General features: G+C 36.7%; 104 protein-coding genes, 3 tRNA genes, 4 pseudogenes and 1 riboswitch (2 of these 112 only partly in view). Of the genes and pseudogenes, 71 read left to right on the top strand and 40 right to left on the bottom strand.

Annotation, left to right across the window (positions count from 1 at the left end; translation table 11 throughout):
• The 8 genes from V6255_RS00550 to trpS all read left to right on the top strand — a co-directional run.
• A protein-coding gene (locus V6255_RS00550; RefSeq protein ID WP_341626390.1) for a type IV pilus secretin PilQ family protein crosses the window boundary here: on the top strand, nt 1-512 show its final stretch. Its footprint begins 1,564 nt before the window's first position; the window shows 512 of its 2,076 coding nt (coding positions 1,565-2,076); its start codon lies beyond the left edge, outside the window; it ends in the stop codon at nt 510-512.
• A 157-nt stretch (nt 513-669) separates the two neighbouring features.
• On the top strand, nt 670-1,185 hold the full coding sequence (gene aroK / locus V6255_RS00555; protein ID WP_341626391.1) for a shikimate kinase AroK: 516 nt from the start codon (nt 670-672) through the stop codon (nt 1,183-1,185).
• The gene (gene aroB / locus V6255_RS00560) at nt 1,185-2,255 is read left to right on the top strand and encodes a 3-dehydroquinate synthase (protein ID WP_341626392.1); all 1,071 of its coding nucleotides are present in this window, start codon (nt 1,185-1,187) and stop codon (nt 2,253-2,255) included. Before aroK ends, aroB begins: the two co-directional genes overlap by 1 nt.
• A 6-nt stretch (nt 2,256-2,261) precedes the next feature.
• A complete protein-coding gene (locus V6255_RS00565) occupies nt 2,262-3,887 on the top strand; it encodes an AAA family ATPase (RefSeq protein WP_341626393.1) in 1,626 nt (541 codons plus the stop codon).
• Nucleotides 3,880-4,692, top strand: coding sequence for a Dam family site-specific DNA-(adenine-N6)-methyltransferase (locus tag V6255_RS00570; RefSeq protein WP_341626394.1), 813 nt, complete (start codon nt 3,880-3,882; stop codon nt 4,690-4,692). The genes V6255_RS00565 and V6255_RS00570 overlap by 8 nt, the downstream gene beginning before the upstream one ends.
• Before the next feature lie 102 nt (nt 4,693-4,794).
• Nucleotides 4,795-5,466 carry a ribulose-phosphate 3-epimerase gene (rpe, locus tag V6255_RS00575; protein ID WP_341626395.1) on the top strand — a complete coding sequence of 224 codons (672 nt, stop codon included), beginning with the start codon at nt 4,795-4,797 and terminating at the stop codon, nt 5,464-5,466.
• A gap of 12 nt (nt 5,467-5,478) precedes the next feature.
• Nucleotides 5,479-6,150, top strand: a complete 672-nt coding sequence (locus V6255_RS00580) for a phosphoglycolate phosphatase (protein ID WP_341626396.1) — start codon at nt 5,479-5,481, stop codon at nt 6,148-6,150.
• Nucleotides 6,151-6,171: 21 nt separating this feature from the next.
• Nucleotides 6,172-7,173 (top strand): tryptophan--tRNA ligase, encoded by a 1,002-nt coding sequence (gene trpS, locus V6255_RS00585; RefSeq protein WP_160064578.1) that lies wholly within the window; start codon nt 6,172-6,174, stop codon nt 7,171-7,173.
• 156 nt (nt 7,174-7,329) lie between these two features.
• Here trpS and gloA read toward each other — a convergent pair whose 3' ends face one another.
• From gloA to plsY, 3 genes are all read right to left on the bottom strand, one after another.
• Nucleotides 7,330-7,740 carry a lactoylglutathione lyase gene (gene gloA, locus V6255_RS00590; RefSeq protein WP_341626397.1) on the bottom strand — a complete coding sequence of 137 codons (411 nt, stop codon included), beginning with the start codon at nt 7,738-7,740 and terminating at the stop codon, nt 7,330-7,332.
• A 107-nt stretch (nt 7,741-7,847) separates the two neighbouring features.
• Complete coding sequence (locus tag V6255_RS00595) at nt 7,848-8,273, bottom strand: cytochrome c5 family protein (RefSeq protein WP_341626398.1); 426 nt, start codon at nt 8,271-8,273, stop codon at nt 7,848-7,850.
• 124 nt (nt 8,274-8,397) lie between these two features.
• On the bottom strand, nt 8,398-8,994 hold the full coding sequence (plsY, locus tag V6255_RS00600; RefSeq protein WP_341626399.1) for a glycerol-3-phosphate 1-O-acyltransferase PlsY: 597 nt from the start codon (nt 8,992-8,994) through the stop codon (nt 8,398-8,400).
• 170 nt (nt 8,995-9,164) lie between these two features.
• Here plsY and folB point away from each other — a divergent pair, with 170 nt between their 5' ends.
• The 3 genes from folB to V6255_RS00615 are packed head-to-tail and all read left to right on the top strand — an operon-like array spanning nt 9,165 to nt 10,840.
• Nucleotides 9,165-9,518 (top strand): dihydroneopterin aldolase, encoded by a 354-nt coding sequence (folB, locus tag V6255_RS00605; protein ID WP_160064572.1) that lies wholly within the window; start codon nt 9,165-9,167, stop codon nt 9,516-9,518.
• Nucleotides 9,518-10,006, top strand: a complete 489-nt coding sequence (folK, locus tag V6255_RS00610) for a 2-amino-4-hydroxy-6-hydroxymethyldihydropteridine diphosphokinase (RefSeq protein ID WP_341626400.1) — start codon at nt 9,518-9,520, stop codon at nt 10,004-10,006. Before folB ends, folK begins: the two co-directional genes overlap by 1 nt.
• Before the next feature lie 33 nt (nt 10,007-10,039).
• Nucleotides 10,040-10,840: an undecaprenyl-diphosphate phosphatase gene (locus V6255_RS00615; protein WP_341626401.1), complete on the top strand. Its 801-nt coding sequence runs from the start codon at nt 10,040-10,042 to the stop codon at nt 10,838-10,840.
• 175 nt (nt 10,841-11,015) lie between these two features.
• Here V6255_RS00615 and V6255_RS00620 read toward each other — a convergent pair whose 3' ends face one another.
• Complete coding sequence (locus tag V6255_RS00620; protein ID WP_341626402.1) at nt 11,016-12,251, bottom strand: multifunctional CCA addition/repair protein; 1,236 nt, start codon at nt 12,249-12,251, stop codon at nt 11,016-11,018.
• A gap of 183 nt (nt 12,252-12,434) precedes the next feature.
• On the opposite strand from V6255_RS00620, the gene V6255_RS00625 reads away from it, so the two are divergent.
• Both V6255_RS00625 and V6255_RS00630 read left to right on the top strand, forming a co-directional pair.
• On the top strand, nt 12,435-14,048 hold the full coding sequence (locus V6255_RS00625; protein ID WP_341626403.1) for an AAA family ATPase: 1,614 nt from the start codon (nt 12,435-12,437) through the stop codon (nt 14,046-14,048).
• 7 nt (nt 14,049-14,055) lie between these two features.
• Nucleotides 14,056-14,856 (top strand): general secretion pathway protein GspB, encoded by an 801-nt coding sequence (locus V6255_RS00630; RefSeq protein ID WP_341626404.1) that lies wholly within the window; start codon nt 14,056-14,058, stop codon nt 14,854-14,856.
• A gap of 390 nt (nt 14,857-15,246) precedes the next feature.
• Here the strand turns inward: V6255_RS00630 and V6255_RS00635 are convergent, their stop codons facing one another.
• From V6255_RS00635 to V6255_RS00645, 3 genes are all read right to left on the bottom strand, one after another.
• Nucleotides 15,247-15,849 carry a TIGR04211 family SH3 domain-containing protein gene (locus V6255_RS00635; protein WP_160064560.1) on the bottom strand — a complete coding sequence of 201 codons (603 nt, stop codon included), beginning with the start codon at nt 15,847-15,849 and terminating at the stop codon, nt 15,247-15,249.
• Between the two features lie 112 nt (nt 15,850-15,961).
• Nucleotides 15,962-17,227: an inorganic phosphate transporter gene (locus tag V6255_RS00640; protein ID WP_160064558.1), complete on the bottom strand. Its 1,266-nt coding sequence runs from the start codon at nt 17,225-17,227 to the stop codon at nt 15,962-15,964.
• A gap of 16 nt (nt 17,228-17,243) precedes the next feature.
• Nucleotides 17,244-17,924, bottom strand: coding sequence for a TIGR00153 family protein (locus V6255_RS00645; RefSeq protein ID WP_025562551.1), 681 nt, complete (start codon nt 17,922-17,924; stop codon nt 17,244-17,246).
• 179 nt (nt 17,925-18,103) lie between these two features.
• Between V6255_RS00645 and V6255_RS00650 the strand changes: the two genes are divergently transcribed.
• Together V6255_RS00650 and V6255_RS00655 are read left to right on the top strand one after the other, a co-directional pair.
• Complete coding sequence (locus V6255_RS00650) at nt 18,104-19,615, top strand: CYTH domain-containing protein (protein WP_341626405.1); 1,512 nt, start codon at nt 18,104-18,106, stop codon at nt 19,613-19,615.
• Between the two features lie 198 nt (nt 19,616-19,813).
• The gene (locus V6255_RS00655) at nt 19,814-20,962 is read left to right on the top strand and encodes a methyl-accepting chemotaxis protein (RefSeq protein ID WP_341626406.1); all 1,149 of its coding nucleotides are present in this window, start codon (nt 19,814-19,816) and stop codon (nt 20,960-20,962) included.
• Between the two features lie 114 nt (nt 20,963-21,076).
• Here the strand turns inward: V6255_RS00655 and V6255_RS00660 are convergent, their stop codons facing one another.
• From V6255_RS00660 to V6255_RS00675, 4 genes are all read right to left on the bottom strand, one after another.
• A complete protein-coding gene (locus V6255_RS00660; RefSeq protein WP_341626407.1) occupies nt 21,077-21,418 on the bottom strand; it encodes a hypothetical protein in 342 nt (113 codons plus the stop codon).
• Between the two features lie 2 nt (nt 21,419-21,420).
• A complete protein-coding gene (locus V6255_RS00665) occupies nt 21,421-22,068 on the bottom strand; it encodes a hypothetical protein (protein ID WP_341626408.1) in 648 nt (215 codons plus the stop codon).
• 208 nt (nt 22,069-22,276) lie between these two features.
• Complete coding sequence (locus V6255_RS00670) at nt 22,277-22,960, bottom strand: PspA/IM30 family protein (RefSeq protein WP_160064550.1); 684 nt, start codon at nt 22,958-22,960, stop codon at nt 22,277-22,279.
• A 13-nt stretch (nt 22,961-22,973) separates the two neighbouring features.
• On the bottom strand, nt 22,974-23,387 hold the full coding sequence (locus V6255_RS00675; protein WP_160064548.1) for a YjfI family protein: 414 nt from the start codon (nt 23,385-23,387) through the stop codon (nt 22,974-22,976).
• Nucleotides 23,388-23,694: 307 nt separating this feature from the next.
• Here V6255_RS00675 and glnE point away from each other — a divergent pair, with 307 nt between their 5' ends.
• Complete coding sequence (glnE, locus tag V6255_RS00680; protein ID WP_341626409.1) at nt 23,695-26,550, top strand: bifunctional [glutamate--ammonia ligase]-adenylyl-L-tyrosine phosphorylase/[glutamate--ammonia-ligase] adenylyltransferase; 2,856 nt, start codon at nt 23,695-23,697, stop codon at nt 26,548-26,550.
• Between the two features lie 140 nt (nt 26,551-26,690).
• On the opposite strand, the gene lpxL is transcribed toward glnE, so the two are convergent.
• Nucleotides 26,691-27,611, bottom strand: a complete 921-nt coding sequence (gene lpxL / locus V6255_RS00685) for an LpxL/LpxP family Kdo(2)-lipid IV(A) lauroyl/palmitoleoyl acyltransferase (protein ID WP_341626410.1) — start codon at nt 27,609-27,611, stop codon at nt 26,691-26,693.
• A gap of 124 nt (nt 27,612-27,735) precedes the next feature.
• Between lpxL and V6255_RS00690 the strand changes: the two genes are divergently transcribed.
• A complete protein-coding gene (locus tag V6255_RS00690) occupies nt 27,736-30,012 on the top strand; it encodes a diguanylate cyclase domain-containing protein (RefSeq protein WP_341626411.1) in 2,277 nt (758 codons plus the stop codon).
• Here the strand turns inward: V6255_RS00690 and V6255_RS00695 are convergent.
• The 4 genes from V6255_RS00695 to V6255_RS00710 form a co-directional block, all read right to left on the bottom strand.
• Complete coding sequence (locus tag V6255_RS00695; protein ID WP_341626412.1) at nt 30,004-31,452, bottom strand: AMP-binding protein; 1,449 nt, start codon at nt 31,450-31,452, stop codon at nt 30,004-30,006. The genes V6255_RS00690 and V6255_RS00695 overlap by 9 nt on opposite strands.
• The gene (gene menC / locus V6255_RS00700) at nt 31,440-32,480 is read right to left on the bottom strand and encodes an o-succinylbenzoate synthase (RefSeq protein WP_341626413.1); all 1,041 of its coding nucleotides are present in this window, start codon (nt 32,478-32,480) and stop codon (nt 31,440-31,442) included. Before menC ends, V6255_RS00695 begins: the two co-directional genes overlap by 13 nt.
• A 63-nt stretch (nt 32,481-32,543) precedes the next feature.
• On the bottom strand, nt 32,544-33,944 hold the full coding sequence (gene dnaB, locus V6255_RS00705; RefSeq protein ID WP_025562535.1) for a replicative DNA helicase: 1,401 nt from the start codon (nt 33,942-33,944) through the stop codon (nt 32,544-32,546).
• A gap of 26 nt (nt 33,945-33,970) precedes the next feature.
• The gene (locus V6255_RS00710) at nt 33,971-34,327 is read right to left on the bottom strand and encodes a diacylglycerol kinase (protein ID WP_025562533.1); all 357 of its coding nucleotides are present in this window, start codon (nt 34,325-34,327) and stop codon (nt 33,971-33,973) included.
• 196 nt (nt 34,328-34,523) lie between these two features.
• Here V6255_RS00710 and plsB point away from each other — a divergent pair, with 196 nt between their 5' ends.
• From plsB to recQ, 6 genes are all read left to right on the top strand, one after another.
• Nucleotides 34,524-36,845 (top strand): glycerol-3-phosphate 1-O-acyltransferase PlsB, encoded by a 2,322-nt coding sequence (gene plsB / locus V6255_RS00715; RefSeq protein WP_341626414.1) that lies wholly within the window; start codon nt 34,524-34,526, stop codon nt 36,843-36,845.
• 8 nt (nt 36,846-36,853) lie between these two features.
• Entirely contained in the window at nt 36,854-37,249 is a 396-nt protein-coding gene (locus V6255_RS00720; RefSeq protein ID WP_341626415.1) for a rhodanese-like domain-containing protein, read from the top strand.
• On the top strand, nt 37,242-37,877 hold the full coding sequence (locus V6255_RS00725) for a YigZ family protein (RefSeq protein WP_341626416.1): 636 nt from the start codon (nt 37,242-37,244) through the stop codon (nt 37,875-37,877). The genes V6255_RS00720 and V6255_RS00725 overlap by 8 nt, the downstream gene beginning before the upstream one ends.
• Before the next feature lie 3 nt (nt 37,878-37,880).
• On the top strand, nt 37,881-39,338 hold the full coding sequence (locus tag V6255_RS00730; protein WP_341626417.1) for a TrkH family potassium uptake protein: 1,458 nt from the start codon (nt 37,881-37,883) through the stop codon (nt 39,336-39,338).
• Between the two features lie 3 nt (nt 39,339-39,341).
• Nucleotides 39,342-39,938, top strand: coding sequence for a menaquinone-dependent protoporphyrinogen IX dehydrogenase (gene hemG, locus V6255_RS00735; protein WP_341626418.1), 597 nt, complete (start codon nt 39,342-39,344; stop codon nt 39,936-39,938).
• A 110-nt stretch (nt 39,939-40,048) separates the two neighbouring features.
• Entirely contained in the window at nt 40,049-41,851 is a 1,803-nt protein-coding gene (recQ, locus tag V6255_RS00740) for a DNA helicase RecQ (protein ID WP_341626507.1), read from the top strand.
• A 164-nt stretch (nt 41,852-42,015) separates the two neighbouring features.
• Here recQ and V6255_RS00745 read toward each other — a convergent pair whose 3' ends face one another.
• The 6 genes from V6255_RS00745 to V6255_RS00770 form a co-directional block, all read right to left on the bottom strand.
• Nucleotides 42,016-42,990, bottom strand: a complete 975-nt coding sequence (locus V6255_RS00745) for a metal-dependent hydrolase (RefSeq protein ID WP_341626419.1) — start codon at nt 42,988-42,990, stop codon at nt 42,016-42,018.
• 127 nt (nt 42,991-43,117) lie between these two features.
• Nucleotides 43,118-43,471: a hypothetical protein gene (locus tag V6255_RS00750; protein WP_341626420.1), complete on the bottom strand. Its 354-nt coding sequence runs from the start codon at nt 43,469-43,471 to the stop codon at nt 43,118-43,120.
• 583 nt (nt 43,472-44,054) lie between these two features.
• Nucleotides 44,055-44,486, bottom strand: a complete 432-nt coding sequence (locus V6255_RS00755; protein WP_160064520.1) for an META domain-containing protein — start codon at nt 44,484-44,486, stop codon at nt 44,055-44,057.
• A gap of 105 nt (nt 44,487-44,591) precedes the next feature.
• Nucleotides 44,592-46,715, bottom strand: coding sequence for a RelA/SpoT family protein (locus tag V6255_RS00760; protein ID WP_341626508.1), 2,124 nt, complete (start codon nt 46,713-46,715; stop codon nt 44,592-44,594).
• 90 nt (nt 46,716-46,805) lie between these two features.
• Nucleotides 46,806-47,654, bottom strand: coding sequence for a deoxyribonuclease IV (gene nfo / locus V6255_RS00765; protein WP_341626421.1), 849 nt, complete (start codon nt 47,652-47,654; stop codon nt 46,806-46,808).
• A 190-nt stretch (nt 47,655-47,844) separates the two neighbouring features.
• The gene (locus tag V6255_RS00770; RefSeq protein WP_341626422.1) at nt 47,845-48,201 is read right to left on the bottom strand and encodes a hypothetical protein; all 357 of its coding nucleotides are present in this window, start codon (nt 48,199-48,201) and stop codon (nt 47,845-47,847) included.
• Between the two features lie 109 nt (nt 48,202-48,310).
• Between V6255_RS00770 and V6255_RS00775 the strand changes: the two genes are divergently transcribed.
• Nucleotides 48,311-48,547, top strand: a complete 237-nt coding sequence (locus tag V6255_RS00775; RefSeq protein WP_341626423.1) for a DUF3624 family protein — start codon at nt 48,311-48,313, stop codon at nt 48,545-48,547.
• 115 nt (nt 48,548-48,662) lie between these two features.
• On the opposite strand, the gene V6255_RS00780 is transcribed toward V6255_RS00775, so the two are convergent.
• From V6255_RS00780 to V6255_RS00800, 5 genes are all read right to left on the bottom strand, one after another.
• Nucleotides 48,663-49,805, bottom strand: coding sequence for an anhydro-N-acetylmuramic acid kinase (locus tag V6255_RS00780; protein WP_341626424.1), 1,143 nt, complete (start codon nt 49,803-49,805; stop codon nt 48,663-48,665).
• Complete coding sequence (gene hemN / locus V6255_RS00785) at nt 49,795-51,162, bottom strand: oxygen-independent coproporphyrinogen III oxidase (protein ID WP_341626425.1); 1,368 nt, start codon at nt 51,160-51,162, stop codon at nt 49,795-49,797. The genes V6255_RS00780 and hemN overlap by 11 nt, the downstream gene beginning before the upstream one ends.
• Before the next feature lie 162 nt (nt 51,163-51,324).
• Nucleotides 51,325-51,804 (bottom strand): DUF2489 domain-containing protein, encoded by a 480-nt coding sequence (locus V6255_RS00790; RefSeq protein WP_341626426.1) that lies wholly within the window; start codon nt 51,802-51,804, stop codon nt 51,325-51,327.
• A gap of 31 nt (nt 51,805-51,835) precedes the next feature.
• Nucleotides 51,836-52,438, bottom strand: a complete 603-nt coding sequence (gene yihI / locus V6255_RS00795; protein WP_341626427.1) for a Der GTPase-activating protein YihI — start codon at nt 52,436-52,438, stop codon at nt 51,836-51,838.
• 315 nt (nt 52,439-52,753) lie between these two features.
• Entirely contained in the window at nt 52,754-53,356 is a 603-nt protein-coding gene (locus V6255_RS00800) for a c-type cytochrome (protein ID WP_341626428.1), read from the bottom strand.
• 135 nt (nt 53,357-53,491) lie between these two features.
• Here V6255_RS00800 and yihA point away from each other — a divergent pair, with 135 nt between their 5' ends.
• The gene (gene yihA / locus V6255_RS00805; RefSeq protein ID WP_341626429.1) at nt 53,492-54,175 is read left to right on the top strand and encodes a ribosome biogenesis GTP-binding protein YihA/YsxC; all 684 of its coding nucleotides are present in this window, start codon (nt 53,492-53,494) and stop codon (nt 54,173-54,175) included.
• A gap of 125 nt (nt 54,176-54,300) precedes the next feature.
• Here yihA and V6255_RS00810 read toward each other — a convergent pair whose 3' ends face one another.
• Nucleotides 54,301-56,289: an ATP-binding protein gene (locus V6255_RS00810; RefSeq protein WP_341626430.1), complete on the bottom strand. Its 1,989-nt coding sequence runs from the start codon at nt 56,287-56,289 to the stop codon at nt 54,301-54,303.
• 203 nt (nt 56,290-56,492) lie between these two features.
• Between V6255_RS00810 and prlC the strand changes: the two genes are divergently transcribed.
• Entirely contained in the window at nt 56,493-58,544 is a 2,052-nt protein-coding gene (gene prlC / locus V6255_RS00815; protein WP_341626431.1) for an oligopeptidase A, read from the top strand.
• 109 nt (nt 58,545-58,653) lie between these two features.
• Here prlC and cobO read toward each other — a convergent pair whose 3' ends face one another.
• Together cobO and V6255_RS00825 are read right to left on the bottom strand one after the other, a co-directional pair.
• Nucleotides 58,654-59,262: a cob(I)yrinic acid a,c-diamide adenosyltransferase gene (gene cobO, locus V6255_RS00820; RefSeq protein WP_160064498.1), complete on the bottom strand. Its 609-nt coding sequence runs from the start codon at nt 59,260-59,262 to the stop codon at nt 58,654-58,656.
• Nucleotides 59,263-59,341: 79 nt separating this feature from the next.
• The gene (locus V6255_RS00825) at nt 59,342-59,536 is read right to left on the bottom strand and encodes a hypothetical protein (RefSeq protein ID WP_341626432.1); all 195 of its coding nucleotides are present in this window, start codon (nt 59,534-59,536) and stop codon (nt 59,342-59,344) included.
• A 163-nt stretch (nt 59,537-59,699) separates the two neighbouring features.
• Here V6255_RS00825 and V6255_RS00830 point away from each other — a divergent pair, with 163 nt between their 5' ends.
• On the top strand, nt 59,700-60,908 hold the full coding sequence (locus V6255_RS00830; protein WP_341626433.1) for a DUF945 family protein: 1,209 nt from the start codon (nt 59,700-59,702) through the stop codon (nt 60,906-60,908).
• Between the two features lie 102 nt (nt 60,909-61,010).
• Here V6255_RS00830 and V6255_RS00835 read toward each other — a convergent pair whose 3' ends face one another.
• Together V6255_RS00835 and leuA are read right to left on the bottom strand one after the other, a co-directional pair.
• Nucleotides 61,011-61,640: an MBL fold metallo-hydrolase gene (locus V6255_RS00835; protein ID WP_341626434.1), complete on the bottom strand. Its 630-nt coding sequence runs from the start codon at nt 61,638-61,640 to the stop codon at nt 61,011-61,013.
• Between the two features lie 100 nt (nt 61,641-61,740).
• A complete protein-coding gene (gene leuA, locus V6255_RS00840) occupies nt 61,741-63,291 on the bottom strand; it encodes a 2-isopropylmalate synthase (RefSeq protein ID WP_341626435.1) in 1,551 nt (516 codons plus the stop codon).
• A gap of 358 nt (nt 63,292-63,649) precedes the next feature.
• Between leuA and msrB the strand changes: the two genes are divergently transcribed.
• Nucleotides 63,650-64,093, top strand: a complete 444-nt coding sequence (msrB, locus tag V6255_RS00845; RefSeq protein WP_341626436.1) for a peptide-methionine (R)-S-oxide reductase MsrB — start codon at nt 63,650-63,652, stop codon at nt 64,091-64,093.
• A 153-nt stretch (nt 64,094-64,246) separates the two neighbouring features.
• Here msrB and V6255_RS00850 read toward each other — a convergent pair whose 3' ends face one another.
• Entirely contained in the window at nt 64,247-64,669 is a 423-nt protein-coding gene (locus V6255_RS00850) for a GNAT family N-acetyltransferase (protein WP_341626437.1), read from the bottom strand.
• Between the two features lie 120 nt (nt 64,670-64,789).
• On the opposite strand from V6255_RS00850, the gene murB reads away from it, so the two are divergent.
• The 5 genes from murB to V6255_RS00875 all read left to right on the top strand — a co-directional run bounded on the left by murB (nt 64,790) and on the right by V6255_RS00875 (nt 67,268).
• On the top strand, nt 64,790-65,851 hold the full coding sequence (murB, locus tag V6255_RS00855) for a UDP-N-acetylmuramate dehydrogenase (RefSeq protein ID WP_341626438.1): 1,062 nt from the start codon (nt 64,790-64,792) through the stop codon (nt 65,849-65,851).
• Nucleotides 65,844-66,815 (top strand): bifunctional biotin--[acetyl-CoA-carboxylase] ligase/biotin operon repressor BirA, encoded by a 972-nt coding sequence (gene birA, locus V6255_RS00860; RefSeq protein WP_341626439.1) that lies wholly within the window; start codon nt 65,844-65,846, stop codon nt 66,813-66,815. The genes murB and birA overlap by 8 nt, the downstream gene beginning before the upstream one ends.
• A gap of 117 nt (nt 66,816-66,932) precedes the next feature.
• A tRNA-Thr gene (locus tag V6255_RS00865) sits at nt 66,933-67,008 on the top strand.
• Between the two features lie 10 nt (nt 67,009-67,018).
• Nucleotides 67,019-67,102 (top strand) — tRNA-Tyr (locus V6255_RS00870).
• A 91-nt stretch (nt 67,103-67,193) separates the two neighbouring features.
• Nucleotides 67,194-67,268 (top strand) — tRNA-Gly (locus V6255_RS00875).
• A 162-nt stretch (nt 67,269-67,430) separates the two neighbouring features.
• Here the strand turns inward: V6255_RS00875 and V6255_RS00880 are convergent.
• Nucleotides 67,431-67,637 carry a helix-turn-helix domain-containing protein gene (locus V6255_RS00880; protein WP_425355892.1) on the bottom strand — a complete coding sequence of 69 codons (207 nt, stop codon included), beginning with the start codon at nt 67,635-67,637 and terminating at the stop codon, nt 67,431-67,433.
• 257 nt (nt 67,638-67,894) lie between these two features.
• On the opposite strand from V6255_RS00880, the gene V6255_RS00885 reads away from it, so the two are divergent.
• The 3 genes and pseudogenes from V6255_RS00885 to V6255_RS00900 all read left to right on the top strand — a co-directional run.
• Nucleotides 67,895-68,110 (top strand): hypothetical protein, encoded by a 216-nt coding sequence (locus V6255_RS00885; RefSeq protein WP_341626440.1) that lies wholly within the window; start codon nt 67,895-67,897, stop codon nt 68,108-68,110.
• Nucleotides 68,107-68,807: pseudogene (locus V6255_RS19260) on the top strand (IS6 family transposase). Before V6255_RS00885 ends, V6255_RS19260 begins: the two are co-directional and overlap by 4 nt.
• Before the next feature lie 50 nt (nt 68,808-68,857).
• Nucleotides 68,858-69,352, top strand: a pseudogene (locus V6255_RS00900) (efflux RND transporter permease subunit); the annotation flags it as partial.
• A gap of 97 nt (nt 69,353-69,449) precedes the next feature.
• Here V6255_RS00900 and V6255_RS00905 read toward each other — a convergent pair.
• A complete protein-coding gene (locus V6255_RS00905) occupies nt 69,450-70,343 on the bottom strand; it encodes a LysR family transcriptional regulator (protein WP_341626443.1) in 894 nt (297 codons plus the stop codon).
• Nucleotides 70,344-70,502: 159 nt separating this feature from the next.
• Here V6255_RS00905 and V6255_RS00910 point away from each other — a divergent pair, with 159 nt between their 5' ends.
• The 26 genes and pseudogenes from V6255_RS00910 (at nt 70,503) to V6255_RS01030 (ending at nt 96,865) form a co-directional block, all read left to right on the top strand.
• The gene (locus V6255_RS00910) at nt 70,503-71,681 is read left to right on the top strand and encodes an efflux RND transporter periplasmic adaptor subunit (protein WP_341626444.1); all 1,179 of its coding nucleotides are present in this window, start codon (nt 70,503-70,505) and stop codon (nt 71,679-71,681) included.
• A gap of 23 nt (nt 71,682-71,704) precedes the next feature.
• Complete coding sequence (locus tag V6255_RS00915; RefSeq protein ID WP_341626445.1) at nt 71,705-74,842, top strand: efflux RND transporter permease subunit; 3,138 nt, start codon at nt 71,705-71,707, stop codon at nt 74,840-74,842.
• Nucleotides 74,843-74,963: 121 nt separating this feature from the next.
• A complete protein-coding gene (gene tolC / locus V6255_RS00920) occupies nt 74,964-76,286 on the top strand; it encodes an outer membrane channel protein TolC (RefSeq protein WP_341626446.1) in 1,323 nt (440 codons plus the stop codon).
• Nucleotides 76,287-76,385: 99 nt separating this feature from the next.
• Nucleotides 76,386-77,123: a DUF1499 domain-containing protein gene (locus V6255_RS00925; RefSeq protein WP_341626447.1), complete on the top strand. Its 738-nt coding sequence runs from the start codon at nt 76,386-76,388 to the stop codon at nt 77,121-77,123.
• Nucleotides 77,124-77,471: 348 nt separating this feature from the next.
• A complete protein-coding gene (locus V6255_RS00930) occupies nt 77,472-77,921 on the top strand; it encodes a DUF2798 domain-containing protein (protein ID WP_341626448.1) in 450 nt (149 codons plus the stop codon).
• Nucleotides 77,922-78,022: 101 nt separating this feature from the next.
• On the top strand, nt 78,023-78,580 hold the full coding sequence (locus tag V6255_RS00935) for a hypothetical protein (protein WP_341626449.1): 558 nt from the start codon (nt 78,023-78,025) through the stop codon (nt 78,578-78,580).
• A gap of 431 nt (nt 78,581-79,011) precedes the next feature.
• Nucleotides 79,012-79,278 carry an Arm DNA-binding domain-containing protein gene (locus V6255_RS00940; RefSeq protein ID WP_341626450.1) on the top strand — a complete coding sequence of 89 codons (267 nt, stop codon included), beginning with the start codon at nt 79,012-79,014 and terminating at the stop codon, nt 79,276-79,278.
• A gap of 133 nt (nt 79,279-79,411) precedes the next feature.
• Nucleotides 79,412-80,135 (top strand): annotated as a pseudogene (locus V6255_RS19265) (IS6 family transposase).
• A 384-nt stretch (nt 80,136-80,519) separates the two neighbouring features.
• Nucleotides 80,520-83,315, top strand: coding sequence for a monovalent cation/H+ antiporter subunit A (locus V6255_RS00950; protein WP_341626452.1), 2,796 nt, complete (start codon nt 80,520-80,522; stop codon nt 83,313-83,315).
• A complete protein-coding gene (locus V6255_RS00955; RefSeq protein ID WP_341626453.1) occupies nt 83,315-83,665 on the top strand; it encodes a Na+/H+ antiporter subunit C in 351 nt (116 codons plus the stop codon). Before V6255_RS00950 ends, V6255_RS00955 begins: the two co-directional genes overlap by 1 nt.
• On the top strand, nt 83,665-85,176 hold the full coding sequence (locus V6255_RS00960; RefSeq protein ID WP_341626454.1) for a monovalent cation/H+ antiporter subunit D: 1,512 nt from the start codon (nt 83,665-83,667) through the stop codon (nt 85,174-85,176). Before V6255_RS00955 ends, V6255_RS00960 begins: the two co-directional genes overlap by 1 nt.
• Entirely contained in the window at nt 85,176-85,676 is a 501-nt protein-coding gene (locus tag V6255_RS00965; protein WP_341626455.1) for a Na+/H+ antiporter subunit E, read from the top strand. The genes V6255_RS00960 and V6255_RS00965 overlap by 1 nt, the downstream gene beginning before the upstream one ends.
• Entirely contained in the window at nt 85,670-85,939 is a 270-nt protein-coding gene (locus V6255_RS00970; RefSeq protein ID WP_341626456.1) for a K+/H+ antiporter subunit F, read from the top strand. Before V6255_RS00965 ends, V6255_RS00970 begins: the two co-directional genes overlap by 7 nt.
• 9 nt (nt 85,940-85,948) lie before the next feature.
• The gene (locus V6255_RS00975; protein WP_025563324.1) at nt 85,949-86,314 is read left to right on the top strand and encodes a Na+/H+ antiporter subunit G; all 366 of its coding nucleotides are present in this window, start codon (nt 85,949-85,951) and stop codon (nt 86,312-86,314) included.
• A gap of 673 nt (nt 86,315-86,987) precedes the next feature.
• Nucleotides 86,988-87,143: a hypothetical protein gene (locus V6255_RS00980; RefSeq protein ID WP_341626457.1), complete on the top strand. Its 156-nt coding sequence runs from the start codon at nt 86,988-86,990 to the stop codon at nt 87,141-87,143.
• A 2-nt stretch (nt 87,144-87,145) separates the two neighbouring features.
• Nucleotides 87,146-87,382 carry a LysR substrate-binding domain-containing protein gene (locus V6255_RS00985; protein ID WP_341626510.1) on the top strand — a complete coding sequence of 79 codons (237 nt, stop codon included), beginning with the start codon at nt 87,146-87,148 and terminating at the stop codon, nt 87,380-87,382.
• 372 nt (nt 87,383-87,754) lie between these two features.
• Nucleotides 87,755-88,552: a helix-turn-helix transcriptional regulator gene (locus V6255_RS00990; protein ID WP_341626458.1), complete on the top strand. Its 798-nt coding sequence runs from the start codon at nt 87,755-87,757 to the stop codon at nt 88,550-88,552.
• A 95-nt stretch (nt 88,553-88,647) separates the two neighbouring features.
• Complete coding sequence (locus V6255_RS00995; protein WP_341626459.1) at nt 88,648-89,880, top strand: M20 family metallo-hydrolase; 1,233 nt, start codon at nt 88,648-88,650, stop codon at nt 89,878-89,880.
• 5 nt (nt 89,881-89,885) lie between these two features.
• The gene (locus V6255_RS01000) at nt 89,886-90,794 is read left to right on the top strand and encodes a dimethylarginine dimethylaminohydrolase family protein (RefSeq protein ID WP_341626460.1); all 909 of its coding nucleotides are present in this window, start codon (nt 89,886-89,888) and stop codon (nt 90,792-90,794) included.
• A gap of 29 nt (nt 90,795-90,823) precedes the next feature.
• Nucleotides 90,824-91,699, top strand: a complete 876-nt coding sequence (locus V6255_RS01005; protein WP_341626461.1) for a sugar phosphate isomerase/epimerase family protein — start codon at nt 90,824-90,826, stop codon at nt 91,697-91,699.
• A complete protein-coding gene (locus tag V6255_RS01010; protein ID WP_341626462.1) occupies nt 91,696-92,739 on the top strand; it encodes an isopenicillin N synthase family dioxygenase in 1,044 nt (347 codons plus the stop codon). The genes V6255_RS01005 and V6255_RS01010 overlap by 4 nt, the downstream gene beginning before the upstream one ends.
• A 63-nt stretch (nt 92,740-92,802) precedes the next feature.
• Complete coding sequence (locus V6255_RS01015; protein WP_341626463.1) at nt 92,803-93,603, top strand: ABC transporter substrate-binding protein; 801 nt, start codon at nt 92,803-92,805, stop codon at nt 93,601-93,603.
• A 132-nt stretch (nt 93,604-93,735) separates the two neighbouring features.
• Nucleotides 93,736-94,347, top strand: a pseudogene (locus V6255_RS19270) (amino acid ABC transporter permease); the annotation flags it as partial.
• Between the two features lie 105 nt (nt 94,348-94,452).
• Entirely contained in the window at nt 94,453-95,226 is a 774-nt protein-coding gene (locus V6255_RS19275; RefSeq protein ID WP_425355894.1) for an amino acid ABC transporter ATP-binding protein, read from the top strand.
• Nucleotides 95,226-95,957 carry a class II aldolase/adducin family protein gene (locus V6255_RS01025; RefSeq protein WP_341626465.1) on the top strand — a complete coding sequence of 244 codons (732 nt, stop codon included), beginning with the start codon at nt 95,226-95,228 and terminating at the stop codon, nt 95,955-95,957. The genes V6255_RS19275 and V6255_RS01025 overlap by 1 nt, the downstream gene beginning before the upstream one ends.
• A gap of 5 nt (nt 95,958-95,962) precedes the next feature.
• Nucleotides 95,963-96,865: a glyoxylate/hydroxypyruvate reductase A gene (locus tag V6255_RS01030; protein ID WP_341626466.1), complete on the top strand. Its 903-nt coding sequence runs from the start codon at nt 95,963-95,965 to the stop codon at nt 96,863-96,865.
• Between the two features lie 165 nt (nt 96,866-97,030).
• On the opposite strand, the gene V6255_RS01035 is transcribed toward V6255_RS01030, so the two are convergent.
• The 5 genes from V6255_RS01035 to V6255_RS01055 form a co-directional block, all read right to left on the bottom strand.
• Nucleotides 97,031-98,458, bottom strand: a complete 1,428-nt coding sequence (locus V6255_RS01035; protein ID WP_341626467.1) for an aldehyde dehydrogenase family protein — start codon at nt 98,456-98,458, stop codon at nt 97,031-97,033.
• A gap of 163 nt (nt 98,459-98,621) precedes the next feature.
• Nucleotides 98,622-99,962, bottom strand: a complete 1,341-nt coding sequence (locus tag V6255_RS01040; RefSeq protein WP_341626468.1) for a purine-cytosine permease family protein — start codon at nt 99,960-99,962, stop codon at nt 98,622-98,624.
• A 53-nt stretch (nt 99,963-100,015) separates the two neighbouring features.
• On the bottom strand, nt 100,016-100,996 hold the full coding sequence (locus V6255_RS01045) for a carbon-nitrogen hydrolase family protein (protein ID WP_341626469.1): 981 nt from the start codon (nt 100,994-100,996) through the stop codon (nt 100,016-100,018).
• 416 nt (nt 100,997-101,412) lie between these two features.
• The gene (locus V6255_RS01050; protein WP_341626470.1) at nt 101,413-102,306 is read right to left on the bottom strand and encodes a helix-turn-helix transcriptional regulator; all 894 of its coding nucleotides are present in this window, start codon (nt 102,304-102,306) and stop codon (nt 101,413-101,415) included.
• A gap of 230 nt (nt 102,307-102,536) precedes the next feature.
• Entirely contained in the window at nt 102,537-103,469 is a 933-nt protein-coding gene (locus tag V6255_RS01055; protein ID WP_341626471.1) for a LysR family transcriptional regulator, read from the bottom strand.
• A gap of 108 nt (nt 103,470-103,577) precedes the next feature.
• On the opposite strand from V6255_RS01055, the gene V6255_RS01060 reads away from it, so the two are divergent.
• From V6255_RS01060 to atzF, 9 genes are all read left to right on the top strand, one after another.
• Nucleotides 103,578-105,050 (top strand): NAD-dependent succinate-semialdehyde dehydrogenase, encoded by a 1,473-nt coding sequence (locus tag V6255_RS01060; protein WP_341626472.1) that lies wholly within the window; start codon nt 103,578-103,580, stop codon nt 105,048-105,050.
• 58 nt (nt 105,051-105,108) lie between these two features.
• Nucleotides 105,109-106,386, top strand: a complete 1,278-nt coding sequence (gabT, locus tag V6255_RS01065; RefSeq protein ID WP_341626473.1) for a 4-aminobutyrate--2-oxoglutarate transaminase — start codon at nt 105,109-105,111, stop codon at nt 106,384-106,386.
• 472 nt (nt 106,387-106,858) lie between these two features.
• A riboswitch (guanidine-I (ykkC/yxkD leader) is annotated at nt 106,859-106,958 on the top strand.
• 50 nt (nt 106,959-107,008) lie between these two features.
• Nucleotides 107,009-108,097, top strand: a complete 1,089-nt coding sequence (locus V6255_RS01070; RefSeq protein ID WP_341626474.1) for a putative urea ABC transporter substrate-binding protein — start codon at nt 107,009-107,011, stop codon at nt 108,095-108,097.
• Nucleotides 108,098-108,107: 10 nt separating this feature from the next.
• Complete coding sequence (locus tag V6255_RS01075) at nt 108,108-108,929, top strand: ABC transporter permease (protein ID WP_341626475.1); 822 nt, start codon at nt 108,108-108,110, stop codon at nt 108,927-108,929.
• Nucleotides 108,929-109,762: an ABC transporter ATP-binding protein gene (locus V6255_RS01080; RefSeq protein WP_341626476.1), complete on the top strand. Its 834-nt coding sequence runs from the start codon at nt 108,929-108,931 to the stop codon at nt 109,760-109,762. Before V6255_RS01075 ends, V6255_RS01080 begins: the two co-directional genes overlap by 1 nt.
• Entirely contained in the window at nt 109,755-110,600 is an 846-nt protein-coding gene (locus V6255_RS01085) for an urea amidolyase associated protein UAAP1 (protein WP_341626477.1), read from the top strand. The genes V6255_RS01080 and V6255_RS01085 overlap by 8 nt, the downstream gene beginning before the upstream one ends.
• Before the next feature lie 2 nt (nt 110,601-110,602).
• Nucleotides 110,603-111,241, top strand: a complete 639-nt coding sequence (locus V6255_RS01090) for an urea amidolyase associated protein UAAP2 (RefSeq protein ID WP_341626478.1) — start codon at nt 110,603-110,605, stop codon at nt 111,239-111,241.
• Between the two features lie 119 nt (nt 111,242-111,360).
• The gene (gene uca / locus V6255_RS01095) at nt 111,361-115,041 is read left to right on the top strand and encodes an urea carboxylase (protein WP_341626479.1); all 3,681 of its coding nucleotides are present in this window, start codon (nt 111,361-111,363) and stop codon (nt 115,039-115,041) included.
• A protein-coding gene (gene atzF, locus V6255_RS01100; protein WP_341626480.1) for an allophanate hydrolase crosses the window boundary here: on the top strand, nt 115,041-115,343 show its start. The gene runs 1,629 nt beyond the window's last position; 303 of the gene's 1,932 nt are visible here — the first part of the coding sequence; it begins with the start codon at nt 115,041-115,043; the stop codon falls past the right edge of the window. The genes uca and atzF overlap by 1 nt, the downstream gene beginning before the upstream one ends.

A 115,343-nucleotide genomic window follows, 5' to 3' on the forward strand; every position in this document is an offset into this window, starting at 1 on the left:
TAGATTTAGAGTTGTCTGCTTTAGAGCAAGAAAGTAAAGCAGAGATTATTGCAAGTCCACGTATTACAACATTAAATCAACAAACAGCTTATATTGAGCAAGGTACAGAAATTCCTTTTGTAGAATCTTCATCATCAGGTGCAACATCAATTAGTTTTAAAAAAGCGGTACTAAGTTTACAAGTAACACCACAAATTACACCTGATAATAAATTGATTCTAGATCTCGTGATTACTCAAGACTCTGTTGGTGAAACGATTATAACAAATGATGGTGAGTCAGTTTCTATTGATACACAAGAAATTCAAACTCAGGTATTAGTTGATAATGGTGAAACCTTAGTTTTGGGTGGTATTTATCAACAGCAAATTACAGATACCGTCAGTAAAGTGCCATTTTTAGGTGATATTCCTTATCTTGGCTTCTTATTTAGAAATTCAGTAACCGACAATAGTAAGTCAGAATTATTAATTTTTGTTACACCGCGTATTGTTATGCAAACAAAATATTAAGTATTAAATTCGTTTAGTATTGAATAAGCCTGAAGTTTACCTTCAGGCTTATTTTTTTATGGCTTGCAATATATTGTTAACAATTGCGATAATAAGGTACTTCTCTTTAATTTTTAAGGGGTTTCCCAGTAATCAACCACTTGAGTAAAAATTTAACATGGCAGAACAGCGTAATATATTTTTAATTGGCCCAATGGGGGCTGGTAAAAGCACAATAGGCCGTCAACTTGCACAAATGCTGCATTTAGATTTCCTTGATTCAGATAGTGAAATTGAACGCAAAACTGGCGCCGATATCGCTTGGGTTTTCGACGTCGAAGGCGAGGAAGGTTTTAGAAGTCGCGAACAAGAGATGTTAGACGAGTTAACTAAGAAACATGGTATTGTTTTAGCGACAGGCGGCGGAGCAGTTATTCGACAGGAAAATAGAACTCATCTGTCGGCTCGAGGTATTGTTGTCTATTTAAAAACAAGTGTTCAAAAACAGCTTGCAAGAACACTAAAAGATAAGCGTAGACCGCTTCTTCAAACTGATGATCCACAGTCGGTATTGGAAACATTGGCAGAAAAACGCAACGCACTTTATGAAGAAGCTGCGGATTATACTATTGAAACTGACGAGCAAAGTGCAAAAGTTGTTGCGAGTCAAATTATTGCTCTACTGGATTTTTAATGGAAAAATTACTCGTTGATCTCGGTGATCGTAGTTACCCAATCTCTATTGGTTCAAATTTATTGTCAGATACTTCGCTTTTTAGTAGTGCGATAAAAGGCAAAAAAGTCATGATTGTGACTAATGATGTTGTTGCACCTCTATATTTAGAGGCTTGTAAAAGCACATTAAAAGATTATCAAATTGATGAAGTTATTTTACCTGATGGCGAGCAACATAAAACATTAAGCACATTCGAAATAATATTAAGTGCATTATTAGAAAAAAAACATGCGCGTGATACAACCATTGTTGCATTAGGTGGTGGTGTTATTGGTGATATGGCAGGCTTTGCAGCTGCTTGTTATCAGCGTGGTATTGCATTTATACAAATACCAACGACCTTATTATCACAAGTTGACTCTTCAGTCGGTGGTAAAACAGCCGTAAATCATCCGCTTGGTAAAAACATGATTGGTGCTTTTTATCAACCTCAGGCAGTTATCATTGATATTGAGTGTTTAAAAACACTGCCTGCACGTGAATTTGCTGCTGGTATGGCAGAAGTGATTAAGTACGGTATCATTTACGATAAAGACTTTTTCAGTTGGTTAGAATCAAATATAGAAGCCATCAAATCACTTGACCCAACGGCTGTCGTTTATATGCTTAAACGTTGTTGTGCGATTAAAGCTGAAGTGGTGGCACTAGATGAAAAAGAGCATGGGATTCGAGCACTCTTGAATCTTGGTCATACTTTTGGCCATGCTATTGAAGCTGAGCAAGGTTATGGTAATTGGCTACATGGTGAAGCGGTTGCTGTTGGTATGGTATTAGCTGCTGAAACCTCTTATATATTGGGGTTAGTCGATCATAGTGATGTGGAACAAATCATTGATTTAATCGAAGCCTTTGATTTACCGTTAACAGCGCCTGCAGATATGCAATACAAACATTTTGCAGAACATATGCAGTTAGATAAAAAAGTACTTAATGGTCAACTACGTTTAGTTTTACCTACCTCTGTAGGTACAAGTGCATTATTTGATAATGTCAGTGAGAAAGTACTTCGTGACGTCATAGAATCTTAATCGATTATGGTCGAGAGAACATTAATTTCACTCCCCTCTCAGTTGCAGTTAATAGAACGGCTGCAACATCATATTTATTTGTCTTCTTCACTTATTTTCGTTTCTGGAGAGGCTGGCTCAGGTAAAAGTACACTTACTGAAAATCTCTCAAATGCTTTACCGAGTGATTTACAGCAAGTGTATACCTCATTAGGTAGTGAGCTGACAGAAAACGCATTACGTCAAAAAATTATTGCTCAGTTGTATGCTAATGCATTATTTAATGCTGAAGATAAACTGTTAGATACAATTTCTCGATTACAACAATCAGAAAAAAGAGTGCAGAATAAATTAATCATTATTGATAACGCACAATACTTACCCGATGATTTCATTATTGAACTATGTGAATTATTTTCTGCTCCTAATCTTGCACAAGATAATACATTTAATGTCTTGTTGTTAACGGATGAAAAAACGACTCGAACTTATTTAAACTATATTGGTACCCACTTGGTCAGTCGACTTCAATCTACATTGAATCATCTTGAGTTAACATTACCGGCATTGAGTGCTCAAGAAGCGAAGGAGTTGATGCTTCATAACTTTCAACAAGTAGGTTATCAAGCTAAATTACAACATCAAGACGCCTTAAATCGTCAGTTAAGCTTGTGCAATGGCAACCCCCAAAAAATAATTAAATTAGCAGAAGATTTAAGCCAAGGCCTACTTGAAAGCATCGCACCCTCTTGGATTAAAACAAAGCTACCAGCAGTGTTATTAATGCTTATGTTAGTGATTATTGTTAGTATATTAGCGACTTATCTTTACCCTAAGTTTGTACCAAACTCACCACAAAGAAATGAATTAGATGATGCGTTACTTATTACAGATGAATTAATCTCTACTGAGTCGAAAAAACAAGAATCACTTGCTAGTTCATGGTCCACTTTAGAGCTTGGGGTTACAGACAATAAAGCAATGGTAGGTTTATCGGATAAAACGGAACAACGTATTGTCATATCAGATAATCAGTTAATTGAATTAACCATTTTGAGCGAAGAGATTGATACTCAGAATATACCTGTTACTAACAATACCAATGAGCATGAGGTGCCACTATTATTACAACTTCCTCCTACTCTTAGCGATGAGATAATCAACGAAGATGTTTTCATTAATAAAAAACTAGATACGATACAACTAATTGATGGTGATATTGAGCCATCAGCCGAAGATAATGCTGAAGAAGAGTTGAATATTGTAGAGCAACTACCAGTTAGTACTTCTTCAACTATTGTGAAGAATAAAAAATCTATAGCTTCTAAACAAAAAGAAGATAGCTTATTAACTCCTGCTGATATTTTATTATCGAAGAATCCAAAAAATTTCACGGTACAAATCTCTGGTATGGCCTCTCGTCCTTATTTAGCGGCTTTCCAACAAAAATATAATTCAGACCGAGAAAACGTCTTTTCTTATAAAACTATTCGAAATAATAAACCTTGGTTTGTAGTCGTTTATGGTGAGTATTCTTCAGTAGAGTCGGCAAGTTTGGCAATTAAAAGTTTCCCTGAAGCATTTAAAGGCATGCCAACTTGGATAAAAACATGGCAAGCGGTACATAATGATTTGCGGTTAAATAATGAATAAAAAAAATAGAGCCTTTTTGAAGTGGGCTGGTGGTAAATACACCTTAACTGAGCAAATTAACGCTCGTTTACCTGAAGCAAAGCGTTTAATAGAGCCTTTTGTTGGCGCAGGGTCGGTATTTTTAAATAGTGATTTTGATGAATACATACTCAATGACATCAATCCTGATTTAATTGAAATGTATAAAATTATTAAACGTAAACCTAAACAGTTTATTCGTGATGCGAAGATTTATTTCCAACCTGAATATAATCAAGAAGATGTTTATTATCAGTTACGTGAAAAATTTAATAAAAGTGAAGATGTGTATTTGCGTTCATTATTGTTTTTATATATGAACCGTCATGGTTATAACGGTTTGTGCCGTTATAATAAAAGTGGTGGTTTTAATGTCCCTTTTGGTCGCTATAAACAGCCGTATTTTCCAGAAAATGAATTATTATATTTTTCTGAAAAAGCTAAAAAAGCAACGTTTACCTGTAAGCCTTATCAAAAACTATTTTTGTATCTACGCGATACAGATGTGCTTTATTGTGATCCTCCTTACGTACCATTAAGTAAAAGTGCTTCTTTTACGAGTTACGCAACCCAAGGGTTCAGCTTGGATGATCAAGCTCAATTAGCAAAACTAGCGCGTGAAAGTAAAGCTGCGGTCTTGTTAAGTAATCATGATACAACGTTAACGCAGGAATTATATCGTGATGCTGATTGCGATAAGATTTTTGTCTCACGTACGATCAGCAGTAAATCAACGGATCGTAAACCAGTTGCTGAATTATTTGCATTTTTCCCCGCTAAAAAATAAATCTAGAGCAAACATCAGAAATAAAAATTAGTGTGTTAGGCGTCGCTTAGGTAGAATAATGCACTCATTATTTAGCTTATTTCTATCTAGGGACAAACCACCATGACTGATTATTTAATTGCACCTTCTATCCTTTCTGCAGACTTTGCTCGTTTAGGCGAAGATGTTCAAAAGGTATTAGACGATGGTGCCGATGTAGTGCATTTTGATGTAATGGATAACCATTATGTTCCTAACTTAACGATCGGTCCAATGGTTTGTAAAGCGCTACGTGACTTTGGTATTACTGCACCAATTGACGTACATCTTATGGTAGAGCCTGTCGATACAATGATTGTTGAGTTTGCTAATGCTGGTGCATCGATCATTACTTTCCACCCTGATGCGTCAAAGCATGTCGATCGCTCATTACAATTAATTAGAGATCATGGCTGTAAAGCTGGGTTAGTTTTAAACCCTGCCTCTTCATTAGAAGAATTAACGCACGTTATGGATAGACTCGATGTGGTTTTATTAATGTCAGTTAACCCAGGTTTTGGTGGTCAATCATTCATTCCTCATACACTTGAAAAACTACGTCAAGTACGTAAATTAATTGATGATAGTGGCCGAGATATTCGTTTACAAGTCGATGGTGGTGTTAAAACTGACAATATTAAAGAAATTGCTGAGGCAGGTGCAGATATGTTTGTTGCAGGTTCAGCTATCTTTAACCAGCCTGATTACAAAGCAGTTATTGACGATATGCGTGAACAGCTAGCTCAAGTAAAATAGAGATGAGTTAATATGTCCCAAATTACTAATATTAAATTAATTTGTTTTGATCTTGATGGTACGTTAGTTAATAGCGTACCGGACTTACGTCTAGCATTGAATTCAATGCTAGACGATTTATCATTAGCAAATGTGAATGGCCTAATTGTTAAAACATGGGTAGGCGACGGTATTACTAAAATGGTTGAACGTTGTTTATTGCATGTTCAAGATAAAGCGATATCTGATGTTGAATTAACTGAAGCAGTAGCGATCTTTGAAGGTTATTATCAACAATTTTTAAATACTGAATCTGGCTTATACCCTGCTGTAAAAAGTACTCTGTTTTCACTACAAGATAAAGGTTATAAAATTGCTTTAATTACCAATAAGGCAGAGAAATTTTTACCAGAATTATTACGCTACTTTGGAATAAATCGTTGTTTTGATTTGTTAATTGGTGGTGATACGTTAGCTAAAAACAAGCCTGATCCAATGCAAGTTAACCATGCCTGTGAGTATTTTAACGTCAGTAAGTCTGAAACCGTAATGGTAGGGGACTCTCGCAACGACATATTGGCTGGCCAAAATGCATCAGTAAAAACTATTGCATTAACTTACGGATATAACTTCGGCGAGCCGATTGCGGATATGAAGCCAGATTATCTTATTAATCATTTTGATGAATTATTAACATTGCTTTAAAAGTAATGAAGGAAATAAACAATGACTAAACCAGTTGTATTAAGTGGATGCCAGCCTTCAGGTGGCTTAACTATCGGTAATTACATGGGCGCCTTGCGTCAATGGGTTGTAATGCAAGAAACACACGACTGTCTGTTCTGTCTTGTTGATTTACACGCCATTACAGTTCGCCAAGACCCAAAAGCATTACGTAGCGCGATTTATGATGGTTTAGCAATGTATCAAGCTGTTGGTATTGATCCACAAAAAAGTACTATGTTTATTCAATCTCAAGTACCAGAGCATGCAGAATTATCTTGGATTTTAAACTGTCATACGCAAATGGGTGAATTAAACCGTATGACGCAGTTTAAAGATAAATCACAAAAAAATGTGACTAACATTAACGCGGGTTTGTATAGCTACCCTGTTTTGATGGCAGCAGATATTTTGTTATATGGCCCTAGTAGTGTGCCTGTTGGGAGTGACCAAAAACAACATCTTGAATTAGCGCGTGATATCGCCACTCGTTTTAATAATGCTTATGGCAATACTTTCGTTGTTCCTGAGCCTGCTATTCCAGAGCATGGTGCTCGTATTATGAGCTTGCAAGAACCCACTAAAAAAATGTCTAAATCTGACGATAATGAAAAGAACTTTATTGCATTATTGGAAGATCCAAAGAAAATAGCGAAGAAAATTAAAAGTGCGATGACAGATACTGACGAACAAGCGCGTATCTATTTTGATACTGCTGAAAAACCAGGTGTTTCTAACTTATTAACCTTACTTTCATGTTCAACAGGTAAATCAATCGAAAGCTTGATCCCTGAATACGAAGATAAAATGTATGGACATTTAAAATCAGATACGGCAGAAGCAGTTGTAACTTTATTAGCGCCAATTCAAGAGCGTTTTAAAGCATTACGTGCTGATGAAGATGCATTGCAGTCGATTGCAAGAGTTGGCGCAGAGAAAGCACGAGAGCGCGCTGCTGAAACACTGGCTAAAGTGTATGATCGTGTCGGCTTCTTACCTAAATAAATACATTTATTAAATCAATGTTAAGGCATAATAAATGGATATAAAAAAAGGCTGATATTGAATCAGCCTTTTTTATTTAATCTTAATATGTCGCTTTCTATTCGATACTGGCTCATTAAGCTACTGACTCATCAAGCTAAGCAATGAGCCTGATAATTAGCTTTCGCCTAGCCCTTTACCCGCATCTTTTTTATTGATTAATTCAATCATATAACCATCCGGATCTTTTACAAATGCAATCACAGTGGTACCGCCTTTTACTGGTCCTGGTTCACGCGTGATAACACCACCCAAACTTTTTATTTTTTCGCAAGTTTGGTAAATATCATCAGTTTCAATGGCAATATGACCATAAGCATTACCTAATTCGTAAGCATCTGTACCCCAGTTATAAGTTAATTCGATAACTGTTGTGTCAAGTTCATCACCGTAACCTAAAAAAGCAAGTGTATACTTATACTCAGCGTTTTCTGACTGACGTAATAATTTCATCTCCAGTACATTTTGGTAAAAATCTAATGACTTTTGTAAATCAGTAACACGTAACATTGTGTGTAATAAACGCATAATACTTGTCCTCTTATCGAAAATAGATACAAAAAAAGACAAATCTAAGTTTGTCTTTTTTAATTTTTACTCATACACAAGCTTAATAATAAAGATTTTAACGCTTATTATAAACCTTGGATCAAAAACTTAACTGTTGCAATAATTTCGTCGTCGCTACAGTTGCTACAAGTTCCTTTTGCAGGCATTGCATTAAAACCTGAAAGAGCATGTTTAATTAACGTTTCTTCACCTTGTGCTATACGAGGTCCCCACGCTGCAGCATCTCCTTTGATTGGAGCACCAGCGGCACCTGTACCATGACAAGCGATACAAAATGTACCGTAAACTTGCTCACCAGAACGTGGTTCTGCAGGCTCATCTGATGCACTAGCGGTATTTGCAGTGACAATTTCACCATTTATATATACATCACTAATAGGTGCGATACGACTTGCAATCGCTTCATCAGAGAAATCTTGTGCAAAGCTCGATACGCTGAACAAGCTCATTGAAAGAGTGATAAATAGGCTGAGACGTTTAATAAGGGTCACATGAACTCCTGTAAGTGTTAATAAAAAGCCAATATTTTTACCAATCCTGGTAATTATTGTGTATTTGTTGTGATTTTTTCAATTATAACGAGATTGCCTTTAACTACCAATCTCTTTATGGATATTATTGTTTCCAGTTCACTATTTTCTTTTCTTTACCGGTTAATAAACGACGAATATTACTAATATGCCTCAGAATGATTAAACATGAGAGCATCAAAACAGGCAAAGTGAACTCAGGTTTTATGTAGTGTACAAAAACTGGTGCGGCAAGAGCAGTAATAATTGCTGCCAATGAAGCATAACCACTGATCGCAACGGTTAATAACCAGGTGATAACAACTAACCCTGTCATATCCATCCCTAAAGGTAACAATGTCCCTAATCCTGTTGCGACAGCTTTTCCGCCTTTGAAGTCAAAATAAGGAGGGAAGATATGGCCTAAACAAGTTGCGATGCCGATTAACCCAATACCGATAGGTGGAATACCAACAAAGTAAGCTAAATAAACGGGAAAAGTGCCTTTTAATAGGTCAAAGAGAAGTACTAAACTTGCTGCTTGAGCGTGATGTATTCGTAATATATTGGTAGCACCTGGGTTTTTTGAACCATGCAATCTTGGGTCTGGCCAGCCTTTGAATTTACATAATAAAATGGCGCCATTTAGGGCTCCTAAAAAGTAAGCCGATATACTAAAAATAAATGTTGTCAGTATAATCATGGTACTTATTTCATCCTATTAAGGTAAAATGCGGTGCAATTATAATTGATATATAGATAAATATTTTATTAACTTATTATAATATTTAGTTTAACACTCGAGTTTACTCGCTAATAGACACAAAAAAAAGCTCCGTTGTATCAAAATGGACATCGCTATGGGATTTAAAAATGGATATTGTTTTTATTAAACAGTTAGAAGTAATTAGTACAATTGGTGTTTATGGTTGGGAAAAAGGAATACAACAAAAGTTGTATTTTGACCTAGAAATGGCATTTGATAATAAACCAGCTGCCGATAGCGATGATATTAACCTTGCTTTGAATTATTTCAGTGTTTCTGAACGCGTAAATCAGTTTGCACAGCAAAATCAATTTGAACTAATTGAAACCATGGCTGAACGTGTTGCTGCATTGATCATGCAGGAGTTTTCGGTGACATGGATAAAACTAACATTGCATAAACCTGGTGCATTAGCTAAAGCGCAAAGTTTAGGTGTACAAATTGAACGTGGAATAAAATAGTGGCACGTATTTTTGTTGGTGTCGGCTCTAGTATCAACCGGCAAGAAAATATTCGAGAGGGAATGCTGTTATTAAAAGATAATTTTGGAGAATTAAAGCACTCAAGTGTCTTTGAAAGTGAGTCAGTAGGCTTCAAAGGTGGGCTTTTTTATAATTTAGTGGTGGAACTAAACAGTGAGTTATCAATCACACTTGTTATACAAACATTAAAGAAGATAGAAGTGCAGCTAGGAAGGCCTGAAAAATCCATTAAATTTGCCCCAAGAACGTTGGATTTAGATTTATTATTATATGATCAAGAGATAGAGCATACGTTAGATCTTCCGCGTGCAGAAATCATCAAAAATGCTTTTGTGCTTCAACCTTTAGCTGAATTAGCGCCAACATTAATACATCCCATTTTAGGTGTCAGTTACCAGAATTTATGGTCGGAATACCCGGTGGGCAAACAAAAATTATGGAAAGTAGTCTTGCCTATTTTTAATTAATGAAGCAATGACACATAAGCAGACGAGATAAAAATGAGTATTTTAGAAGTTGTAGTATTAGCCTTGATTCAAGGGTTAACTGAGTTTTTACCCATTTCCAGTTCAGCACATTTAATTTTGCCGTCAGTATTATTAGGCTGGCAAGATCAGGGGTTAGCCTTTGATTTAATGTTGAATATTGGCACGTTATCGGCTGTGCTGATCTATTTTTATCGTGAAGTTAGTAACATGTCGGTTGCTTGGGTTGATTCAGTAAAAAATAAAAAGCACAGTCAAGATAGTAAATTAGCATGGTGGATTATATGGTCAACGATCCCTGCTGCAGCGATTGGTTTTTTAGGTAAAGATTATATTGAAGTGTATTTACGCAGTGGTTATGTCATTGCAATAACCACTGTTGTGTTTGGCTTGTTACTTTGGTGGGCAGATGTAAAAGCAACACAAGTAAAAACTGAGTATCAGACAGGTTTAAAAGGAGCCATTATTTTAGGTTTTGCACAGGCACTCGCTTTAATACCTGGAACCTCTCGCTCTGGAATCACTATTACTGCCGCCTTAATGCTTGGTTTAACACGTAATGCTGCTGCTCGTTTTTCTTTTTTAATGTCAATTCCAATTATTGCGATGGCATCGGGATATGACTTATTAAAGTTTGTTTTATCAGATGAATATGTTGATTGGCCATCTTTGGTTTTAGGTGCTGGTGTTTCATTTATCAGTGCAATTTTATGTATTCATGTATTTTTAATCTTATTAAATAAAGTCGGTATGCTACCGTTTGTTATTTATCGATTGTTATTGGGTGCGGCTTTGTTTTATGTTTTAGCAAGTTAAGTTGGCTTGTCAAAACAGGAATTAAGTGGGTTTGAAGCAGACAAAGTGGCTTCAATAGCCACCTTTTATATTTCTGTTATCAGACATTGCCAAGCAATATAAGAACAGTAAAAATAAATAACTTCATAATAGAAACAAGTATGAGCAGTTATCTAATACGCTTAATTAATTATAATTAAGTCGTGCGTTTATGAGCGTCTTTAAATATTTGTACTAGCTTAATACGTTGCTCATTTAATTTACTTCTGATGTCAGCCCCTTGAAAACCTTGCGCAATGATCGCTTGTATATCTACTTTTAAAGCAGCTTGAAAGCCTTGCCACATATAATCTGCAGTGGGGTAAGGTAACAATTCAAATCCAGTGCGCCCTTTAGAGTCTGCTACACAGCATTGCAACATTTGTTGAAAGCGTTGTGGTTTACGCCATGCATCACATTTATCCATGATACCGACCATCGTGCTTGCTCTTAACTCAAAAGCACTGTGAATATTGGTGTGGTGTTCACTCACTAATAATGCGAGATCTCGGTATTCATTTGGTACTTTAAGGCGTTTACAGAATTTTTTAATCACTGATAAACCTTTAAATCCATGTCCTTTATGACTTGGCCATTCACTTTGTGGCGTAAAGGCTTTACCTAAATCATGCACTAAGCAAGCGAAACGAAAAGCAACTGAGTCTGACAATAAACAAGCTTGCTCTACAACCATCAAAGTATGGATACCCGTATCAATTTCTGGATGCCAGCGTTTCGGAGCAGGCACACCATATAAGTTATCAACTTCAGGAAATAAAGCGGCTAATGCACCACAATCACGCAGTATTTGAAAATAAACTTGCGGGCTATCTGTTTGTAAAGCTTTTTCAGTTTCAACCCAAACACGCTCAGGGGTTAAACTTTGTAACTCTCCACTGGCCGAAATCACTTTCATTAGAGTGAGTGTTTCTGGTGCGATATGAAAACCAAGCTTGGCGAATCGAGCTGCAAAACGGGCAACTCTTAATACTCTTAAAGGATCTTCGCTGAATGCAGGACTAATATGGCGCAATATTTTCTTTTCTAAATCTTGTTGTCCGAAATAAGGATCGAATAACTGTTTGTCTTCAGATTGTGCAATTGCATTAATAGTGAGGTCACGCCTTGCTAAATCATCTTCTAAACTTACATCTTGACCTGCGTAACAACTAAACCCTGTATATCCGATACCTTGTTTACGTTCAGTTCTGGCTAATGCATACTCTTCACCAGTATTGGGGTGGAGAAAGACAGGAAAGTCTTTACCAACTTGGGTAAAGCCTTTTTCTAACATTGCTTCTGGGGTGCTATTAATGACAACAAAATCATGGTCTTTGACTTCGAGGCCTAATAGTTGATCTCTAACTGCGCCGCCGACTAAAAATACACGCATTGTTTACCCCCTTAATGAATAATTTAGTTATTATACCGAAACTAGCTAAATATGCAGAAGCTTGTTTATTTCATTAATAATAATTGTCATCAGTATGTGATCTAATAAGATGGTTAGTAATATTTATCGGTTATTTATTTCCATTGTTATTAATACGGCTCAACATTTTGTCTAAGGTTTATAATGTACCAAGAATTTTTTTCTTTGAAAGAACAGCCATTTTCAATCTCTCCAGATCCTGATTTCTTATTTTTAAGTGATCGCCATAAAGAAGCATTAGCGCATTTAATGTATGGCTTGATAGGTAACGGTGGTTTTGTTTTATTAACTGGTGAAGTGGGAACAGGTAAAACCACTGTATGCCGTGCACTCTTAAAAGATATTTCTGATGATACGGATATTGCCTACATATTAAATCCTGCTCAAACAGAAGTAGAATTGTTAGCGACTATTTGTGACCAATTAAAAATTGATTATGATGTTGATAGAGCAAGCTTAAAAACCTTATTTGACGCAATCAGTAGTTGGATGATTGGCAACTTTGAAAATGGACGTAATGCGATCGTTTTGATCGATGAAGCTCAACATCTTAGCTTCGCTGTTCTTGAGCAATTAAGGTTATTAACTAATATAGAATCAAACAACAAAAAACCATTACAGGTTATTTTAATTGGACAAACAGAGTTACAACAAAAACTCAAAGAAAACCAATTACGTCAATTAGCTCAACGTATTACCGCTCGTTACCATCTATTACCACTGACTTTACAAGAAAGTGAGTTTTATATTCAGCATAGACTTAATGTTGCAGGTGCAACTACCCCTATTTTTGAAACAAAATTACTTAAACGTATATTTAAGTATAGTCGTGGTGTACCAAGATTAATTAATTTAATTTGTGATCGCAGTATGCTTTGTGCATATAGTCAAAACTCACCTAAAGTGACGGCTAAAATGATTGATTTAGCCGTCAAAGAAATTGATTTAAGTCTTAATGATAAAAATGAAGGTAGATCGTTTAAGCAGGGATGGCGAATTTTACTGCTAGTTGTTTTAACCGCGTTCACAGCTATACAAGCTCCTAAAATATTTCATAATTTTAATCAGCCAAGAGAATCAATTGAAACAATAAGTGAATTTAATTTATCTCATACTGTGCCTTTACAGCCTCGATCTATTAGTACTTCTTTTAACAACTTATCTTGGTTTGATAATTACCCTGAACTTGATTTAAGTAATGGCGAGTTTTCAAATGCATTAAAAACACTTTATGCCGTATGGGGTTATGAAGTTAGTTTAGATAATGCAAGCTGTGCAGAAGGCGATACAGCCTCATTACAATGTTATTCAGAGAACACGTCGTTACAAAAGCTAGAGCAACTAAATTACCCTGCTGTTATCGAACTCGTGAGTGATGAGGATTCTGTTTATGCGGTACTTTATAAAGTAAATAAAGAGTATGAATTATTGATTGGTACACAAAAGATAGAAGTGGATCGTTCATGGTTAACTGAGTATTGGACTGGTGAATTAACGCTATTATGGCAAGTTCCTTTTGATATTACTAAACCATTAAAATTTGGTGAAAAAGGCGATAGAGTATTATGGTTATCTAAACAATTAAATCGAGTGTATGGGGTATCTGAAAACCCTAAAAGTCGCTTTGATTGGAAATTGAAAAATACAGTGATTGAGTTCCAAAATAATAATAATTTAGTTGCGGATGGCATTGTTGGTCGACAAACATTAATGCCTTTAGTACAACAGTTAGATACAACAATACCTTCATTATTGTAGAGGCATTATGTCCACCATACTAAAAGCATTAGAAAAAAATAAAGAACAAAATCAACCTGTTATTGTTGATAAGTCAGCAGATACTATTTGGAAGTCAATGATGGTAGCTGCGTTGTTAGTGATTGTTATATTGCTAACTATAGTGGTGTTTTTGTTATTTAAACCGACGGTTGAAGCAGCTAAACCAATACCATATATCCCTTCGGTAGCGGAACTAATACACGCAGCACCCGAACAGAAAAATCCACATTACGATAGCTTAGTGAGTGAGGTCGACTTTAATACTGCACCTTTACCGACTGTATCGCAAAAGACTGAAATGGAATGGACACCTGCGGTAAAAGCGAATGTCAATGCGGGGAAAAATTCAGTAGCAAAAAATGCTGAATCAGATCAATTAATTATTGATGGTTCTGTTCCCAAAAGATCCATTTCTAGTAAGCAAGATACTAATCATATCTCTCTTGATGATGTGCCTGATGATTTACAACAACGCTTCGCGTTAGCGGTAGAAGAAGAGAGTAATACTACTTTTACTGAGTATGTCGATAAAGATGAAGAGTTAGTCACTTCTGATATTGCATCAATGCCTGCTCGCTTTCAATATAGAGTCCCTGTGATGCGCTATGACTCACATGTCTATTCAAGTGAAGCTAAAGATCGTTGGATACGTATTAATGGAGTTGATTTACGTGTTGGTGAGTCTCTTGGCGAAATAGAATTAGTCGATATATTACCCCATCAAAGTATATTTCGTCTTGGCAAACAAAGCTTTACGTTAGAATCTCTGCAGGATTGGAAAGGTTAATTGCTTTATTTTAGATGTTTTTTTAAAGTATTTATTAAGCTAGAAAACTAAACCATACAATTAAATTATATAACTAACCTAAATACTGGTTAATAAAAACGAAATTTCATTTAAAATCATAAGGTTATATTTTTATTATACAGTGCAGTTACATTTACGTAGTTCAAAGCGAATTATTGAAGCAATGACGGGTTATTGAAAGATAATTTAACGCAGAAATAGCAGTGTTGTATCGCTTTGCTTATCCAGAACTGAGGTTAACTAAACTATATAAATTAAACGATAAAACTAAAGTTTAAAATGAAGCCATAAAAAAACGCACTAACGTGCGTTTTTATTTTTAAGTTATTTATATTTTAAGTAACTTATATTAATTAACTTTCTTTCTCTTTACCAGTTGTCAGTACGTTTTTTGCGACGAGGTAAAAACGGTAAAATTAAGCCTACCAACATACCAAAGAATAAAACACTACCACCGTACATTAACCATTCCATTTTAATCCGTTCATCTTTAGTCGATTGTAATAAATCTAATTCCATATTACGTTCTTTTAAATCTGCAATGGTATCGCGTAATGCTCTTTTTTCACTATCAAGTTGTGCTATTAGGCTATCTTTATCAATAATAGCTTGTTCTTTATCAGCATTTGCTTTTGCATTATCACTATTGATAGTGTTGAGCTTATCTTGGCTTGTTTGAAATTGTTTTTGTATTTCAGGTAGCAATGATTTTGCTGGTGGTTGTTTTTGAATCTCAGATGATTTTACCCAACCGATTCTACCCGTTGGGGTTTTGACTTGCATAAACTTTGTTTTCTCATTGTATTTTAAAGTATCAACCGATGTACCTACTTCGATCGTACCGATAATACGATATTGTAGACTTGGGCCTGAATGCATGTAGATAGATAGTTCGTCACTTACGTATTGTGTTGCAGCAAAGCTACTGAAGGGGAATAAGAAGCACAGTAAAAGTAATTTGATTGATTTCAAAAGAAAGACCTTTTAGCAAATAAATTGAGCAATCATTCTAAAAGTTATTGATGCTCAGTAAAAGCAAAAAAGAGAGCCTAAGCTCTCTTTTTTCGATTTGAAGTATTAATTTTTAAGAAAAAACACTTTTTAACATGTAGAAGAAGATAATCGATAAACCGGCACCGATAGGTAATGTAACGACCCATGAAATGACGATGTTACGCACTACACCTAGGTTCAAGGCTGCAATTCCTCTTGCCATACCAACCCCTAATACCGCACCAACTAATGTCTGTGTTGTTGAAATAGGTAATCCAGTACCAGAGGCAATTACAACCGTAGAAGCGGCTGCTAATTCAGCTGCAAAACCACGGCTAGGTGTTAGATGGGTAATGCCATGGCCAATAGTTGCCATTACACGTTTACCGAATATCGCTAAACCTAATACGATACCAATACCACCTAATGGCAAAATCCACCAAGCTAGTTCAGCTTTAGCTGTAATTTGTCCATTATGCTCAACAATACTTACTACCGCCGCTAATGGACCGATTGCATTAGCAACATCATTTGAACCGTGTGCAAATGCCATAGCACAAGCGGTTACAATCATTAAAACAGCAAATATTTTTTCTACATTAGCAAAATGCATTTGTTTGTCTGCTTTAGGATCAATTTTCACTCGATTAACAAATACTTTGCCAATAACCGCAATTGAAGTACCGACTATAGTCGCTAATATGATAGCTTCTATGGTACTAAAATGTAATCCAACGTGCTTAAGACCTTTAGTAATCGTCACTAAAGATAATATGAAACCGGCCAAAAACATGTAAAAAGGCACATAGCGTTTTGCATTAGTAATGGGATCTTTGGTATTAAAAATCAGCTTTTGCGAACTCATGAAAATAAAGTAAGCAATAATACCGGAAATAAGTGGTGTTACTATCCAACTGCCGATAATGCCTCCAACTTTACTCCATGTAACACTGTCAACACCAACACCCACCGCTGAGAAGCCTACAATAGCACCTACAATCGAGTGTGTTGTAGAAACAGGCCAACCAAAGTAAGAAGCGATAATTAGCCATAAACCAGCCGCTAATAATGCGGCCGTCATACCATAAACAAGCAACTCAGGTTGATCGACAAAATAGGAAGCATCAATAATGCCTTTACGTATTGTTGACGTTACTTCGCCACCCGCTAAATAAGCACCTGCAAACTCAAAAATCATTGCGATGATAATAGCTTGTTTGATCGTTAGTGCTTTTGAACCAACAGAGGTCCCCATTGCATTGGCAACATCGTTTGCACCAATACCCCAAGCCATTAAAAAGCCTACTGCGCCAGCAAACATAACTAACATGCTGCCGTATGTATTTAAAATATCCATCTTTAAGTCCTTAGAGCTACGATCTAGCTAGAATAAGTTCTAACTGGGTGCCGATTAATTCTGAATGATCTGCAAGACTGCCTACCCACTCTAGAATTTTATACAAAAACATTACATCTACAGGTTTGTAATTATCTTCAATGGCTAATAAGTTGCGACGAAGTTTGATTTGTAATGAATCTGTATCATCTTCAATCGTTTCAAGTACTTCAATCATTTTGGTTACAATGTCTACTTCACGGCCTTTAAAGCCTGTTTCTAGTAATTCATCTAACTCATTAATTGCATTTTTTGCTTGTTGAATAGCATCTAAACTGCGTTGCACGTATGCCATGAAATCAACAAAAATTTCACTCGGTATTTGTAGCTGACGACCAAAAATACGTCCAGCTATGTCTTTCGCAGTATTAGCAATTTTATCTTGGCGATTAACAAGCTCTAATAAGTCAGCTCGGTCAATCGGCATAAACAAACCTTTTGGAAGCGTTAAACGCAATTCACGTTTAAGTTCATCTGCTTGTTTTTCATATTGAGAGATTTGTTTACGAACTTTCTCTGCTTCGACCCAGTCATTTTTTGAACTGGCTTCAAAGAAAGGTAATAACAATTCACTACATACTGCTACTTTGTCCATGTGTAATTGGATCGGTTTGATTGGAGATTTTGCAAACACTCCAAATATCGAATTAACTGGCATGATTCACCTTAGGTTTTGATGGTTTGGTAACCACATTCTAGTTCAGTTGAACATCTAATATGCGGCGCATGTTAACTTTCTTTTGCACACAATAGAACATCAATTTAGTATAATTGAGAAAATTTTACGATTAAAACTGATCTAGGCTATTAAATAAAGGGTAATTTGCGGTATATATTATGGAAACAGAGATAGAAATTAAGTTTTTTTTTAACGCACACTTCGCCGATGAATTGCTGAATAAAATAAGCCAACACACCGTTATTTCTCATAAAGATCAAATGATGTACAACGTCTATTTTGAAACACCATTACGCTCTCTAAGAATGATGGATATGGGGTTAAGAGTTCGTCGTATTGATGATCAATATACTCAAACGATTAAAACATCTGGTCGTGTTATCGGAGGCTTACATCAGCGTCCAGAATATAATGAACCGATTGAAGGTTTAGAGCCTGAGCTAACACGGTTTAATAATAAAATTTGGCCTAAGGATTGTAGCTTAAGTGAATTACAGGAACAAATAGCACCATTATTTAGTACAGATTTCAGACGCTTACATTGGTTATTAGAAATGCAAGAGGGAACGTTAATTGAAGTTGCTTATGATTGCGGAAAAATTATAGCCAATCAAGGTGAGACTGAAATTTGCGAAATAGAATTAGAATTAGTGAAAGGAGATGAGGCTCAATTATTTATTTTAGCGCAAGATATTGCCTCTTTACCGCAAGTTCGTTTAGGTAATGTGAGCAAAGCACAGCGAGGTTATATGCTCACAGAAGGTGCTAATTTCTTAGTTAAACGGATTGATTTTTCGGCTTTGAATCCTGAAATGGTTTTGCGTGAAGCACTTTCTGTTAATTTTCAACATGGTTTAAAACACCTTCAATATCATGAACATTGTTATCTTGAAAGTGGTGATTTTGATGCTTTAGTTGAACTACAGAAAAGTATTATGTTTTTACATCAAAATATTCATCTTTTTAGAGAAGCAGGTACTTCATTCTTAGGTTGTGCATGGGTTGAAGACCTACAATGGCTAGCGAGAAGCTTTTCATGGATTGATGAGCGTTTAGTTTTTAGAAAATTATTAGAAAATAAAGCTTATTACATTCGTAAATTACCTCGATTAAAACAATTAAAAAAAGATTTACGTCTAGCTGACCAAGCACTTCCAAGTGAAGAAGATATTTTTAATATATTGCACAGTTCACGCTATTGCCATTTTGTTTTAGGTTTAACGCAATGGTTAATTGCACTAGAAAAAACAGCAGATACTGAAGGGGACTCAATATCGCTGCTGACATTTTCAGATATGGTATTAACTGAGGGCTGGTCTAAATTAAAAACAGCTCTATCTTCTGAACCATTATTAACAACGGATAATTTATTACAACATCAAGGGTTATTAACGGCAAACTTAATGACAGGATTTAGTCTTGGCAACTTATTCGATGCGGAACAAAGCGCTGAGTATTGTTATCCATGGTTAGATATTTACCAAGGTATCCAAGAGCTTTCTATGCTTGGTGCTATTTCTGAGTTAGCAGTTGATGAAGAAGATATTGTGGTACAGGCGGAATATTTTAAATGGGTTAAGCGTAAACAATTTTCATTATTAAGCGCTATTGAGCAATCCAAACAACGCGCTATAGCTAATGAAATGTATTGGCTTGCTTCAGACAGTTAACTCGTATTTTTATAAAGCAGGACAAAATAAAGCATTTAATTAAAAGCAAAAAAATGTAGAGGGAGCAATAGATCACAAATTCTCTACATTTAACCTTAAATAGGTATATTTAAGCACATTATCATTAATGTTTTCTTTCACTGTGCCGATAAGGTAAGTAACTTCTTATCTTACTTACCTTTTCTTGCGAGTGAATTTATGGCGAAAATACAACTAAACGGTTTAGAACAAAAATTAGTGAACACTTCTGCTTTAGGGAAAGGTTTTATTTTCTTTATTATTGGAGCGGTATTTACATTATTACTTAATCAACTTTTGCCTTTTAACTTAACCCCAGTATTTATTCTAATTGCCTTATTAAGCTTGGCTGTTATTTGGCAGCATTATTGTCATCAAAAACAAGTTTTAATCTTAAAACTGTATATTGAAGAACCTCACACATCTAAACCAGAACAATTAAAAGGTGCATTTTCTGAGTTGTATTTATGTGCTGTTCAGGAAGCTGCAAACGCAAAAAATCAAACTGAACAGAATGCGAGTACTATGGCTAAGCTTCATGAAATAATAGAGCAATTTAGTACTTGCATGGAAATCATTAATGAATCAATCGCAGAAGAATTTGATCAAATCGGCTCTTTAGCAACAGCAATGAACGAAATGACTGCTGCTGTTAAAGAAGTAGAGGGGAATGCGGAAAGTGCTTCAGTTTCTACTTTGGAAGCTACAAATGTAGCGGAAGAAGGGCGTAATGCCGTTGATGCAACTATCTCGTCAATTAATGCACTATCAAGAAATATTGATGACTCAGCGACAGCAGTAAATAATGTAGAAATAAAAGTCGAAAGCATTGGTAGTGTCGTTGATACTATTCGTAGTATTTCCGATCAAACTAATTTATTAGCATTAAATGCAGCAATAGAAGCTGCTCGAGCTGGTGAAGCTGGACGTGGTTTTGCAGTGGTTGCCGATGAAGTAAGAAACCTTGCTAAACGTACTCAAGATGCCACTGTTGAAATTCAAGCAATGATCGAACTATTACAAAAAAGCGCACAACAAGCAGTAGGTTTAATGGACAGTAGTGTTAAAGAAGCTGAAATTGGTGTAACGGAAGTGACTAAAGCAGGTATTAAATTGTCTGATATTGTAGGTAAAGTTAATCATATTTCAGACCTTAACTACCAAATTGCTTCAGCTTCAAAAGAGCAGGCGACAGTCGCAGATGAAATCAATAGCAATTTAGTGCAAGTAAAAGAAACCGTTGAAGGCTCAGTGGTAGTATTACAAGAAGTAACAGAAATGACGGAAGAAATTCTTGGTTATTCTGCGCAACTAACTAAGGCATCATAGTGGTAAGTTGTTAAAGTCATACGTACTAAAATAGAATAAAAAGCACTGTTTTACAGTGCTTTTTATTCTGATAAGTAAATATTAACCAAGATATTTTCGAGTGTGGTTTTTATATTACTCTTCTTCAAAGTATTCACTATAAGTTGCAAACTTAGTGAGCTCTTCAATGACACACTTTTTAATATCAAGTTGGTTTTCTGCCGCAATATTATAACGGAGACCAAGCTGAATATAATCATTAGTGCTCAAACTAACGGTCAAACGAGGGCGCTTAGGTTTTTTATGTGTCGGTAGTTCTAATAAGTCTCGAATCTTTTCAGAAGGGCTGATGCCTTCATCTAATGCACTACGGCGAATGCTATATTGCAGCTTACTATCCATATCAAAAGCAATTTGTACTGCTTTGACTACTTTTGCTGATTGCTGCCATTTTTTAGGTAATTCACCATTGGGCATTATTACTCTCCTTTTATCCATAATTCCGCAATGTCACTAGCTGGGCGTAAGCTAGATAAATAAACATCGGTATCACCATTTTCAAAAATAAATATTTCTATTAAACGTAAACCCTTATTACCTTCTAATGAGAAGTATTGAAACTCACGTCCATGTTCCTGATCGGTAAATTCTGGTGGCTTGCTATCTCTATAATCTGCTTGATGGATATAGCCTGATGTTTCAAAATCTTGTTGAATATATTCCGTTGCTAACATATCACCATAACTATGCTGTTCAGTTAATGGTGCTAAACGTGCTTTTCCTGGTGCTTCAAAAATTTCTGAAAAATCATCTAAATTAAACAAGGTTTCAACGTCAGCACGACTTAATAACAAACTACATTTAATAAGATTTTTAGGGTTTTTAGGGAAGCTGACATAAACCAGTTTTTCATTTGCACCTTGACTAATAAGTTGTATGTGATGCTCATGACTGAATTCAATGGTTGTGATGTCATTAACTTGTAATTGTTGCTTACGCATTGCTTCAGGTAACGCAAAACTATCACCAAAGCAGAATATGTCACCGTTTAACAATTGCTTAGGTTCATTTAAAACACGAGTAGGTACGGCAGGTTTTTTATTAAATAACGATTTTAAAAAGCGCATAGAGATCCTTAAACTAACCGTATTAACTACTTGAGTTAATACTACATAGAAATATTAGGTAGAAAAATAACATATTTTAATGAATATGACTGTATCGTAATTATTGCAGGCGACTATTTATAGTTATTAACACAAAAAAATTATAGTCATTAACGTAAAAAACACGACGAGCATTCGCTGGTCGTGTTTTCATTACAGTGAAGATAGATTATTTATTTTTTAAACGGTCTAATACTGATTGTGCACTGTTTTGTTGCTCACCAATGCCCGCTTCTTGTAATTTGTTTTTTAATGTTTGCTCTGGTGTTTCAGATTCTAATTGTTCAGCCGCTTTTAGCTTATCATCAAACATTGCTTGTTTTTTCTTAATACGCTCAAGAGAATCTTTTGCATTTAATAACTTAGAGTTACTTGCAGTAAAGTTATCTGTTATTGCAGACGTTGCTTTTTGAACGCTTTCAGTTGTTTTTACCATGGTTAACTGACGTTTATATTCAGTTAATTGACGTTCACTTTTCTTGATTAGTTCTTTTAAGCGATCTGCACTCTTTAAGAAGCTTTCATTTGCTTGTTGTTGTTCAGCCGCTGTTGTTTCTAATTCAGCAATTTTTTCAGCAACTTCAATAGCTAATGCTTCATTGCTCTGGTTTAGGGCTTGCATTGCATAGCCTTCGTGCTCTTTAATACTTGCTTGTAATTGTGCTAACTCGCGTGCCGCTTGCATTTGCTTCGCCATCACTTCTGTTAAGTCACGTTTTGCAATAGTAATGTGTTTTTCTGAATCACGAATTTCTTGTTCGAAAATTCTTGTTGAATTGGCATCTACAATCGCTTCACCAGCTTCTGTTGCACCACCACGTACTGCAGTAATAATTTTTTTAAATATGCTCATTGTAAACTCCGAATTAATTTAAGTAACTATCCATTTCACTGATCACTTCAAGGCTGTTATCGCTTAGAGTGACTAGTTCAAGCTCAATATCTTCAAGGCTCGAGTTGATTGATAGGGCGCCAAAAACAACGTATTTGTCTTCGACTTTAGCAAAAGCTGATAATGGCATTGGGATGTTCATTTCTAACATCGCTTCCATCATATTTGCTTTTAGTTCTGATTTGATTTCATCTTCGCCCCATAAATAGGCAATACATAAAATTTGGTTATCACTAATAGAAACAAAAATCGGTATCTCTTCTCGACCAATAATTTCCACCTGTAGTACATCTATCTCACCGTCAATCGGTGTGCAGTCAAAGTTAAAGCCCGTTTCGGTATCGTCTGCTAACTTATTCAGATGTGTAGCAATAGTATGAATATTCATCTTGTTCCTTAACCTTTTTGACATTAAATGTCTTGTGAGTGTTAATTTAGACCCCGTGGCATTATATGTCAATGGGTTTATGTGTTTTATTTGTACTAGCCTAATTTAACAATAGGGTAACCGTTTAATTTAAGTTTACTGAGCACGCATATTTAAGGTTGCGAGTTATCGGTGTTTATTCAATGACTCGTACTACAATAATGCGGCCTTTAAATCACTTTTCAATGATTAAGTGCTAAAAATTACTGATCAGATTTAAAACTCCTGTTAAGTTAATGAATAGTCTAATTTTTAGCATGGGTAATGTATGTCTTTATTAAAAGCTGCTGCACAAAAATATATTCAACAATTGAGTGAACGTTTTGATTTATCAACCTTGACTGAGCAACAACAGGGAACATTATTTGATGTGTTTGCATTAAGTGATTTTATTGCCAACTCATTAATAAAGCAGCCTGATCTTATTTCTCTTTTATTTGAAGGTGATTTATTAACCAGTACTGATCGCAAAAAACAGCTAATAGATGAATTACATACAGTACTGACAACTACTGAAACCGAACCCCAATTACACCAGGCTCTGCGTTTATTTAGGCGAAAACATATGGTGGTGATTGCATGGCGTGAACTCTTAAATCTCAGTTCTTTACAAGAGAGTTTTGAGCATATTTCATTATTAGCAGATCAATTAATTCTACAAGGTTTGGATTGGCTATATGAACTGCAATGTAAAGAGCAAGGCACGCCATTCGGCGAATCAGGTAAACAGCAAACGATGTTTATTTTTGCCATGGGGAAATTAGGTGGTAAAGAGCTTAACTTCTCTTCTGATATTGATCTTATCTTTTCTTATCCTGAGCGTGGTGTAACCCAAGGCGGTCGTCGTGTTATTGAAAATTCAGCATTTTTCACTAAATTAGGTCAACGTTTAATCGCTGCGTTACATCAGATCACTGTTGATGGTTTTGTTTATCGGGTTGATATGCGTTTACGGCCTTTCGGGGAGTCAGGCCCATTGGTCACAGCCTTTAGCTCCATAGAAGATTATTATCAAACCCAAGGTCGAGAATGGGAACGCTATGCAATGGTGAAAGCTCGCGTATTAGGGCAAGAAGGTGAAGATAAAGAAGAGCTAAAAAATATGCTCAAACCTTTTGTGTTTAGACGCTATATAGATTTTAGTGCTATTGATTCATTACGAAAGATGAAAGCAATGATCAGTGCAGAAGTTCGCCGTAAAGGATTAAAAGATAATATTAAGTTAGGTATGGGAGGCATTCGTGAAATTGAATTTGTTGCACAGGCATTTCAACTTATTCATGGCGGTCGTAATGTTGAACTGCAATGTAAAGGGTTACAAGAAACATTACAGGTTATTGCAGATATTAATGTATTACCGCAAGAGCGTGTTGATTGTTTATTAAGTTCTTATTATTTCCTTCGTGTTGTTGAGAATGTATTACAGCAAATTGGAGACCAGCAAACTCAAACGTTACCAGATAATGAACTCGATAAATCACGTTTAATTAAGGTCATTAAGTTTGAGGATTGGGAAAGTTTTTATGCTCGTTTGAATCAAATCATGGCTAATGTACATAATGAATTTAACTGGGTTATTGGTGAGACTGAAGAGCAACAAACCGAAGCAGAAGAAACATTTATCGAAATGTGGGAATTACAATTAAGTAGTGAAGAAATAACACCATTATTAGCTGAAAGTATTAATAGTGATGATGTGAATTCAGATCAAATTAATACATTTGCAAAAATGATTGTTTCATTGAAAGCAGATTTGATTCGACGCCCTATTGGCCCTCGAGGACAAGAAACGATTGATAAGTTGTTACCTCGATTGATCTCATTGATTTGTGACTATCCACAGCCTGAAAAACTATTTGAACGTATTCATCACTTATTACTTAATATCGTTAGCCGTACTGCGTACTTAGAGTTATTAAATGAAAATGAAGGTGCGTTGAAGCAACTGTTAACGTTATGCTCTGAAAGTCCTCGTGTATCAGCTCAATTAGCTCGACATCCTATTCTATTAGATGAGTTATTAGATCCTCAAAAGCTTTATAATCCGACGGAGTTAACGCGTTATAGAAGTGAATTACAACTGTTTATGTTACGTATCCCTGAAGATGATATGGAACAACAAATGGAAGCATTGCGTCAATTTAAGCAAATGCAGTTTTTACATATCGCTACTGCAGATATAGCAAAAGGCATTAAACTTCCACAAGTCAGTGATCATTTAACGTGTTTAAGTGAAGCTATTTTAGATTATGTAGTACAGATAGCTTGGGCACAAATAACTCATAAATTTGGCTTACCTAGTAATGTGGTAGGAACGGACAGAAAAGGCTTTGCTGTAATAGGATACGGAAAAATGGGGGGCTTAGAGTTAGGTTATAACTCAGATCTTGATGTGGTATTTTTACACGAAAATAATATATCAGGGACGACAAATGGCGATCGTTCTATCGATAATCAATTATTTTACTTTCGTTTAGCACAGCGCATTATTCATTTATTTAGTACTCGCACGAATTCTGGGATTTTGTATGAAATCGATATGCGTTTACGCCCATCAGGAGATTCTGGTCCCTTAGTGGCAAGTTTAGCTGGTTTTGAGCGTTATCTAAAAGAAAACGCTTGGACGTGGGAGCATCAAGCTTTAGTAAGAACTCGTTCGGTGTTTATTGATTCAAGTATGGACCAAGAATTTGCTCAAATACGTTTACAGGTTTTAAGTCAAAAACGCGATATAGATAAACTACGCTCTGATGTATCAGAGATGCGTTTGAAAATGCGTAATCACTTAAACCGTGCTACAACTGGAGAATTCGATCTTAAACAATCGGTAGGTGGAATGGTTGATATTGAATTTATTGCGCAATATTTAGTATTGGCTAATGCTTATAAATTTCCTGAGTTATTAACAAAATGGTCAGATAATTTACGTATATTTACAGCATGCAAAGAAGCAGGATTGTTAACACAACAACAAACAATTGAATTAATTGATGCATATTGCCATCTTCGTGATGCAGGGCATCGTTTGGCTTTAGGGAAAGTGACTAGGATTACTACCGAAGAACAATTTGTTGAAGAGCGTAAGGTAGTTACTAATGTATGGGAACAGTTATTTAATGCTTAAACTTAAACTTAAGCATTAAATATTAAGCATGAGTTTAAGATTCTATAGGGGTAGTTGAGGATAACACTGCAAATAAAAACCAGTAGATTGACCAATTTAGTTTTTATTTACAGTGTTTATATTAAATGAGATCTTCGACGTTAATATAAGGAAGGTTCGCCTTCAGGACGTGTTTTGAAGCGTCGATGTAACCACATATATTGCTCATCACACTCTTTTATCATCAGTTCTATTTGTTCATTTATGCGTGTTGTATCCAACACTAGGTCACTGCTTGGAAAGTCCTGCAATGGTTCCTTAAAAACTAATTCATAGCCTTTAGCGTTAGGTAATCGTTTTAAAAATACTGGAATAACAGTCGTATTTTTAACGCGTGCCAATGTACTGATACCTGAGACTGTATTTGCATTTTTTACATTAAAAAAGGGCGCAAAAACGCTGCTGTTATGTTTTCCATAGTCGTGGTCTGGTGCATACCATAATGCCTGACCATTTTTTAATGCTCGTAGCATGCTTTTAAAATCTTTACGGTCTAACATCGCTTTGTTTTCACGCATTCGACCCCAATAAAACCAATAATCTAATACTTCATTACTGTTTTTTCTATAAACAGCGTAACTTGGATGAATTAAGCCGGCAGCGCGTCCCCCCATTTCCAAAGTGAGGAAATGAGCTCCTAAAAAAACTACACCTTTATCTTGTCGGATTGCCTTTTCGAAGTGTTCAATACCGCGAATGCTGACTAAACCACGTACACGCCAAGCTGGCCAAAACCATGCCATACCCATTTCAAATAGTGCGATACCCGTATGTTCAAAATTCATTTTTACTTTTTTATCGACTTGCTCTGGTGTTAAATCAGGAAAGCATAATTCAATATTACGGCGCGCTGTGTAGAACCGTTTTTTAGCAAAAGGGATAGATAAGCGTCCCAATAACCTACCTAACCTAAGTAATGTCGAATAAGGCAATAATGAAAATAGAAATAGCGCTAATATCCCTAACCAAGCAAACCAATACTTAGGGTGGATAAAGCGAGCTTTTAATTTGTATGTATCCATAAATTACTCTCTATATTTTGGAAACATTATTCTACCGACTATTGCTGAAAATGACTATTTTGTAGTTAAATCTTTTACAGTGTCTGTTGTATACTATATATTATTTGGTTTAATCAGGTTTTAAATGTTGAAAGCAAAGCGTTTTTACTCTTTTGATTTTGTTTTTTTTATTGCTATTGTCAGTTTAATTGTATCGACCTTTTTTTTAATGGTCGATGATGGAAATCAACAACAACAACGAAACTTATCGGAACGAACTGCTTATAGAAGCTTTGTTTCTACATTAGCCCAAGTTAAATCAAATGCGACTCTGTTATTTGAACTTCAATATACTTATGGGCCGATTCTGTCTTTATTAGATGATGCGAATAAAGCCATAAATTCCCCTGAAAATTTACAACTAATTCAGCAACAACTCCAAGAAAAACTACAGTCTCAATTTCGAGTGAGTAGCAAAATATTTTCTTCTCAAAAAGTATATTTAAATAATGGCGACCTTTTATTAAATATCGGTAAATACTTTTATGATGGTAAAGAAGTTGCGGAGAAGAAAGGTACGGAGTTAAATGGTGGCCTTGAAAAGGTACTCAAAAGACTAAAGCCTTCGTTTGGGCTGTCATTAGAAAATGGGCGCTATTTATATCGTTATTTCTTTCCTGTTTTTAATGCTTCAAATGAGTTTATTGCCATTATAGAAATCGCTATACCGTTGGCTAATTTGCAATATATATCAAGCAATGCAAGTAATATGAAATCTCAATATTTATTAGCCAAACGGCCTTTACTCGCTTCGGCACAAAAAAATAGGTTCTATCAAGAAACAGAATTCTCAGGCAGCTTTTTTGTTAACAAACATATTAATTTGATTGAAGCTAATTTAAGTGAAACAGATTTAGATGAATTAAAAAATAGCCTTAGCCCGATAGAGGAGTCTAAATTAATGCAACTAAAGCAATTTTCAATTAGTGCTCAGGTTGCAGGACAAGATGGTGTTGCTGTATTTATGCCTATTAATGATGTGTATGGCTACAATGTAGGAGGACTACTCAGCTTTATCCCTACAACTAAATGGTATGTATCCAGTACTGAATTTAATACGATCAGCGTAATGTTAATGTTGATGCTAGTATTGGTATTGTTGTATGCGATGAGAAAGTCTGCCGCTATATATAAAATGAAACTATCCTACCAACAGTGTTTAGATGTTTTGCCTTTTCCTATTTTCTTAAAAGATAATAACGACCAATATTTTGGTGCAAACAAAGCTTTTTATGATTTTTTAAATATCAGTAAAAAGCAATTACTCGAGGGCGACCAAAATAGTGAGTATGAACCTGATGCGCTTAAAGTCTCTCTTGCCGAAATAAACAAAGCTGGTGGGTGTATTGAAATAGAATCTAATAATTTGAAAAAAGATGATGATTCAATTTATAAGGTTTCCTATTATGAAGTCGCTCAACAAGGTGCCTTAAAACATGGTGTAGTTGGTTATATTGAAGATGTCAGCAATTACAAACTATTAAACGATTCATTAAAATCATCATTATTTGATCAAACAGAGTTTATGGATATCTTGCCTTTAGGTGTTCGAATTTTTAACTTAGAAGGGCGTACAACCTACATTAATAAAATGTATAAAAGTCTTAATGGATTTAATGTTAACGATTTATTAAGTGCTGACTGTGAAGCGATATTTAATTGTTTAGAATGCCATAATAACGTTTGCTCGTTGCATAAAAATAGAATTTTAAAGCTAAATCAACGGATTGAGACAATAAAGTATAATGTCTCTGGTGAAGCGCTTACCTATGAAGTGACCTATCAACCTTATTATTCCATTGATAAAAAGGTACAAGGAATTATCGAATTAATATGTGATATCACTGTTAATAAATCGTTGCTAGATAAAAACCATACCTTAATGCTAACGGACGAGTTAACGGGAGTATCGAATTACCGTGGACTTGTTAGCGCAGGGGATAATTATTTCCGTTTAGCACAGCGAGCTAAAAAAGCGTACTTTGCTCTTTATGTGAATGTAGTTGGTATGGAAAAAATTAATGAGACGCAAGGTAAAAAAGAGGGTGAGCAGTTATTAATTCTGTTTGCTAATATTTTAAAAAACACATTCAGAGAGACAGATATTATTGCACGTACCGGTGATGATGAATTCATTGTATTAATGAATGATAGTGAATACGAGATTGTTGATAATACTAAGTTTGTTCGTTTAGATGCTAATGTTAAAAAGTTTAATTCAACAATGAATAAAGCATATCGTTTAGTTATTGATACTGGCATCGTTGAATATAATGCAGGCAGTCATAGTAACTTATCTTCGTTGATTAAAAATGCAGAGCAATTGGTTTATGAGCACCGTTTAAAGCGTTCATTAAATTAATTTCTGTTGCTTTAATTGTGCTATGAAAGCTTCTTTTGGTACTTTTAAGCTTTGTTGGTTAGTGATTTGAGGCCAAGCTAAATAAACATTTGGTTGCTTAAAGCGTGTTAACTGTGTTTCTAGATACGCTTTAAGTATCTGGGCTTGTTGCTCAAAGCGCGTTATTTCATTTTCAATAAATTCAATAAAAATGGCAATACGTTGCCCATATTGCTGATCTTCAATCGGATAAATATACACTTTCTCAACGCTTTTATGTTGTAAGCAAATACGCTCAATCTCTTCTGGCTGAATATTCTCACCGCCACTAATAAACTGTCGATCTTTTCGTCCTAAAACCTGTAAGTAATTAGCTGTTATCTTTCCTGTATCACCCATTTGAATCCATTCTTTAGGATCGACTACAACGATATTATTATCTTGGAAATATCCATATAAACGAGTTTTCCCTCGAAGATATATTTCATTGTTTCGTATTTTAACTTCTCTATAAGGTAATACTTGTAAATCACTACTGTTGTTCGACGTCGCCACTTGAGAAGCCATTTCAGTACACCCATAACTCAAGTGATAGTCAAAACCGCGTGCAGTTAATGATGTTAATAAGGAATCAGAGAAAGTACTGCCACCTAATAAAATATGTTTTATCGGACATTTTTTTGCAGTAAAAAAAGGATCGGATAATAAGCGTATTAACTGTGTTGAAACCAACGATAAATGGGTTATTTTTTGTTGTTGCAGCACCAATATATTTAATGCCGATGAGGTTAAATGGATACAAGCACCAGCAATAATGGTGCGAATGACTGTTGCATAACCCCCTATGTGAAAGAGAGGCAACGATAATAAATTATGGTCATAGCGGTTTAAAGGAATGAGAGCTTGAGAACCTAAAGCACTAAAAAAATGATTCTCATAATGATGAATAATGGCTTTAGGGAAGCCGCTACTACCTGAAGTGAAAATGATATTACAAGGGTGGCTTGGGTTAATGGTTATCTCTGATAGTTCATTACCTTTAATTGTTTCTTTTTCTAGTAAAGAAAAATCTATATCTACTGTTTTAAAATGTAAATGTGTTGAATCATCAGCAACCCAGCAATAATCACTACTTAATATAGCGAGTCGTTGTGCTATTTCAGCGTCAGTAAATCGAGGATTTAAAGGGCAAAATAACCACCCAAGGCGAATACATAATAATTGTAGTAACAATAATTCAAGGCCATTACTGGCGATACAAACTAATCTTATCGATGAAGAGTTTGTTTCTAATCTATCTTCTTTTTTATTAACGTTAACGGTTAGCTGTTTTTGTAAATTAATTAACAGGTTATCTAAGTGTTGATAGGTTATTTGTCGTTGTTCACATGCGATAGCAATGGCTTGGTTATTATGGATAGCTTGCCAGCGTACAGGGCAATAGTTTATTAAGATTTCCATAAGCAGGTCACTTGCATTGATGAGTTAAGGTAAGGAGGTATTAGTAAGTTTTCTAGCTTAGTGATTATGTCACTCGGTTTATCTGCAAAAGCATGTAATGTATCTAACCCTAAACTCACTTTTACATTATATTGCTGTTGCCATTTCATTGCTAAGTGTTGAAGTTGATGAATTGCCACAGGAGATTCAAAGCTAGCGCTGACACTAACACTTAATTGTTGCTGCTGGGCATGCTTTAGCAATTCTTTAACCCGTTCTGGACAACCAATTAGTGTAGGCTTAATAATCAATGCTTTAATGCAATTATGTATGGGTATTGAGTCAATAATTAATAAACTTTCATCTAATGCTATCGACACGTTAAACTGTTTAGAAATGTTAATATTACTAGTAAGTGACGCGGTGGGCTCTTCGATATAATCTATATATTGCGAGTCTACTAAGGTTAAGAATTGTGTGTATTGCTGTTCAGTCCATTGTTGATTTGCATCTAACCTAAAACGTATTTTAGGATTAAGTTCAATAAGCTTTTTTAATACATTCACTTCCTCTTTAACCGTAAATCGGCCTACTTTAAGCTTTATTAGTGCTGGATATGTTAACTGTTGATAACGAAGTAGTATTTCTAAATGATCGCCTTGTAACAAAGGTACACTGGTTAGGTTCACTAAATCACTATTCTCTGCTTTATGCCATGGGGTCTGTTGTTGTAAACAAAATAATGCAAAATGGACACTCGATAACAGCGGGAAATGATGAATGTTTATTTCTTGCAGATTTGAGGCGGTTTGAAGTGCACCTAATAGATATTGCTGGCATTGCTCTAGAGTTTCATTACTAAAGCCGGGAAGAGGGCAAATTTCACCAATTAAACATTGCCCGTCCGCTTGATGACCGACTAACCATAAACCTTCACGAACGGTTAAATGATGTCCTTTAAAATTTAAGGGGTGTTGAAAAGGTAATGAAAAACGATACAAGCTTAATTGCATATTTGCGGTGTGAAATATTTTATTAAGCTTGCTCATTATAGGCTACGTGCCTCTATTTTTTGGCGTTAACTCTAACGATAGTATTTTGTTTTTAACAGGTTACTCATCACCATGATAAGCGGTACCCGTGTAATCATCAAAGCGAGAATAACGCCCTTGGAACGTTAAACGTACTTTACCAATTGGGCCGTTACGTTGCTTACCAATGATTATTTCAGCAATGCCTTTATGTTCACTGTCTTCGTGATAAACCTCATCTCGGTAAATAAACATAATTAAATCGGCATCTTGCTCAATCGCGCCCGATTCACGTAAATCTGAGTTAATTGGGCGTTTATCTGCACGTTGCTCAAGACCACGGTTTAACTGTGATAGGGCAATAACAGGGCAACGTAATTCCTTTGCTAATGCTTTTAAAGAACGTGATATTTCAGAGATCTCTAAGGTACGGTTTTCACTTAACGAAGGAACACGCATTAACTGTAAGTAATCGACCATGATCATGCTGATTCCACCATGATCACGAGCAATACGACGAGCACGTGAGCGTAACTCGGTCGGAGTTAGGCCAGAGCTATCATCAATAAACATCTTTCCGCGATCTAATAGAATCGACATAGTTGACGATAAAGAAGCCCAATCATTTTCATCTAATTGGCCCGTACGAATTTTACCTTGGTCAATGCGCCCTAAAGAAGCCAACATACGGTTCATGATTTGGTCTGAAGGCATCTCTAATGAGAAAATAATGGTTGGTTTGTCAGCGTTCAAAGCCGCATGCTCTGCTAAGTTCATTGCAAAGGTGGTTTTACCCATCGATGGACGTGCTGCGACAATAATTAAATCGCCTGGTTGGAAACCAGTGGTCATTTGGTCTAAATCATTATAACCCGATGATAGGCCTGTAATACCGTCACGTGGGTTTTTACATAAGTCATCAATCTTTGCGACAGTCTCTTTGAGAATGTCTTTAATAGGTTGAGGACCTTCATTTTGATTATTACGGGCTTCAGCAATTTGGAATACTTTAGTTTCTGCAAAGTCTAATAACTCCGCACTATCACGCCCTTCAGTATCATATCCAGCTTCTGCAATATCATTTGCAACGCCGATTAACTCTCTAACAATGGCACGTTCACGTACGATATCTGCATAGTTATTGATGTTGGCTGCACTAGGGGTGTTTTGTAATAGCTCAGCTAAATAAGCGATGCCACCGACACCTTCTAATTCTTGAGTATCTTCTAGTTTTTCAGATAAGGTGACGATATCAACAGGAATATCATTACTGCTGAGCTTTTCAATGGTAGAAAAAATAAGACGATGTGCTCGAGTGTAAAAGTCACGATCTACAACACGCTCAGAAACATCAGACCAAGTATCGTTATCTAATAATAAGCCACCAATAACCGCTTGTTCTGCTTCAAAAGAATGAGGCACAGTTTTAATGGGAGAATTCATATTATTTTTTTGTTTAGTAAAAGCAGGTTTATCCGCCATATTAAAATCCTAATGAGTAAAGTGGGTTAAAAAAACAGGATTTCTATCCAAATATAAGCGGTTAAAGCTAAAGCAATTAACACTGCTGCTGAGCCCATATCTTTGGCGCGACCAGCTAATTCATGGAATTCAGTTCCAACTCTATCAACTACGGCTTCAATGGCAGAGTTAATTATTTCAAATATGATCACAAGTACCACAGGTGAAATTAATAGAATACGTTCGATTTGAGAGACTTCTAAAATAAATGCGATAGGAATTAAAATAACGGCCAACAAAATTTCTTGGCGAAAAGCGGCTTCATGTTTAAAGGCACTTTTAATCCCTTTTATTGAATAACCGAAGGCCAAAAATATTCGTTTTAATCCAGTGTTTTTTTGCATTTACCAATAATCTCATGTGCGTAGGTTTAAGCTTGACACTTTAACAAATAGACATCGTTTGGTCATCAATTAGCTGTGTATTGATAGTAATGATTTGTTAGTTATCGCAGAACTACTTGCAACGCCTATACGCTCTAGCGTGGTATGTTAAACTCGCATCATAAAGTAACAAAATAATAATAAAAAAGGACAGTATGTGTTAGCTAAAGGTTCATTTTGGTCGCGGATGGTTAGTCGATTTTGGGTAAAGAGTGTGGTTGTGCCACAAAACCCTCTCATAGAGTTAAAATTAGATTTATCGCGTCCTATTGTTTATGTGTTAGATCAAAATAGCGCGAATGACTTATTAGCATTACAAAAAGCATGTCGAGAGCATGCGTTACCGGATCCTTATCTGCCTTTACAAGTCCATGATACTACATTGTCTGCGGTTATTTATTTGCATGATGGGTACCTTTTTACCAAAAAGCCATTACAGCAAGAGCAATCTACTTATTTACAACAATATCAACAGCTATCCGACCTACATCTAAAGTACGCGGATCTTGATGTACAGCTGGTTCCCGTTACTTTTTTCTGGGGGCGAAACCCTGGAGTACAAAACCCACGACAAGCATTTTCTGGCAATAGTAATGTTAGCTTTTTCCAAAAATCATGGTCAATCCTCACTGCCGGAAATGATCACCTAATTCGTTTCAACGCGCCTATTTCAGTCAAAATGTTATTAGGCAAAAATAACGATTCAACACAACAAGCTTATAAATTAGCGCGTGTCGCACTCCATTATTTTTCGACTCAACATCGCTCTAGTCGTGGCCCTCAAATCCCTAATCGTAAAAAAATGATTAAACAAGTTGTTGCTAGTGAGAAAATGCAGCAAATAATTAAACAACAAAGTATCGAAAGTGGTGAGTCTGAAGCGGTTATTCGTAAAAAGAGCCATGCTTATTTAGAAGAAATTAGCAGTAACTTTTCATATCGATTTTTACGTGTCTTCCGATTTATTTTAAGTAAAGTCTGGAATGGTATTTACCAAGGTATAGAAGTTAACCATGCGCAAGCTGTACGAGATGCGACACAAAGCGGTGCTGAAATTATTTATATGCCTTGTCACCGCAGTCATATGGATTATTTATTACTTTCTTACTTGTTATACGGCGAAGGTTTAGTTCCTCCGCATGTTGCAGCCGGAGTGAATCTTAACTTTTTTCCAGCCGGTGGTATTTTCAGACGTTCTGGCGCCTTCTTTTTACGTCGTAGTTTTAAAGATAACCCACTTTATGGAAAGGTGTTTAAAGCGTATTTTGCCATGTTGTTTAAACAAGGCTATCCCATTGAGTTCTTTACTGAGGGGGGGCGTAGTCGAACAGGGCGTTTATTGCCCGCTAAAACGGGCTTGCTTGCGATGAGCGTACAAACCTTTTTAGACCAGCCTGAAAGAAATGTAATGATAGTGCCAGTGTATATAGGTTATGACCATATCATGGAAGTGAGCACTTACATGAAAGAGCTTTCTGGACAGAAAAAAGAAAAAGAAAGTGCTTGGCAAGTACTAGGTATTTTCAAAAAACTACAAAACTTTGGCCGTGCTTTTGTTAATTTCGGAGAGCCAATTAATCTAAAGCAATATTTTGACCAACAACAGCCTAATTGGCGTGATCAAGCTTTATCTGAACAAGCGTTTCAGCTGCAAGTTAATCACCTTGCTAATAATGTGATGCAAGGAATTAACCAAGTAACAGCGGTTAATGCACTGCCTTTATGTGCTGCTATTTTATTAGCAAGTGCTAATTATCAACTAGGCAAACAACGCATGCTGAGCTTGTTACAGTTACATCAGCAGTTATTAGCTCAGATGTCTGAAAGTACGGGAATTACTTACCCTAAGCAGTCGCCTGAATTAATTTATCAACAAGCATTAGCGATGAATAAGTTTTCTGAATCTAATCATGTAGTGAGTTGTGACCACCAACAAAGTACGTATTTAACTTATTACCGTAATACAGTGGTACATGTATTTGCGTTACCGTCATTGCTCAGTTATGCATTAATAAAGTTAAATAATGAAAGTAGTGAAGATACTGAAATAAATGTTATTCAAGTAATTGATTTAATAACTAAGTTATTAGGATTTGTTGAAGCTGAATATTTTTTAAAAGACTCATCAGAAGTACTTAAAAAAAGAGTGCTAGATTTATTAGTTGAATTTAAAGCTGCGAATTTAATTACCTTTGACGGTAATATACTATCCTTGAGTAACACGTCATTATTACAAGTATTAAGTGATCACTTAAGTGAGACACGTCTACGTTACCATTGTGTATTAAGCTCGTTATCTGAAAATGTGACACAAACGGATGAAACGTTAATTCTCGCAACTAAAAATAAGTTAACAGGAAAAAGCATTGAGCCTTTTGATGAAAAAGTCATTAAGGTGTTTATTAAACAACTCGATAGACATAATCTAACGCTTCCACAAATTGAAGAATTACTGACTTGCTTATCAGCTAAAGAGTAGGAATAAATATGTTATTAGATGGAAAAGGACTGGTTGAATCATTTCGTTCTCAAGTTAATGAAGTTGAATGTGCAACCGTTAACCAGCATTTACAAAACAATCAGTCTTTATTGTTTATTGATATCAGAGAACCAGAAGAAACAGCACTTGGTTACGCAAAGGGAAGTTATTTAGTCCCGCGTGGTGTGTTAGAAATGCAGTTGAGTAACTTACCTATTTATAACTCATTAATTAATGAAGTCTCCTCTGCTGAGCAATTGCCGATTTATTTACTTTGTCGTTCTGGTGCTCGCAGTGTCTTAGCGGCTGCTTCTTTACAACAAATGGGATATCAAAACGTTCATTCAGTTGCTGGTGGTTTTCTGGCTTGGCAATCACAAGGGTTTTTAATTGAAAGTGAATAAACCCTATTTTATCTTAAACAAACCTGTTTTTTTTGAAGAAGAGATTAAAAAAAGTCGATTTTTAACTTTTATCTGTCCGGCTAAGGGAAAAATAGCTGCAATGAAGTTCCTTGCTGAAATGAAAATATTACATAAAGATGCAGGTCATCATTGCTGGGCTTATATCGGTGGTAGCCCTGATGATAGTGTTAATATGGGGTGTAGTGATGACGGAGAACCGAAAGGCACTGCTGGGAAACCAATGTTAGCCGTATTACAAGGGACTCATGTTGGAGAGTTGGTTGCGGTAGTCGTTAGATACTCGGGCGGCATTAAGTTAGGCACTGGAGGTTTAGTGCGTGCGTATAGCAATGGTTTACAACAATTGTGTCCTACCATGCCTACATCTGAAAAACGTTTTTTTGAGCGATTTGAGTTACAATGCTCATATTCTCAAATGGCAACCTTAGAACATCTACTTGAATCAAATTCAGGACGAATTATTAACGCTAATTATGAGCAATCAGTTGTCGTGTTAATAGAAGTAGATAGTGAGCAGGTCGATATTTTTAAGCAAAAATTACAATCATTGATGCAGGGACAAGTCATTGCAAAGAAAATTAATACGTCAGTTGTTGAGCTGGGCTAACTAGTGGCTATTCGCTCTATTATCAGGATCGTCGCGATGCTGATTGGGTTATTTAGTTTAACTATGTTGCCGCCTGTATTTATCGCGTATATCTATCAAGATGGCGGCGGTAATGACTTTTTGGCTGCTTTTTTTGTTACTTTAATCATTGGTTTTTTCTTTTGGATTCCAAATAGACGCCATAAAAGCGAATTAAAAGCCCGAGAAGGTTTTTTAATTGTCGTGCTCTTTTGGGCGACTCTAGGTAGTGTCGGTGCAATCCCTTTCTTAATGAGTTCTAGTGTTGATATGAATTTGGCCACGGCTTTTTTTGAGTCATTTTCAGGTTTAACCACTACCGGCGCAACGACCATTGCTGAGCTCAATGACTTACCTAAATCTATTCTTTTCTATCGCCAAATGCTGCAATGGTTCGGTGGTATGGGGATCATTGTATTAGCCGTCGCTGTGTTACCGATGTTAGGGATTGGTGGTATGCAGCTATATCGAGCAGAAACGCCTGGTCCTGTTAAAGACTCTAAAATGACGCCTCGAATAGCAGAAACTGCAAAAGCGCTATGGTATGTTTATTTATGCTTAACAGTGGCTTGTATGTTGGCTTTTTGGCTTGCAGGCATGAGCTTGTTTGATGCACTTGGACACAGTTTTTCAACCGTATCAATTGGGGGGTTCTCCACTTATGATGCGAGTATGGGACACTTTGATAGTGAAATAATTAATATCATTACCGTGGTTTTCTTAATTATTTCCGGTATTAATTACGCCTTACATTTTACTGCTTTCTCAGCTAAAAAATTCAGCTTAGAAGTTTATCGAAGAGATCCTGAAGTACGCGCCTTTATCTTCATTCAAGTCTTATTAACTGGTATCTGTTTTCTGGTTTTGATAGATAATGACGTTTATAGCTCCATCGAAACAACTTTTTCACATGCAATGTTTCAAGCTGTTTCTATTGCGACAACCGCTGGTTTTACGACAACTTCATTTTCAGATTGGCCTTTGTTTTTACCTGTCCTGCTTATTTTTGCCAGTTTTATTGGTGGCTGTGCAGGTTCAACAGGTGGTGGTTTAAAAGTGATTCGAGTCTTATTGCTTAACTTACAAGGGCAACGAGAGTTAAAACGTTTGGTTCACCCTAAAGCGGTTTATAAAATAAAATTAGGTAATAAAGCCTTACCTGACCGAGTGGTTGAAGCGGTTTGGGGATTCTTTTCTACCTATGCTTTAGTGTTTATTGTGTGTATGTTGGCTTTATTGATGACGGGGATGGATGAGCTGAGTGCTTTCTCCTCTGTCGTTGCTATGTTAAATAATCTTGGTCCTGGGCTCGGTGAAGTTGCGTTACACTTTAATGATGTCAGTGATGCCTCTAAATGGGTGATGATTATTGCCATGTTATTTGGACGATTAGAAGTCTTTACCTTATTAGTATTATTTACACCTGTATTTTGGAAAAATTAAATTATGTCTATTGAAGCTAAATCTAACGACACTATAACTGGTGAAGCAGTGCCTAACGAAGCAACGCCTAACGAAACCATTTCTAACAACACTTTAGTTTTATACTCTTCTGTTGATGGGCAAACTTTAAAAATTATCAATCATATCAAACAATCTATTCTTGGTGATGTGACGGTATTAAACATTGATGATAATCCACAGATTGATTTCTCTTTGTATCAAAAAGTATTAGTGGGTGCTTCTGTTCGTTACGGTAATTTTCGGCCGAATATCATCAAATTTGTCAATAAACATAAGCAACAGTTAGACGCTGTATCGAATGCTTTTTTTGTGGTTTGTTTGACTGCACGCAAGCCTGAAAAAGCAATTCCTGAAAATAATGCTTATATGAAAAAGTTTGATCAATTATCAGAATGGCAACCACAGCTGAAAGGCGTATTCGCAGGTGCTTTATTATATTCTCGTTATAATTGGTGGCAAACACTGTTAATTCAATTAATTATGAAGATGACCGGTGGTAGTACTGATAAAACACAAGACTTAGAATTAACCGATTGGCAGAAAGTGGATATATTTAGCAAGGAATTTAGTGCATTATAGCCTCTTCTAAATCAGAAAATTTAGGCTGAAATATTTATGCCGCTGATTTACAATGCATACCCTTTTATCCGCTTAGACTATCAATAGGTTGCTATATTTTGAACCAGAGTATGACGAGTACTGCACATAACGTTTTATTTGATGTGTTTGGTTACAAGCAATTTCGTGATGGTCAAGAAACGGTCATTAACGACCTTATTGCAGGACGTGATGCATTAGTTGTGATGCCAACAGGTGGTGGTAAAAGCCTGTGTTTTCAAATTCCTGCTTTAGTAAGAGAAGGGATTTGCATTGTTGTTTCCCCTTTAATCTCTTTAATGAAAGATCAGGTAGACACACTAAGAGCCTGTGGTGTAGCAGCTGCTTACCTTAACTCTAGTTTGTCTTATCAAGAACAAAACGACATCATTAATTCTCTACATCGTGGTCAGTTAAAACTATTATATGTAGCGCCAGAGCGTTTATTACGCCCTGATTTTATCGGTCGTTTACAGCACCTTCCAATCAATTTATTTGCCATAGATGAAGCGCATTGTATTTCATCATGGGGTCATGATTTTAGGCCTGAATATGCGCTGTTAGGCAATCTAAAAGAATACTTTCCAAGTATTCCGTTAGTCGCATTGACTGCAACGGCAGATCACGCAACGCAACAAGATATTTTGCAGCGTTTAAAGCTTCAGGATCCGTTAATAGAAATTCGTAGCTTTGATCGTCCTAATATCGAATATTTATTGATTGAAAAATATCGCCCATTAACACAACTCTTTAATTATCTAGACCAACATAAAGACGAAAGTGGCATCATCTATTGTACCAGCCGTAAACGCACAGAAGAGATAGCTGGAAAGCTTGCTACCAAAGGCCTTAACTCTCGCTGTTATCATGCTGGTTTACCTTTAGAAGAGCGTCAAAACGTACAAGACTTATTTATTAAAGATGAAGTCGAAATTGTGGTGGCGACTGTTGCCTTTGGGATGGGAATTGATAAACCTAATGTGCGTTTTGTTGTGCACTATGAAATTCCTAAAAATATAGAATCTTATTACCAAGAAACAGGTCGAGCAGGGCGTGATGGTTTACCCGCACAGGCAATGCTATTTTACGACCCAGCAGATCCTGCACGTATTAGAAGCCTGTTAGAAAAGAACCCAAACCAAGAACAACTTCGTATTGAGTTACATAAACTGAATACCATGGTTGCCTTTGCAGAAGCGCAAACTTGCCGTCGTCGCGTAGTATTAAATTACTTTGGTGAATACAGCCCTAAAGCCTGTGGTAACTGTGATATCTGCTTAGATCCACCACAAAGTTATGATGCGACGATAGACGCTCAAAAAATTCTTTCTTGCGTTTACCGTACAGGGCAATACTTTGGGATCACACATGTGGTTGAAGTACTGCGAGGCGCTCAAACTGCCCGTGTCAAAAGCCTTGGTCATGATCAGCTATCGACTTTTGGAATAGGTAAAGATAAATCAACGGAACACTGGTTTAGTATCGCTAGACAATTAATTCACTGTGGATTGTTAATGCAAAACTTAACGCGTGGTTCTGCGTTACAGTTAACGGAAGCGGCACGTACTGTCTTAAAATCTGAAAATAGCTTAATGTTAGCGGTGCCAAGACTACAACTAGTAAAAACGACTGCGAAACAAAAACGTCGTAGTGTTTCTGCCAATGCAGACAGTAAATTATTTGCTAGGTTACGCCATTTACGTAAAAAAATAGCAGATCAAGAAAACTTACCTCCTTACGTTATTTTTAGTGACGTATCTTTATCAGAGATGAGTGAGTTAATGCCTACCAATGATTCTCAGTTTCTTTCAATTACGGGTGTTGGCCATATTAAGTTAGATAAATATGGCGAAGAATTCCTCTCTGAAATTAAACAATACGTTGATACTTTGTAAAAGGTATTCTTGTTTAAGTTTAAGTTTAAGTTTAAGTTTAAATTAATATTATTTTCAAATTAACTGACTCTTAATACCTTTCAATCACAGGTGTTGGTTATATTAAGTTAGATAAATATAGCGAAGCATTTATCTCTGAAATTAAACATTTTATAAGTTTATTTTTATATTTTACTTAAAAAACGCATTAATTCAGTTAACTTGTTTAAGTTAATAACAGGCTCTGGCATTTTTTGAGACTTAATTTCTTGCCAATTATTTTTGTCCTCAGCTAAGCTGAATGAAAAAGGATAATAGTCTGTTAAACCAATACGCAGATCGGTAGCGATCAATTGATTGTCCTGCTCTGTAAACCTCAATAACCCACCACTAAACCATTCCAAACGTTGTAATTCAGCTGAATCAAAGCTATTGATTAGTGATCTTCCTGTGTCGTATGTTTGCCATGATAAAGGTTGGTCATTGAATGCTGTTGTAAAGGTTACATAATAATTATCGTCATGGTAGCTAAGTACCTGCCAAACCAGCGTATTAAATGGTGTTGGTGCAATGAATAAGTGATCACTTTTTGCAATAGGATCGTGTGTTAATTTTTGTTGGATATTCCAAAATTGCACTTGGCCAAGTACTAAATATGCACAACTGAACGCTAACATTATTCGGTTTATTTTTTGCCACCTTAATATTTTCTCGCGAAACCATAAACCGATGACTGCAAACATTAATGGTAGTGTATAAAGAGGATCAATGATGAATATACTAGACCAAGAAGTGGGTTGAATATCTAATGGCCACAATAATTGCGTTCCATAAGTAGTGAAAGCATCCAAAAGAGGGTGGGTGATTAAAGGTAGAAAGATAACTAAAAATAATGATTTTTTATGTGCGTATAATGCAGGCTTAAAATATAAAATAAGCCAATATAAAAATACACTAAAAAGGCTTAAAACCAACAATGAGTGACTGAAACCGCGATGTAGAGTAAAATCTTCAATCGCGGTTTGATAAGTCAGTAGTACATCTAAGTCAGGCAAAGTACCTAATAATGCACCTGTAATTAACACTTTACGTCCAAAAGGTTTGATACCAACAGCACCAGAAACGCTTGCGCCTAAAACTATTTGAGTTAAGGAGTCCATACTTGCTCTTGTCTATTTATCGTAAACTCCAGTGTAATATAATGAGCGCTAATCACCAATCAAGTCGAAGTGAAATGATTGATATTTTTTTCTATTTATAACTTTTAACTCTTGTTTAAAGCCATTATTACTTAAAGTCATTTAAACGTTTTAATATCGCTTCAAATACACTTGGCGATATTTTCTTTTCAATTTGACTGAGTTTATTATGTTTAAAAGTTTCACTTAAAAATACGCATAAGTAAGTAAGAGGTGCGTGAGCAAATAGCTTAGGATTTGCTAAATAATCACTGCCCCTATGGTTCATCCAAGCGGCATTATCTTCTTGATCCATAAAATGGTTATGCATAACGGTGCTTTGTAGTTTTTCTAATAATTGATGATAACTGAAATTATCATGTTTAAAATCGCCTTGGTAAGATGCGATTAGGTTGATTGTTGTTTGTTTAGGTAGGCTGTTAAGTTGATGTATATTACTCATTTTCGAATCCTCTATAGGTTTGAATTTAAATAATGTCCTTTGCTATTTCTATTTCTAAAAATCACTAGATGATTACCCCAATAAAGGTAGGTCGTTTTTCGAGCAATTCTTAGTCTCTTAAATTAACACATAATAGTGACGTAATTGTTACTTAACTCTAGAGTTTTGATTATTTTTTACTTAATACTAAGACCATTGGAGTTTATTTAATCTCAATTCTGGTTAATGAAAGCGGAATTATATTTAAAATCATAAGGTTATATTTTTTACTAGTCAGTGCCGTTAGTTTTGCGTAGTTCAAGGCGGATTATTGAAGTAATAAAGGGTTATTGAGAGGTAATTTAACGTAGAAATCCGCAGAAATAGAGGTGTTGTATCGCTTTGCTTATCCAGAACTGAGGTTATTTAGATTGAAGTGTTGGATCTATAGATTTAGGGTAAACGCTTAACAATATACGTTTAGCTGTAGATAGTGAGGGTGTTTAGGTGGTTAAACGGTCGCGAAGTGATAAAAATGACATAATAAAAACATGCTCGACTGAATATTATAGTGAGTTATTCAGTCGAGATTACATAAATTGAATTAGTTTAATGAGTCAGCAAGTTGGTAAGTCAATGAATGCTTTTTATTACTGACAATTAACGTTTCATTATCAATCATAACATTTGCCCAGTTGCTTAAAACTTCACTTACGTCCATTTCAACACTGTTCTTCAATTCATCACACATTTTACGTGTATTGGCCATTTTTTCTATTCGTAATTGGTTATCTACAAACTTAGCTTCACCAAAAAAACTATTACAACTCAAATTTCCTGACGTTTTATTATCCGCTTCGATTTTTAATGTGCTTTTAATGACGGTTGCTAGTTGGATATTATCAACATGAGTTAACTTCCAATTATGTTGCAGCTGAGACAGATTTACTTTTTGAGGAATAATTTGAGTTTCAGCGGTGCAAGCACCTAGTATTATGGTGCTCAACATCAACATCATAATTTTAACGGTTTTCATAGTGATCTAATCCATTGGGTATACGTTTAATATCTTAACAATACCGAATAAACTTGTTCTTTTACAATACTTTAAAGCATTTAGTACAAATTTAATCGGAATTTATTATTTTTTGCTGCTTCGTTTTACAGTTTTAACGCCAGTTAATTTTTTAATTTGACGCATAATGCGAGACAAGTGTATGCGATTTATGACCGTTAATGTCACATTAATCGAGTAGATCTGATTTGTCACGGCAGTTGTCTGTAAATCCAACACATTCGCGTTACTTTTTGCTATTACATTAAACATTTTTGCTAATCCGGCTTTATGATTAACCATTTGAATAATCAAATCACTTGAATATTCATATTGATTCATAAAGTTCATGTCCCATTCGACCGCAATATACTTACCAAGTTCATTTTCAAAACCAATTACATTGTGACAACTTTTAACATGTACGACTAAACCCTTACCTGTACTAGTGTGAGCAACAATTTGATCGCCAGGTAATGGCTTACAACAGTTCGCATAAGAAAGCATAATATCTTCAGCTCCCTTAATGGCACTTTGTCTTATTTGTTGTTTTTGGTGCGATTCAGTTAACTCACCTGCATTACCTCGTAAACGTCTTGCGATGATAATACTCAATAATTTACCGCTACCGATTTCATGTAATAGATGATTGAATCCATCCAAATGATGATCAGCAATGACCTTATCGATATTCTCTTGTGGAATATCTGTTAGATTCGTAGCATTTAAGGCTTGTTTTAATAAACGTCGACCCATTGGAATAGTGGCTGTTTGCGGTAATTGTTTAAGATAATTACGTATACTATTTCTGGCTCTATGGGTTGCTGCAAAATTTAACCATTCAGGACTTGGATTAGGTTCTTTCGCCGTGATGATTTCAATAGTTTGCCCACTTTCTAGTTTTTGGCTTAATAATGAATATTCGTTATCAACTTTTGCGCCAATACAATGATGACCGATATTAGTGTGCAATGTATAAGCAAAATCAACAGGTGTCGCGAAGGCAGGTAATACGATAATTTTACCCTGCGGTGTTAATACATGAATATCATTTTTACCTAACTCTTGTTTAATATTTTCTAATAAGACAATTGAGTTAGTACTGTTATCTTCTTGCTCTGTTAATCCCTGGAACCAATTACGTGTTTGTAACTGTGCTGAAATATTAGAGCTCTGCTTACCTTCTTTGTAACTCCAATGCGCAGCGATACCGTGTTTTGCTACTGCATCCATATCTTCAGTACGGATCTGAATCTCAATATTAACACCTTGATGAGTGATCAAAGTGGTGTGTAATGACTGGTAACTATTTGTTTTTGGTAATGCGATATAGTCTTCGAAATATTCTAATTTAGGTTGGTACAGGTGATGCACTTGGCCTAATACCCGATAACAAGTATCTAAATCTTTTACAATAATACGAAATGCATAAACATCCATTACATCATGGAATTGGCATCCTTTTTTACGCATTTTTTTGTATAGGCTATACAGGTGTTTTTCACGACCAATCACTTTTGCGTCAATGGACATTGAAGTTAATTGCTCTGATATTTCATCGCAAATACTTTCTATAAAATCTTTTCTGTTACCGCGTGCCTTAGTGATGGCTTCTTTAAGTACATGATAACGAGCTGAGTTTTGTGCTTTAAAAGCTAACTCTTCAAGTTCATTTTTTAGATAATGTAAGCCAAGGCGGTTGGCAATGGGCGTAAATATTTCAAAGGTCTCTTGTGCAATACGTTGACGCTTATCTAAACGTAATGAGTCAAGCGTTCGCATATTGTGCATACGATCGGCAAGTTTGATCAACATAACGCGGAAGTCTTTAGACATCGCGATAAGCATTTTTCGAATATTTTCAGCCTGTGCTTGTTCGCGATTTTCAAAATTGAATTTATCAAGTTTGGTCACACCTTCCACGAGTTGTGCAACATTGTCATTGAAAGCGTCGGCTAATTCTTGATGGGTGGTATCAGTATCTTCTAAAACATCGTGCATTAGAGCCGCTGAAATGGCTTCATAGTCTAGTTTCATGCCTGCGAGAATTTCAGCGACAGCCACTGGGTGAGTAATATAAGGTTCACCACTTGCTCTTTTCACACCATCATGTGCCGCATACGCATAATGATATGCGCGTTCAACAAAAGCACATTGATCTTCTGTCATATAGGTTTGAATAGATGCTTTTAGTGTTTGAAACATGAATATTACTTTCCTTATTTTATCGATACTTTTATAGCATAATCGCTGTGTAGTGAGTTTCAAAGTATTTACTACTATAAAAGCAACAAATAGCTTCTAATCGTCATTGGACCACTGTTTTAAACGTTTTATTTCTGTTGGCCACAATGTTTCATCGGTTGTTTCCAATATTAATGGAATGCCATCAAAACGTGGATCTTTCATTAAAAATTCAAAGCAACCCCAGCCAATCTCACCTGCACCTAAAGGCGCATGTCGATCAACTCGACTAGCAAAAGGCACTTTACTGTCATTAATATGCATAGCGCGTAAATATTCAAATCCAACAATGTCAGAGTAGGCTTTAAAGGTCGCTTCTGTTGCATTAGCCCCACGTAAATCATAGCCTGAAACGAAGGTATGACAAGTGTCGATACATACGCCAACACGTTGTTTATCATCAATTTTTTCAATAATCGTCGCGAGATGTTCAAAACGGTAACCTAAGTTGGTACCTTGCCCAGCTGTGTTTTCAATAACAGCACAGACTGATGTTGTTTGCTGCAATGCTAAATTAATGGATTCTGCAATGCGTTTTAAACAATCTTGTTCTGTGATCTTTTTTAAGTGACTGCCAGGGTGGAAGTTTAATAAGGATAATCCTAATTGTTCACAACGTTGCATTTCATCTAAAAAGGCAAGACGCGATTTTTGTAATGCCTCTTCTTCTGGGTGGCCTAAATTAATCAGATAAGAGTCATGTGGTAAAATATTTTTTGTATCAATTTTGTAGCGCATACAAGCCGCTTTAAATTTGCGAATAGTATTTTCATCGAGTGCTTTTGCTTCCCATCGACGTTGATTTTTAGTAAATAATGCAAAGGCATTTGCCCCAATGTCATAGGCATTTTTCGGTGCATTAAAAACACCGCCTGCAGCACTTACATGGGCTCCAATATACTTCATTATTAATCATCTCAAATTCAAGGGGATAATCAGTATATCTAAAGCACACCCTAGGTCAAACCGTTTAATTAGGATAATCAGATATTTAATAGATGAGTTATTCTAGTGAGTTAAAAATAGAACGAATATTTATGTGGATTGGTATTATTATGTAGCCATGCAATGAAAATTAATTGTTCTTCTTAAACAATTAATTTTCTATTGTTATATCTTCTTTAATACGTTGAGTTTTAATTTCAATCTTTTGTTGCTTTTCTGTTGGTGCTGCAGAAGACTCAGGCGTTGTCTGTTGTACTTCTTTAGTGACTACTTTAGGGATAGGTGCTTTTGGTACGGCTACTTTTTTAGAGAGATTATTGAAGTTTTCAATGGGCTCTATAATAGTATTTTTTAATAACCCATCAGTACCATTATTGTGAGGAACTTGAGTTGTTGTTTTTTGTTCTGTCGACTTTGATTTTATTATTTTGCTACTTTCAGCGCTATTTGAATCAGCATTGCTTGAAAGCGTTATCAAAAGCAATAACATGCTTATAAAATACGTCATATCGTTAGCTCTACAGGGAATAATAAGCAGACCATAATGAAAAAGTAGTAGGAACACAAGAAAACAGGCTTTTAGCGTATCGGTTAGGATAAGTAATATTGGGGTATATATGGCTTGTGATCTTTGTGTTGGGACTTTCTTTAAAAAGAAGTTAGGGCGTTGTAAGCAATGTATGGGCATTAATTTATGTTTATTACTTGTCGGTTTAAGTATTTATTTAGGTTTTAACATCAGTACTTGGTTAGCCGTACAACAGGTTACTTTAATCCTATTTATTTGGATTACTGGTATTTTGATGGTGATGCATTTAATGGCCTGGTGTTTTTACTATTTTAAAAAGGCTTAATGTCTTAAGTATTTTATTATTTTAGTGATTTAAGGTGCTGCTTCAATCACTTTGGAGTGAATGGCAGTGCTCAAGCTTCAACCTTCAACTCTAAGATCTAAAATAAGTAAATGTATTAAGCTAAGTAAACACAGCCTAAAATAGCATCTCTATTAGCCCCTGTTACTGCTTTTAACGGAACCGTCTTTTCTAATATTCTTTGTTCTGCCAACCAAGCAAAAGCAACCGCTTCAACATACATTGGGTTAATGGCTAATGCCTCGGTAGTTTGTACTGTGTGATTTGGCATTAAGCCACTCAATCGTTGCATTAGTAATGGGTTGAGTGCGCCGCCCCCACATACGTAAACATCACAAGTATTACTTTGCTGCTTTATTTGGTCGCAAATAGTGATAGCAGTAAATTCTAACAAGGTACGTTGAACATCTTCGGGCATAAACTCGTTAGTCATTAATTTTTGCGTTAACCAAGTTAGGTTAAATTTTTCTCTTCCAGTACTTTTAGGTGCACTCAAAGCAAAATAAGCATCATCTAATAAACTCGTTAATAACGTTTGGTTTACTGTACCTGTTGTTGCAAACCAAGCTCCTTTATCAAAAGGTTGTTGATGGTGTAAGTTAATCCAGGCATCCATTAGCATGTTACCTGGGCCAGTATCATAACCAAAAGCCTGTTCTAACCCATTTAAAACACTAATATTGGCAATACCGCCAATATTCAATATCACACGTTGAGTTTTGTGTTGTGCAAATAAAGCTTGATGGAATGCAGGCACTAAAGGCGCCCCTTGGCCTCCATAAGCCATGTCCATTCTTCTAAAGTCGGCAACGCAAGCTATCTGTGTTTTTGCTGCGATTAAGTTGGCATCACCAATTTGTTGTGTGAATGGGTATTGCGTCTCAGGAGAATGATAGATCGTTTGTCCGTGACTACCGATTGCAGTCACCTCATTTGCACTGATATTTTCATTCTTTAATAGGTCATTGACTGCTTGAGCACACGCTAAGGCAAACTGATGGTCTATTTCTCCTAAGGTTTGCAAAGTGACCTGTTTTTCATTACAAATAGTTAATAGCTGTTGGCGAAGTGATGGCGCTAAGTCGATTGCTATCCCTGCTTTTTGTTCGAATCCAGCCGCATTACGCTGACACAAGGCGACATCAATGGCATCCAAGCTCGTACCAGACATTAACCCGATATAATATGCATGAGTATTAGCTGACTCATCACTTAGATGTGCTGCAGGCTTAGATGACACGAGAAAACTGCTGTTGGCGAGCTTGCTTACGTAAATAAACATCGAAACACATGCAAATATTACGAATCAATAATTTCCCTGTTAATAATACTTGTACTTTATTGCTATCAATTGTCACTAATTGGTCCTTAATAAAGGGGGTTAATAAGTTAATGTCTTCAGCAAAGTATTGATCAAAATTTAAATCGAATTGCTGTTCAATGTCTTTTTTATTTAATGTGAAATTACAGATTAATTGTTTAATCACTTCTCGGCGAATTAAATCATCTTTATTTAATGCAACTCCTCGCCATTGTGCGTGACCTACATTTTCAACTTGTTGGTAATAATCGCTAAGCTTTTTCTGGTTTTGAGAGTAGCAATGACCGATTTGGCTGATCGCTGAAACACCTAACCCTAATAAATCTGCATCTTGTTGAGTAGTGTAGCCTTGGAAGTTGCGATGTAAAATACCTTGTTGTTGAGCTAATGCCAATTCATCATTTGGTTTTGCAAAATGATCCATTCCGATAAATTGATAACCTGATTCCGTTAAAAATTCGATCGTGTGTTGTAACATTGCTAACTTTTCAGCGGGTTTTGCCATATCGTCTTCGTTAATTTTGCGCTGTGCTGCGAATAAGCTCGGCATATGCGCATAATTAAAAATAGACAAACGTGCAGGATCGAGTGCTAACACCTTCTCTAATGTAAAGGCAAAACTTTCTTTTGTCTGTAATGGTAACCCATAAATCATATCTAGATTAGTTGAATGAAAGCCTTGCTCTTTTGCGCGTGTTAAAAGTTGTTTGATAAAGTCTTCATCTTGTTCGCGATTAACTGCTTTTTGCACATCTTTATTAAAATCTTGTACGCCTAAGCTCAGACGATTAAAGCCTTCTTTTGCTAGGTGGTCAATCGTACTTAATTCTATTTCACGAGGATCAACTTCAATACTTAATTCTGCTTGCTCAGAAAAATTAAAATGAGTACGCAATAAGGTCATCAAGCGTGTTATTTGTGGAGGCAATAAAAAAGTAGGTGTTCCACCTCCCCAATGCAACTGGCTAACGGTACGATCTTTAAAATGAACAGCTTGTTGTACTATCTCTTTTTCTAAAAAATCTAGGTACTTATCAGCTTTTTCTTGGTGACGAGTAATGACTTTATTGCAACCACAAAAATAGCAAAGTTTATGGCAAAATGGGATATGAATATAGAGAGATAAAGGGCGGTCTGGATAGGTATGTGTCGCTTTGATCAAATCACTATGTTGAAAGCTTTCTGCAAACTCTAGCGCAGTTGGGTATGAAGTATAACGGGGGCCGCTGTAATTATATTTTTCAATTAAGGCCTGATCCCAAACAAGCTTTTGCATGCTAACTCTCTTTATTTTATTGGTGTGAAGTGCAATATTAACACTTCAATCATTACGTTTTATTGCGCTAAATCAGCGATTGTAGGATTAGCATACATGATAAATGCACATACTATCCCTAATAATAATCCGTAGTAATATAACCAATATAATAATGCGTGATTAGATTGAGAACTCTGCCAGTAGCGCACTTTCTTTAATAATATTCTCTTCCATTTCTGCTTCGAATACTTCGCGTCTTATATCTAATATTTTTATTTCTTTAACAGGTCGAGCTTTACGCTCTTCATGTGTCGGCATATCTTTTACTTTTTCAAACATAGCCGTTAAAGCAGGGTAAGTACCTGCTATATCGATAGCTTCTTTAAGTTGTAATGTTTCTAATAATACGGTTAAACGAATAGCCGCTTCCGATACATTACATTGCTTTTGCATGGTCGCTTTTGCAATAAAACGAATACTTTCTACGATATTATTGTTTCTATCTTGAATTTTCTGTTGTTTTATTTGCTCTTGAGCTTTCTCAATTTGTAATGCTTGTGCTTTTTGCATTTTAATTTTATTGATCAACATTCCTGCGTAAAACGCGAGAGCAAGTATTATGACAACTGCTGAAATTGCTAATATCGTATCCATATTCATATTTATAACCTATCTATAAACTATTAATAACTTATCTAAATTCGTCCAATGCTGAGCTTGCATCTTCAAACTGTTGCAATAAATCTTCTTCGCCTTCTTCATCAATCCATCCTAGCTGCTTCATTAGTTCTTGATGACGCTTCATTTGTTTATCTACCCAAATTTGGTCGTCTTTTGATAATGATTGCTCAGCTTCAACTTGCTCTAATAAATCATTCAAGCGTTCATCATTTTCAATATTAGCCAGTTCTTTTTCTGGTGATATTTTTGCTGTCACTTTTGGCTGAGCAACACTTGCTTGATTTAAACCAGGTTGAGCTAAAGCACTTTTAATAACTTTCGCTTTTGGCTGCATATTTATTTTAGGTTTAACAGCTTCTTGAGGCTTGTCATTCGCTGTTAACGCAATTGGTTTTTTACTGCCATGACGTTTATCATTTTGAGCTTGGCGTTGGTTTTTTTGTGCGCTTTGTTTTGACTCAATCGCATTACGGTTACCCGCTTTGTTACCTTTTAATTTATCTTTGCGTTTTTTATCACGTGCTTCTTGTGCTTGTGAAGACGTTTCTTTTCTATTGCCGTCAAATTTAGGTTCTGAGTTACCAGCAGTACGGCTTTTTTTAGTACGAGACATTATTTTAGTTACCTTTTTTATCATTATCATGCCACTACTATTAATAGTATTTATGGGCATTAATAAGGGCGGTGTATGCACACCATAATTTGGGATGTTAATGTTGCGCAGAATAACAGGTTTATATGCCCGTTAGCAATCAAGCAGATTTATTCCATCATTAATTTATTGAAGGAAAAAGTTATCTCATGATGGCTTAATAAATGGAGGTAAGCACTTAGTCGCGGTAATACTTTTTAAAAGAAAGGGTTAGCGTAAATAAAAAAGGCACACCTTATTCGGCATGCCTTTTTATGGTTAATTAATCGCTAAGGATTAATGCAACGCTGAAATGTACTTAGAAAGTAAATCGATATCTTCATCAGTTAACTTACCTGAAATATCTGACATCATATTATTTGGTGAGTTATGACGTACGCTATCACGGAAACCAATAAGTTGAGATTTGATATAAGCAGGGTGTTGGCCTGATATTTTAGGGAATTTAGCTAATGCTAAGCCGTTACCACGAGGGCCATGACATGCAGTACAACCTGGAATAGCACGCTCTTTATCGCCACCCATGTAAAAATTCTTACCTGCTTTTGCTACTTCTTCTGAAACCGTTTCTGGCGTACTTGTTTGCGAAGCATAATAAGCGGCTAAATCTTCCATATCTTGTTCTGAAAGTGCTGCTACCATGCCTAACATAATTGCATTTTCACGTTCACCACTTTTAAACTCTTGTAATTGTTTTACAAGGTAAGATGAATGTTGACCTGCTAATTTTGGATATAGATCTGATGGGCTGTTACCGTCAGGGCCATGACAAGCTGCACACACCGCCGATTTAGTTTTCCCTGCATCTATGTCGCCCTGTGCCTGAGCGATATTCATAAAGCTCAATGCGGCGATTATTGCTACTAATAATTTATTCATAACTATCCAATCTAATTCTTAAAGTTGTTATTTTAGGGGGGCTACATGTTACAATATGTGTAAATAAAGCTTGTGTAGTTTACACAGGTTTTCAGAAAAATAACAATTTTGCTACGCAAACATATGAGGCATATCGTGGAATTTCCAAAAATACATTTTCAAAAAGCGCATTTTTTAATTAGTGCACCAGATATTCGCCATCTAGATAAGCATTTGCCAGTAGAAAGTGGTATTGAAGTTGCCTTTGCTGGACGATCTAATGCGGGCAAATCAAGTGCGTTAAATCGCCTTACTCGTCAAAAAAGTTTAGCGAGAACTAGTAAAACTCCGGGCCGTACTCAGCTAATCAATGTTTTTGAAGTGGAAGAAGGGAAAAGACTCATCGATTTACCGGGTTATGGCTTTGCAAAAGTACCGTTAGCAATGAAATTGAAATGGCAAAAGTCATTAGGTGAATATTTACAAGAACGAGAGTCATTAAAAGGACTTGTTGTTTTAATGGATATTCGTCACCCATTTAAAGATCTCGATCAACAGCTTATTTTCTGGGCTATCGATGCGAATATTCCTGTTTTAGCGTTATTAACAAAAGCGGATAAATTAAAGCAAGGTGCACGTAAAGCGACTTTGTTGCAAATGCGTGAAGAAGCGGAAAACTTTGAAGGTGATATTCAAGTTGAATTGTTCTCATCTTTAAAAGGATTCGGCGTTGATATCTTGGAACGAAAAATAGCGCAATGGTATGGAGAGCACGATTTATTAGATGCTGAAATAACAGAAGAAAACGCAACATTAGATACAACTGAAGTTAATGAGTAGTCATTTAGTACTTGCTTAAACCTGATTGCTTAAATACTACAGAGTTAATATGAGTTGTAGTGTTTAAGCTTTAATTTCCATTCTTTAATTTACTCGCCCTTTTACTTATTAATAACATCTCTCACTTATGAATTCATGCAGGCACGATATGGCATTTTCATAACAAAGTGTGCGCCTTTTGCTTCTGCAATATATTCAATATCACCTTTAAATAACTGGCTGACAATATTGTAAACAATATGCGTCCCTAATCCGCTACCGCCAGATCCTTTTTTAGAAGTAACAAAAGGGTCAAATATACGGTCTGAAACATCTTCTGAGACACCTCGACCAGTATCTTGATAATTAATTACAAGGGTTTCACCTTGTAATTCAATATCGATAAATATATGACGATCGCCATCCCAGTCGTGAAAGCCATGAATAATAGAATTAATGATCAGATTTGAATAAATTTGAACAAAACTACCAGGGAAACTATAGATGGATAAGTCATTAGGGCAAACAATTTCAACATGAGTATTACTTTGTTTTATTTTATGTTTTAAGGAAGTGACAACTTGTTCGACATTTTCTTTCACATTAAAGGAATAACAAGATTCAGAAGACTGATCAACAGCAACTTGCTTAAAGCTACTAATTAAATCTGCTGCTCTTTTTAAGTTATGGTTGAGTAGTTTACTTGATTCGGTAAAGTGGCAAATAAAACTATCTAAATGTGAACGTGAAAGATGATTTTCTAATAACTCTTGTTTTAAGATTGAAATCTCTTCCTGTAATGAGGAAGCCGCTGTGACGCTAATACCAATGGGGGTATTAATCTCATGTGCAACACCTGCCACTAAACTGCCTAATGATGCCATTTTCTTAGATTCAACTAAGGTTTGTTGAGTTCGTTTCAGTTGTTCAACGGTCTGTACCATTTGTGTGTTACTTGCAGTTAACGCGGCAGTTCTTTTTGATACTTTTTCTTCAAGTTGATCATTGAGTAATAAAATTTCCTGTTCAACTTGTTTTTGTGGCGTAATGTCGTGTCCAAAACCAATCAGGTATTTAATATCCATACCTTCATAGAAAGCGGAGAAGGTCCATAATAAGGTGTTCACTTCACCCATTTGATCATGCATGTTAATTTCAATGCCATAAAGCGGTTCATTATCTGATAATTTTTCTTGTAATTCTGCTCTGCGATTTTCTAATACAAAAATATCTAACCAATTTTTTTGGTTTAATTCTTCTTGTGAATAACCAGTAAGAATAACCGCAGCTGGATTGATGGTGGATATTTTAAAGTCAGCATCTAAACAACATATAATAGTACTTGATGAATTAATGACTGTTGCTGAAAAATCACGTTCTTGTTGTAACTCTTTAATAGCAATCTCTTTGTCCGTTAACTCTGCAACAATACGTTTTTGCATTTTATTGAGTAGATAAACTAATTCATCTAATTCATCACTCGGAGAAGACGTGAGACGTTTACGTCCATCTAATACTAAGTTTTTATTATGCGAAGAGAGTTTGATATTGCGAGTATACAAAGCAATTTTATTGATGTGCCTAATCAGCATGTAATAAATGATAAATAAAATACAGATTGAAACAATCATGATTCTAATCGTTTGATTTATTAAAATCATTAATGACTTATCAATTAATTGTTCATAAATTTGATCTAATGAAGCGGCAACAAATAATGTTCCAACCACTTGCTTCTGGTGGATTAAATCAAATTTCTTGCTGATATCGTATTGGTCTTTAATAATGCCTTGGTGTGAGATGGCAACTTCAGTGTTACCTACTACTTCATAGACTTTGACATATTGCATATAAGGCAATTTCATAATGCCTTTACTTTGAATTTCTATTTGTTCTTTATCAAAATTCCATAGGCTCGTTGCAAGCGGTTCAACAAAGCTAGATTCAACTTGTTCAATACTGGCATCAATTTTGGTGAGATCGTTTTGGTAATCTAATAATAATTGTAACAAGGTGATAATAATTGCGAGAGCAAAACTACAAATTAAAATATAAGAAAGTAAGCGAATAGCTAAACTATCTTTAATTTTAAAAGGCTGTAGTTTTATTAACGATTTTATTTTTTTTATCAGCATTGATGTAAATCCATTACCTAATTATATATAGAAACAAGCCTTGTTTTACACACTTTTCAGCTGATTGTCAGTTAGTAAGTGGACTTTATGAGTAATTCGACTCTCTAGAAGTAAATATATATGGATTAGTATTAACCCAACACCTTGAATTTTAGCATTTCTAACCGCATATTATTAGTTCCTTCTCAGATAAGATGAATGCTATGACTATAACAAAAGACTCAAGCTTAACAAAAACCGATGGCCTTCCTTTTTTTAGTGATCTCAACATCAGTGAAATTGAGCCCACCGTTAAACAAACGATTGCAGACAATAAAGCACTAATTGAACAAAAATTAGCTGAGCTAGATACTTATACCTGGGATAATTTTGTCGCAGTATTAGACCAAGCAGATGACCATTTAGGTAAACTATGGTCGCCAATATCACATATGAATGCAGTAGTGAGTAACGATGAGTTACGTGCTGCACATGATGCTTGCATTGGTTTATTTTCAGAATACGGTACATTTGTAGGTCAACACCAAGGTTTGTACGAAGCGTATTTAAGTATTGCTAACAGTACAGAATTTGCTGAGCTAAAAGGCGAGCAACAAAAAGTAATTGAGAATGCATTACGTGACTTTAAGTTAGCAGGTATTGCATTAAGTGATGATAAAAAGCAGCGTTACGGTGAAATTAAACAACAACTTTCACAACTACAATCTTCTTTTAGCAACAATGTAATGGATGCAACGATTGCATGGAATAAGTTAGTTACTGATCTAGATACATTAGCTGGTTTACCAAAAACGGCGATAGCAGCAGCAAAACAAGCCGCAGAAGAAAAAGAATTAGAAGGTTATTTATTCACACTAGATTTCCCAAGTTATTTAGCGGTCATGTCATACGCTGAAAACCGTGAGTTGCGTAAAGAAGTGTATACCGCTTTTGCAACACGTGCGTCTGACCAAGGTCCTAATGCTAATGAATTTGATAATAGTGACAATATTGAACAGATATTAGCGCTACGCCATGAACTTGCTCAACTATTAGACTTTAATGACTTTGGTGAATATAGTTTGGCTACCAAAATGGCTGAAAAACCATCTCAAGTGATCGAGTTTTTAAGTGAGTTAGCTGATAAATCGATACTGCAAGCGAGACAAGAACGTGACCAAGTACTTGCTTTTGCAAAGGAAAAAGATGGTATAGATGATTTACAGTCATGGGACTTAAGTTACTATGCAGAGTTATTAAAACAGCAACGTTACAACATATCAGATGAACAATTACGTCCTTATTTCCCTGAAAGTAAAGTTGTGTCGGGTTTATTTGATGTAGTGCATCGCTTATTTGATTTAAATATCAAAGAGTCTAAAGATGTAGATACTTGGCATAAAGATGCGCGTTTCTTTAAAATCTATAATCGCCAAAAAGAACACATTGGTAGTTTCTACTTAGACTTATATGCGCGTGCCCACAAACGCGGTGGTGCTTGGATGCAAGATTGTCGTTCACGTCGTCGTCAAGTGGATGGAAGCTTACAATTACCTGTTGCTTACTTAACGTGTAACTTCAATAAGCCCGTTGGTGATCAAGAAGCGTTATTTACACATAATGAAGTGGTCACGTTATTCCATGAATTCGGTCATGGTATTCACCATATGTTAACTAAAGTTGAATCGTCAGGCGTGTCTGGTATTAGCGGCGTACCTTGGGATGCAGTGGAATTACCAAGTCAGTTCTTAGAGAACTGGTGCTGGGAACCTGAAGCATTAGCATTGATTTCTGGTCATGTTGATACAGGTGATATATTGCCAGCTGACTTACTGAAAAAAATGTTAGAAGCTAAAAACTATAACAGCGCGTTACAAATGATGCGTCAACTTGAGTTTTCACTGTTTGATTTCATTTTACATCATGATTACAAGGTCGGTGAAGAAGGGCAAGTACAACGAGTGCTCGCTGAAGTACGCGCTAAAGTTGCAGTGATAGAAGCACCTGAATTTAATCGTTTCCAACATAGCTTTAGCCATATTTTTGCTGGTGGTTATGCAGCTGGTTATTACAGTTATAAATGGGCTGAAGTGTTGTCGGCAGATGCATTTTCTCGTTTTGAAGAAACGGGAATTTTCAATGCGGAAACGGGGCGCTCATTTTTAACTAATATCCTTGAGAAAGGGGGTAGTGAAGCGCCAATGACGTTATTTAAAGCCTTTATGGGGCGTGAACCATCAATCGATGCGTTATTACGTCACTCAGGTATTAAATAACGTTAAAATACTTTATGTAGGTAATCTTATATAAATAAAAAAGGGCTTGAAGTTAATCACTTCAAGCCCTTTTTTACGAGAGCAGTTTCTGCGTTATATTACTTCACGCCTACCATTCAATACCGGCTTGTGCTTTTACGCCGTCTTTAAAGGCATGTTTTTCAGCGAGAATAAGGCTGTAAGTATCTACTGCATCAATCAGCTCTTGCTTAGGACCACGACCTGTTAATACAACGTTCATATTTTTAGGGCGATTTTTTAATGCATCTAAAGTGGGTTGGATTTGAAGGTACTCATATTTAAACATATAAGTGATTTCGTCTAAAATAATCAGGTTATATTTTTCATCAGCCATTAATTCAGCCGCTTTATCCCATGCTTTTTGTGCGCTATCGATGTCATTTTGTCTATTTTGAGTTTCCCAAGTAAACCCATCGCCCATCGTGTACCAATCAACATTGTCATGGCTATTAAAGAACTTTTCTTCGCCCGTTGACATTGCACCTTTTAGAAATTGTACAACAGCTACTTTATGGCCATGGCCTAAAGAGCGCGCTAACATACCAAATGCAGAACTACTTTTGCCTTTTCCTGGGCCAGCAAGAAGGATACTTACACCACGCACTTCTGTTGCTGCTGCAATTTTTTGGTCTTGTTTTTCTTTAACCGCTTTCATTCTCTTTAAATGCTTTTCTTCTGAATTTCTATCTGTAGCCATGTTCTTTGTCCCCATTAACAATATAAAGCCTACTTTGGTAGGCTTTATGACTTAATTAACGAAATATAAATGACGTTAATTAAAGGTAAGTAAAATTTATTTGATGAATTTTATCACTGAATCTAGTTGAAACTTGCCAAATAGTATTGTGCCATACATGGTGGTAATGATCGGAAGCTATATTTGCCCAAAGTCGTGCAGTGACTGCTGCGATAACGAATAAAACACCACCGATAATCTGACTATGCAACCAATGCCATTTGTGTGAACTCATTAAAATACCAATTTAGTTTAAATTTATTTTAATCATATTCACTAAAGTTTGTGATCTAACTGTTGTAATCTACAATGTTTTCAATAAATAATGAAGTAAATCTCACTTAGATCAGTTCGATTTAAGCTCTCATCAAAAAAGCAATTTTCCTTGTAAGGTTATAATGAAAAAATTAATAATTGTATTAGTCGCTATTTTTTGCGTTTTATTGTCAGGTATTTATTTTGTTGGCGAAATGGCCAAAACAGAAATACAAAAAGAAATAAATAAATCTAATAACTCATTACTAACAATGGAATTGTTAAGTTATCAAAAATCCTTCTTCTCAGCGAAAGCTGAAATGAAAATATCCATCGATCTAGAAGGGCAAGCTCCACTGCAAGTATTTGTCCATTCAGATATTAGTCATTATCCTTATAAAGCTTTGTTGGTTAATCATATCAATCTCGTTGACCCCGTATTAGAGAAAAAAATGACGACATTCTTTAAAGCTAAAGATTGGTTAGTTTCACAAGAAGAAATTAACCTATTAGGTAATATGAGCGGAAAAATTGCTTTAGCGAAGGGTGAGTTTATTAGTAAAGCCGAACGTTTTAATACTGCGCCATTGAACTTATCATATGAATATAACGTTGATGAAAAACAAGGGGCGTTTGATATTGATTGGGCTGGGATGGATGGAAATATTTACGATGAAACATTTTCAGTTAAGGACCTATCGTTACAAGCCGCTTTTACTCAAGTGGATAATAGCGATTTAATTGATTATCAATATAATCTTGAAGTTGATCAATTAGAATTTGTAAAAGCGTTGCATCGTTTATCAATGAAAGGCATCGTTCTCGAGGGAGAAAGTAAAATAAGTACAGATCAATTAACGGTTAATAGTGAAACTAATTGGAAAGTTGAAGAGTTTGAAAATGGCCCTGAAGTGTTTTTGAATAATCATATAGATCTTTCATTATCTGAGCTTAATTTGATTGCTTTAACTAAGCTGAAATCAAGTCTTGAAGATACAACATTGATGCGTCAGGCATTCGGTCATTTAGTAAGTTTAGGTGCGATTATTGACTTAAAAACATTATATTCTGAAACACCTTGGGGTGAGGTGAATAGCCAATTGAAAATGAATATTCAGGCAGGTGTTGCTAGTGACGAAGTGCTGAGTAACCCATTAGTTTTGATCGATTATACTAATGGTGAATTGAATTTAAGCTTACCGAAAAAGTTATCAGAGCAAAGTGATATTGGCGGACTATTGCAAGTGGGTATTTTAACTGGGGTATTGAAAGATCAAAATGAAGCACTTGTTTTAGAATCGAGTTTAGACAGAGGTGAATTAACAGTGAATGGTAATGTCCTTCCCCTGTAGAGTTTGAGCTTTGTGTAATAAGTTGTCATCAAATCAATAGCGATTCACTTTAACTATAAACATCAATGTGTCTCGCTACTGTTAAGAACAGAGTTCAAAAAACTAACGTAAATAAGGATTACTCATTTTCTCTCTACCAATGGTGGTTGTTGGACCATGACCGGGAAATACAACCGTTTCTTCAGGCAATGTTAATAACTTCTGTTTAATACCTGAGATGAGTTGTTGATGATTACCGCGTGGAAAATCAGAACGACCAACAGCACCATTAAATAAGATGTCACCAACAATAATCTGCTTACTCACTGCATCAAAAAGCGTGATGTGGCCTGGTGTATGACCTGGAATATGCAATACGCTGAGTTTTATATTACCCACTTCAACGTGATCTCCTTCTTCTAACCATTGCGTCGGTAAAAAGTTCGTTGCCTTAGGAAAACCAAACATTTTGCTTTGTTGCTCTAATTCATTTAACCAAAACGCATCTTCTTTTTCTGGGCCAATAATCGGAATATTTAATGTTTCTGCTAATGCTTCAGTGCCACCAACATGATCTAAATGGCCATGAGTTAATATGATTTTATCAACGGTTACATTATGGTTTTTAACCGCGTTTAAAATGCGTTCTACTTCCCCACCCGGATCGACGATCGCTGCTTTCTTTGTTGCTTCACAAATTACTAAACTACAGTTTTGTTGATAAGGGGTGACGGGGATAACCACTATTTTCATTTTTAATCCTCAAAAAAAGACCAAAGGCAACACTGGGTTGCCTTGTTATTAAGCTATTTATCATTAAGCTATGACTCTAAAATAGAGAGTGCTATTTCGTTTAAACTTGAGTTAGGTTTTTCTTTTTAACTTCAACGGCTTTAGCAAGATGAATATGATTCATTACATGGACTAATGCTTTTGCTGATGATTCGATAATATCGGTTGATAAACCAATACCATGAAACTTTTGTCCATTATAAGACGCAACAATATCCACTTGTCCAAGTGCATCTTTACCTTCACCTTTACTGGTGATTTTATAAGAGCTCATATTGATATCTAACCCTGAAATACGCATTAAGCATTGATAAGTTGCATCGATAGGGCCGTTACCTGTTGCTGCCTCTACTACACGTTTATCTTTACCTATTTCCATCACAACCGTCGCCGTTGCTACCACGCTGGTACCTGATTGTACGTTGATGCTGGATAGTTTGTAATATTCAGGCTGATTTTCAATTTGATTAAAAAACATTAACGCTTCTAAGTCGTAATCAAAGACTTGGCCTTTTTTATCCGCTAACGCTAAGAAGCTTGTGTACAACTCTTCTAAGTCGTAATCCGTGTCGCGGTAACCTAATTCTTGCATGCGATGTTGAATAACATGACGGCCAGATCGAGACGTTAAGTTTAATTTATTCGTTAAAATACCAACACTTTCTGGTGTGATGATTTCGTAAGTATTTTGCGCTTTTAATACACCATCTTGATGAATGCCCGATGAATGAGAAAAGGCATTGGCACCCACAATCGCTTTATTGGACTGAATTGGCATATTACAAATTTGACTCACTAATTGACTCGTACGGGCTATTTCAATGGGATTAATATTCGTTTTATAACCCATTTTAGCTTGGCGTGTATGTAAGATCATCGCCACTTCTTCCAATGAGCAGTTACCCGCACGTTCTCCAATACCATTCATTGTACATTCAATTTGGCGTGCACCATTTTCAACTGCGGTGATCGAGTTAGCAACCGACATGCCCAAATCATCATGGCAATGAACTGATATTACTGCTTGGTCAATATTAGGGACTCGGTCAAATAACGTTTTAATAATACCGCCAAATTCACTTGGGTAAGTGTAACCAACAGTATCTGGGATATTAATGGTACTCGCACCTGCTTTAATGGCTTGCTCAACCATTCTACATAAATTATCAATGGGAGTACGGCCTGCATCTTCACAAGAGAATTCAACATCATCAGTAAAGTTACGAGCATACTTAACTGCATTTACGGCCATTTCTAGTACATCATCAAAAGTACGTTTTAATTTACTTTCTACATGGATGGTTGATGTGGAAATGAAGGTATGAATGCGAAAAGCATCTGCGACTTTTAACGCTTCAGCGGCAGCATCAATATCTTTTGGCAATGCACGAGAAAGTGCACATACACGGCTATTTTTGACTTCTCGTGCGATTGTTTGCACTGATTCAAAGTCACCAGGAGATGAAATAGGAAAACCGACTTCCATAATATCGACACCTAAACGTTCTAGTGCAAAGGCAATCTTAAGTTTTTCTTTCACTGTCAGGCTCGCGCTTAAGGCCTGTTCACCGTCACGTAAAGTGGTGTCGAAAATAATAACTTGTTCAGACATAAAGCATTCCTTTTAGTGGTATTCATTTTTGATAGGTATAAAAAAACCCGCACAATGTACGGGTTTCGGAGTCTCAGCTAGGTTTCTTCAGCGACTCGTTACCCATACGCTTTATGCGTCAGGAGTAAACTTGGCAGTAGTGAGTGTAATAGCGTCATCGAATTACCTAAATTTTTTGATAGTGAGTTACATTGCTAATAATGAAACATTCTTTAATCATAGATTAATAGTTACGTTTTTAAAATTATGCGTCAAGTGCTTATTCTGATAACCGAGAGAAAGACCGCAGTGTTTTTGGCGTTTTATTTGTATGAATAAAGACGTATTATCGAGTAGATAATTAGAGAGGTAATAAATTATGAGTGAATTTAAAAAACCATCACAAGACGAGTTAAAGCAACAATTAAACGATTTACAATACCAAGTGACTCAACAAGAAGGCACTGAACCCCCTTTTAATAATTTATATTGGGATAATACGGCAGAAGGTATTTATGTCGATATTGTATCAGGAGAGCCGTTGTTTAGTTCGTTGGATAAGTTCGATGCCCATTGTGGTTGGCCAAGTTTTACGCAGCCTATTGCACAAACCGAATTGACTGAAAAAGTCGATACGAAACTATTTTCGCAACGTACTGAAGTCAGAAGTATCGATGCAGACTCTCATCTGGGACATGTCTTTGACGATGGACCAGCACCGACAGGTTTACGTTACTGTATCAACTCTGCTTCGTTACGTTTTATTGAAAAAGAGAAAATGGCCGAACAAGGTTATGAAGATTTATTAAGCTTGTTTGAATAAGGATGATCTTATTTAACAATCCGTCAGAATAAGTTCAGCAATTTCCTTGGTTGCGAAAGAGGATAGATATAATGAAGCGTTATATCGTTTATTAATATGTGAAAACCATATTCAAAGTAAGTTTAAATACTATTAACTACATCATTAACTACACTAGTAACTATAAATCATGCATAACAGAGGTTTACGGCTATTATAGCGTTGATATTTAACACCTAATTTTTCAGGTAATTGTGCAGGTTCGTAAAGCGTAAAACCAAGATTTTTATAAAATACTTGTAAGTGTGGATAAGGAAAGCAATAAATATTCTGTTGCTGTGTTGTTAATAAATGGGTAATCAGCAAGCTTGCTAATCCTTGTTTACGATGTTCCTCTAAACAAGCGACTCCAGTTAATAGCAAACTACCTTGTACTTCTTTTAAACGTGCTGCACACAGTATTTGGGTTGTTTTCAATACAAACACTTGCTCGCTTTTATTTGCAAGGCCCTTCTTATAAACCTGCTTATAAAATTGATTTACCAAAGGAATGTGTTCTTTTTGTAACTGGCTAAATTGCAGTGAGTTAAGATCCATTTAAAGTCCGGTCGTTTGTTTCAGGTGCTTGATAAGGTAAACTAGTGATTCGTCACTGACTTAGCAATACTTTCTCATTAAAAAATTAGTGCAGCCATATTAACGCCATAAGGTTTTATCATGATTGAAAAAAACAGCTCACTCAAGGCTTTTAATAGCTTTTCAATTGATGCTCATGCGCATCTCCTTTTTCATTTTCAGCAATTATCTGAATTACCTCAATTATTGGCATTAATTAAAAAAACACGCGCAGCGAACAAACCTATTTTAGTGCTAGGTGGTGGGAGCAATACGTTATTTTGTAATGACTTTAGCGGCTTGGTGATCAAAGTTGAATTAATGGGCATAACTCAAAGCGAAAACGATCAATATCACTTGTTAGAAGTGGCTGCCGGTGAAGATTGGCATGAACTTGTAGAAGATACGGTTGCACAAGGTATTGATGGTTTAGAAAACCTTGCATTGATTCCAGGTGTTGTAGGCGCTGCACCAGTACAGAATATTGGTGCTTATGGTGTTGAATTTAAAGACTTCTGTACTAGCGTTGACTATATTGATTTAGAAGAGGGCACACTTAAAACCCTCAGCAATGAAGGTTGTTTGTTTGCTTACCGAGACAGTATTTTTAAAGGTGAGTTAAAAGATCGTGCATTAATTACGTCAGTTTCACTTAAATTGCCGAAACAATGGCAAGCACATTGTCGATACGGTTTATTACAAGGGCTTGATGAAACTGAGTCATCAGTGAGCGCACAACAAATTTTTGATAGTGTGTGTCGTATCCGCAGTGAAAAATTGCCCGATCCTAAAGTTTTAGGTAATGCGGGGAGCTTCTTTAAAAACCCTATTGTGAGTGACAACTTGAGTGAACAATTGTTATCTCATCATCCTGATATGCCCCATTACCCACAGGACGACGGGTCGGTGAAATTGGCAGCAGGTTGGTTAATTGACCAATGTGGCTTAAAAGGTAAAAAAATAGGCGGCGCTGCCGTTCATTTACAGCAAGCATTAGTGCTTATTAATGAAGATGGTAAAGCAACGGCATCCGATGTTATTCAATTAGCATGGCATGTTAGAGAGCAAGTCTTACACAAGTTTGCCGTATTGTTAGAGCATGAAGTTCGATTTATTGATGCGCAAGGTGAAACCAATTTGCTACAGGTAATAGAAAATGTCTGAATTAAATGAAAAAGGCAATCAACTCATTGCTTTACTCGCTGATGGTGAGTTTCACTCTGGTGAAAAAATTGGTGAGCTGTTAGGCGTATCAAGAACCTCTGTTAATAACTATATAAAAGCGTTGCAGGAGATCGGTTTAGATATTTATAAAGTCACCGGTAAAGGTTATTGCAGTGCTGTTCCTCTGACCTTACTAAATCAACAAATTATTCAACAAGTGAGTGGCGTTGATAATGTCCATGTTGAGCAAATTCTTGAATCCACTAATCAATATTTACTGGATAAATTACCGAATATCAGCAATGGCCAAACCTGTATAGCAGAATACCAAGCTGCAGGGCGTGGTCGCAGAGGCAGAGAGTGGGTTTCTCCTTTTGCTTCTCATTTATATTTTTCAATGTACTGGCGTTTAGAAGCCGGCATAGAGAAAGCTTCGGGTTTAAGTTTGCTGGTGGGCATTGCAACGGTTAATGCATTAGAAAAGCTAGGATTACATGGTGTAGGTTTAAAGTGGCCTAATGACCTTTATTATCAAGGGAAAAAGCTTGCAGGAATTTTGATAGAGTTAAACGCACAAGCCTCGGACGTTTGTCATAGTGTCATTGGTATTGGTATTAATGTGAGAATGCCTGAGCAGCAAGGTAAATTAATTGACCAACCTTGGATAGACTTAAATAATATCAGTACACAACCTGTTGACCGTAATCAGTTATCAGGTTTGCTTATTAAAGAACTACGCATGTTATTAAGTGATTATGAAGAAAAAGGCTTAGTCCCATTTTTAGATCGTTGGTTTGAATTGGATTACTTCCTTAATAAACAAGTTAATTTAATTGTTGCTGATAACGTACAAACGGGCATTTGCAGAGGTATTAATGAGCAAGGTGCTTTATTGTTAGAAATCGATAATGAAATAAAACCGTATATAGGTGGCGAAATATCCTTACGTTTGGCGAATAATTAGTCGAAAAACACCAAATTGATTTTTTTTTAAGCAAACAATCAAAAAACTACTCTTTTTTTCTAAGAAAGGCTTGCAAGGAGTCCTCAAGTTCTTTAATATTCGCGGCACTTAGACAGCGCCGACTTAGCTCAGTAGGTAGAGCAACTGACTTGTAATCAGTAGGTCACCAGTTCGACTCCGGTAGTCGGCACCATCTAAGTACTGGAGGGGTTCCCGAGTGGCCAAAGGGAACAGATTGTAAATCTGTCGCGAAAGCTTCGGTGGTTCGAATCCACCTCCCTCCACCATATTTTTTCTCACTTGTCACAGTGAGACAGTAAATAACAATGCACAGCATTGTTTTTTGCTTTGTAGCTTACGCTACTTGATGCAAGATTTGCGGGCATCGTATAATGGCTATTACTCCAGCCTTCCAAGCTGATAATGCGGGTTCGATTCCCGCTGCCCGCTCCAACTATTTATACTTTAAAACCAAGCATTTGTGCTTGGTTTTTTTGTTTCTGCTTTCCAATAAAATTAATTTGTGGCAACTTTGTGGCCAATCTGTGGCAAATGCTATTTATTGTCGTTCCCACGTTACATTTCCCTTAACCATACAAAATAAAATACTTTTAATTATTTTATTAATTCACCTGCTTCAAATAACTCCCCAATAGGCACATCTAAATAAGTACACAACGCATCAATTGCTTCCAGTTCAACTCTTGTTGCCGTCTCGTTATATAACCTTGTGATCGTCCCTCTATTGATTCCTGTATCTCTTGCTACATCTGCGATTTTTAATCGCTTAACTCCCATGATTTTTGATAAATGACACTTCAAAATGTTCTCCTTAGTTTAAAAATGTTCTATAGCGAGACAAGATGTCTTACAATGTTATATTTTAATGCTACGTTTTGACCTTTAGGAGGTTAAAATTATCTTTATGGGGTTATTTTTATTAATAGAAGATTATATTGTGAATGTTACATATATGACAACTTCTGAGTTATCAGAACGAATTAAATATGATCAAAGGATAATTCGTGAACAATTGAAAGATTCAGTGCTATTCGAAGAGGTGCATTATATTCGCCCATTTGGCGAAATTCATAGAAGTTCAAGAACGTAAACAAACCGCATCACACTACTTCAACAGTGCTGATGCACCAACAGTAAAAGAGTTTTCTGTCATTTGGTTTAATGAAAAAGCCATTGAATGGGGTAAAAGCCATAAGGAATCTATCGAAGGTATCTTAGAGTGGTACAGTCAAGTTAAGGCCTCTTTCAAAAAACATGCGATAATCGATGTATGAAAAATTCAAATATCTACGCAGGTTATCGCTATCCTACCCAAATTATTAGCCATGCAGTTTGGCTTTATCATCGCTTTACACTTAGCTTTCGAGATATCGAAGAATTACTCGCAGCGAGAGGAGTTGTTGCCACTTATGCAACGATCCGTCAATGGTGTAAAAAATATGGTTCAATCTACTGTAATCAAATAAAAAATAGCCGTGGCCAGCTTTTAGATACTTGGTATCTAGATGAAGTTTTTATTAAGATTAATGGTGTATGCACACCCTTTGGCGAGCCGTAGAGCAAGATGGTGATGAAATAGATATTTTGGTGCAAAAACGCAAGGATAAAAGAGCTGCCATGCGTTTCTTTAAACGATTATTAAAAGGGCAGGGCAGAGAGTGATGCCGTTGAAAATTGTGACAGATAAATTGGCAAGCTACTCTGCAGCAAAAAAAGAATTAATCCCAGCCGTAGAACACTCAACCGTTCAGTATGAATGAGTTACCACATCAGCCTACTCGGCAACAAGAAAGGCAAATACGGCGATTCAAATCCCATGGTCAAGCGCAACGGTTTTTGAGTTGCCATGGCGTGATTAATAACTTGTTTCGACCTGGGCGTCATTTAATGCAAGCTAAGCACTACCGTGAATTTCGTGATCGCGCCTTTTCTGAATGGATGAGGGCTAGTTGTGTCCAAAATTTAGGTTAAGAAGTATTTGGCCGAATTTACTCGCCTCAGCTCGATAAGTTGACAATACCCTTATGATTTATGGACTGTTAGCGATTCCTTTGAAATCTTATATTCAACCACTTTTAATTATGATGGCTATTCCTTTTGGGATTGTTGGCGCTATTTTAGGGCATGTGTTTAATGACCTGACCATTAACATACTTTCACTAAATGGAGTGCTCGCGTTAAGCGGTGTTGTTGTGAATGATAGTTTGTTATTAGTTTCTCGCTTCAATGAGTTAATCAGAGATAAAAATATGGCCGTTAAAGAGGCAATTGTGACTGCTTGTACAGGGCGTCTTCGAGCGGTGTTACTTACTTCTTTTACCACTTTTGGAGGTTTGTTACCTTTATTAAGTGAAACGTCAATACAAGCAGAGTTTTTAAAGCCTGCCGCTGCCTCATTAGGCTATGGGATATTGTTTGCAACATTGATTACTTTAATATTAATTCCTTCTTTATTATTGATAAATCATGAGTTACATATCTTGGGACGTAAGGTAAGAGGCTTAATAGACTTTTAAAAAAAATAACTTTTTAAGTTATTGTTAAAAGGATGGTATTAATTTAATCGTGTAGAGAAGTGGTCTAAGTGCTTTTAATATTACTTTGAGCCTAAATTTAGGTTAATAGATTTGGAGCATTTTTAATTTCTTCGAGTAATACTTTAATAAGGATTTGGGTTGCTTTAGTTTGATGTTTACGTTCTTTGTAAACTAAATAAGCTTGGTGTTTAGGTTGTTCAAGTTCAGGCAAAATACGCACTAATCTTGAGTTATTTTGTGCTAAATGAATTGGTAAAGAAGCGATTCCTGCCCCTGCCTCTACGAGTTCAATTGTTGTTTCAATGCCATTTACTGTGGTTCTTTTAAGCCTATCAAGCGTTTCTATTTTACTCTCTTTTATAAATTGTATTTTGTCATGAGCTGGTGCTACCCATTTGCTATTTTTAAGATCTTGAATATTTTGAGGTGCTTCTCCTTTATTAAATAGTGAAGCGCTCATATAAATACCTATCTCGTTTTGAAATAGTGGCCTTGCTATCATGTTTTCATCGATATTTTGTTTAAATGTAATAACAATATCTGTATTTGATTCGGGATGGCTTTGCTCTCCTGATAACGCTAAATCAAGTTCAACGTTCGGGTATTTTTGAATAAACGTTAATACTGTTGACTTGAGGATCTGATGATAAAAAAAAGCGGGTACAACTAATTTTAGCTTTCCAGAGACTTCGCCATGTCGAGCTTTTTTATTTAAAAGGTCATTATTTAAGTGCTTAAAAGTAGATTGGTAACTTTGGAATAATTCTAAACCAAAGGTGGTGGCGGTGATGCTACGGCCTTTTTTGGTGAATAATTTAGCACTTAGTTTTTCTTCTAATAGTGCTATTCGTCGAGAGATGGTTGATGAAGGAATATTTAAATAGTTGGAGGCTGCTGAAATGGAGTTTTTATCGATAACAATACATAGCAAATAAAGATCATCAATCATACCATATATGGTTTCTTCCATCCCAAAAACTCCTATTTTTATATTGAATTCATAAGATTATAGTGACCTCTTATTTGAATAACAATCTATTCATCGTTTGTAATTAACACTTTATTAACAATCCATCTGATCTTACTACTTATAAGCATTATTCTAACGTCACTTTTAAGGATTTTATCCATGTTTACACTGAAGTCATCGAAGGGTTTATTAACCTTTATATTCACTTTTTTCTTGCTGGGATGTGGAGAGCAAGGAAATATGAAACCGAGAGCAATGGGACCTATACATGTAGATACAATAACGGCTACTAACACGAGTTTAAGGTTATCTACCGAATTACCAGGTCGTATCTCTGCTTTTAATGAAGCTGAAGTTAGACCTCAGGTCGGCGGAATCATTAAAAAAAGATTATTTAAAGAAGGATCGTATGTTGAGGCGGGCGATGTGCTTTATCAAATTGATCCGGTTACCTATCAAGCTTCGGTAAATAGTAGTAAAGCTCAGTTGCAAAAATCTATTTCAGATCAACAAGCGACGCAAAAAAGCTTTGACCGTTATAGTGAACTATTAAAGAAAAAACTAACGAGTCAACAAAACTATGATGATGCCTATTCAGATAATCAACAAGCACTTGCGTCGGTAGCGATTTATCAAGCTGAACTTGATAATGCTAATGTGCAATTGTCTTATACAAAAATTAAAGCTCCGATTTCCGGAATTATAGGCCTGTCACAAGTATCTGAAGGGGCATTAGTCACAGCAGAGCAATCTTCCTACCTTGCTGAAATCATCCAATCAGATCAAGTTTATGTTGATATGGCACAGTCTTCTGTTTCTTTGTATGCGCTGCAAAAAGAGTTTCAAATTGGCTTAAAAGATGATCAAGAAAAGCCTATTATTCCAGTGAAAATATTACTTGAAGATGGCTCTGAATATGAACATACAGGGCATTTAGAATTTGCTGATGCTCAAGTGAATGACTTAACAGGAAGTGTCACTCTACGCGCTTTAATTCCTAATCCTAGGCACACATTGCTACCGGGAATGTTTGTGCGAGCGAATGTATCATCACCAGAAGAAAGAGAATATATCGTTTTGCCTCAATCGCTAGTTATAAGAAGTCAATCTGGCGCGCCTTACGCTTATGTTGTTAATGATAAGAATATAGTTGAGAAAAAAAACTTAACACTAGGAAGCGAAGTTAATAACGGTTGGGTTGTTAAAAAGGGGCTTGTTGTTGGTGATAGAGTCGTTACTAATAATTTTGCAAAAGTAAAAGAAAACATAGAGGTAGTGATAGATAGTGAAGATGATATTGCTAAAGAACAACCTCAACCTGCCTCTATTGATCTGTAATAACCCCCTATAGGAACAATCTAATGTCGAACTTTTTTATTCATAGACCTATTTTTGCTTGGGTGGTTGCGATTGTAGCCATGCTAGCAGGTATTGCATCTATATTTAGCTTACCTATTGCACAATATCCAACTGTTGCACCGCCATCTATCTCTATTAGTGCCTCTTATCCAGGTGCTTCAGCTAAAACCGTGGAAGATAGTGTGACACAAGTTATTGAGCAAAGTATGACTGGTCTCGATAACCTCTTATACATGTCGTCTACTAGTGATTCTTCAGGTAGCGCTTCAATTACACTGACTTTTAGTGCTGAAACAGATCCTGACATAGCGCAAGTTCAAGTTTCCAATAATTTACAAACAGTAACAAGTAGCTTGCCTTCTACAGTGCAAGAGCAGGGAACTTCAGTGAAAAAAAGTTCATCTAGCTTTATGTCGGTAACGGCTATTTATTCTCCTGATAAATCGATGAGTTCTGCGGATATTCAGGATTACGCTAATTCAAATTTAAAAGATATTATTAGTCGAGTGAGCGGTGTAGGGAGTGTTTCTGTTTTCGGCCCTTCTTATGCAATGCGTATATGGTTAGACCCAGCTAAATTAAATAGTAATAATCTTACACCCTCTGATGTTTATAGCGCGGTTTCTGCTCAAAATACTCAGGTGACGGTTGGACAGCTTGGTGGTGCACCTTCAACAGATACTCAGTTGATTAATGCTACGATCACAGCACAAAGTCTATTATCGACAGTGGATGAATTCAAAAATATATTAATTAAAGTAAATGAAGATGGTTCACAAATACGTTTACAGGATGTTGCTAAAGTTGAGTTGGGTAGTGAAAGCTTTTCGGTTGCACCTCTTTTTAATGGGCAAGGCACATCAGGTATTGCTATTACGCTAGCTGCTGGAGCTAATTCTTTAGATACGCAAGATGCTGTAGATGCTAAGTTAGCTGAATTAGAAAAAAATTTCCCAGCTGGGTTAGCAATTAAAAAAGCGATGGATAACAATCCTTTCATCCGTTTATCTATTGAAGAGGTTGTACACACTCTCTTTGAAGCCATTGTATTAGTATTTTTTGTTATGTTGTTATTTTTACAAAATTTACGAGCAACACTTATTCCTACTATTGCTGTGCCTGTCGTCTTACTTGGTACTTTTGCCATTATGTATGCACTTGGATTTAGCATAAATACCTTAACCATGTTTGGTCTTGTGCTAGCGATAGGGTTGCTAGTGGATGATGCGATTGTTGTTGTTGAAAATGTTGAACGTATAATGCATGAGGAAAAACTATCTCCGTTAGAAGCCACTAAAAAATCAATGGGTCAAATCACTGGTGCTTTGATTGGTATGACAACAGTATTAGCCGTTGTATTTATTCCTATGGCATTTATGTCTGGCTCTACGGGGGTTATTTATCAACAGTTTTCATTAACTATTGTTTCGGCGATGACTTTATCTGTCTTAGTTGCTTTAGTATTAACGCCTGTACTTTGTGCTACTTTGCTTAAACCTGTGGATAAAGAGTCAAATATTGCTCTATTTAGATACTTTAATCTTATATTTGACCGTTATCTCTCTGGTTATAGTGCTTCTGTACAAAAAGTATTAGTACGTCCTATCCGCTTTGTTTTACTTTATTTGTTATTACTTGGTGGTGGTTATTGGATGTATTCAAACTTACCTAGCTCGTTTTTACCGGATGAAGATTCAGGATCTTTTATGGTAATGGCTTCACTGCCTAATGGTTCTACATTGGCAGAAACAACGAAAGTAATGGCTGATATACAGGCTTATTATGAAGAAAATGAACAAGATACAGTAGAAGATATGTTTACTGTTTCTGGTTTTAATTTTTCTGGTACAGGCCAAAATGCAGGCTTAGCGTTTCTTCAATTAAAAGACTGGTCTGAACGAACTAATCCAGCTTTAGGAGTTGATGCGATTATTGGTCGTAGTATGGGGTATTTCTCCGGTTATAAAAAAGCCTCAGTGTTTGCCTTCAACTCTCCTGCAATTCGAGAATTGGGTCAAGCAACTGGTTTTGACTTTTATCTTGAAGATGTGGGGGGAATTGGACACGATAAATTGATTGAAATTCGTAACCAGTTTCTGGGGAAAGCTGCTCAAAGTCCTATTTTAAGCGGTGTTAGGCCTAACGGTTTAGAAGATAACGCGCAGTTCTATCTTGATTTAGATTATGAGAAAGCAAAAGCATTTGGGCTTGATATCGATGATATTAATAATACTTTATCTATCGCTTGGGGATCTGCCTATGTAAACGATTTCATAGATAGAGGCCGTTCCAAAAAAGTTTATATGCAAGCTGAAGCTCAATACCGTATGACTCCAGAGGATATGAATCGATGGTATGTGCGTAATGATAATAATGAGATGGTGCCTATTTCTGCGTTTAGTTCATCGCATTGGGGGCAAGGTTCTCCTCAGTTAAAGCGTTATAACGGTAATGCTGCCGTTGAAATTTTAGGTGGTGCTGCAGCTGGTTATAGTAGTGGCGATGCAATGGACGAAGTCGAACGCATTGTTAGTGAATTACCCGCTGGTGTACAAGTTAGTTGGACTGGCATGTCTTATCAAGAAATAGAGTCAGGTGGTCAAGCGCCTATTTTATATGGGATATCAGTGTTAATGGTTTTTTTGTGTCTTGCTGCACTATATGAAAGCTGGTCGATTCCTATCGCGATTATTTTAGTGGTTCCTTTAGGTATATTGGGTTCGCTTGCTGCGACTATGCTTCGTGGATTAGAAAATGATGTGTATTTCCAAGTGGGATTATTAACAACCATTGGCTTAGCCTCTAAAAATGCGATTTTGATTGTTGAATTTGCAAAAGAGTTAATGGAAAAAGGAGTGGGTTTACTTGAGGCGACGATAAAAGCGTGCGAATTACGATTGCGACCAATCATTATGACGTCACTTGCTTTTATTTTAGGGGTTACACCGTTAGTTATTAGTACTGGTGCTGGTTCTAATGCTCGAAATGCGATCGGTACTTCTGTTATGGGCGGAATGATCTTAGCAACGATACTCGTTGTTTATTTTGCTCCATTATTCTTTGTCTTAATTTGTAAGTTATTTAATGTCAATAAAGAAGATAGCACTGCTTTTTTAGCAAAAAATACCGATATCAAATAATTATTCTAAGCTTGAATTATTTAATGCCCCTGTGAACATCAGGGGCGATACATTAAATTATTCAGCCTATTTAGATAAATCAACTTTACCTATTTATTATTGCCTAACAGGACCAACAGTCATGCCTTTAAAACGAATTTATCTTTTGCCAGTCATCGCATTAATAGGCTTTAGCTATACAGCCTATGCCGATACATTATTAGAAGTTTATCAAGCAGCGAAAATAAAAGATCCTACTATTTTAACGAGTAAAGCTGAGTATGACCTTTATGCAGAAAAAATCTCAGAAGCGACTGGTGCTTTATTGCCACAATTATCGTTGTCAGCAGATGTAGCGGGTTATAATAGCAGCAGTAATGATAATACAGGTACAACCTATTCTAATTACGGTGCAACGCTTTCTTTGAGCCAATCCTTATACAATAGCTCCTATTGGCAGAGCCTGAATATTGCTGAAAAACAAGCACAGCAATATGCTGTAGATTATGAATATGCAGCTCAAGATTTGATATTGAGAACAGCAACGGCTTACTTTGATGTATTACGAGCAGGCGAAGCGGTTAGGTCAGTAAAAGCCAATAAGCGTGCTGTTGAGCGTCAATTAGATCAAATAAAGCAAAGTTTTGACGTCGGATTGATTGATATAACTGATGTGCATGAAGCACAGGCTGAGTTTGATAGTACTATTGCTGATGAAATCATCGCAGAGAATGATTTACTTAATGCCTATTACATATTAAAGGAGTTAACCGGAGAAGATATTTCCCATATTGCCTTTCTTAATATAGAAACATTTTCTCCACAGAAGTTAGAGGGGGATATAAAACTCTGGCGTAATAAATCACTTGAGCACAACTTACTTTTACACAGTGAACGTATTGCAAAGGATATTGCTAAAATGAATATTGAGTTGGCGCAAGCAGGCCATAAACCAACTCTCTCTTTAACTGGCTCGCTAGATTATGATGATACACAATATGATAATGATTCAGCTAATAGTGACAGTCATTCTTCGAGTGCAATAATTGGTCTAACACTAAATGTTCCTTTGTACGCTGGTGGACAAGTCACATCACAAGTTAAACAAGCACAATACGATTATGTGATTGCTAGCCAAAAATTCACTGAAACATATAGAACGATTTCGACAGAAATTAGTAGTAGTTATAGCAATGTGTACGCTTCAATCAGTTCAATAAAAGCGTATACACAAACAGTTGTTTCATCAAAAAGCGCACTTGATGCCGTGGAAGCAGGTTATGAAGTAGGTACTCGCACTACTGTTGATGTTTTAGAGGCAACACAAAGTTTGTATGACTCTGAAAAAAATCTTGCAGATGCTAGATATGATTACATTATCAACATATTAACGCTTAAATCTTCAGTAGGAATGTTAACAGAGCAGGATTTGGTTGATATTTCAGCAGGCTTAATTGAAAAATAAAAGTAGGTATTAACCTCTAAAAATAGATTTTTAAGTGTCAATCATTGAAATGCTTAATAAATTTTATTACTACCATTGCAGCTATTAAAAGGAATTTGCATGTTATTAGAAAGAAACTGTAAATTATTATCCAATGTGATTTTATTATTAAGCCTAATTTGTTTAGGTTCTATTATTATTTCTATTTTTGGTGTGAGAGGTAATTGGTTTGGCATTCGAGCTGGCTTTACTGCAATTGGTTATCTCGTACAGGCTGGAGTGTTGGTTTTAATTGCGGGATTGATTGTTTTTTATTTATCTCGTAATGATAAGCGCTCGTTTATTAAAAGTGGATTCGCGCTTATTTTGGTTTTGATTCCTGTTGTTGCTCATTATGCGACTACTCAACCAGAAAAAAAAGTTCCGGGTGCTCCACTTAATGATATTTCTACAGATACCGTAAATCCTCCTTTATTTGATGCAGTGGCTTCGTTGCGACCTGCAAAAAGTAATTCGCTTAAATACCCTGGTGTGAAAGCCGCTAAAAGACAGGAAGAATTATTTCCAGATATCACATCAATCCCGTCATCGTTATCAAGAGAAAGTGCCTTTAAACGCGCGTTGGATATTGCTGAAACGATGAATTGGGACATTGTATCTCAAGATGTGAATACAGGAATAATAGAAGCAGTAGCTTCAACGATTGCATTTGATTTTAAAGATGATGTTGTTATTCGAATTCAATCAGCAACAACGGGAAGCCTCATTGACATTCGCTCTCATTCTCGTATCGGGCGTAGCGATCGAGGTAAAAATGCACAACGTGTTCGTGAGTTTATAACACAATTTAAGCAATAAGTTATAAACGGATAAATAGAATAAAATGGACTGATTATTTTACTTTTATAAAGTGTTAAATGGTCATTATATTCAGTTCTTTTTAAGTCTTTATTAAAGAAAATAACAATGGGAAAGTTTAACTTCACGCCATTGTTAAAGGCTTTTTATGTTATTTTTTAACAAAAAATATTCAACTTATTTGTATAAGATAAAGAGTCATTGTCCCATATCTGGTTAAGTCCTTCCCAAAATCGGCTCTATTATGTTGCTTAGTAAGCCATTACTATCTTTATGCTATCGAACAATGAAATATAGGCTTCAAGTTTTTAAAGTGTATATAAAACTTAAGGGCATTAAAGGAATAAAGTGGGAAAAATCTATTATAAAATTGGACTCATTGCTTCCATCGTTATTATTTCTGGTGGAATGCTTACCTTTGCTATGACTTGGCGTAGCATAGGTTTTATTGAAGGTTTTTTTTCTGCTTGGTTATCTTCGTTTGCATTATGTGTCTTATGCATTGCTCCTTTAGGTAGCTTTATTTCAATTCTCGTGAATAAAACACTTGTTCGGCTATTGCCGAAAAATATAAATGAAATGAAGTTTAATTTTATTTTCGGTTTATGTATGGCGCTTATTATGGAAAGTATTATGGCATGTGTGACAACTTGGCATTTAACTATCGCTTCTAATGTTAATGAATTTATTACTATGTGGTTTTCCGTTTTGTTAACTGCATTACCTATTGGAGTTGTGATATCTATTGTCTTGTCTCTAATGATTAAACCTAAGTTACAGTTATTTTGGAATAGCTAATTTAATTTAACAGCCTAGCTTAAAGCGGTTTGCAAGGTCGCTTTTACAATGAAATATCTAAACAGACTGTGTATCAGTCACTTATTACTTTAAGGAAACATATGAATTATTCAATTTTGCAAACTTCAATTATCTCGGTATTTATTTTATTTGTTGGGAGTACTTTAGCTGTAGAGCCGACTATACCAACAGAAGCTCCCTACATAGCGCTTAGCGATAATATGGATGAGCCTAATGGGTATGGATTCTGTATTGATACCTACGGAGCTGGTAAATCTGAATTAATGCAAACTCATACATGTAAACCAAAAACAGCGAAAGATGCTCCACGAAATGATCCTGGCCATGATGTTCGCTTTGAATATGACCCAATGACTAAAAGAATTAGCTCTTATGCTTTTGAGGGAGTGTGTATGCAAGTTCTAATTGCCAAAGGCAAATCAGAATTTGCTTTACTAGATTGTAGTGACCATCCACATCAAAAATTTGTTTATAAAATCGCTGACAAAACGTTAAGATTAGATAGTGATCAAAATTATTGTGTTGCTGTTGATCCAGAACTTGAAGAAGCTGGACCTTGGGTTAAACGCGCCCTAAACCTTGTTGAATGCAGTAAAACAGAATCAGCTTTGAAGCAGTGGATTATATTTCCGGCTTAATTAAATGCGATGAAGAAGTATTCGGCTTAATAGGTTGGGCTAAATGTCCACCTAGGCATCATAATGAATAATAATACGTAATTTTATTCCTAATTCTGATAGTTGGGGGAATTGTTGTTACTTATGAGACGATCTGGCAGAGGTGTAAATAATATGGCAATATCTACTGTAATTTGCTTAAAAAATCTTGACCAACTCATTGCTATTTGGGAGCTCGATGACGCTCTCATCAAAAAAATAGTATCAAAAGTGTTCTTTTTATTGTGACCATAAGTTTATATGTCGGTTTAATATGGGCTAAATTGGTTTTAAATTCAAATTGCAAAAAAAACTCTCTAAGCCTTTATTTATAGGCATTCTTTGTTTTGGCTAGGTTAAGTATTGGGTAGGGTGCAAGCCTTCCAAGCTGATAATTGGAATGTGATGTAATAATGGGATCAATTAATTTAAGAAATGGAAAGCTTGTTGCAGATTTTCGCTATATGAATCAACGTTGTCGTGAACAAACACAATTAAGTAATACAAGTGCTAAACGTTTAACTTGTTTATTAAAAACGATTGAAGCGGAGATCTTATTAGGGAATTTTCAATATCCTAAATATTTTATTAATAGCAAGAAGGTTCAATTATTTGATGATCTAAACGAACGAAAAAAACTGCATCACAACAATTCAACAGTGCTGATGCACCAACAGTAAAAGAGTTTTCTGTCATTTGGTTTAATGAAAAAGCCATTGAATGGGGTCAAAGCCATAAGGAATCTATCGAAGGTATCTTAGAGTGGTACAGTCAAGTTAAGGCCTCTTTCAAAAAACATGCGATAATCGATGTATGAAAAATTCAAATATCTACGCAGGTTATCGCTATCCTACCCAAATTATTAGCCACGCAGTTTGGCTTTATCATCGTTTTACACTTAGCTTTCGAGATATCGAAGAATTACTTGCAGCACGCAGTATTGTTGTCAGTTATGAAACGATTCGTCAGTCGTGTAAAAAATATGGCTCAATCTACTGTAATCAAATAAAAAATAGCCGTGGCCAGCTTGGAGATACTTGGTATCTAGATGAAGTTTTTATTAAGATTAATGGTGTATTGCACACCCTTTGGCGAGCCGTAGAGTAAGATGGTGATGAAATAGATATTTTGGTGCAAAAACGCAAGGATAAAAGAGCTGCCATGCGTTTCTTTAAGCGATTATTGAATAAGGCAGGGAATGGCGTCGTTGAAGATTGTGACAGAGAGATTAGCAAGCTACTCAGCTGTAAAAAAAGAGCTCGTGCCAAGTGTCGAACACACGACCGTTCAGTATGAAAATAATGGATGTGGTTAGTATTATTCAAGCAAGGTGCATTAGCCCACTCGGCAACAAGAAAGGCAAATGAGGAAGTTTAAATTTCACGGACAAGCTCAACGGTTTTTGAGTTGCCATGGTGTGATAAATAATCTGTTTCGTTTTGGGCGTCATTTAATGCAAGCTAAGCACTACCGTGAATTTCGTGATCGCGCCTTTTCTGAATGGATGAGGGCTAGTTGTGTCCAAAATTTAGATTAAGGTGTGTTTAGTCAAATTTACTCGGCTCAGCTCGATAAGTTGACAATATCCTCCCTATGCATGCAGAGTAATTATTGAGCATCAAAGATCAACACGCCCTAAAAAATGTTAACTTTAATGATAATTCAAAACAATGCTGTTGACCTTAACGTCCTTAGTCATCAATACACTTTATTGGGGGGTATCGAGGCAAAGTAAGCATTAGCCGCCCCAAAAATCAACGTAGTAAAAATATTATTTGAATTATAACTTAAGCATGAAAATAGAAATGTTTCATAATCAATGACTTAGGATCTTTCGACATAATAAGACGTTGATTTTGTTCTCATTAATCACTATCGTGGTGGGGAATACCAACCACTTAGCTAACGGAGCTTCGCTTAAATGCATTATTTCTGGGTGCCATTTTTACCCATGTTCGGGATTATCGTTCCCTTACTCGCCAATAAACTTAATCGTAGCGCCTGTACGCTGGCTACAGCTTTGTTACCAGCCTTAGCGCTTTGCTTGATTTTTCTCGATTTACCAGCGGTATTGGCTGGGGAGTCTTTTAGCAAGAGCATTGAGTGGATCCCTCAATTAGGTTTGTCGTTATCATTTCGGCTTGATGGTTTAGCTGCATTATTCAGTATATTGATCTTGGGGATTGGTCTACTGGTTATTTTATATGCGCGTTACTATTTATCTGAAAAAGACCATATAGGACGTTTTTACTGTTATTTGATTATGTTTATGACGGCCATGCTCGGTATTGTTATGTCAAACAACATGCTGCAACTCTGGTTTTATTGGGAATTAACCAGTATTAGCTCGTTTTTACTAATCGGTTTTTGGTCACATAATAGTGATGCACGTAAAGGCGCTAGAATGGCGCTTACTATAACCGGTGCTGGTGGTTTAGCGTTATTGGGCGGGATCATTCTACTAGGTCAAGTCGTCGGCAGTTACGAATTAGATGTTGTCCTCAACAGTGGAGAATTAGTAAAGCAAAGTCCTTATTACTTAGCTATTTTAAGCTTATTTTTAATTGGTGCATTTACTAAATCTGCTCAATTTCCGTTCCACTTTTGGTTACCTCATGCGATGGCTGCGCCTACGCCGGTCAGTGCTTACTTACACTCAGCAACTATGGTAAAAGCGGGTATTTTCTTATTGGCACGTTTTTACCCAGTATTAGCGGGTACAGAAACGTGGTTTGTAGTGGTCTCTTTAACAGGTTTATTTACTATGTTATTGGGTGCTTACACTGCATTATTCAAACATGATTTAAAAGGATTATTAGCTTACTCGACCATCAGTCACCTTGGTTTGATCGTATTACTACTCGGTTTAAATACTGAGCTCGCTGCGATTGCTGCAATATTCCACATCATGAATCATGCTGTTTTTAAAGCTTCATTATTTATGGCTGCGGGTATTATTGACCATGAATCTGGTTCGCGAGATATGCGTAAAATTAATGGGCTATGGAAATACATGCCTATCACCGCGACATTAGCGATGGTTGCCTCTGCATCGATGGCCGGTGTGCCTTTGCTAAATGGGTTTTTATCTAAAGAAATGTTCTTTACTGAAACCTTAGAACAAAGCATTTTAGGCTCTATGTCTTGGTTAATTCCTGTATTAGCGACGATTGCTGCTGCCTTTTCTGTCGCTTATTCACTGCGTTTTATTCATGATGTTTTCTTTAACGGTGAGCCGAAAGGCTTAACTAAAACCCCACACGAGCCACCACGTTACATGCGTGTTCCCGTGGAAATCTTAGTGGCGATTTGTTTACTGGTTGGTATTTTTCCTAACTACACTATTGGTCCGTTACTAGAAAGTGCGTCATTAGCGGTGTTTAATCATGCGCTACCTGAATATAGTCTCTCCATTTGGCATGGATTTAACTTTCCCTTACTCATGAGTGGAATGGCAACAATGGGTGGTGTAGCTATTTACTTGAACCGCAAACATCTATTCAAATTTTCAGGGATGTTCCCGGATATTGATGCAAAATTGGTCTTTGAAGGCTGTATTCAGGCCTCTGTAGCGTGGGCGCAAAAAATAACCATGAAATTGGAGAACGGTTCTTTACAGCGCTATGCTTTTTGTCTTTGTTTCTTCGCTTTATTGCTGATCGCACCGCCTTTATTTGATCTCGATACAACGAGAGGAAGTTTGCCCGGTACACCTATCAATGGTGCTGTGCTTGTTGCTGCTATTTTGATTATTGCAGGTTCGCTCGCCACCATTATTTGGAGTCATTACCGTCTCATTGCGTTATTAATGTTGTCGCTAGTTGGCTTAGTGGTATCGATAACCTTCGCTTACTTCTCTGCTCCCGACCTAGCACTTACTCAACTTTCGGTAGAAATTGTAACGGTTATTTTGTTATTGCTGGCGCTTTACTTTTTCCCTCAGCAAACCCCAACGAGTAAAAGTCGTCCTAGTCATTTTGTACGTGACTTGACCGTTGCATCATTCATAGGCTGTATTATTGGTAGTATTTGTTTTGCTTTAATGACCCATCCTTTGGATAGTATTTCTGCATTCTTCTTAGCTAATGCGAAAACAGGCGGTGGCGGAACCAATGTGGTGAACGTTATTCTGGTTGATTTCCGTGGTTTTGATACTTTTGGCGAGATAACGGTACTCGGGATTGCTGCATTAGGTATTCACAAGCTAATTGCTCGCATGCGTTTATCAGTGCGTACTAAAGATTACGCTGGGCGACTATGGGCCAAAGATAAATACCCTGTCTTATTATCGGTTGTCTCGCAAAGTTTGTTGCCACTATTTTTGCTTATTTCAGCTTATATATTTATGCGTGGGCACAACTTACCTGGCGGTGGTTTTATTGCTGGTTTGATTACTTCGATTGCGCTAATTCAACAATATTTAGCACACGGTGTTGATTGGATGGCTAAAAGAGTTAGTGTGAATTATCACTATATGATCGCGATTGGACTAACGATCGCTGGATTAACTGGCTTAGGTAGTTGGATCTTTGATAGACCGTTCTTAACCTCTTGGTTTGAATATGTTTCGTTACCTTGGATAGGTAAATTCGAGCTTGCTAGTGCATTGGTATTTGATATCGGTGTTTACTTCACCGTGATCGGTGCGACATTGCTTATATTAGCGAGCTTAGGCAAGTTAACGACAACAGAACGACTCACAGTAGGAGAAAGATAATGGAATTAGTCTATGCAGTTTGTGTCGGCTTCATGAGTACCTGTGGCATCTTTTTAATGCTACGTGGTCATACTTTTACTTTAGTTATTGGGCTTACTTTATTGTCTTACGCGGTTAACTTGTTTTTATTTGCCAGTGGTGGACTAACCATCGGCGCACCTGCAGTACTCAGCAGCAGTGAAAATTACGCAGATCCTCTACCACAGGCGTTAGTACTGACAGCGATTGTTATTGGCTTTGCCATGACCGCTTTTGCTGTGATTTTAGCCATGCGAGGACGCGCAGACTTAGGCAGTGACCACGTCGATGGCATAGAACCTTTTGACCCTTTAGCTGAGGATAAATCCTAATGAGTTTGTTTGACCACTTAGTTATTTTCCCAGTATTAATACCTTTTTTTGTGGCTGTTGCTCTGCTTTTTCCAGGTTTAAGTAACTCCTTAAGCAAACAACGTGTAGTGAGCATTACCGCTAATATTTTAATGGTCGTGGTTGCCTTTTCGCTACTATTCAAAGTTGAGGCTCAAGGAATTCAAGTGTATGCACTTGGTGATTGGTCCGCTCCTTTTGGCATTGTATTAGTCGCTGATCTATTCTCAGTATTAATGGTTTGTTTAAGTGCTATTTTAGGCTTAGCGGTCACCATGTACGCGAGTGCCGGAGAAGATAAAACAGGCGCCTTTTTTCACACACTCATTATGTTCCAACTGATGGGGATTAACGGGGCATTTTTAACCGGTGATGCGTTTAACTTATTTGTATTTTTCGAAGTATTATTAATAGCGTCTTACTCTCTCATGATACACGGAGGGGGCAAGCAACGGACACAAGCTAATATTCATTATGTATTTCTTAACCTAATTGGTTCATCGCTATTTTTATTTGCACTAGGCACGTTGTACGGCACGTTAGGGACACTTAATTTTGCTGATATGGCTGATAGAATTCCATTGCTCTCCAGCAACGAATTACTGATTGCCAAGTCAGGGGCCTTATTGTTATTGGCTGTTTTTGGCTTGAAAGCTGCGATGCTTCCCTTACACTTTTGGTTACCCAAAGCTTACTCGACGACAAGTACTCCAGTCGCTGCATTATTTGCGATTATGACCAAAGTGGGTATCTATAGTATTTGGCGGGTACATGGTGTGATATTTGGTGACCAAGCCGGCGAGCTCGCAAATATCGCTTTACCGTGGTTGTGGCCGATTGCTTTATTAACTATTGCTATTGGTGCGATTGCAGTACTCGCGAGTAAAAGTTTGCGGGTGCTTTGTAGTAACTTGGTCATCGTATCCGTCGGTACGCTACTGGTGACCATTAGTTTGAACACAGTACAGGCCACTTCAGCAGGAATTTATTACTTACTACATAGTACAATCGCTTGTGCTGCTATGTTCTTGTTAGCAGGATTAATCCAACAACAACGTGGTCAAGCAGAAGACCGTTTTGTTGCCGCTAGAGCAATGCCACAAGCAGGTGTTTTGGGCTTTATTTTTGCTTTATTAGCCATCGCTTTAATTGGTATGCCGCCACTATCGGGGTTTGTTGGTAAAGCATTGATTTTACAGTCAGTCACCAACGCAAGTGAGGCAATGTGGGTTTTCCCAATTATACTAGTGGGAGGATTGATTGCTTTAATCGCCTTATCACGTGCCGGTACCTCATTGTTTTGGCGAACCAATGGTGAAAATACTAGTGCACTAAAAGGTCATCCACTTCAATATTTAGCCATTGGTTTATTGGTCGTGATACTACCTTTGATGGTTATTTTTGGAGGACCAGTAAGTGACTATACGCAATTGGCTGCAGAGCAACTTAAAGCAGGTTTGAGTTTACAACAACTTAACGAGGTCGCTAAATAATGGATAAAGTTCGCAAATTCGTTTGGTTTCCCACCCCTTACCACAGCATACTATTATGGTTAGTGTGGCAAATTTTGCATGACTTTAGTCGTGGGCATATGGTGTTAGGGGCGGTGTTTGCTATTGTTATCCCTTGGATTGTTGCCCCACTGAGTGAAGAAGCCGCAGTCGCAAAAAAACCTATCAAGGCGGTGACCTACACGTTTCGTTTATTAATTGACATTGTTGTCTCTAATTACGATGTAGCTAAGCGAGTATTACAACATAATCGCACTTTAAAGCCTGCTTTCATTGCAGTGCCTTTGGATATTAAAGAGTCTGTGCCACTCGCTATTTTTACCAGTAGTGTTTCATTAACACCGGGTACGGTGAGTGTTGAATTGTCAGATGATAGGACGTGGTTATATGTGCATGTTTTGCATCTTGAAGACGAGCAGGCATTAATTAAACTTATCAAAGAACGTTATGAAGCACCTTTAAAGGAGATTTTCGGATGTTAAGTGTCGCTATACTGATTGCTTGTGCGTTAATTTGTTGTGCTTTGGCCTTAAATGCTTGGCGTTTAATCATTGGTCCCACGACACCAGACAGAATCATTGCCGTTGATACTATGTACATAAATAGTATTGCACTGATCATCTTGTTAGGACTCCACCAAGGCTCTGCCATTTATTATGAAAGTGCATTATTGATTGCGCTTCTTGGTTTTGTAAGTACTTCCGCTTTTTGTAAGTACTTATTACGTGGCGATATTATTGAATAAGGGAAGAAAATGACTGTATTTTTAGAAGTGGTGGTAAGTGTTTTATTAGTATTTGGTGCCATTGTGATGCTAATCGGCTCTATTGGCTTAGCAAAACTCCCTGATTACTTTACTCGCTTACACGCGCCAACTAAAGCCAGTACGCTAGGCGTTGCCTGTATTTTAGTGGCATCAATGATATTTTTCAGCGTTCAACTTGGCCATGTAAACTTAAAAGAAGTATTAATAACGATGTTTTTATTGATCACGGCACCCGTCGCTGCCCATATGTTAGGGAAGGCAGGTTTACATTACAAAGTAAAAATGACTGATAGTACCCAAAACCAACATTTGGCTAAAAAAGCCTATTTACAACAAAACCCTGACGATAAATAGTTCGTTTTTGCTTTGCTGTAAATAACCGTAAACAAAGGCCTTAATCGATGTAAGTTATCGTATCAATTCATACAGAAATAACAAAAGTAAATGACGTTGTTCTTATCCTACGGGTAACCTAATGAGCTTTTAGTGCATGTTGGGTGATTTACTTCGAGTTGATCAGCATTTTATACAAACTCAATATTATAGGTTTGCAAGTTATAACTCATTTATAGAATGGGACTGATTTAATTGCATATTAAACTTCGGTTAAGGCGTTTAGTTGGCTTTGCCCAATAAGTTGTCATATCCAACTATTATCGGTATTAATCACACAAGAAGGTAAGTTAACTTGAAGTCTATTGTATAACTGCTTTTGCTAGTCCTTGATTAATACAAGGCATTAACCATTTTCATAAAGAGTATCCTGATATTGATCTTAATCTCGCCGCTAATTTTTCTGAACCTAATTTTCAAAATGAAGAGGTTGATATTGAAGTTTGTCATGGTGTAATACCAATTTAACTAATTATCTAGTCATTTATGCTTGTTAAAATGAATGCTAGCTTCGTTGTTGATTTTGTAATGAGAATAACTAGTTACTGCAATCAACGCCTTGCTAGCATCCATTTTCCCTAACGCCTAAATAGACCATTTATTTATCCAGATTGGTATAACAGAACAACCTAGCATGGCTCAATCGTTATTATTTCGTGATTATATCTATCCCGTCACGAGTCCAGATCTATTAAAAAAACCAGAATATTTAAATAAAACGATCTTATTACATGACTCTCTGCCTCAGGCAAAATTTAGGACTATTGGTCTTGATGGTTATCCGAATTAAACATAGAAGGTGTCAGTGTTAATAATGGCTATAGCTTTACCCAGGTCGATTTAATTGTTCAGGCGGCTATTAATGGTCAAGGAGTGACTTTAGGTAGGCATGCATTGGTGGCAAAAGAAATTGCTAACGGTCGATTGGTTCCTTTGTTTGAACACTCGGTAGAAGATGGTGGCATTTATGTTGTTTGCTTAAAGAAGTTACTAGAGCGGCCACAAGTAGCTAATTTATTCATTGGATAAAAACAACAATCAACAGATTTTGAAAGAGACTTCAATGTTAATAAAGTCATTCAACAAGCTAACAATCATATATCTAAAAAGTATGAATAAATGAACAGTGCGCTTTTTATTGAAGTGGTGTTTTTGGTAAGTATTAGAAAGTTTTTTATAACTGAAACTTCTGTTTATAAATCTTTTATTTAATCCTATTTTCATAATCAATACAGTTTAATCTGTACAAACATTAACGATGATGTATATCGATCGAGTTGTTATTTATATCATCATATCAGCATCAACTCATTGTCCTCTTTATGATATCTTCCATATGGAAGATCTACTTTTGTCAAACAATTCGCTAACTTATAGATACACGAAATAATGAGAAAATTTATGCTTAAAGAACATCTTAGCTTTAATAATATGATTACCTATGGCATTGCAGATTTAATCTTAAATATTGGAGAACCTACCTTTTTTGATAAGTTAACTTATTTGTTAAAGTCAGCTGCCAGTTTTGATGATTATGTCATATTAATTTATCATCCAGATAAATCGCCTACTGTTCTAAGTTCTTCTTTTGCAAATGAGGAGCTCGATGTATGGGAGCGTTACCTTGCAGGTGCTTATTTATTAAGTCCTTTTTATGATTATGGGGTCAATCAAGGCAAAGAAGGTTTTGTGACGTTAGATGAAATCGTGCCAGACGATTTTTATCACAGTGCTTATTATGAAAATTATTTTCGCCAATCTAAATTAGTTGATGAGACGTGTTTTTCTGTTCAAGGGAAAGATAACAATGTGTACCTATTGTCTTTAGGAAGAACCAAATCACTTTCTAAATTTAGTGATCGTGTTTTAGGAAACTTAAGAGAGTTATACCCAATATTTAGCTCTGCTGTTAAAAAGCATGATCAAACTCAACATCTCCCAGAGCGCCATTCTCACCTTCAAATTAAAGAGTACATTGCGCAGTTTGGTATGGATGTTTTAACGCCAAGAGAACACGATGTTACGTTATTACTTATCCGTGGCCACTCTAGTAAAGCTGCTGCTAGGCTGCTGGATATCTCCTATGAAACGGAGCGTGTACACCGCAAAAATATTTACAATAAGCTGAATGTAAATTCTCAACAGGCATTATTAGCGAAGATATTCGATGACATTGTGAACCTAAAACCAAACTTATAATTCAATAAAGTCTGTCCATACCACAATTGAGTAATAGTACTGCTAATACCCACTCGCTACTATGGTTTTAAGAATCAGAAACGTAGCGAGAATACATGAAAGCACTTCAAATTAAGACTGCCCGTTTACTCTCCTTTATTAGCAAAATGGCTAAGATTGGCGCGAAAAGTAATGGTGGTTGTAATAGACAGGCATTAACTGAAGAAGACCGTTTAGGGCGAGAATTGTTCTTAACATGGTGCCATGCCATTGGTGGTGTTGCTCGGTTGGATTCAATGGGGAATCTGTTTGTTCGGTTTGAAGGAACCGACTCCACCAAGTTACCTGTATTAATGGGATCGCATTTAGATACCCAACCATCAGGCGGTAATTTTGATGGAGTTTATGGTGTGTTAGCTGCGTTAGAGGTGATGTATACGCTTCATGATCAAAAAAAGAAACTCGTTCATCCAGTTGAGATAGTCGTTTGGAGTAATGAGGAAGGTTCACGTTTTACACCAGCTATGTCTGGGTCCGGTGTATTTGCGGGTAAATTAAAGCAATCTGATATTTATAAATCGCTTGATGACCAAGGTGTGTCTTACCATGATGCATTAATATCAAGTGGTCAAAATGGCACTGAGTTATGCCAAGCATTTCCATTTTTTGCCTCGTTAGAACTGCATATCGAACAAGGTCCTATCCTTGAAGCCGAGCAAAAAAGTATTGGCATCGTGACGGGTGTGCAAGGGATGAACTGGTATCAAATTACGCTAAGTGGTGAAACAACACATGCTGGGCCAACACCGATGTCGATGCGTAAAGATCCTGTTCAAGCATTGATGGCAATATTACCCAATATATACGATAAAGTCGCTGAGTACGGGGAACAGGCTAGAGTCACTATTGGTAAGTTAACGACCATCCCATCTTCAACAAATACAGTACCTGAGCATGTTATTTTCTCTTTAGACCTAAGACATCCTGTTCAAAAAACCTTAGATAACATGTCAAAAGAAGTGCTAGAGCTGTGCAATCAAGTTCCCTCAATTTTCAATTCAGATGTTGAGTTGCTGTGGGAGTCACCTGCTATTGAGTTTGACCTACGTTGCATTGATGTCATCCATATGGCTACAGAATTATTGAACATGAATGCGATGCCTATTGTATCTGGTGCTGGTCATGATTCTGTTTATTTATCAACGTTAGGGCCAACCGGAATGATTTTTGTTCCCTGTAAAGATGGCATCTCCCACAACGAAAAAGAGCATGTTGAACCAGAGCACTTAGTTTCAGGCGCCAATGTATTACTACATAGTTTGATTTTATTAACAGAAGAAAAGGAATGATAAATATGGAAAGCTTATTAAGTCGTCGTCAAAGTAATGGTGGAACAACTGCTTTGACTGACTGGGGCATTGCGTCTGAAACCGGACGTTTGAAAGAAGTATTAATCGGGCCTGTTGATCATTTTGAATGGCGCTCAGGTAACTCAACTTCTCGACGACATATGGAAGCGGGTGAGCGATATGACGCGAACGTTGCTAAGGCACAATATAATGAAATGCTGGATGTTTACCGTCAAACCGGTGTGAATGTGCATTTTTTGAATGCAAAGAAAGAACAACCTTATTCGATTTACGCAAGGGATTCATCCGTTATGACTCCTTGGGGACCGATAATCAGCCAAATGTATAGCCCTTGGCGACAAACTGAATGGCTAACTGCTTTAGAGTTTTATACAAAACAGAATATTCCGATTTTTGATGTGGTGACGGCAGGTAACTTTGAAGGGGGGGATTTTATGCTTATTGAACCTGGCGTGGCACTGTGTGGTTATTCTGGCGAACGTACTAATGAAGCGGGTATGAACCAAGTAAAAGGTTGGTTTGAAAAAGAAGGGTGGGAACTTGAAGGCATAAAATTTGACCCACACTTTTTACATATGGATGTGCAATGTGTCATGGTAGCTGAAAAATTGGCTGCTGTTTGTACCGCCGTTGCACCACAGAGTTTACTGACGTGGTTAAAAGGAAAAGGCATTGATATTATTGATATTCCTTATAAAGAAGCCATGGAATTAGGTTGTAATATTGTGTCGTTAGGCGACGAAAGGGTGCTTATTCCTTCAGATAGCTTGACGCTGAGAGACCAATGTAACGCTCGTGGTTTAACTGTGTTTGACCCTGATATCTCTATGATCACAAAAGGTGGCGGTGGTGTGCACTGCATGTGCCAAGCCTTGAAAAGAGACGAAAAGTAATAAGTGAAATTCCCGTCAAGGAGGTCGCAATGGAATTAGCATTATATCGCACATTATGGGGTGTTAAAGAGCCCATTACAGCGCTAGCCTCTATGTTGCGCAAAACCGGTTTTCAAGGCGTAGAAGGTAGAGTGCCGCTAGATGTTGAATCAAGAACCACTTTTAAACAAGCACTTGAAGAAACTGGCTTAGATTATATCGGCATTATTTTTACAGGCGGCGACGTCATTCCCGACCAAAGTAAAACGGTTGCGGATCATTTACAGCTTCTTGAGCAACAGTTGCCTTATGCAAAAGAACTGGGTGCGAAGTTTGTGAATGTATTAGCAGGTAATGATCGTTGGCCAATGGCAAAACAGGTTGAGTTTTTCACAAAAGCACTGGTTATTGCGAAGCAGGCCGACGTGATCTGTAGCTTTGAAACCCATCGCAGTACATCTCTTTATAGCCCTTGGGTAACACTTGAGCTGATGGAACTAGTGCCTGATATGATGTTTACCCTAGATATCAGCCACTGGATCTTAGTGTGTGAACGTCTACTCGATAAACCTGAAGATGATCTCTTTGCTTTTTTGAAACGTGTATTTCATATTCAAGCGCGTGTGGGTTATAACCAAGGTGCACAAGTCCCTCATCCTGCAGCACCTGAATATCAAACGGCTTTAAAATATCATCAACATGTATGGGAGCAAGTTTGGTCTGAACATCAATCTCAAGGCCGTAATGTAACGACCATGACAACTGAATTTGGGCCTGACGGCTACTTGCATCATCTTCCTTTTACTAACGTCCCCGTTGCCGACTTATGGTCATTAAATGATTGGATGGCAGAGGAAGAACAGTCACATTATTCTCTATTTCAGCAAAATGTATCATCAATTAATAACTTGAAAGGTGCTCGATGAGTAATATAAAGCCAGCATTCACTAGTATTCCTGTTATCAATGTATCGGGATTATTCAGTACAGATATAAAAGAGCGCCAAGCGGTTGCAGATAAAATGGGTAAAGCAGCTGCTGAAGTTGGCTTTTTATATGTCACAGGGCACGGCGTTCCTAAAGAACAAATTGCTGCCTTACGGCAAGCTACTAAGCAGTTTTTTAGCCAACCACTAACGACAAAAATGCAACATTATATTGGTGACTCTAAAACGCATAAAGGTTTCGTACCTGAAGGTGAAGAAATTTATGGTACGGGTAAACCGGATAATAAAGAGGCTTATGATGTTGGGTTTCCTGCACCAAAAGATAACCCGTATGTATTGAATAATACGCCATTAATTGGTGAAAATGAGTGGCCTGAATTAGCCGGTTTTAGAGAACCTATCTTAGCTTATTACAACACCGTATTTGGTCTCGGTAGAAAACTGTTTTCAGGTTTTGCATTGGCGTTAGGGTTAGAAGAAAACTATTTCGAAAGCATGGTGACTTGCCCACCAGCAAAGCTGAGATTAATTCATTATCCATTCAATAAAGAGGTGCTGGATCGTCCTGGTATTGGCGCGCACACGGATTACGAATGTTTCACTATGTTATTGTCAGATCAACCTGGCTTAGAAGTATTGAATGACGATGGCATTTGGATAGATGCGCCACCAGTGCAAATTGATGATGAAGAAGCCTTTGTTATTAACATTGGCGATATGCTTGAAGTGCTCACAGCAGGTAAGTTTGTTGCCACATCACATCGTGTTCGAAAAGTGGCACATGAGCGCTATTCTTTCCCGCTTTTCTTTGCTTGCGATTACGACACCTTAGTCAGACCATTACCGCAATTTGACGATGGCAAAAATGAATACAAAGAACTCAGTATTGGTGAGCATATGTACAGTCAGGCTTTACAAACTTATCGGTATTTACGTGAAAAAGTAGCAAAAGGGGAGTTATTACTTCCTGAACGAGCGACAGGAGTTAACATGTTTGGTCATTTCAAAAAGCAACAATAATATTTAATAAAATAAATACTTAACACAATAAAATATTTTAATTAAATCAAAAGGATAATACTTATGGAAAAGGCAAAAAAACTACTTACATCAACACTTATTGCAGCAGCAATAGGGGTTAGCAGTACAAGTGCTTTAGCGGCTAGTACATTAACTGAAGGTAAAATCAATGTTGGAATGGAAATTACTTATCCTCCTTTTGAGTCTTATGACGGTGACAAAGTAGTAGGATTCGATCCTGAATTAACCGCATTATTAGCCAATAAAATGGGTATTGAATATGGGTTTACTGATAATAAATTTACGGGATTGATTTTGGGCTTAGCCTCTAATAAATTTGATGCTGTAATTTCAGGTATGTATATCATTCCAGATCGTCTTAAAAAAGCAGATGCGATTCCTTATGCTCGTACAGGAGCTTCAATAATGGTTGCTAAAGGCAGTGATATTCAACCTAAAACAGGTGAAGATTTATGTGGTGTAAAGGTAGGCCTGCAACAAGGTACTACGTGGGTTAAAACATTGCATGAACTGTCCGAGTCTTATTGTGTTGCAAACGATTTACCGCCGATTGTTGTTCAAGAATTTCCAACAGCGCCAGAAGCAACGCAAGCAATGATGTCAAAAAATATACAAGCACAGATGGAAATTGCGGGTGCTGCACAAATGTTGGTTCAACGTACAAGAGAGCGTGTAGAAATTTCTTCAACAACGTTAGTTTTCCCACAAACACTGGGTATTTACCTTAAGCAAGGAAATGATCAGTTAAAAGCGCAATTAGAAAAAGCAATGTCAGAGATTAAAGCTGATGGTTCTTACCAAGCGTTGATTACGAAATATGAATTAATACCGATCACTGAATAATTTTTAATCGCTATGGCTATCCTGCCATAGCTTCTTTTGTTGTTTCTTAGCAAATAGTTTGTGCAGAAAGTTATTCGCTTTCGAGGAGTTTTTATGAGTTTAGATTGGGAATACTTTTTTTCATTATTTACTATGTCTGCTTTTTACGAAGCATGTGTCATTGTTATTATCTTGAGTGTTTTAGCGTGGAGCTTTGGGGCTGTATTTGGTTTTGTAGTTGCCTGCGGAAAGCTTTCTGAAAAAAAATGGTTATCGATACCATCCTCAGTATTTGTTTGGTTTTTTCGTAGTGTACCGTTATTAGTCGTATTAGTGTTTGTTTACAACATGCCGCAATTATTCCCTTCAACAGGACCTTATCTTGGTGTGCCTTTTTTTGCTGGTTTAGTCAGTTTAGTGGTGACAGAAGCCGCGTATATGGCAGAAATTCATCGTAGTGGTTTAGTCTCTGTTGCTAAAGGACAAAAAGAAGCGGGCCATGCCTTAAGCATTGGTTTTTTAGGTGTGCAACGCATCATTATTATTCCACAAGCTATCCGTGTATCAATGCCAGCTATGGTCAATGAATTCGTTACTATTATTAAGCTCAGTTCATTAGTCTCTGCCATTTCATTATCTGAATTATTACAAGTCGGACAACGCCTGTATTCGCAAAACTTCTTAGTGTTAGAAACCTTATTAGCCGTTGCGGTTTATTACGTTGCTATTGTTACTATCTTTAGTTCGATTCTACATTGGGCAGAGAGAAAAATGGATATTTCATTACGCTCGCCTGAAGCGTTGTCCGATGAAGAGTGTGAGGTGTTAAGGCTGCAATCTATAGCCGTTACTCATACACCGATAGATCCAATGCAAAAAGGGGTGCCTAATGCACTTTTTTTACAAAAAATTAAAAAATCATATGGTCGACATGAAGTATTAAAAGGTATAGATCTTAAAGTAAAACCTGGTGAAGTACTAAGTATTATTGGGCCATCAGGTTCAGGTAAAACCACACTGATTAGAACAATTAATGATCTTGAGAAAATTGATGGTGGTGAAATTGTGCTATTTGGGGAAGATTTCATTAAACCAAAAGCACTAAGCAATCAGCGTACTGTTTTCGAAGGGATCAAACGTATTGGTATGGTTTTTCAATCGTTTAACTTGTTTCCCCATAAAACAGTTTTACAAAATATTATGATTGCACCTAACTACCATGAGAAAAACGACTCGGTTTCAGAGACTGAAGCTCAAGCGTTATTTTTATTAGATCGTGTAGGTTTGTTAGCGCATGCTTATAAATATCCTCATCAACTGTCTGGTGGACAACAACAACGTGTTGCTATTGCGCGTGCTTTAGCCATGTCACCTGACATTATGTTATTTGACGAACCTACTTCTGCTTTAGATCCTGAAATGGTGGGAGAGGTATTAAAAGTAATCCAAGATTTAGCTAAAGAAGGGATGACTATGATTATTGTGACACATGAAATGGAGTTTGCATTATCAGTATCAGACCGAGTGATCATGATGGAAAATGGGGTTATACAAGTTGATGCTAGTCCAATTGATATCATTGAAAATCCAAATAATATGGAAGGTTTTGAACGTGTTAAAGAATTTATGGGGAAAATAAGCTAATGGATACACAAGAAAAAAAATTGCGCCTTGATTTGGCGGCAGCTTATCGTTTAGCAGCTATGTTTGGCTGGGAAGATACTTTATACACTCATTTTTCAGTTCGTTTGCCTGGTAAAGGTGAACCGCGTTTCCTGATCAATCCTTTTGGTCTCATGTTTGATGAAATTACTGCGAGTAATTTAATCGTAGTAGATGTGCGAGGTAAAATTATTAGTGGAGATGCTAAATATAACCCTGCAGGTTTTACTATTCATAGTGCGGTTCATACTGCTCGCGATGATGCTCATTGTGTTATTCATACCCATACTTTAGCTGGGATGGCGGTTGCAGCTTGCGAAAGTGGTTTGTTAAATGTTAACCAAATTAGTGCAGAGTTCTATGAACAGCTTGGTTATCACGATTACGAAGGTGTTGCTTTTAATTTAGAAGAGCGTTCTCGTATTCAAGCTTCTTTGGATGATAATATGGCATTAATTTTAAAAAATCATGGTTTATTAAGTGTTGGAGAAACAGTTGCGGATGCCTTTCAAATCATGTTTTATTTGAATAAAGCCTGTGAGATCCAATTAGCTACTGCACAAATGTCAGGCGTTTCCGCGATTGAAGTTATTCCGGATAAACTCGCCCAATATGTATCAGGGCAATTTAAAAAAGTCGCCTATGAACGACAAATAGTATGGGATGCCTGGTTAAGAAAACTAGATCGAATCGACCCGTCATACAAGGATTAATAACCATGAAACCTATTATATTAATCGCAATAAATGATGCTGAGCTTGTTGAACATCTATTGCAATGCGCACCTCAAGTTGCTTCTGACGTTGAATGGGTATTACCCACTCACCCGTTAGCAATTCAAGCAAAAGTAGCGGCTTGCTGGTACCCGCCATCTTCATTGTTAACAGATTATCCGCAACTTGAATTTTTACATTCTGTTGGTGCGGGAGAAGATAACTTAGGTGATTTATTATCATCTGGTTTGAAGGTTGGACGCATCATCGATGAAGATCAAAAAGTAGGGATGTTTGAGTATGTGTTATGGGGTGTATTATATTATCAGCGAGATATGGATCGATATAATCAAGCCGATAAAACTAAGGTTTGGCAACCACTTCCACAACGTAACACAAAAAATATTAAAGTAGGTGTATTAGGTCTTGGGGAGATTGGTAGCTTTGTTGCTACAAAGTTAGCTTCCATGGGTTATCAAGTGTCAGGGTGGTCGAGAAGCCCAAAACATATTGAAGGGGTGCATAGTGTTCATGGCGATGATGCATTACCTGATATGCTTGGAGAGTTGGATATACTCGTTAACTTACTGCCCTTAAATACAGCGACAGTAGGTATTTTAAATCAATCCTTTTTATCGATGTTACCAATGACTGCTAGCTTAATAAATTGTGGCCGAGGTGATCATGTCATTGAAGAAGATTTGGTTGAGTTATTGTCTAAAAACTTACTACGTGGCGCTATATTAGATGTGTTCAAAACAGAACCGTTGTCGAGTCAAAGTAAATTAAGAAATTTGGATAATGTCTTTATCACACCACACATTGCATCAAGTGCTACTCCTGAGGTTATAGTAAAACAAATCTCAACTGCTGCTTTAGATTATCAAAATCAACTCGTTAATGCTTAATTCAGATTATCTAACAACTCGATATTTGGATATTTCTTTGATGCACAAATAACTGTGTTAGAACATGATTATTTGCACAACCTTAGTTATCACATGAAAGATAACTAAGGTTAAATAGGTTTTACAAGATATTATGTGTTTTTGAGTAATCGATTATTTCAGCCTTTAATCTGGATAATGAAGTGTTTTTATTTCTAGGAAGTCCTCTAAGCCTGGCACACCTCCCTCTCTACCAACTCCAGAATATTTGTACCCTCCAAATGGGCTTCCATAACGATGGGGCCCACCATTAATATGCACCATGCCTACGCGTAAACGAGTAGCAACACGTTCAGCTCGATTTATATCATTTGTTTCAATATAGGCTGCTAAACCATAGTCTGTATCATTTGCTATCTCAATTGCTTGTTGTTCGTCTGCAAATGGAATAAGAACGAGTACGGGACCAAATATTTCTTCACGAGCAATGTTCATCTCATTCGTTACATTTGAAAATACAGTTGGTTTGGCGAAATATCCTGCTTCAAATCCAGCAGGCTTGCCAATGCCACCAACAAGTAAATTAGCTCCTTCAGTGATGCCTTTTTTGATCATATCTTGAACTCGTTCAAATTGTACTTGGCTGACTAATGGTCCGATATGATCACCTTCTTCATTCGGCATTCCAACTAGGACAGCTTCTGCAGCAGACTTTGCAATAAGAGTTGCTTTTTCATACACAGATTGTTGGATCAACATCCGAGTCGGAGCATCACAGGATTGACCTGAATTAAGAAAGCAAGTTTGAACTCCACGCACGATACTTGCTTCGATATCTGCATCATCAAAGATAATGTTGGGAGATTTTCCACCGAGTTCTAAAGTTACTCTTTTAATTGTATCCGTAGCGCTTTTACTGATTGATATTCCGGCTTTTGTTGACCCTGTAAATGAAACCATATCGACATCTTTGTGCTTAGAAAGTACTGCACCTGCCGATATACCATCTCCATTAACTAGATTGAAACTTCCTGCTGGGAATCCTGCTTCTTCAATCATTTCAGCAAAAAGCATTGCATTGAGGGGAGTCTGTTCACTTGGCTTTAATACACAAGTACAACCTGTCGCCAGTGCAGGAATAACTTTTAAAGCAATTTGGTTTATTGGCCAGTTCCAAGGTGTGATAAGTCCACAAACACCAATAGGTTCTCTACAAATAATATCCCCATTAGGTAGGGTTTCTCGCGTTTTTATCTGGCGTAATCCTGCAATGAAACCTTCTAAATGACCTAAACCAGTGTGTGCTTGTTGCTCAGTACTCATGGTGACAGGTGCACCAAGCTCTAAAGTAATTGTTTGTACCATCTCATCATAACGACGTTCATAAATTTTAAGTAATCGCTCTAATAAGGTGAGACGTTCCTCAATGCTCGTTTGGCTATAACTTTGAAATGCCTTTTTAGCTGCCTCAATTGCTAGCTCCATATCTTGGGATTGCCCCATCGAAATAACTGCAATTGGCTGTGCATTTGTTGGGTTTAGTACTTCTAGATCATTTTTTTGGGCTGGGTCAATCCATTTACCATCGATGAAAAACTTACGTTTTATTAACATGTTATTCCTTTTGTATTTGACCTTTATTCTGATAAATAATGATTTATGTTCAATTTAATATTTTTATTTTCTTCATTAATTAAAAAGGCAATAGAGGATCTGGCGTATCTTTATTTTTATAAATAACCCCGTCTACTTTAATGGTAGGCGAGGCTGGAGTGTTTTATCTATCTGAAATTATTTGGTTATTTGAAGGTAATAATTTACTTAATATTAAATAAATAATTGCTGTGCATATAAACGTTAATGCAGTTACGCCAATGTCTAAAGGTTGGTAGTACGTGAAGTAAAAAGACCCTGTTGAGCTGATCACATAAGTGAAGATAGCATTGAGATTAACGCCTTTATAAAAACGATACTTTGGATGCAGAGGGTCAAGTACAGCATCAACATTTAGGTTGGATTTGTTGATTAAATAATAGTCGCTTAACATTATTGCAAAAACAGGAATGATGAGTGCGCCTACTAATAAAATCCAATCGAAAAATGAAGCCATTAATGTTTCTTGAAGGAATGATCCACTGAGACAAAATAAACCAAAGATAATAGTGATTAAGCTAAATTTTGTTTTAGGAACAATTGACATTGTACTCATTACAATACTGTAAAGGTTTAAAACATTTGTTGTTGCTACAGATAAAAACATGACTAAAGCCGCGGCTATACCAAAATTACCCTCTAGCAGTTGTGATGGGTCATAAGTAGGTTCAAAGCCTTCAATAATAGAGTAGGCTCCTACAGCAATACCAAGGCCCATTGCAATCATAGTACCTGAAAGATAACCAATGGTAATTCCTGAGGCACTTGTTTTTACACTTTTACAATAGCGGTTATGATCACAAGGTAATGCCATCCAAGAAAAAGCAGTTGCTAGCACGATATCAAAAATAATCGCATAGGTTAGGCCTGGTGATTCAGATAATGGAAGTTGTTCAAGCTTTGTTAAACCATGCTTATCAAGTAGTGTGTAAATGACAACAAATGCAACAACCAGCATAAATGAAGAAGTAATTCCTTCTATTTTTTGAATGCCAGTATGTCCTAAAATTGTAATGATTAAGACAATCGCTTGAGTAACAAAAATAGATAAAACAATATCGTCGTATGAAAAGACACCGATTAAAACCTGATTTAAAGCTAGCCCTCCCATATATCCTTGAATCATTTGCCAGCCACAAAGGATAACTATATTGAGAGCTGCAAAAATCTTAGAGCCATTGTGTCCAAATGTTGCACGGGAAGCAACGAAAGTAGGTAATCCAGTTTTTGTACCAATGATAGCAATAGCTGCAAGAGCAATACATCCGATCAATGAAGCAATAATAACTGTTCCAAATGCACCGTAAGGACTTACATCTGGAACAAATAATTGTCCGGTCGCAACGGTTGGTATTACCAATGTCGCTGCAATCCAAAGGAAAATCGTATTACCAATACCCATTGTTTTCTCGGAAGACTGTATTGGCGAAATATCATCACGTCCTATTTGTGTGTGCTTACTCATGTTAATTCCTTTTTGTTTATAATTACAATCTTCTATCGGATTGTGTTTAATTTTTAAATATTACCAACTCTGTCTATTTGTAAATCATCTTTGAACAGCAAGCCTTGTCGTTTAGTACGATCTACTGATAATTGAAATATATCATCACGTGAATAATGCCCAACAATATCTAAATCGTGTTTAAACCTTGTTGTGTCAATAAGATTTATATCAGCATAAATTATTTTATTTTGTCCAAACGTTTGCTCTACAATCCAATTCCCGTCTGGTCCAATAACACCACTACCACCATTAAATAAAACATCACTGTTTTTATCTGGCGGGTTAGCGCCAATCTTGTAAGCTTCTAATAATTCGTCTGGTATATCATCTGTTGTTAAGTACTGTGCTGCAGCAACAACAAAACAGCGTCCTTCAAAGGCGTAATGACGAGAGGCAATTGCATGGCTTTCTGGAACATCTGGCCAGCAAGCAATGTGAATTTGTTCATCTTGATGGTGCAGTGCATGTCTCGCTAACGGGTGCCAATGTTCCCAACATATTAAAGAGCCAATTCGACCTACTTCTGTATCGATCACATTTAAACCAGAGGCATCGCCTTGAGCCCACACATTACGCTCTGTCAGGGTTAATATGAGTTTTCGGTGAACATTAAGTGTTTCACCATCAGGCCCAATAAACAGTATGCTATTGAAGATTGATCCACTGCCAACACGCGCTTTTTCATTAAAGCCTAATACGATATGAGCACCACTTTCCAAAGCCGCTTTGCGAATTGGCGATAATATTTCATCATCTGCAGTAGGACATTGCGCTAGAAATTTTTCATACCAATATCGAGCATTAGCACAATCCCATCCTGCCATTCCAAATACCCATGCCGGATAACCCGTTAACCAACACTCAGGAAAAACGATTAATTCAGCGCCAGCTTTTCCGGCTTCACGAATTAAACGTGCAGCTTTCAATACTCCTTCTTGTAAATTAAGTAACACAGGAGCTTCCTGAATAATTGCTATTTTTTTAATTTCCATATTGTTACCTATATTAATAAGTTGCTCAGAATTTAATTTTATTAAATGATTAAAGCTCATGGGTTTTTTGAACTTAATTTAAGTGTAGAGGGGCAGGGGATAGTGGCATATACCTAAATTATGGGGTTTTAAATTCTTTGAGTTTTAGGCATTTTTATCGAAATATACCTAGATTATGGGGTACGAGTGATTTTTTTAAAAAGAGTCTTATTTACCTTAGGTTGTTATTAAATTATTTTATCATCATCTTTGAAGTTAGATTCATTTGAGCAAAGCGATATACAATTAATAAAGCATAAGCTTTTGATAATTAAGTTTAATTATCTATGAGTATGATTTTTATCCGTTTAAAAATTGAACATGAAATAGCGGTAACTGATGAACTTATAAGTATAGAATCAAAACCGAATACACCTTTATGTTTTAGCTGTAAATAAAAATTGAGAAAGTGGGTCCTCAAGTTCGATAACACTTGTGCTTTCGAGCGCTTCAATAAAAAGTCCAAATAACTCTTGAGATGAGCATACTTCGAGCTTTTTATAGATGTTTTTCGAATGAGTTTGAACAGTTGATGGAGAGATATTCATTATTTTTGAGATCCCTTTTACAGAGTACCCTTTTAACAATAAACGTGTTACTTCGACTTCCCTATTGGTTAATTGTGATGTGCCAAATGCCAAAAATCGTTGCTCAAGCTGCATATGAAAAATTTCACTATCTTTTTGTTTTTTGTAAATATCTTTAATGTCATTTTTAATGCACTTTCCGATAGAAGAGCGGATAAAGGGAAGCATTTTTTTTAACCCGTTACGGTCTTCATCTGAAAAGTTAGGTCTATTTTGATGTCTCCCTAAAGAATAATGTATAACCATGTCATCTGTAAATTGGAAGATATATCTACCTATATCTTTAAACTCCCAAGCATCATACTGTTTTGAAAAATACTCTGTTTTTTCAAAATCTGCAGATGTTATATCGGACATTAAATAAAAGCCATCTCTTGAATATGAATCCCAAAACTCACAATAAGGATCAAGTAAATATGCACCAGAAAAGTAGATAGAAGCGGGGTCATGTACATTATTTAAAAGTAAAGATGTTTCAATCGATTTAAATGGCTTTAAATTATTACCATTAGTCTTTTTGCCATATGCAAATAAAGTCGGAGAAGCGCCTCTTTTAAAAATAATAATCATGTAGTCATCAATACTAAAGTGCTTATCGAGTATCTTTGCGATTTTAGGAAGAACTTCTTTTGTTTCGCATGAATCTATAATATTTGCGATAAGGTTGTAATCTTCTATGCTCATTTTCTTAATTTAACCAATTTTATTATGTTGAAAAGTATTATCATTTAATAAAGTGACTATAAATGGTTCTAATGGGTATTACTTCAAGTTAGGGTAGAAGAAGCTTTATTAAAGCACTTTATATACTCAATGAAATAATATTCTATGCAGTCAAATAAGAAATATCATCTTTTTAGATATAATTATTATTACTCTTAACTATTTAGACTGAAATCTATTTAAATTTAGGTTTATTTTTCCACTAAATCAAACGCTACCTTAAAAGCACTTTGCAATAATTCAACTTTATTCGGTTCTATTGACACTTTTTTATGTACTAAAGATAAATTAAATTGATAAGTCAGTGTACTTGGTTGAATGATCCTGATTTCACCCATGTTTAATTCTTGTTGAATATAACTTTGTGGCATATACCCTAAGTATTGACCTGATAATATCATCGTTTTACGCATATCAAACTGGTACGCTTTAGCATTTAAATTTAATTTACTTAACTGCTTACGTCCATTTTCTTCAACATCAATACCTGGATGAATGGTGGAGGCAGAGGCTAAATCTTCAGGTGTGATGTGAGTATCAACCTTGTTAAAGAAAGGGTGCTTTTTACCACAACAAAGATAGATAGGTTCACTAGTTAAAGGTGTGTAACTCAAGCCTTCAATCTTTTGGTAACCAGGAAATATGCCAATATGTGCTTTATCTTTAAGTAATAATTTTTCAATGTTAGAAATAGAATCTCCATCTAACGTAATATGTAAATTAGGCGCTTTGCAATGAACAATTTCAATCATATTAGCTAATTTTTTTTGCTTATTTTTATCTAGTTGATCTGCACATAAAATAACTATTTCACCACTAAGCTCTTTACCTAATGTGCCGACTATTAATGAGAAATCATTTAATGAGTCAAATAAATTAATAACCGCTCGATAGACTAATTGACCTTCTTCGGTTAATGAGAAGCCTCCTCGCCCACGCATACAAAGTTTTAATTTCATTCGCGTTTCAAGGTTAGACATATGAACACTAATCGTCGAGCGGGTAATTCTAAGCGCTTTTTCAGCAGCAGAAAACCCACCGTGCTCTACAACTGAAACAAAAATACGTAATAACCGTAAATCATATTCAGCGATGGGTTTGGGAATGATCGAATGAGTGTTCATAAATTCTCTAATGTTTTATTTAGTTAAACCTTTAGGTTGATAGTTTTATATTTAACATGACTTAAATTTAGTATTCAATAGCTAAACATTAAATCGTAGAGGTTATTTATGCTGAATCATCAAGACTTAGGTTTACAAGATAAACAATTAATTAAACATTTTTCTTATATCAATGGCAGTTGGCACAGTAGTGAATTACAAATTGATGTGACTAACCCTGCGAATGGAGAGGTGATTGCTCGAGTTGCTAATGCGGGTGTTGCTGAAACTGAATTAGCCATCAAATCGGCAAATGACGCATTTAAAATGTGGTCATCAAAGTCAGCAAATGAACGTGCTGTCATTATGAAAAACTGGTTTGATTTAATGATTCAACATCAAGACGATTTAGCGCGAATATTAACGTTAGAGCAAGGTAAACCTATTGCAGAAGCAAAAGGTGAAATAGCCTACGGTGCTGCATTTATTGAATGGTTTGCTGAAGAAGGGAAGCGTATTTATGGTGATACCATCCCAGGTCCTTCTAACGATAAACGTATTATTGTGATCAAACAACCCGTTGGTGTCGTCGCATCAATTACCCCATGGAATTTCCCTAATGCAATGATTTCACGCAAAGCAGCAGCTGCATTAGCGGCTGGTTGTACTTTTGTTGTGCGTCCAGCAACACAAACACCACTTTCTGCGTTGGCTATGGCTGAATTAGCAGAGCGAGCGGGTATACCGGCAGGTGTTTTTAATGTCGTTGTAGGTGATGATGCAAGAGGGATGGGCGAAGTCTTAACCCAGCATCCTGATGTTGATAAATTTACTTTTACTGGTTCAACTGCGGTGGGTAAGTCCTTGATCAGCCAATGTGCAACATCGGTAAAAAAAGTATCGATGGAGTTAGGAGGTAATGCGCCTTTTATTGTATTTAATGATGCAGATATTGATGCCGCAGTAAAAGGGGCGTTAATGTCTAAATATCGTAATGCGGGTCAAACCTGTGTCTGTACGAATCGTATTTTTGTACAAAGCAAAGTGCTTGAAGACTTTATTGAAAAATTTACTGCCGCTGTATCTGCATTAACGATTGGTGATGGCCTAATTGACGGCATTAATATTGGTCCGATGATTTCAAGTCAAGCTGTGGAGGGGGTTGATAAGTTAGTAAAAGAGTCTGTTGCTGCTGGGGCTAAAGTCATATTGGGTGGGGAAATTGATAAAGCTGGAAATGCTTTTTATCAACCTACTATTTTAACTAACGTGACTAACGATATGCCCATTGCAAGCAATGAAATATTTGGTCCAGTGTCACCAATTATTAGTTTTGAAGATGAAGACGAAGTGATCACGATGGCAAATGATACTGAGTATGGCTTGGCTGCTTACTTTTACGCTCGCGATATTGGGTTAATTTGGCGAGTGGCTGAAAACCTAGAGTATGGCATGGTAGGCATCAATGAAGGTGCAATTTCCAATGCAGCTGCTCCATTTGGTGGTGTAAAACAATCTGGTAATGGACGTGAAGGTTCAAAATATGGATTAGACGATTACTTAGAAATTAAATATTTATGTTTAGGTGGTTTAGATAAATAAACATGGTGAGTTAATCGAAATACTTTGATCATGAAAATAATAATATTAGGTGAATAAAATGAACAATACGGACTTACAAAACAGAAAAGTAAAAGTAATTGCACGTGGCCAAGGTAACGTTTATCCAGTGTATGTTGAGCGAGCGAAGAACGCTGAAATTTGGGACGTTGAAGGTAATCGTTATATTGATTTTGGTACTGGTATTGCTGTCTGTAATACCGGTCATAGCCATCCTAAAGTGATTGATGCCGTTAAAAATCAAATAGATAAATTTAGTCATACTTGTGTCATGGTAAACCCTTATGAAAGTGCCGTTGAATTAGCTGAAAAATTAATTGAAATAGCGCCTGGTGGGTCAGATAAAAAAGCGATTTTTGTTACAACAGGGGCTGAAGCCGTAGAAAATTGTGTGAAAATCGCACGAGCACATACAGGGCGTAGAGGTGTTATTGCATTTAATGGTGGGTTTCATGGTCGTACTAATTTAACCATGGCATTAACTGGGAAAATAACGCCTTACAAACATCTGTTTGGTCCATTTCCTGGGGACATTTTCCATGCCCCTTTTCCAATAGAGTCTCATGGCATTTCTGTTAATGACTCTCTGAAAGCGATCGCTAATTTATTTAAAGTGGATATATCTCCAACGGATGTAGCTGCTATTATTGTTGAACCAGTACAAGGCGAAGGCGGTTTTTATTCTGCTCCTACTGAGTTCTTAGTTGCTTTACGCAAGTTGTGTGATGAACATGGAATTGTTTTAATCGCAGATGAAATTCAAACGGGTTTTGGACGTACAGGTAAAATGTTTAATATGGAATATTCTAATGTTGAACCCGATTTAATTACCATGGCAAAAGGGATCGCTGGCGGCTTTCCAATTTCCGCTGTTGTCGGCAAAAGTGAGATCATGGATGCGCCATTACCAGGCGGATTAGGAGGCACTTATGGCGGTTCTCCTGTTGCCTGTACTGCTGCTTTAGCTGTACTAGAAGTGATTGAAGAAGAAAACTTAGTTCAACGTTCAAATGAAATTGGAGCTATTTTCAACGAGAAATTAACCTTATTAAAAAACCAACATCCAGAACTTATTTCAGATGTGAGAAATAAAGGGGCAATGATTGCTATAGAGTTAATGACTGATGGTGATATTGAACAGCCAAATAGTGCATTAACACAAGCCATTATCGCCAATGCAGCTAAGTATGGTTTGGTGTTATTAGCCTGTGGATTTTATGGTAATGTGATCCGTTTTTTACCTGCGTTGACAGCAAGTAATGAGATCGTTGAAGAAGGATTAGAACAATTTACTAAACTGTTTAAATCGTTATGTTAATAGAATGTTTTAATCGTATTAAATAGAAGATATAAAGAGAAATCTATCTGATGTTATTAGATTTCTCTTTTTTAATTCTGTCTTACCAAATTGCATTCCGCTCATTTTATCTCGTCCAAAACAGTCTGCTTTTAAATAATAGCTATATCTTTCTACATTTCAAAAATCTGTACATCTTCTGAAGCTTTTAAATCCCAGATATTTCTTTAGATACTGATATTAATTGATAACTAAATGAATAATTGATAATTCTTATTTGAAAGAGCACTACGTAAGCTTAATTAAAATAGAACGTTTTGGTGCAATTTACTTTTTATGATCCTTTATGGTGCACCAATTAGATCAATAAGAATTCCTGAATATATCTATCTCATTGTAATTATTGATTATTGTTAATTGGCATTATATTTGCTGTATTTTAAATTCTCGTATGAGAGATATTGGCAATTAACGTTGCCGTATCTACAATTTGGTAATAGACATCTAGGGTTCCGGCTTTTTAAGCGACTGGACCGAGAGTTGTCGACCTTTATTATCTAAAGGTTACACGGAGGGATAAAAGCCCGGGAGAAGATTAGAGCAATGTCTCTCATGCTTTTTCAGTGTAATTAAGGATAAATATATGGAACTTACTAAATACTTACGTCACTCTGCTACAAAATTATTCACTATCGGCACACTATGTTGTGCTGTCATTCTTACCCCCTCTACTGCAGTTGCAGAAACAAAATCAACATTTCGCTTAGCTTGGACTATTTATGTCGGTTGGATGCCTTGGGATTATGGTAATGCATCGGGCATTGTTAAAAAGTGGGCAGATAAATACGATATTGATATCGAAGTGGTACAAGTTAATGATTATGTCGAATCAATTAATCAATATACCGCAGGTGGCTTTGATGCAACGGTTATGACCAATATGGATGCATTAACGATTCCTGCCGCGAGTGGTGTTGATTCTACAGCGGTTGTTATTGGTGATTTCTCAAATGGTAATGATGGTGTTGTGCTCAAGGGCGATAAAACACTAGCAGATATTAAAGGCCAAAACGTTAACTTAGTAGAGTTAAGTGTTTCCCATTATTTATTAGCTCGTGCATTGGATTCGGTTTCATTAACCGAACGAGATGTACGTGTTGTTAATACGTCAGATGCAGATCTTGTTGCTGCATTTACCACTGACGATGTGACTTCAGTTACTACTTGGAACCCTCTGCTAAGTGAAATCACTGCAATGCCAAATACAAGCAAAGTATTTGACTCTTCAATGATCCCTGGTGAAATTATTGATCTATTAATGGTTAATACAAAAACACTTGCGGATAACCCTAAGCTAGGTAAAGCCTTAACAGGTGCTTGGTATGAAATTATGGACACCATGCAAGGTAGTAGTAAAAAAGCGATTGATGCAAGAACCTTGATGGCTGAAGCTTCTGGAACTGATTTAGCTGGATACGATGCCCAACTTGCGTCTACAAAAATGTTTTTTAACGCCGAAGACGCAGTTGCATTTAACAATAGCGCTGAGCTAAAAAATACCATGAGCAAAGTGGCAGAGTTTTCATTTGAACACGGTTTATTAGGTGAAGGTGCAAGTGATGCTAAGTTTATCGGTATAGAAACGCCAAGTGGTGTTTATGGCAATAAGCAAAATATAAAGTTACGTTTTGACCCTTTATATATGCAAATGGCCATCGATAAAAAACTATAAGGCTGACCTTATGCGTCTGATGAATAGTAAGCCAAGTCGCTCAATGCGACTTGCTTTAAACCTACTACCTTTTGTTCTCTTGTTAATTATCTATACGCTGGCATCAGATGCTCGTTTATTAGAAAATCCAAGTGACAAACTGTTACCTTCATGGTCAAGCTTTGCCGATGCAATACAGCGTATGGCATTTGAACCGAGTAAACGTACCGGCGAATATCTGTTATGGGTTGATACTATCTCAAGCTTGCAACGTTTATTACTGGGTGTTGGTATTAGTGCATTGATCGGCTTAGTGATTGGTGTTGCTAATGGCATGTTGCCTTTATTTCGAGCAACGTTATCACCTTTAGTTACCGCTGTTTCTTTAATCCCACCGATGGCAATATTACCTATATTGTTCATTGTGTTTGGTTTAGGAGAGCTATCAAAAGTCATGCTTATTATTATTGGTATCTGTCCGATCCTAATACGTGATTTACAGCTACGTACACAATCACTACCCGTTGAGCAGTTATTAAAAGCACAGACCTTAGGTGCCAACACTTGGCAAATCATGGTCAGAGTAGTGTTACCACAAGTACTACCACCATTATTAAATGCAGTACGTTTAACGCTAGGTAGTGCATGGTTGTTCTTAATTGCAGGGGAGGCCATCGCAGCCACCGAAGGGTTAGGATATCGTATTTTTTTAATTCGTCGTTATTTAGCGATGGATGTGATTTTGCCTTATGTACTTTGGATTGCAGTATTAGCTTTTTTAATGGACACCATTTTACGATTAATTTCTAAACGCGCTTTTCCTTGGTATCACGGCAAAAGAGGGGAAGAGTAATGAATGATTCATCTGTTGAAAAAACAACTCAACCCATTATTGAAATCAAACAAGTATGGAAAGAGTACGGCGACCATATCGTTCTTGAGAAACTTAACTTAAATGTACAAGCAGGGGAGTTTGTTAGCATTGTTGGCGCATCAGGTTGTGGTAAAACAACGTTGTTAAATATGTTGTTAGGGACAGAGTCTCAAAGTAGAGGTGAAATTTTACTTGATGGCGAGCCTATGCCAACAGAACCTAATGCGACGCGAGGAATCGTGTTTCAGAAATATTCTGCTTTTCCGCATCTAAATGCATTAGAAAATGTGATGTTAGGAGCTGAGTTCGCTGATGCACCTTTACTTGGTAAAGTATTTGGCACTCCACGTAAAAAAATTAAAGAACAAGCACTAGAGATGTTAACGGCTGTTGGTTTGGCTGACGCAGCAATGCGTTACCCAAATGAATTATCAGGCGGCATGCAACAGCGTTTAGCGATTGCGCAAGCGTTAATAAAAGAACCTCGTATTTTGTTACTTGATGAACCTTTTGGTGCACTCGATCCGGGTATTCGGAAAGATATGCACAAATTAGTGAGCGAGTTATGGCAAAAACGTGGCTTAACTATCTTTATGATCACCCATGATTTGTCTGAAGGCTTTAGTTTAGGATCTCGCGTCTGGGTGTTAGATAAACCACGAATCGACCCACAACAGCCAGAACGCTACGGAGCACAAATCGTTTACGATATTGCGCTTAACGCTACACAAGCTATGCCATCATCAATACAAACATTAATAGAAAAACAAGCAACAGCCAAAAGTGCTGTTCAGGAGAATACTCATGAGTAATACATCACTGTCACAAGAGCAGTTACCATCACAACAGCAATCAAGCATCATTTATGAAGATACCATTCCTGGTGCAAGTCATTGGTCAATGGTTATTCCTGCTGGGCAAATATTGTCACTAACCGATATCGAAGGCGGTGCCAATGTGTCTATGTTGTTTTATAACCCCCAAAATTTACTAGAACGCTATAACGCACCAGATACGTTGAAGTGTCAGCACACTTTTAAATTAACGCATGGGCATTGTTTGTATTCAGATATGGGGCGTATTTTTTGCTCTATTGTTCGCGATGATACCCAGTGGATTGATAGTGTCGGCGGTGTCGCCAATAAACAAAAAGTAGCTGATAAATGGGGCGCAAGAAACTATCAAGGCGATCGTAATGCTTGGTTGCAGAATGGATACGATAGTTTGTTAGTAGAAGTGGCTAAATATGGATTAGGTAAACGAGATTTAGCGGCGAATATTAATATTTTTAGCCAAGTTAAGACTAATGACGAAGGCGATTTAAGTTTTGTGACTGACCATAGTAAAGCAGGTGATGTTGTTGAATTACGTTTTGAAATGGAAACCTTAGTGGTCTTTACAACGTGTCCTCACCCAATGAACCCTGCAACAGACTACCCCAATCGCGCGGTACAACTTGCTCTACGTACTGCCACAGCAATGAGTGCTGACGATAAATGCTTAAATTCTAGTGACGAAAATGGACGTGGTTTTGAAAATAATCGTCGCTATAACTTTCAATCTGCTCATCAAACATTTAATCAACAGCATAATTGTCAGCATGAACATACTCATTCACACCATAGCCATACTGCGAAACAAGGAGCATAACCATGATTACTTCAAGCCAATTAAAAGCTGAAAATGCAACACGAAGCGATACTGTGCCTGCAGGTGATTACTACATGCAAGTACTTAAAGCAGGGCAAACCTTGCGTATTTTAGATCTCGAAGGTAACCAAGCTGCAGATACTTTATTTTACAACGCAGATGATCCAAGTGAACGTTATAGCTGCATGGATACCATTCGCGAACAAGGTAATGTGTATTTAACAGCGGGTACCAAGTTATTGTCTAATGACGGTAATGAAATGTTAGAAATTACTGCTGATACTTGTGGTCGCCACGATACCTTAGGTGGTGCTTGTTCAACAGAAAGTAATACCGTGCGTTACGCGATTGAAAAAAAGTGTATGCATGCTTGCCGTGATAGTTGGTTGCTCGCTGTTGCTGAAAACCCACAGTATGGTTTAAGCAAACAAGATATTACCCATAATATTAACTTTTTTATGAATGTACCGGTTAATAAAGAGGGCGGTTTAAGTTTTGCTGATGGTATTAGTGGCGCCGGAAAGTACGTTGAGTTAACCGCAAAAATGGATGTAATTGTACTGCTTTCTAATTGTCCGCAATTGAATAATCCTTGTAATGCTTACAATCCAACACCAGTAGAAATGATTATCTGGGATTAAATTTTGGGCGATAAATCATAGCAATATGATTTAGTAATACGTTAAGGGGCTAACAAGGACGACCTTGTTAAAATGCTCAGATTATTTCGGGACGACCCGACCTGTTAAAGGTCAATATTATGCTTACTACACCCATAACTACACCAACTATTACGCCTACTAAAGCAACGCCTCAAATATTTACTAAAGTCTTGATTGCTAATCGTGGTGCTATTGCTTGTCGTATTATTCGTACATTATCAGCGATGGGCATCAAAAGTGTATCGATTTATAGTCTAGCCGATGCCGATAGCCTTCATGTTTCCCAAGCTGACGAAGCTTTCTCATTAGGGGAAGGAGGCGCAAAACAAACTTATCTTGATATTCAAAAAGTGATCGCCATTGCAAAACAGTGTGGTGCACAAGCGATTCATCCTGGTTATGGATTTTTAAGTGAAAATGTTGATTTTGTACAAGCCTGTGAAGAAAATGAGGTGATCTTTTTAGGACCAACCTCGCAACAAATGTTGGAGTTTGGTCTTAAACATCGTGCCCGTGAAATCGCAGAACAAGCCAACGTGCCGCTATTACCTGGCAGTGATTTATTAGCAGATATCGATGATGCGTTAACTTGTGCAGAAAAAATTGGTTACCCAGTGATGTTAAAAAGTACTGCTGGTGGCGGTGGTATTGGTATGCAGCGTTGTAATAGCGCAGAAGAGTTAAACCAAGCATACGATTCAGTTAAAAGGTTAAGTGAAAATAACTTTAGTAACAGTGCATTATTTTTAGAAAAATTTATCGTTCAAGCTCGTCATATTGAAGTACAAGTGTTTGGTGATGGTGAAGGTCATGCGATTGCGTTAGGAGAGCGAGATTGTTCTGCACAACGTCGTAACCAAAAAGTAATTGAAGAATGTCCAGCTCCAAATTTAGACGACGCTTTACGCAAAGAGTTACACCGCACAGCAACACGCTTAGCAGCCTCAGTAAACTATCGTAGTGCAGGCACAGTGGAATTTGTATTTGACCAACAAGCACAGCAATTTTACTTTTTAGAAGTGAATACACGTTTACAAGTAGAGCATGGTGTAACTGAGTTAGTGTATAACGTTGACTTGGTTAATTGGATGGTCAGCTTAGCGGCAAAACAATTAGCACCATTAGTTGAACTCGAACAAAATTTAGTCGCCAAAGGCCATGCCATTCAAGTACGTTTATATGCAGAAGATGCGAACAAATCTTTCCAACCAAGTGCGGGATTAATTAGCCATGTTAAATGGGCGACAGAGGTTGAACAGGGTACATTACGCATTGATCATTGGTTAGAAAGTGGCACTGAAGTCTCTCCCTTTTTTGACCCGATGTTAGCCAAAGTTATTTGTCACAGTGAGTCTCGTGAACAAGCATTAACGGGGCTAAAACAAGCGCTTATAAACAGTGAAATTTACGGTATTGAAACTAACAAAGATTACTTACATCAACTATTAAGTAGCAAAGTGGTTGAAGAGGCGAAGTTACTAACACAAACCCTCAACCAATTTGTATATTCACCTTGTTCTATTGACGTATTAAACGGTGGAACACAAACCACCATCCAAGATTACCCCGGTCGTAAAGGCTACTGGAATATTGGTGTACCACCTTCAGGTCCAATGGACAGCGTTAGCTTTCGTTTAGCCAATACATTATTAGGTAATAGCGATGAGGTCGCTGGTTTAGAAATTACGGTGAGTGGCCCAACATTACGCTTTAACAGCGCAACACGCATTGTATTAACCGGTTCAATAATCGACGCGTTGTTAGATGATGTAAGTGTTAGTAATGGTATGGTTATTAATGTACAAGCCGGACAAACGTTAACCTTAGGCAATATTAAAGGATCGGGTTCTCGCTGTTATTTATCTGTACAAGGTGGCATTCAATGTCCTGATTATTTAGGCAGTAAATCGACATTCACTTTAGGTCAATTTGGTGGTCATGCCGGTCGTGCTTTGCGTACGGGTGATGTATTACATATTGAAGAGGTGACTGAATGCACAGTTGAATGCACAGTTGAATTCACTGAACCGAAACAGGCTGCATTATTACCTGAGATTACCGATGATTGGACTATCCGCGTTATTTATGGACCACATGGTGCACCCGATTTCTTTTGCCCTGAAGATATTGATGCCTTCTTTGATGCTACGTGGAAAGTTCACTTTAACTCCAGTCGTACTGGTGTTCGTTTAATGGGGCCAAAACCTAAATGGGCACGTAATGACGGTGGTGAAGCGGGCTTACACCCTTCAAACATTCACGATAATGCTTATGCGGTAGGTACGATTGATTTCACTGGTGACATGCCTGTTATTTTAGGTCCAGACGGCCCAAGTTTAGGAGGCTTTGTTTGTCCTGTCACTATTATTAAAGCGGACTTATGGAAAGTTGGTCAGCTGAAAGCAGGTGCAAGCATTCGTTTTCAACCCGTATCAATCCTTGATGCACAACAGTTAGAAATACAACAAATTCAACAATTACAATCAGGGCAGTTTACTGAACAGAAAGCACCAACAGAATTACCTGAAACTGCGATTATCAAAAAGATTGATAAAACAGAACATAACGAACAAGTGGTTTACCGCGCAAGTGGTGAAGATTACCTATTAGTTGAATACGGCCAGCAAGTGTTGGATGTTGCATTGCGTTTCCGTGTCCATGCTTTGATGTTAAAGCTACAAGATATGAACATTGTTGGCATTGAAGAGTTAACGCCGGGGATCCGCTCACTGCAAGTCCATTACGATAATTTACAACTTCCGCTTGCTCAATTATTAACTCTATTAGCCGAAGCTGAACAAGCGTTAGGCGATATTAGCCAATTAACCGTGCCATCACGTATCGTGCATATTCCTTTATCTTGGGATGATTATGCAACACGTTTAGCGATTAAAAAATACGATGAATTAGTCCGTAAAGATGCACCATGGTGTCCTGATAACATTGAGTTTATTCGTCGCATTAATGGTTTAGATTCCGTTGAAGAAGTAAAAAAAATTGTCTTCAATGCCAGTTATTTAGTGATGGGATTAGGTGATGTGTATTTAGGAGCGCCAGTAGCAACGCCGCTCGATCCTCGCCATCGATTAGTGACTACAAAATATAATCCAGCTCGTACTTGGACACCAGAAAATGCCGTGGGTATTGGTGGTGCTTATTTATGTGTTTACGGAATGGAAGGACCTGGTGGTTATCAGTTTGTTGGTCGTACCTTACAAATGTGGAACCGTTATCGCAAAACTGCAGAATTTGAAAAACCATGGTTATTACGCTTCTTTGACCAAATTAAATTCTACCCTGTCAGCAGTGAAGAGCTAACTCAAATTCGTCATGATTTCCCTCGTGGTGATTACCCTCTGAAAATAGAAGAAACAACATTCAGCTTAGCGGAATATCAACAAAGTTTATGTGATGCCCAAGACTCGATAGTGACCTTCAAAGAGAAGCAACAAAAAGCCTTTGAAGCAGAACGTCAACGTTGGCAAGAAACAGGACAAGCTAACTTTGTTGCTGATGAAATGACGCAAGTAGAAACAGATGTGATCAGCTTAACGGCGGAGCAACGTAGTGTTGATAGCCATGTAGCAGGTAACATTTGGAAAATATTAGTAAAGCCAGGAGAAGAAGTGATTGCAGGGCAGCCGTTATTGATACTTGAAGCGATGAAAATGGAAATTGAAGTGGTTGCCCCAGCCGCAGGCATTGTTTCAAGCCTTGTACAAAAAGAAGGTGCACAAGTGCATGCAGGGCAACGATTATTAATTTTGGAGAAAAGCTAATGACTGAGATTAAGCAGACTATTAATAAGAAAGATAACATTGATAATAAAGATAACATTGATAATAAACAGGTTACTAATAAACAAACAAGTGAGGCTAAGAAAATGACAACACAAAACATGACGATCAGTGCCTTACAAGCAGCTTACCGTAGTGGCGAATTAACAGTAGAAACATTTTTAGTCGCTAAATTACAACAAGCCAAAGACGATCAAAATAACGTCTGGCTAAGTACGCTTTCTGAAACTCAGTTAACCGAGATGCTAACGTCATTAAGCAATAAGCTAAGCACCCAATCAATG

This window comes from Psychromonas arctica, assembly GCF_038155225.1.
GTDB classification, from domain to species: domain Bacteria; phylum Pseudomonadota; class Gammaproteobacteria; order Enterobacterales; family Psychromonadaceae; genus Psychromonas; species Psychromonas arctica_B.

Excerpts from the sequence above, each read along its gene's own strand:
- V6255_RS00925 (WP_341626447.1), top strand. The coding sequence starts at position 76,386 with ATGTTATTAGAAAGAAACTGTAAATTATTATCCAATGTGATTTTATTA.
- V6255_RS00645 (WP_025562551.1), bottom strand. The coding sequence starts at position 17,924 with ATGCCAGTTAATTCGATATTTGGAGTGTTTGCAAAATCTCCAATCAAA.
- V6255_RS00910 (WP_341626444.1), top strand. The coding sequence starts at position 70,503 with ATGTTTACACTGAAGTCATCGAAGGGTTTATTAACCTTTATATTCACT.
- V6255_RS01025 (WP_341626465.1), top strand. The coding sequence starts at position 95,226 with ATGGATACACAAGAAAAAAAATTGCGCCTTGATTTGGCGGCAGCTTAT.
- murB (WP_341626438.1), top strand. The coding sequence starts at position 64,790 with ATGATTGAAAAAAACAGCTCACTCAAGGCTTTTAATAGCTTTTCAATT.
- aroB (WP_341626392.1), top strand. The coding sequence starts at position 1,185 with ATGGAAAAATTACTCGTTGATCTCGGTGATCGTAGTTACCCAATCTCT.
- V6255_RS00950 (WP_341626452.1), top strand. The coding sequence starts at position 80,520 with ATGCATTATTTCTGGGTGCCATTTTTACCCATGTTCGGGATTATCGTT.
- V6255_RS01045 (WP_341626469.1), bottom strand. The coding sequence starts at position 100,996 with ATGGAAATTAAAAAAATAGCAATTATTCAGGAAGCTCCTGTGTTACTT.
- V6255_RS01035 (WP_341626467.1), bottom strand. The coding sequence starts at position 98,458 with ATGTTAATAAAACGTAAGTTTTTCATCGATGGTAAATGGATTGACCCA.
- V6255_RS00710 (WP_025562533.1), bottom strand. The coding sequence starts at position 34,327 with ATGCAAAAAAACACTGGATTAAAACGAATATTTTTGGCCTTCGGTTAT.
- V6255_RS01060 (WP_341626472.1), top strand. The coding sequence starts at position 103,578 with ATGCTGAATCATCAAGACTTAGGTTTACAAGATAAACAATTAATTAAA.
- V6255_RS00800 (WP_341626428.1), bottom strand. The coding sequence starts at position 53,356 with ATGAATAAATTATTAGTAGCAATAATCGCCGCATTGAGCTTTATGAAT.
- V6255_RS00720 (WP_341626415.1), top strand. The coding sequence starts at position 36,854 with ATGTTATTAGATGGAAAAGGACTGGTTGAATCATTTCGTTCTCAAGTT.
- V6255_RS00830 (WP_341626433.1), top strand. The coding sequence starts at position 59,700 with ATGAAAAAATTAATAATTGTATTAGTCGCTATTTTTTGCGTTTTATTG.
- V6255_RS00980 (WP_341626457.1), top strand. The coding sequence starts at position 86,988 with ATGGCTCAATCGTTATTATTTCGTGATTATATCTATCCCGTCACGAGT.
- V6255_RS01080 (WP_341626476.1), top strand. The coding sequence starts at position 108,929 with ATGAATGATTCATCTGTTGAAAAAACAACTCAACCCATTATTGAAATC.
- V6255_RS00975 (WP_025563324.1), top strand. The coding sequence starts at position 85,949 with ATGACTGTATTTTTAGAAGTGGTGGTAAGTGTTTTATTAGTATTTGGT.
- V6255_RS00835 (WP_341626434.1), bottom strand. The coding sequence starts at position 61,640 with ATGAAAATAGTGGTTATCCCCGTCACCCCTTATCAACAAAACTGTAGT.
- V6255_RS00850 (WP_341626437.1), bottom strand. The coding sequence starts at position 64,669 with ATGGATCTTAACTCACTGCAATTTAGCCAGTTACAAAAAGAACACATT.
- V6255_RS00940 (WP_341626450.1), top strand. The coding sequence starts at position 79,012 with ATGGGATCAATTAATTTAAGAAATGGAAAGCTTGTTGCAGATTTTCGC.
- V6255_RS00675 (WP_160064548.1), bottom strand. The coding sequence starts at position 23,387 with ATGAATATTCATACTATTGCTACACATCTGAATAAGTTAGCAGACGAT.
- plsY (WP_341626399.1), bottom strand. The coding sequence starts at position 8,994 with ATGATTATACTGACAACATTTATTTTTAGTATATCGGCTTACTTTTTA.
- V6255_RS00960 (WP_341626454.1), top strand. The coding sequence starts at position 83,665 with ATGAGTTTGTTTGACCACTTAGTTATTTTCCCAGTATTAATACCTTTT.
- V6255_RS01000 (WP_341626460.1), top strand. The coding sequence starts at position 89,886 with ATGGAAAGCTTATTAAGTCGTCGTCAAAGTAATGGTGGAACAACTGCT.
- recQ (WP_341626507.1), top strand. The coding sequence starts at position 40,049 with ATGACGAGTACTGCACATAACGTTTTATTTGATGTGTTTGGTTACAAG.
- gabT (WP_341626473.1), top strand. The coding sequence starts at position 105,109 with ATGAACAATACGGACTTACAAAACAGAAAAGTAAAAGTAATTGCACGT.
- V6255_RS01075 (WP_341626475.1), top strand. The coding sequence starts at position 108,108 with ATGCGTCTGATGAATAGTAAGCCAAGTCGCTCAATGCGACTTGCTTTA.
- V6255_RS00690 (WP_341626411.1), top strand. The coding sequence starts at position 27,736 with ATGTTGAAAGCAAAGCGTTTTTACTCTTTTGATTTTGTTTTTTTTATT.
- V6255_RS00970 (WP_341626456.1), top strand. The coding sequence starts at position 85,670 with ATGTTAAGTGTCGCTATACTGATTGCTTGTGCGTTAATTTGTTGTGCT.
- aroK (WP_341626391.1), top strand. The coding sequence starts at position 670 with ATGGCAGAACAGCGTAATATATTTTTAATTGGCCCAATGGGGGCTGGT.
- V6255_RS00745 (WP_341626419.1), bottom strand. The coding sequence starts at position 42,990 with ATGGACTCCTTAACTCAAATAGTTTTAGGCGCAAGCGTTTCTGGTGCT.
- V6255_RS00935 (WP_341626449.1), top strand. The coding sequence starts at position 78,023 with ATGAATTATTCAATTTTGCAAACTTCAATTATCTCGGTATTTATTTTA.
- V6255_RS00995 (WP_341626459.1), top strand. The coding sequence starts at position 88,648 with ATGAAAGCACTTCAAATTAAGACTGCCCGTTTACTCTCCTTTATTAGC.
- birA (WP_341626439.1), top strand. The coding sequence starts at position 65,844 with ATGTCTGAATTAAATGAAAAAGGCAATCAACTCATTGCTTTACTCGCT.
- uca (WP_341626479.1), top strand. The coding sequence starts at position 111,361 with ATGCTTACTACACCCATAACTACACCAACTATTACGCCTACTAAAGCA.
- V6255_RS19275 (WP_425355894.1), top strand. The coding sequence starts at position 94,453 with ATGCAAAAAGGGGTGCCTAATGCACTTTTTTTACAAAAAATTAAAAAA.
- V6255_RS00695 (WP_341626412.1), bottom strand. The coding sequence starts at position 31,452 with ATGGAAATCTTAATAAACTATTGCCCTGTACGCTGGCAAGCTATCCAT.
- rpe (WP_341626395.1), top strand. The coding sequence starts at position 4,795 with ATGACTGATTATTTAATTGCACCTTCTATCCTTTCTGCAGACTTTGCT.
- V6255_RS01085 (WP_341626477.1), top strand. The coding sequence starts at position 109,755 with ATGAGTAATACATCACTGTCACAAGAGCAGTTACCATCACAACAGCAA.
- V6255_RS00670 (WP_160064550.1), bottom strand. The coding sequence starts at position 22,960 with ATGAGCATATTTAAAAAAATTATTACTGCAGTACGTGGTGGTGCAACA.
- V6255_RS01050 (WP_341626470.1), bottom strand. The coding sequence starts at position 102,306 with ATGAGCATAGAAGATTACAACCTTATCGCAAATATTATAGATTCATGC.
- V6255_RS01030 (WP_341626466.1), top strand. The coding sequence starts at position 95,963 with ATGAAACCTATTATATTAATCGCAATAAATGATGCTGAGCTTGTTGAA.
- menC (WP_341626413.1), bottom strand. The coding sequence starts at position 32,480 with ATGAGCAAGCTTAATAAAATATTTCACACCGCAAATATGCAATTAAGC.
- V6255_RS01055 (WP_341626471.1), bottom strand. The coding sequence starts at position 103,469 with ATGAACACTCATTCGATCATTCCCAAACCCATCGCTGAATATGATTTA.
- hemG (WP_341626418.1), top strand. The coding sequence starts at position 39,342 with ATGTCTATTGAAGCTAAATCTAACGACACTATAACTGGTGAAGCAGTG.
- V6255_RS00570 (WP_341626394.1), top strand. The coding sequence starts at position 3,880 with ATGAATAAAAAAAATAGAGCCTTTTTGAAGTGGGCTGGTGGTAAATAC.
- V6255_RS00915 (WP_341626445.1), top strand. The coding sequence starts at position 71,705 with ATGTCGAACTTTTTTATTCATAGACCTATTTTTGCTTGGGTGGTTGCG.
- V6255_RS00660 (WP_341626407.1), bottom strand. The coding sequence starts at position 21,418 with ATGCCCAATGGTGAATTACCTAAAAAATGGCAGCAATCAGCAAAAGTA.
- V6255_RS01005 (WP_341626461.1), top strand. The coding sequence starts at position 90,824 with ATGGAATTAGCATTATATCGCACATTATGGGGTGTTAAAGAGCCCATT.
- V6255_RS00955 (WP_341626453.1), top strand. The coding sequence starts at position 83,315 with ATGGAATTAGTCTATGCAGTTTGTGTCGGCTTCATGAGTACCTGTGGC.
- V6255_RS00565 (WP_341626393.1), top strand. The coding sequence starts at position 2,262 with ATGGTCGAGAGAACATTAATTTCACTCCCCTCTCAGTTGCAGTTAATA.
- dnaB (WP_025562535.1), bottom strand. The coding sequence starts at position 33,944 with ATGGCGGATAAACCTGCTTTTACTAAACAAAAAAATAATATGAATTCT.
- V6255_RS00790 (WP_341626426.1), bottom strand. The coding sequence starts at position 51,804 with ATGAATATGGATACGATATTAGCAATTTCAGCAGTTGTCATAATACTT.
- V6255_RS00665 (WP_341626408.1), bottom strand. The coding sequence starts at position 22,068 with ATGCGCTTTTTAAAATCGTTATTTAATAAAAAACCTGCCGTACCTACT.
- V6255_RS00775 (WP_341626423.1), top strand. The coding sequence starts at position 48,311 with ATGGCTTGTGATCTTTGTGTTGGGACTTTCTTTAAAAAGAAGTTAGGG.
- trpS (WP_160064578.1), top strand. The coding sequence starts at position 6,172 with ATGACTAAACCAGTTGTATTAAGTGGATGCCAGCCTTCAGGTGGCTTA.
- V6255_RS00770 (WP_341626422.1), bottom strand. The coding sequence starts at position 48,201 with ATGACGTATTTTATAAGCATGTTATTGCTTTTGATAACGCTTTCAAGC.
- gloA (WP_341626397.1), bottom strand. The coding sequence starts at position 7,740 with ATGCGTTTATTACACACAATGTTACGTGTTACTGATTTACAAAAGTCA.
- V6255_RS00580 (WP_341626396.1), top strand. The coding sequence starts at position 5,479 with ATGTCCCAAATTACTAATATTAAATTAATTTGTTTTGATCTTGATGGT.
- prlC (WP_341626431.1), top strand. The coding sequence starts at position 56,493 with ATGACTATAACAAAAGACTCAAGCTTAACAAAAACCGATGGCCTTCCT.
- V6255_RS01040 (WP_341626468.1), bottom strand. The coding sequence starts at position 99,962 with ATGAGTAAGCACACACAAATAGGACGTGATGATATTTCGCCAATACAG.
- V6255_RS01010 (WP_341626462.1), top strand. The coding sequence starts at position 91,696 with ATGAGTAATATAAAGCCAGCATTCACTAGTATTCCTGTTATCAATGTA.
- V6255_RS00810 (WP_341626430.1), bottom strand. The coding sequence starts at position 56,289 with ATGCTGATAAAAAAAATAAAATCGTTAATAAAACTACAGCCTTTTAAA.
- glnE (WP_341626409.1), top strand. The coding sequence starts at position 23,695 with ATGTCTTTATTAAAAGCTGCTGCACAAAAATATATTCAACAATTGAGT.
- V6255_RS00640 (WP_160064558.1), bottom strand. The coding sequence starts at position 17,227 with ATGGATATTTTAAATACATACGGCAGCATGTTAGTTATGTTTGCTGGC.
- leuA (WP_341626435.1), bottom strand. The coding sequence starts at position 63,291 with ATGTCTGAACAAGTTATTATTTTCGACACCACTTTACGTGACGGTGAA.
- V6255_RS00650 (WP_341626405.1), top strand. The coding sequence starts at position 18,104 with ATGGAAACAGAGATAGAAATTAAGTTTTTTTTTAACGCACACTTCGCC.
- lpxL (WP_341626410.1), bottom strand. The coding sequence starts at position 27,611 with ATGGATACATACAAATTAAAAGCTCGCTTTATCCACCCTAAGTATTGG.
- V6255_RS00825 (WP_341626432.1), bottom strand. The coding sequence starts at position 59,536 with ATGAGTTCACACAAATGGCATTGGTTGCATAGTCAGATTATCGGTGGT.
- V6255_RS00750 (WP_341626420.1), bottom strand. The coding sequence starts at position 43,471 with ATGAGTAATATACATCAACTTAACAGCCTACCTAAACAAACAACAATC.
- tolC (WP_341626446.1), top strand. The coding sequence starts at position 74,964 with ATGCCTTTAAAACGAATTTATCTTTTGCCAGTCATCGCATTAATAGGC.
- V6255_RS00655 (WP_341626406.1), top strand. The coding sequence starts at position 19,814 with ATGGCGAAAATACAACTAAACGGTTTAGAACAAAAATTAGTGAACACT.
- nfo (WP_341626421.1), bottom strand. The coding sequence starts at position 47,654 with ATGAAGTATATTGGAGCCCATGTAAGTGCTGCAGGCGGTGTTTTTAAT.
- folB (WP_160064572.1), top strand. The coding sequence starts at position 9,165 with ATGGATATTGTTTTTATTAAACAGTTAGAAGTAATTAGTACAATTGGT.
- V6255_RS01090 (WP_341626478.1), top strand. The coding sequence starts at position 110,603 with ATGATTACTTCAAGCCAATTAAAAGCTGAAAATGCAACACGAAGCGAT.
- V6255_RS01070 (WP_341626474.1), top strand. The coding sequence starts at position 107,009 with ATGGAACTTACTAAATACTTACGTCACTCTGCTACAAAATTATTCACT.
- V6255_RS00990 (WP_341626458.1), top strand. The coding sequence starts at position 87,755 with ATGCTTAAAGAACATCTTAGCTTTAATAATATGATTACCTATGGCATT.
- V6255_RS00620 (WP_341626402.1), bottom strand. The coding sequence starts at position 12,251 with ATGCGTGTATTTTTAGTCGGCGGCGCAGTTAGAGATCAACTATTAGGC.
- yihI (WP_341626427.1), bottom strand. The coding sequence starts at position 52,438 with ATGTCTCGTACTAAAAAAAGCCGTACTGCTGGTAACTCAGAACCTAAA.
- V6255_RS00630 (WP_341626404.1), top strand. The coding sequence starts at position 14,056 with ATGTCCACCATACTAAAAGCATTAGAAAAAAATAAAGAACAAAATCAA.
- V6255_RS00905 (WP_341626443.1), bottom strand. The coding sequence starts at position 70,343 with ATGGAAGAAACCATATATGGTATGATTGATGATCTTTATTTGCTATGT.
- V6255_RS00965 (WP_341626455.1), top strand. The coding sequence starts at position 85,176 with ATGGATAAAGTTCGCAAATTCGTTTGGTTTCCCACCCCTTACCACAGC.
- V6255_RS00755 (WP_160064520.1), bottom strand. The coding sequence starts at position 44,486 with ATGAAAACCGTTAAAATTATGATGTTGATGTTGAGCACCATAATACTA.
- V6255_RS00615 (WP_341626401.1), top strand. The coding sequence starts at position 10,040 with ATGAGTATTTTAGAAGTTGTAGTATTAGCCTTGATTCAAGGGTTAACT.
- V6255_RS01015 (WP_341626463.1), top strand. The coding sequence starts at position 92,803 with ATGGAAAAGGCAAAAAAACTACTTACATCAACACTTATTGCAGCAGCA.
- msrB (WP_341626436.1), top strand. The coding sequence starts at position 63,650 with ATGAGTGAATTTAAAAAACCATCACAAGACGAGTTAAAGCAACAATTA.
- cobO (WP_160064498.1), bottom strand. The coding sequence starts at position 59,262 with ATGGCTACAGATAGAAATTCAGAAGAAAAGCATTTAAAGAGAATGAAA.
- hemN (WP_341626425.1), bottom strand. The coding sequence starts at position 51,162 with ATGCAAAAGCTTGTTTGGGATCAGGCCTTAATTGAAAAATATAATTAC.
- V6255_RS00625 (WP_341626403.1), top strand. The coding sequence starts at position 12,435 with ATGTACCAAGAATTTTTTTCTTTGAAAGAACAGCCATTTTCAATCTCT.